This is a genomic window from Streptomyces sp. NPDC046303 (assembly GCF_055588085.1).
In genome coordinates, this window is record NZ_JBVJFA010000006.1 from 1 (window position 1) to 111094 (window position 111094).

The window sequence follows — 111094 nt, forward strand, 5'->3', positions numbered from 1 at the left end:
GTGGTTGTGTTTTGTGGTTCGGTGGGTGTTGGGTGCCTTCCCCCCCCCCCCCCCCCCCCCCCCCCCCCCCCCCCCCCCCCCCCCCCCCCCCCCACTCCACCGGCTAGGCGGAGGCCAGAGCTTCCAGGGCGGGGACGGTTTCGGCCGGGGTCGGCAGGGCGTCGTTCTCCGCCCGAAGGCGGACGGCGGCCTCGCGGAGGGCCGGGTCGGTGATGAGGCGGGTGAGGAGCGCGGCATCCACGGCGTCGGAGGCGGAGGTCAAAGCGGCGCCTGTGTTGGTGAGGGCGTCGGAGTTGGTGAAGTGGTCGGCGCCCTGGGGGAGCAGGAGCTGGGGCAGGCCGGCCTGCAGGGCGGTCAGCAGGGTACCGGAGCCGCCGTGGTGGATCAGTGCGTCGGAGGCGGTCAGCAGCTCGGCGAGCGGCACCCAGGGCAGCGGGCGGACGTTGTCGGGAAGCGTGCCGAGCGCGGTGAGGTCGGCGTCGCCGACGGCGAGCAGGAACTCGGCGTCCACCGACGAGGCGGCCTCGATCAGGCGGACGATGGCGCGCACCCCGTCCATCTCGGTGAGTACGGTGCCCAGCGTGATGACGACGCGCGGGCGGGTGCCGCGGCGGAGCAGCTCGGCGGGGACGATGCCGCCTCCGTTGTAGGGGAGGTAGCGCATCCGCAGGCCGCCCGGGTCGCCGCCGAGTGAGGCGGGGACGATGTTCAGCGCGGTGGGCTCGGCGGGGCCGGCCACGTTGTACTTCTCGTACACCTCGGTGAAGTTGGCGGCGAGCCGGCCGACCATGTCCAGGCCGGACGTGACGCCGAAGTTCTGGATGACCGACGGGATCTTGAGCTTGGCCGCGACCAGCGGGGCGGAGGCCTGGAACGAGTCGTAGACCAGCAGATCGGCGCGCCAGCTGTCGGCGGCCTCCAGCAGACCGTCCACGGTGGCGCGGGAGACGAACGCGAAGCCGTGCGCCGCCCTGTCGAGGATCTCGTCCGTGGTCATGTCGGGCGTGACGTACCGGGCCTCCTCGCCGGTGGACTGCTCGAACGCCTCCCGGATGGTGCGGCCGTCGCCTATCTCGACGATCGGAAAACCGGCCTGCCGGAGCGCGTTCAGCGGCTGGGAGCCGGCGAACAGCACCTCGTGGCCGGAGGCGCGCAGGGCCTGCGCGGTCGGGATCATCGGGAAGAGGTGGCCGGCCGCTGCCGGTCCGGTGAAGAGAATGCGCACGGTTTCTCCTTGCCGTTGTTCTGACGGTCGAGGACGAGTCGTGCGGGCTCGCCCCGGTTCCTTCGGTGAACTGACGGGAAGGCATGGTGTGTTCCCCCGGAGGGGATCGATAATCGGACATTCTGGGGTGGCCGGTCCGAGCCGTTCCGGGCGCGCGGGTCGGGGCGGCGGCCGGGTGGTCGCGTCGCGTTGCGGCCGACTCGGCAGGCCGGCAGACCGGTCGGCGGATCGGCCGCCGACATGCGGATGAGGGTGGCGGTTTTCACCTGACCGGTCCAAGCGAAAGCGGGCCGTCTCCCGCGAATGGCCCAGCATCGGGGCACCGGGCAGGCCGTGAGTCGGATGAGATGCCTAACGTCGCTGGCAGACACATCGGTTCCCGAAGCGTGTGGAGACGTCATGTCCCATCGAGGCCGCCGGCTGGCGGGTGCCTGCATGGGCACGGTCGCAGCCGGCCTGTTCGCCACCGGGGGCACCCTCGCCCTGCCGCCGCACGAGGCTCCCGGCAGGGACGCCGGGTCCGAGGTCGCCGTGGGCGCCTACCTCCACTACGGCTCGCCCGGCGTCGAGAGGATGCAGGCGCTCTCGCGCTGGCTCGGCGGTACCGAACTGCGCGCCGGGCACACCTACCTGCCCGGCGACACCTGGGCGAACATCGAGGGTGCACCCGATTCCCTGCGCAGCTGGGCCGAGTGGCGCAGGGCGAGGGCCGATCGGCTGTTCGTCCTGAACGTGCCCATGCTGGCCGGCAACGAGGCCGGCGTTCCCGACGGCCGGGTCGCCGAACTGATCCGGTCCGGCGCGGAGGGCGAGTACGACCACCACTTCCAGCGGCTGGCCGAGCGGCTGGTCGACCTCGGGGTGCCGGACACGGTGCTCGTGCTCGGCTGGGAGATGAACGGCTTCAACTACACCCACCGGTGCCGGCCCGACCCCGAGAACTGGAAGAGGTACTGGCGGCGCATCGTGGACGCCATGCGCTCGGTGGAGGGGCAGCAGTTCCGGTTCGACTTCGCCCCCAACCGCGGCAGTGACGCCATCGCCTGGACCGAGTGCTACCCCGGGGACGACGTGGTCGACATCGTCGGCATGGACTCCTACGACCAGGAGCCCGGCCGCACCTTCGACGAGCAGGTCAACCAGCCGTACGGACTCCAGCAGCAGGTCGACTTCGCCGCAGCGCACGGCAAGCGGATCTCCTACCCCGAGTGGGGGCTGTTCCGCAACGGCGACAACTCCGAGTACATGCGACGGATGCTGGCATGGATCGCCGAGCACGAACCGCTCTACCACAGCATCACCGACTACTGCCCGCACGGCGTGTGGCAGTGCAGCAAGAATCCGCGCTCCGCGCGGGTGTTCCGGGAGTTCCTGTCCACGAAACAGGGTCGCGGCCTTCCCGCTCCGTCCGTGCGGACCACGAGGCCGCACTGATGGGCGGGGAGCCGCCCGGGCCACCTCCCCCGGTGCGCCTCTTCCGGTCCTCCCGCGCGCCCGGGTGTGCTCGTGCGTGTGCTTCGCCGCCGCCGAGGGGTAGAAAACCGCCCGCACCGCGTCACCCGGCTCCGCCGGGGGAATGCGCGCAGGTATGCCGGAAATGATCAGTGGCCTCGCCGCCCGCATCGCCCGCCGCCGTCGCGATCCCGTCGCGGTCCAAGCGCTGCGGTCCACCGCGGCGGCCGTCCTCAGTTACGTCGTCGCGCTCCGCCTCAGCAGCGAGCCGAACCCGCTGACCGCCCCGCTGACCGCCCTCCTCGTCGTCCAGGTCACCCTCTACTCCACGCTGACCACCAGCATCCGGCGGGTGAACTCCGTGGTCGTCGGCGTCCTGATCGCGATCGCCTTCAGCGCGCTGGTGGGTCTGACCTGGTGGAGCCTGGGCCTGCTCATCCTGGCCTCCCTGGTGGTGGGCCACCTGGTCCGCGTCGACGAGTTCGTCCCCGAGGTCGCGATCAGCGCGATGCTCGTCCTCGGGGTCACCCAGGTCGCGGACACCGCCTGGGACCGGGTCCTGGAGACGCTCATCGGCGCTGCGGTCGGGCTCCTGGTCAACCTGCTCGTCGCGCCGCCCGTATGGGTCGGCCCGGCAGGCGCCGCCATCACCGACCTCGCCACGCGCATGAGCCGGCTCCTGAACCACCTCGGCGAGGAATCCCTCGCGACCGTCCGGGTGGAGCAGGCCGCGGCCCGGCTGCACGAGGCACGCCGGCTCGACAACGACATCGCGCAGGTCGACGCGTCCTTGCGGCAGGCCGAGGACAGTCTCCGCCTCAATCCGCGGGTCAAGGAGGGTCTGCTCTTCCGGCTGGTGCTCCGGACGGGCCTGGACACCCTGGAGATCTGCGCGGTGGTGCTCCGCGTGGCCTGCCGGACGCTGACGGACCTGGCCAAGGCGCGCCCCGACGGTCCGCTCTTCGGGACGGAGACCACGATCGCGCTACGGCAGGTGCTCGTGCACACGGCCTTCGCCGTGGAGAGCTTCGCCCAGCTGATCACCGCACAGGTCAGCGCCAACGCGGAAGAGGCCGAGGCCCGTCTGACGGGGGAGCTGGCCGTGGCCAGGGGGCACCGCGACCGGCTCGCCGAACTGCTGCTCGCCGACGTCGGCCAGGACCCGGCCCAGTGGCAGCTGCGCGGCGCACTGCTCGCGGAGATCGACCGGGTCCTCGACGAACTGGGCGTGGACAAACGTTCGCAGCGCCTGCTGGAGGAACTGGACCACCACACCCGCAGCCGGCGCACGGGTCGCCTGCGCGGACGCCTGCGCCGCCGATCCGGCCGGGGCGTGCCGCCGGAGTCAGCCGGAGCAAGCGGGAGCAAGCAGGGGTGAGCAGGGGGAGCCGGCGTGCGCACTGCGCGCGTGGTCCGGTCCCGGCCGGCGCGGCGACGCCGAGGTCACCCTTCCTCGGCGCCCCCGGTCCCGGCCTCCCAGCGCAGCAGGTCCCCCGGCTGGCACTCGAGTACCTCGCAGAGCGAGGCCAGGGTCGTGAACCGTACCGCTTTGGCCCGGCCGTTCTTGAGTACGGCCAGATTGGCGGGCGTGATCCCGACGCGCTCCGCGAGTTCCCCCACGGACATCTTCCGCCGCGCCAGCATCACGTCGATGTCGACGACGATCGGCATCAGATCACCTCGTCGAGCTCGGCTTGCATCCGCGCCGCCTCGACGTCGCGCGCGACGGCCTGGGCCAGCAGCATCCGCAGGACGAGCACGATGAGCGCGACCCCCAGGACCGCCAAGCCGGCCCCGCCGATGAGGAGGACCACGCCCGGGGGCACGGCCTCGCCCGGCGCCAGGACGACCCCGAGCGAGAACACCACGAGGGCGGCCGCCACGAGCGCGCCGATGACGAGGTGCACGTACCGGAAGGCGGCGTGGGAGAACACCGTTCCGCGTCGCACCATCGTCACGAGCCGCCACACGCAGACCAGGACCACCTGCACCGTCAGGACGCCCAGGAGGACGATCACGAGGATCGGGGTGCGCAGGTGCGCGAGGTCCCCGTCGAGATCGCCCAGATCCGCGGCCAACAGCGGCACCATCACTGCCTGCACGAACACCGAGCCGGCCAGCAGCGCCACGAGCACGGCACGCAGCGCGAGCACCATCAGCTTTCCCATTGCCCCTCCATCGATCGTTTCACGATGAGAACCTATCGATAATCGATATCTGCGGCAAGGGTCGGCGCGGCAGGACCCGTGTGTCGATGAATCTGGACTCCGCCGTCGGTCTACCCTTCACAGCCATCGTTCCGGAGGAGCGGCAGATGACCGATACGACCCTTCTCGACCTCGGGCCGCAGGCCCGGATCGTCTCCCGTCTCGCGGCCGGCGTCCCGGACGCCCGCCTCGCCGGCCCGACGCCCTGCCCCGATTACACGGTCGGCGACCTGCTGGGCCACATCGCAGGCCTCGCCGTCGCCTTCCGTGATGCGGCCCGCAAGGACCTGGGCGCCACGACGGACACCGCCCCCGACGCAGCCGCGCCTTCCCTGCCTGCCGACTGGCGCGAGGAACTGCCCCGGGTCCTCGGCGAACTGGCCGAGGCCTGGCGCGATCCGGCCGCCTGGACCGGCATGACCCGCGCGGGCGGAGTGGACCTGCCCGGCCACATCGCGGGCGAGGTGGCCGTCGACGAGCTCGTGATCCACGGCTGGGACCTGGCCCGGGCCACCGGCCAGGAGTACGCACCCGATCAGGCCGCTTTGCGCGCCTCGCACGCGTTCCTGCTGGCGTCCGTCGAGGACGAGGGCCGAGCGGAGATCTTCGGAGCGGTCGTGCCCGTCCCCGACGACGCCCCGCTGCTGGACCGGGCCGTGGGGCTGAGCGGGCGCGATCCGGGCTGGACGCCGCAGACAGCCGGAGCCTCGTCGGCCGCCCGGTAGAGAGCGGTCCAGAAGTCCCGCATTCCTCCTCCTCGTGAGCGAGTCCCCCCAGAGCCGCGGCGCAACCGGGTTGGGGGGTCGGCGGCCGTTCCGTGATCGGGCTGATTGGATGCCTGTGGGCAGCGCGCGAGAACGTCGGGGGCGGTACCGGTGCCGACCGCCCCCGCGGCGCCGCCGGGGAGCACCGCCCGGCCGTCGGGCGTTGGACCGTCGAGGGAGCGATGCGTCGCATCCGCACCACCCGAGCGATGAGGAGGATCGATGAGCACGGCCGATGAGGGAAGGCAGTGGCCGGACGAGGTCAGTGTCGACAACGCGAGGGTGACGCTGTTGCAGCTCCTCGCGCGGGCGGGGGTCCCTTCCGGTGATGCGGGGCAGTTGATCGGGCTCCTGGAGGCGGGTGCGCTGGCTCTCGCGCACGAGGAGCTGAGCGGCGCCCGGAGCGCGCCGGGCGACAAGGGCGAGGCGTACGAGTCGGGTTGGCTCGACGGCGCCGGCAGCCTGCTGGAGGAGCTGGGGGCCGTCGTCGAGCGGACCTTGGTGCGGGTCGTGGGGACGGAGGGGCTGGGCCCCGCCGGGGAGCGTCCTCGGGCCGGGCGTATGGAGGTGGAGCGGGCACGGGTGGCCGTCACACCGCTGTACCTGTCGTTCACCGCGGGCTCGAAGCTGGATCCGGAAGTGACCGAAGAGGTGCTCGTCGCCGTCCTCGGCACGATGGGCCCCCGGCAGCGCGCCCGGTACGCCGGGCGGCTGACGGAGTTCACCACGGCCCACCGGGCCCGTCTCGAGCGGCTGTTCGCGGCGTACGGGCCGGACAGCACCATCACGATGCACGGCCGCTACTCGCTCCTGCACTCCGCCACCAGCATCGCCGTGCTGGAGCGGCTCCTCGCCGCGCCGCACGAGCTGCGCGAGGAGTGGGACGTGGCGGAGCTGCCGCCCGCGTGGCTGGACGGGCTGACGACCGCCTGGAACGCCGCGGCCTGACTTCCCCCGCGAGGGCGTGAGTTCGTACCGTTGCACGGGATGCCGGAGCTCGGGAACGACGAGGGGGACCGTGGTGGGTACGAGCGGGCAGGATCGGGGGACGTACGCTCCGAGTGAGGAGGAGGTCCTGGCGGCCGTGGAGTCGTTGGCGCTTCCTGCGTCACCGGACGCCGTCGCAGCGGCGGTCGATGCGATGCGGCATGCACGGGGGCCGAGCGGGGGACAGGTCGACGGCGCGCCACGTGCCTCGGTCGGGACCGTCCTCGGCCTGCTGCGGCAGCTCCGGGAATCCGTGCATGTCAAGGCGTACGCGGCAGAGATCTGGTGGGCCCTGGGAATCCGCACGGAGGAGGCCGCGGCCTGCGCGGAGCTGTGGTGGTCGGTGGACGAGTGGCGCAAGGCGGCAGCGTCCGTGGCGCGGCAGGACGGCGACGAGCAGCACCGTGAAGAGGCGCGGCGGGAGGCGGCCCGCGCGAGGGGAGAGAGCCGGGTGCGCAGCGCGGTGGATGACGTTCTGGAGCAGCGGCGCAGGCAGTACCTGGCGTGGAACACCCTCGAGGGGCCGGGCGCCGGCTGACGGGGAACGCCGGGAAGCCGCTCGTGGCCCGGCGCGGTGAGCGGCGGTCCCTCATGGCGTCCCGACCCGGCTCAGGCTCCCGTCCGGTCGTCGACGGGGATGTCCAGGCGGGCGGCCAGGGTGGTGAGGGCGGTCCCGAGGGGGAGCGCGACCCGGGTCACGGCGTGCCGGTCGCCGCGGGTCGGGTCCCGGTTGACGATCAGCACGGGCGTGGCTGCCCGGGCCGCCTGGCGGACGAACCGGAGCCCGGACATCACCGTCAGTGAGGACCCGAGGACCAGCAGTGTGGTCGCCTCGTTGACCAGCGTGCGGCAGTGCTCGACCCGCCGCGGGGGTACGGCTTCGCCGAAGAACACCACGTCCGGTTTGAGGATGCCGCCGCATTCCGAGCAGGGGACCACGCGGAAGTCACCGACCTGCTCGTCGGTGAGGTCGGCGTCACCGTCCGGGTTCAGGCCGGCGGCCACCGGCGCGAAACCGGCATTGGCTTCCTCCAGCCGCCGGGCGAGCTCCCTGCGCGAGCCGAAGGCGCCGCAGGAGAGGCACACCACCCGGTCCAGGCTCCCGTGGAGTTCCACGACGCCCTCGCTGCCGGCGGCCTGATGCAGGCCGTCGACGTTCTGAGTGATCACACCGGCGAGCACACCGTGCCGCCCGAACGCGGCCACGGCGCGGTGCCCGGCGTTGGGCCGGGCGCGGCCGAACGTGCGCCAGCCGAGGTGGCTGCGCGCCCAGTACCGGCGCCGGGCCCGCGCGCTGGCGGTGAATTCCTGGTAGGTCATCGGGGTGTGCCGGCTCAGGCTCCCGCCCTGACCCCGGTAGTCGGGGATGCCCGACTCGGTGGAGATGCCCGCCCCGCTGAGCACCAGCACACCGCCGGCCCTCAGCGCATCGGCGACCGGCTCGAGGTCCGTGGTGCCGGGCCGCAGGTCCTCGGTGGTAGGGGTCCAGCTCAGAGTGGGGCGCATGCGCATGCCGCCAGCGTACGGAACAGGCACCGCGCCGGCACGGCACCGGCCCCGCAGAGCCCCCGATCCGCAACCCGATCCCAACCCTTGACAAACCGATCATGTACCTGACAGCACTGGACTGCACCACTCCCACGAACGGCACCACACCCCGAAGGGAGCTCAGCGCATGACCGAGCCCGAGAGCGCGGCCTACGCGTACGACGTCGTCATCAGCGGAGCCGGACTCGCCGGCAGCGCCGCGGCGATCTTGCTGGCTCGACGCGGTGTCCGCGTCGCACTGCTGGAACGCCGCTCGGACCCCGAAGCGTACAAAGTGCTGTGCACCCACTCCCTCACGGCCTGCGCCTACCCCGTCCTGGACGAACTCGGTCTCGTCCCCGCCCTCGAGAAGGCGGGAGCCGTCCGCAACCAGGCCCGCTGGTACACCCGCTGGGGATGGATCGAGCCGCGGGCCGCGCCGCAGGGTCCCGAGCTGCCGTACGCGTACAACGTCCGGCGCAGCACCCTCGACCCGTTGATCAGGTCCCGTGCGGCGCAAACCCCTGGTGTCGATCTGCTCCTCGGCCACCGCGTCACCGGCCTGGTCGGCGCACCCGGGCGAACGTCGGGTGTGCGCGTGTCGACACCGCAGGGCGAGCGCGAGATCCGGGCCCGCCTGGTGGTCGGCGCCGATGGCAAGGACTCGGCGGTGGCGCAGTTCGCCGGGGTGCCTGTTCGGCAGTACGAGAACGAGCGGTTCGGCTATCTCGCGCACTTCCGCGATCTTCCGCTGCACGGCGGGATCGCCCAGGCCTGGTTCCTGGAGCCCGACATGGCGTACGCGTTCCCCAATGACGACGGGGTGACGGTCATCGCGGTGCTCCCGGAGAAGAAGCGGCTGCCGGCCTTCCGGGAAGACCTGGAGGGCAGCTTCTCCGCATTCGTCCGCGCCCTGCCCGAGGCCCCGCCCATCGACTCCGCCGAGCGCGTCACGAAGATCATCGGCACGGTCAACTACCCGCTGCACAGCCGCAAGCCGACCGCACCGGGCATCGCACTCATCGGCGACGCCGCCCTGACCGGCGATCCGCTGTGGGGAGTGGGCTGCGGGTGGGCTCTGCAGTCCGCGCAGTGGCTGGCGGAGGCGGTCGCCTCGGCCGCGACCGGCCGGGGCGACCTCGACGGCTCGCTCGCGGTGTACGCCCGCAGGCACCGGCGCCGGTTGCGCGGCCACCAGTACCTGGCCGCCGACTTTGCCAAGGCCCGCCCGTTCAATCCCGTCGAGCGGCTGATGTTCTCGGCGGCCGCGCGCGATGCGGCGCTGGCGCGCCACATGCACCTGTTCGCGTCCCGCCTGATCGGTCCGCTGCACTTCTTGAACCCCGTGGCGCTGGCCAAGGCTTTGGCCGTCACCATCAAGCATCGCGGCGCAGCGGTGCCACCCGAGCCCCTGCCACCCACAGGGCCGTGACCGCCCGACCCGCCCTCCAGCCGACGGCCGGTCTTCGGAGCAAGGCGGCATTCACTGTCGGCCGGCACCGGAGCCAGGGCCGGGGTGTGCGGGGTGGCCACCAGCGGAGCCCTGGCGTTCGGCGAGCAACCGCTTGCGATGGCTTCTGCGGCGGAAGGCGGTGACGAGGACGGTGACGGCGCCGATGCCGATTCCGAGCATCGGGAGAAGGAAGGCCGGCATCAGCCGGCCTCCGAGCTTCGCTCGTGATGCGCCGGACAGACCTCAGACATGTCGTACGGAGCCCGCTACGGGGGTGCCCGCGCAGAGCTCCAGTCCGGGGCCGGTGAAGGCGGAGCGGAAGCGGCGGTCGTGGGAGACCGCGACCACCGCGCCGCGGAAGGCGGCCAGGGCCTCCTCGAGCTCCTCGACCAGCGCCGGGGACAGGTGGTTGGTCGGCTCGTCGAGTACGAGCAGTCCGGCGGGGCGCGTCACGAGCCGGGCCAGTTCCAGTCGGCGGCGCTGGCCGACCGAGAGCGCGGCCACGGGCACGTGCAGGTCCTCGGCGCGAAAGAGCCCGAGGCCGAGGAACTCCTCGGCGTACTCCTCCGGGTCGCCCGGACGTCCGGCCGCGAAGCCGTGGAGCAGCGGCTGCCGTCCCGGATCGAAGGCGACCTCCTGCGGGAGGTAGCCGACGGACGTCCCGCACCGCACCGTGCCCCGGTCGGGGGCGAGTTCACCGGCGAGCAGCCGAAGCAGCGTGGACTTGCCGGCCCCGTTCGGGCCCGACACCAGCAATCGGGCACCCGGGCCGATCGACAGCTCCGGTACGGCCAGACGTCCGCCGACCCGGACCCCGGCCAGTTCCGCCACGAAGGGCGTGTCCTCCGGCAGGCTTCCGCCGTCCTCGTCGATCCGCGCGGTGAACCGCAGGGGCGCGGGCGGCGCCGCCACCGGTTCGCGCAGCAGGTGGTCCAGATGCCGCCGGGCTGCCCTGACCTGCCCGGACAGCTTGGCCTCGTGCGAACGGCGGTGTTTGCCGAAGCCCTGCTTGGGGTCCTTGCCGGAGGCGGCCAGCCGGTGCCCGGCGGCCTCGACGAGACTCCGCGTCCGCGCGAGTTCCCCGAGGTACTCCTGGTGACGCTGCTCCCGGGCCCGGCGGGCCGCGGCGCGGGCGGTCCGGTAGCCCGCCCAGCCGTCCCCGTACCGGGTGACGGTCCGCAGGTCGCGGTCCACCTCCAGTACGGTCGTCGCCACGGCGTCCAGGAACGCGCGGTCGTGCGTGATGACGACCAACGTGCCGCGGTGTGCGCGGAGCCGCTCCGCCAGCCACGCCACGGCCGGTTCGTCGAGGTGGTTGGTCGGCTCGTCCAGCAGCAGCAGTTCCGGGGCCGCTCCGAGCACGCAGGCGAGGGCGAGCCGGGACTGCTCGCCGCCCGAGAGCGACCCGAGGGTCCGTTCGCGGCCGATGTGCCCGATACCGAGGGCGTGCAGGGCCGTGTCGGTGCGGGCGTCGGCCGTGTAGCCGTCGCGGGCCTCGTATGCGGTGACCAGATCTCCGTACGCGGCGAGTGCGGCGGGCCCGGCGTCGGCGAGTGCGGCCTCGGCGGTCCGGATGCGGCGCTCCAGCGTCCGCAGCTCGTGCAGGGCGGCGTCGGCGGCGTCGCGCACCGTGTGCTCCGGCCCGAGGTCGAGGGTCTGCGCGAGGTGGCCGACGCCACCGGGGAAGCTGCGGACGATCTGGCCGTGGTCGGGTGCCTCGGCCCCGGCGATCAGCCGCATGAGGGTCGACTTGCCGGAGCCGTTCTCTCCGATGACGGCGGCCCTCTCACCGGGGCGCAGGGTGAAGGAGACCTGGTCGAGCACGACGCGGTCGCCGTACGCCTTCGAGACGTCGCTGAGGGCGAGCTGGGAGACGGGCGCGGTGGAGGGGACAGCGCTCGTGGTGGGCCGGGTGGGGTGCATGGGAATCCTCTGGGGGCGTGAACCTGCTTCCTGGCGAGGGGCAGCACGAACCGGTCGCACGACGGTTTGACCGGATCGTGCGACGGATCAGAGGAAGAAGTAGTGCACGCACATGGAACCAGCGTAATGCGGGCCGGACCGTCTCGTCTCGCTGTTTTCCGGGGAGGGATCCCCTCCGCCCCCCCGTGCGCCGTGCCGTCGCACGGAGCTGCCCCGCAGCGGTCGCTCCGGCCCGCCGTCACACCATCAGCAGCAGCCGCGTGTTCGGTACGAGCTTCCGGTTCACGCTCGTGCTCTGTACGAAGATCGTGAACTCGTCGTTGTGGTCAGGCTTGACGCGTGCTTCCGTGTTCGGCAGGCCGAGCAGCGCTCGCGCCTCCGGGCCCGTGTACACCCGGTCCGTCTTCTTCTCCAGTACCGCGATCTGCTTCCGCGCCTGGATCTTCTCCGGCTTGCTCAGCTGGTAGAACGCGCCACCGGTGCGGTAGGTGTGTCCGGATTCGACGACCCAGTCCCGGATCGCCGCGTCACGGGCCACCGGGATCAACTGGTAGTCGGACGGATTCGCCGGAGTGAGACCGGCGGCCCTGATGGTGTCCTTGTTGACCGCCTCCGCGCCGGTGGAGAACACCGCCCGCGATCCCCGGATGCCTTGGGCGCGGCCCACCATGAACTTTTCGGTGGCCTGCTGGATGACCTGCCCGGCCTCCTCCAGCCCCTGAGTGCTCGTGGCGTCCCAGACGGCGATGTTCTCCTTCGGGAAGCCGCACTGCATGGCCTCGCGCTTGCCCATCTGGTCCGGCACGAGGACGGCCAGCGTCCAGTTGTCCTGCTGCGTCGCGATCATCTCGGCCACGGCCTTCACCAGTTCACGCGGATCCCTGGCAGGGGCGTCCGGGCAGCGATGACTGGCGTTCTCCTGCCCGTCGGTCAGCACGAACGTCAGGAAGCTGTGGTCGCCGTACAGTTGAGCGGTCTGTGCCAGTTCCCGCTGCGACTTCAGTGAGGCCGCCAGCAGAGCCGTCATTCCGCCGACCCGGTACAGCTGCTTCAGCGAAGGCATCCGCAGTACGTCCTTGTCGTAGATGACGCACTCCACCTTGTCGGCGAAGACGTACACCGTGACGCGGGTTTCCTGGTCCAGTTCCCTCGACCGGCGGGCGAGGTAGGCGATCTGCTGGTCGGCGACTTCGACGACCTTGCCGCTCAGATGCGACATGGAGGAACTGGCATCCAACACAAGGGCAACGTGATTGATGTAGTTCTGGTTTCCGGACATATGGCCGCTCCCCCTCGTTCCGACTTGATGCTCCTACCGTCTCACCCACCACTGACAATCGGTCTGGGTGAGGACGTGCGGGCGGGGAGGGGCGCGTCAGCGTCAGGAAACGGTATCCATGGCGGCTCTTTCCGACTCGCTGCGCAGAACGCAGAATTCGTTGCCTTCGGGATCAGCGAGGACCACCCAGCCCGAACCATCGGGATTCCGGCGATCGGCGACGAACGCGGCGCCGAGACCCAGCAGCCGGTCCACCTCCTGATCGCGCGTGGTCTCGGGGCGCAGACACAGGTGGATCCGATTCTTGATCGTCTTCGCCTCCGGCACCTGGTTGAAGTACAGCACCGGGCCCTCCGCCAGCAGCACCTGCGTCTCCCGGTCACCCGGTCTGACCTCCGGCTGCATCGGACGGCCCGTCACACCGCTTCAGAACCTGGCGAGTTCGTAGGCATCCATACAGTCGATCGCCACGTTCTGCACTACCGAAACCATGCGCTCCAGACCTCCACAGGTGTCGAGCCCCCACCGAGGATGCTCAGTCGAGACAGAACTCGTTGCCCTCGATGTCCTGCATCACGATGCACGACTCGTTGGTGCCATCGGCGAGCAGCGTTCGCACGTGCACCGCGCCGAGCGCGACGAGTCGATCGCACTCGGCCCGGAGCGTGGCGAGGCGCTCGTCACCCACCAGCCCGGTGCCGGCCCGCACGCAGAGATGCACCCGGTTCTTGACGACCTTGCCTTCGGGAACGCGCTGGAAGAGCAGGCGCGCGCCCACCCCCGAAGGATCGACGCAGGAGAACCACTGCACTTCGTGCTCGGGCGGCAGCGAGCGGTGGTAGTCGTCCCACGTGTCGAACCCCTGCGGCACCGGTGAGACGACGTACCCCAACACCTCGCACCAGAAACGCGCGAGGCGCTCGGGCTCTGCGCAGTCGAAGGTGACCTGGAACTGTTTGATCGATGACATCGGCGCACCATAACAGGGGCGCCGTCAGGAGCCGTCAGGCGGCCGTCAGTGGGCGAACAGCGGTGACACGGCCGCCTCCGAGCTGCTGTTCCAGTACGTCGCGCGGGCCTTGTCGTCCACGTACACGCCGCCCTCCGGCATCCTCAGCAGCACGCCTTCGCCCGTGTTGTCGCGGGGGCTCTGTCCGTGGGGTGCCAGTGCCATGTTCTTCACGAGGGTGCCGGCGTCCTTGTTGCTCTGGCGCAGGAGCAGACCCGCGTACGCCTCCTTGCCGGGGGCGAGGGTCACCTCTTTCTGCGGCTTGGAGTCCGCGAAGACTCCCACGAGCCGGCCGTGGCCGTCCTCCAGCCGGAGTACGGGGTAGGACCGCAGCGTGCACGGCTTCGTGCCCGTGTTGGTGACGGTCAGCAGGAGTTTCGAGTCGTCCTTCGTGGGCGGCACCGCCCATTCCACCGTGACGTCGGTGTACTCGTCGGGACAGTTGCCGTCGATGCCCTTGGAGTCGCCCTCGGCCTCGCCCGGACGACCCGGTTCGGAAGGGGAAGAGGAAGCGGAAGCGGCGGGCTTGGCGGAGGACGGCGCGGAGGCCGACGGGGTGGAAGGCGACGCCGAAGGAGAGGGGGAGGAGTTCGGCGGCGGGGTGGCGCCCGCCTTGTCGTGGCCCGGCCCGCAGGCCGTGGCGGCGAGGAGCGCGGCGGCGGCGAGGCCGAGGGAGCCGAGCGTCCGGGCGTGGGTGGTCTGGCGGAAAGTGCGCATCACGAGCCCCCGTGGCTGCAGACGTGCTGGGATCGGTCTGGACAGGATGCCCGCCCTGTCTCCGCATTCACGCCCCCGCGAGGACCGTTACAGCTCTCGTATGCGGCGGTGACGGTTCCGTCGCGCGGGCCCCACGGGGCTGTCGGGAACGGCTACCGGCGCTCCCTCGTCATCCGGCGCCACCTCGCCAGATGTTGTCGAAGGCCGCGTTTTCGATGGCGCGGCGCTGCCGTACGGCCGCCAGCTCCACCAACGCGTCGTTGACGGCGGCCAGCACGGTCGCGACGGCGTCGTCGGCCACCTCCGGAGTCTCTCCAGTCCGCCCGCCGCTGACCTTCACGGCCTCCGCAAGGTTGACGAGGGCGGGTTCGTCCGATGCCCAGCGGTCCGCGGCCCGGCGGCGGGCCGGCGAATCGGCCACCTCGAGCTGACCGGCCCGGAAAGAGATCCCCCGTCGGCGTTCCCGGACGAGCTCGCCTTCCGCCTCGAGGGCGGCCTCGTAGACGGCGGACAGGTTACGGCCCCTGCGCCACAGCCAGTCGTCGACCGACTCGTACGGCGCCTCCCGGACGAGCGACGCGGCTGCCTCGTCCAGCAGGTGATCGGTCAGCGTCGGCCGGTGGCCCGGCACGATCCGGTCCACGTCCAGGCTGATGGCCCGGGCGGCGAGGAGGTCGATCGCTTCGGCCCCGGCGAGCGCGAGTGACAGGTCGCCCGGTTCGGCAGGGCGACCGGACCCCAAGTCCATGGCAATGATCAACAAGTCCCGCGGTGTGGTCATCAAGGGGTCCTTTCCACCGTGCCGGAAGGTCGTCGGCCAAGTATCGATCAACGCGACCGCCATCGTCGCGGCTGATGCCCCAACGACCTGTCAAGCGGCGCGCTCCGCCCGGCAGTTTCCCTCTGTACGGGAGGCCGGGACGGTGTCCATATTTTTGTTGTTTCCGCCAAGAGTGACGGTCTGCCACGTTGGGAGAGACTGCCAGCCATAGGCCACGGCACGCCCTGATCGCGGGCGCAGCCGGGGCCGTTGACATGGTGAAACACAACGGGGAGGACGCCACGATGAGTGCGCAGCAGCAGTACGACGAGATCGGTGAGGCTTACGAGGGGTTCAAGGCCCTGCCTCTGGAGCAGTACGCGGTGGTGCCCGGCTTCCTGGCCCTCGTCGGGGACGTGACCGGCAAGTCGGTCCTCGACCTGGCCTCCGGCACCGGCTTCTACAGCCGGGAGTTCAAGCGGCGCGGCGCCACCGACGTCCTCGGCATCGACATCTCCGGCGAGATGGTCGCCGTGGCGCAGAAGCTGGAGGAGCAGCATCCGCTGGGCGTGCGCTACGAGGTGGGCGACGTGTCCGACCTGCGGACCTTCGAGCAGCCCTTCGACGTGGGCCTGGCGGTCCAGCTGCTCAACTACGCGCCGGACATCGCCACCACCGAGCTGATGTGCCGCCGCATCCACCGGAACCTGAAGCCCGGCGCCGAGCTGTTCCTGCTCAACCAGTCGCCCGACTTCCGCTTCGACGGGCCGTCCCCGGAGAAGTACGGTTTCCGCAGCGAGCTCACCGGCGATGAGGTCGAGACGGGACCGCAGGTCCGGACCACGGCACTGCTCGACCCGCCGGTCTCCTTCATCGCCAACCGCCCGCGCCGCGACGTCTACGAGAAGTGCCTGCAGGCGGCCGGGTTCAGCGAGCTGACCTGGGTCCCGGTGGAGGTGTCCGAGGCCGGCATACGAGAGTTCGGCGCGGACCACTGGGCCGACCTGTACGCCAACCCCCCGCTGGAAATGCTGCGCTGCCGCGCCTGACGCCCCGGGCGGACGTGTCGACGGCGCGTGGGCGCCGTCGACGCGTGGCTGTTTCATGCGAGCCGGTCGATGAGGATCATCGCCACGTCATCGGCCAGCCGACCGTCGGTGTGGCGCATCAGGGCCTGGTGGAGCTCGTTCAGGATGTCCTGCGGGGAGGTGCCGACGGGAACGTGCTCCATGGCCTCCGGCAGGGGAAAGAAGTCGTTGTCACGGTTGCGGGCTTCGATGACACCGTCCGTGTAGAGCAGCAAGCGGTCCCCGGGCAGGAACGGATAGCTGTCGGGCTCGGGCGGAGGGCCGGTGACGAGGTCTTCGAGACCGAGCGGCGGCAGGGGGGACGTGGGCGCCAGGGCCTGGACCGCGCCCCGGTGGAGGATCAGCGGAGGGGGATGGCCGCGGTTGACCAGCTGCACCACCTGTTCGTCCGGCACCTGGGCGATGAGCGCGGTGGTGAACCCCTCCAGGAGGACTTCGGGAAGTTCCGCCTGGGAGTAGGTACCCGGTACGGCCGCCTCTCGCCGCAGCGCGGCCGCGCAGTGGTTCATGACCTCCTGCAGCTCGCCTTCGTAGTGAACGGCCTCGCGGAACGCTCCCAGTGCCACGGCGACCGCACGTATGGCGGACAGCCCTTTCCCCCGCACGTCCCCCACGATCAGCCGGACGCCGTAGCGCGTCTGGACGGCCTCGTACAGATCGCCGCCTATCTGGGCCCCCGTCCCGGCCGCGAGGCACAGACTGGCGGCCCGTACGGGTCCCAGCAGCTCGGGGACGGGCCGCAGGACGACCTCCTGCGCGGCCACTGCGATCCGGCGGACCTGGTCGAGCTCGCTCTGCCTGCGCGTGCGCACCGCGTTGCTCAGGATGACACTGGCCACGGACACGACGATGATCCCCAGGAAATTACCGATGATCAGCTGGGTCTGGGTTCCCCACGACTGGTTGTAGGTCGCGGAGGTCGCGTTCACACCCGCGGCGAGGGCTGCGGCGGACAGCGTGCCGATGGGGCCCATCGTCAGTGCGGCCAGGGCCGGCGTCGTGGTGAGCACGGGACCGGTGACCAGATCATGAGCGGGTGAGAGCTCGATGCCCAGCACGCCCAGCGCGATCACGAAGGGTGCGCACTGCGCCACGGTGAACAGGACCTGGCCGTGACCGCCCGGTCCGGTGCGCGGCGGCGATCCCGGCCGAGAGGGCGAGCAAGGATGTGAGCCCATGAAAACAGCCTGCCTCGCGGCAGCCATTGCGGCCTCCCAGGAACCCGCTGACCCCGATGCCTGCGCGGGGCCGTGCCCCGCGGAGCAGAGGCTCGTGCGGCCCGCCTGAACCCGTTGCCCGCTTCCCGGGGAAGGTGACCTGCTGGTTTCACTTACAGTGGCCCCTCGTACGCGGAGGGGGTCGAGGCGGGGCGTGGAGGCCGATCATCGGCCGTCGATCCGCTCGCGGAGGAGGTCGGCGTGGCCGCAGTGCCGGGCGTACTCCGTGATCTGCGCCATCAGGATCTCGCGCAGCGGCACCTCCCCGCCGAGTGGGGTACCGAGGTCGGCGAGGCCGGCTGTGAACCGGTCGGTGAGCTCCGCCTCGGCCCGCCACTGGCGCCGGGCGTCCTCGACGACCACCGGGTCGGGCGTCGCGCCGTTCCAGTCGGCGTCGCGGTCTTCGACGGTGCGGTACAGCCCGGGGGCGTCTTCGCCGGCCATCCGGCGGAAGTGCCGTTCACCCTCTGCCAAGTGCCGCATGAGGCCCAGCAGCGACATCGTGGACGGTGGCAGGGAGCGCCGGGCCAGCTGTTCGGCGTCCAGGCCCGCGCACTTCCTTTCCACCGTGAGACGGAGGTGGCGAAGAGCGCCGAGCAGTGTGCTGCGTTCATCGAAGGGCACGTGCCCGCCTGAGTCCATGCAGGGCATGGTCGTGTGCGCCGCCACGGTCCGCCACGATCAGGAGGGTTCGTTCGGGGTCCATGCGCGGAGTTTCTCCGGGTTGCGGACCGCCCAGATGCGGCTGATGCGGCCGCCGCTGACATCGAACGCGGCCACGGTCACCGGGACGCCGGCGTGCTGGGCGACCAGACCGGGCCGACCGTTGACGGTCCGTTCGAGGAGCGTCAGTCCGGGGGCCTTGTCGGCGATGTGGATCAGGTACTGGGCGATGTTCTTGTGGCCTTCGACGGGACGCAGGACCGTGCCGACGAGGCCGCCGCCATCCGCGGTCATCGTGGCGTCGGGGTTGAGGAGGCCGATGAGGGCTTCGATGTCCTTGGACTCCCAGGCCTCCTTGAAATGCCGTACGAGACCGGCCTGTCCGGCTGCCGGAGCCGCCGGAGTCCGTGCGTCGCGGATGCGCCGGCGGCCCGAGGACGCCAGTTGCCGGCAGGCCGCGGGCGTCCGGCCCACGATCTCGGCCACTTCGGCGAAGCTGTAGCGGAAGACGTCGTGGAGGATGAACGCCACGCGTTCGGCCGGCGTCATCGATTCCAGTACGACGAGGAAGGCCATGTTCACCGACTCGTCCAGGGTGATCCGGTCGGCGGGGTCGTCCGGCTCCGTCCGGCCGTCACCGGCACGCACCCCGGCCCACTCCGTGCGATCGGGCAGCGGCTCGGGTATCCACGCGCCGACGTAGCGCTCGCGCCGGGCCCGGGCCGAGCCGAGCACGTCCAGGCAGACACGGCCGGCGACCGTCGTGAGCCAGGCGCCGGGCGACGCAATGGCCTCCTGCTGCTGCCTCGGCATCGCGTACCAGCGGGTGTACGTCTCCTGCACCGCGTCCTCGGCCTCGGACAGTGAACCCAGCAGCCGATAGGCGAGGTTGAGCAGATGGCGCCGCTCGCTGACGATCGTGCTCAGGTCCGGCTCGGATGGGGTGTTCAATCTCGCGACCGCTTCCTGGTTCTCGGTGATCGGTGATCGGTGCTCGTTGGTCGGGGCCTCGCCGCCTGACATTTCGAGGGCCTGCGTCGTCGGACTGTCGAGACACTACCGATCCACCGCCGCACGGCAGAAGAGGGGACCACATCATGGCTACACAGACGACGACGGCACCGGGCAGATTCACGTTCCTGAACGTCGCCATCGCCGTTCAGACCCTGGCGCTTCTCTTCCAGGCGGTCACCGCCGGAATGCTGCTGTCCTCGTCCCTCGGCGCGACCCTGCACGATGTCGGATCGCGCGTGATGTACGGCGCGTCGATGCTGTACGTGGTCGCGGCGATCCTGGCGTGGCGGCCGGGCGGCGGGTCTCCCCGCCCCGTCCTCCACTCGTCGGGATTCCTCGTCCTCGCCTCGGTGCAGGTGGTCCTCGGCATCGCGCACATACCGTCGCTCCATGTCCCGCTGGGCATCCTGATGTTCGGGCTGAGCGTGTTGGCGCTGGGCCACGCGCTGTCCAGGCAGATGGGAGCCGGCCCGCTGCGACGCACTCCGTGACACCGGCCGGGCATCCGCGCGGCTCTCATCGGTGGTTCAGTAGCGGTGGCCGGGCCAGTGCGGGTCCTCCCAGCGGTCGGTTCCGGTGACGCCGAGCAGCCGTACCCGGTGGAGCAGGTCCTCCGATGCGCCAGAGGCGCGGAGCCGGGCAGGCGCGTAGTGGACGAGCCAGGCCGTCAGTTCGGCGCGCATCCCTTCCTCGTTCTCCCAGGCCCGCCAGGGGAGTTGGTCACCGAGGAGTTCGTACTCCCACTGCGCCGCCGCGATGGCCAGGTGCCGGTCGGCCACCGGGCCGCTCAGCGCTTGCCAGGTGTCGAGCCACGGACTCAGCGTGCCCGTGGCCTCGGCGCTCAGGACGAGGAGGTCATGCGCAGGCACGGCGGGATCCGGATCGGTCAAGGTCCAGGCCCACCAGGCCCGCAGGAATTCCTCCACTGCAGCGGCCTGCTCGGCAGGCCACCGCTGCCAGTGGCCGAGAGCGAAGCAAAGCCCGACCTCCTCCATGCCGAAGAGGGGCTGGACGAGGCCGCTGACGAGGGCCGGGGCGAACTGGGGCAGGATCCGGCGCAGCACGGACGGGTGATCGCTCCAGTCGGTGGCCCGCCATGTGCGGTGCAGGAGGTCGGGGTCCAGCTCCACGTCCGCCACCTTGAGCTGCGCGAGGTCTTCCGCACTGCCCCAGTGGCACGGGCAGTTGGACTCGTCGGGGTGAGCGGTCATTCCGCGGAACGTGACGGCCAGGCCGTCCAGCGCGGCGTCGAGGCGAAGTCGTGCCCGGGGCTGGTCAAGGGTCATCACGGGGTGCCTTTGGGTACTCCGGAAGCGTGCGCCGGCCGAAGATCGCCAATCTACCAGGCCAGGCCACGGCCGAGGCCATCCCCATGCTCCCGGCCGGCCCGACCCCCTCATCCGGCCGAGGTTCCCCCCTCGACTGTGAGCCGTGGCGGTCATCGTCCCCGGCTGTTCGGGGGAACCGCGGGCGATCCCGGCCCTTGTCCCTCCGAGCGCGGGCATCCATGGAGGAAACGAAAGAGGACACGATGCCGCTCTATCTATCGAGGTTCAGCTACACGCCGGAGACGTGGGCGAGGCTGATCGGTCACCCCGAGGACCGTGCGAAGGCCGCTCAGTCGTACATCGAGTCCGTCGGTGGGAAGCTCCACGGCTTCTGGTACGCCTTCGGCACGCACGACGGCTACAACCTCTGGGAAGCTCCGGACAACGTGTCGATGGCTTCGGTTGCGCTGGCGATCAGTGGAGGCGGCGCGCTCAGCTCGTTCGAGACGACCGTTCTCCTGAGCGTCGATGAAACGCTGGATGCGCTGCGCAAAGCCGAGCACGTCCGTTATCGGGCCCCCGGCGAGCAGAGCTCCGGCTGAGCGGACACGTTTCCGCGCCCCCACACAGGCACGGGCCCGGCATACCACTCGGCGTGCCGGGCCCGGCTCTGTGACGACCTCGAGCGTCAGCTGACGATGAGTGTTCCCTTCATCTGCGGGTGGAGGGAGCAGAGGAAGGGGTAGCTGCCGGGCTTGGAGGGTGCGGTGAAGGTGGCGGATTCGCCGGCTGCGACCGTGCCGGTGTCGAAGGCATCGCCCTCAGTGGCGGTCAAGGTGTGCGGAGCCGAGTCCTCGTTCATCACGGTGATCGTTGCGCCAGGAGATACCTTGATCTCCGCCGGGATGAACTTGAAGCCCCGGATCTGCACCTCTGCACTCTCTACCGTGACGGTCGACGCGCTGGCCGGTGCGGACACGGGCGCGGCGCTGGTGCTCGTGACGCCGACCACGGCGAGCAGGGCGCAAGCGGCGCCGACCGCTGCTGCCCGAGTACGGTGACGGATGCGGCGGGAACGGGTGAGCGACATGGCCACCCCTTTCACGGATCTGTGAGGGTCTTGACCGGCCGCGACGGTTTCACCTCCGTGACCCCGCCCGGCCGGTCCACGTCCGCCCGCTGTGGGCGAGGCGGCTCAAGCGCCGCTGGTACACGGCCGTATCGATCCTGCCGACGCTCTTCTGTGGCCGTGATCAGCCGCGCGATGTCCTACAGCGTGGTGTCGACTTACAGCGTGGTGTCGAGAATCAGCGCGCCGACGCGTGCTGCCCACAGGGCTGCGAAGGTGATCACGATCACCGCAATCGGTGCGGGGCGGAAGCGGAAGGCTCCCGTTCGGTCTGAGTCTCTTCCTCCATTGTCCCAGCCCGCCGCTACCGGGGCATTTCCTCACGGGCGCAGCAGCGTTTTGATCATGCCGTCTTCCTTCGCCTGGAACATCGCGTAGGCGCGCGGAGCCTCCTCCAACGGCATGACGTGCGTGGCGAAGCCCTCCACTCCCAGGGGATCGCCGTCGTCGAGCAGCGGGAGGATCTCGTCCACCCAGGCCCGGACATTGGCCTGACCCATCCGCAGCTGGATCTGCTTGTCGAACATGGTCATCAGCGGCATCGGATCCGCAGCTCCTCCGTAGACACCGGAGACGGACACCGTGCCGCCGCGCCGCACCAGGTCGATCGCGGTGTGCAGAGCGTGCAGGCGGTCGACTCCGGCACGCTCCATGAGGGGGCGGGCCAGCGTGTCCGGCAGCATCGCCGTGACCCGCTGCGCGGCTGCGGCCAGCGGCGCTCCGTGGGCTTCCATCCCCACCGCGTCGATGACCGAGTCCGTGCCGCGACCGTCCGTCAGGTCCCGTACCGCTGCGGTGAGCCGCTTGCCGTGCTGGGCGAGGTCCAGGACGTGCACGCCGGCCGCCCGCGCCCGTTCGAGGCGGGCGGGGACGAGGTCGACACCGACCACGAGTCGTGCACCGCGGTGCAGTGCGATGCGGGCGGCCATCTGTCCGATCGGGCCCAGCCCGAGCACCGTGAGGGAACCGCCCGGCGGCACGTCGGCGTACTCCACGGCCTGCCAGGCGGTCGGCAGCACGTCGGAGAGGTAGACGAACCGCTCGTCGGGCGGCCCCTTCGGCACCTTCACGGGCAGCGTGTCCCCGAAGGGCACCCGCAGGTACTCGGCCTGGCCGCCCGGCACCTGTCCGTACAGCTTCGTGTAGCCGAACAGCGACGCTCCCTTGTCGTACTCGCGCACCTGCGTGGTCTCGCACTGGGACTGGAGGCCCTGGTCGCACATGAAGCAGTGTCCGCAGGACACGTTGAACGGAACGACCACCCGGTCTCCGGGCGACAGCGCGGACACCTCCGGTCCGACCTCCTCGACCAGGCCCATCGCCTCGTGTCCGAGGATGTCGCCGGGCTCCAGATACGCGCCCAGGATGTTGTAGAGGTGCAGGTCGGAGCCGCAGATCCCGGTCGATGTCACCTTGACGACGATGTCCGAGGGATCCTTGATCGCGGGATCGGCCACCGACTCCACGCGGACGTCCCTGGTGCCCTGCCACGTCAGTGCGCGCATGCCCTTGCCTCCGTTCTGTGTCCGGTGCCGGGGCGGGCAGCCACGTCGCAGCCTCCCCGGTGCACCGCATGAACCGCATGAACCGCACCCCGTGGCTGCGCCTACCCGGCTCCAGGAGTTTCATGGCGCACACGGCCGGGTCGGGCCGGACTGGCGAACGGCCCCTTGCCGGGTTGTGGTGGTAGGGGAGAGCAGGAAGCGGAATCCTGCGTCCGGCCAGCAACGGTGAGGTGAGGGACATGACCATTCCGGAAGGTTTCACGCCGCGGACCGCAGTGGTCACCGGCTCGGATTCCGGAATCGGCCGGGCCGTCGCGGTGCGGTTCGCCGAGGCCGGCATGGACGTGGGCATCACCTGGCACGCCGACGAGCGAGGGGCGCGCGACACCGCCGAGGAGGTCCGGGCGTACGGATGTCGCGCAGCGGTGGCCCGGCTCGACCTCACCAAGCTGCCGGACGCCGCGGACGTGGTCGACGAGCTGGCGGACGAACTCGCGGGGATCGACGTACTCGTCAACAACGCGGGTACCGGTACGGCGACCCCCTTCCTCGACCTGGACCTCGCCACGGTGCGGGGGGTCCTGGACGTGGACCTCGTAGGGCCGTTGCTGTGCGGCCAGCGCGCGGCCCGCCGGATGATCCGCCGGGGCAGGGGCGGCCGGATCGTCAACATCACGTCCGTCCACGAACACCAGCCCCGCGTGGGAGCCGGCCCGTACTGCGCCGCCAAGGCCGGCCTGGGACTGCTGACCCAGGTGATGGCCCTGGAACTCGCCGAATACGGCATCACCGTGAACGCTGTGGCTCCGGGCGAGATCGCCACCCCCATGACCGGCCAGGAGGACGAGGACGTCCGTACGGTGAGCAGGCCCGGCGTGCCGCTCGGCCGGCCCGGAGACGCACGCGAGGTCGCCGAGGTCGTCGCCTTCCTCGCCGGTCCCGGAGCCTCGTACGTGACCGGGGCGTCCTGGGCCGTGGACGGCGGCATGCTCCGCATGGGACCCATGGCCGGTTCGCATCTGGACCACGACCGCTGGCGCAGGCCCTGAGGGCGCCGTTACGGGGTCCGCTGCCCCGAGGCGGTCCGTGGGGGCCCGGGCCCGTTACAGGTGGCTCGGGCTGCCGTGCGGCTTCGCCCATCGGCGGTGCAGGGCCGCGCGTGCGCTCAGGGGCAAGAGGCGGGTCACCGTGTGCTGGGCGCGGGTACGCAGGGATCCCGCGACCTTCCGTGTCCTACGGCCCATCAGCGCCCGGTACCCCTGGCGCGCCACCAGCGCCGGATCGTCCTTGACCGCCCGGCCGAGCCGGGTGTCGAGCAGGCCCGCACGCAGGAAGAAGCGGGTGTCCGTCGCGCCGGGCATCAGCGCCGTCACGGACACACCGGAGTCCTTCAGCTCGCTGTGCAGGGCTTCGGCGAAGGACTCGAGGAAGGCCTTCGAGGCGTTGTAGACCGCGTGGTAGGGCCCGGGGATCTCGGCGGCGACGGACGCCACGATGAGCATCCGGCCCTCTCCGCGCCGGGTCATGTCGCCCAGCAGGCGGTGGGCGAGGTGCACGGTCGAACGGACGTTGAGGTCGATGACGCGGGACAGATCCGCGCGTTCGGTCTGCAGGAAGGGGCCGCCATATCCGATCCCCGCGTTCAGGACGGCGGCGCTCACCGGCCGGCCGAGGGCGTGCAGCTCCCCCAGCAGGGTCTCCACGCCGTCGGAGCTCGCCAGGTCCGCCCTGATGGCGTGGACCAGGGTGCCGTGCACCGCCAACCGGGCCGCCGCGTCGTCGAGGAGTTCGTCCTCGGCGGTGACGGCAAGGTCGTATCCGTGGCGAGCGAATTCCGCGGCCAGCTCGAAGCCGATGCCGCTCGAGGCGCCGGTGACGAGCGCCAGCCGATGTGGGGTGGTCATGGCGTTCCCGGGCTTCTCGGAGGGTGCACCGTCGGGTCGGACGGACAACGGCCGCCGCGGCCGTGCCTTTCATCCAGGCTTTCCACTCGGCGCCCGCCCGGTGCGGGGACCCGGTGGCCCCTGCGGGCCACCGGGTCCGGAGCCACCGGAGCGGCGCCGGAGCCGTCGGAGGGGTGGGGCGGGATCCTCAGGATTCCTTGCCGCGCCCGCTCATCATGTCGCGCAGACGGTCGACGAGGCCCATCCCGGGCGCGAGGAGCTTGTTGGCGGGCGGGGTGTCCGGAGCCGAGGGGTGCGGACGGGTCGGGGCCATCTTCTTCGCGGTGCGGACCTTGTCGCCCAGCTCGCCGAGGACGTCGGCGGGGCAGGCGGCACGGAGCTTGGGGAAGAGGTTTTCCTCCTCATCGGCGACGTGCTCCCGGATCTCCGCCATCAGCTTGGTCATCAGCGCGTCGAAGCGGGGGTCGTCGGCTTCGCAGCCCTCCACGTCCTTCATGGTGCGCTCCGCCGCGGCGTGGTCTTCGAGTTCCTTGTCCGCCAGGGTGTCGCCATCCGGCAGGTGCTCCCGTACGGCCGGGTACAGGTACGACTCTTCCGCGACGGAGTGGCGGACCAGCTCCATGATCGCCTGGTCTGCCTTCGTCTTCCTGCGTGCGTCTCCCGAAGGGAGTGCCTCGATCTTGCCGAAGATCTCTTCCACTTCTCGGTGGTCGGTGGTCAGTTCTGCGATGACGTCGCCGCCGTGTCCCATGGTGTCCTCCTCGATTCGTCCTGGTACGCGTGCCCCGTGCCCGTGCCCGTGCCCGTGCCCGTCCCCGTGTGGCCCATGCCACCGGGACAGGACGTTTGTTTCCATTCCAATAGCGGTCATAGCGCCGCTACGCTGTTTGTCCGTCTCTCGTCTCCGTCTCCCCTTTCCTGTTTTCCGTTCCGCCCTGGAGGGCTCCCGTGGCCACGGACATCGCCTTGTCTCCGCTCATAGCGGCCACGGCGCAGTGGCTCACCTGCGCCTATCCGTCCGGTCGCGGTGCTCTGGAGCGCAGCCTCGCCGAAGCCCAGTCCCGTCAAGCCGTCACCCTCGCCGCGTGGCTCCGGTACCCGACGGCCCTCGACGTACAGCTGGTGGCGCTGACCGGGCCAGGTGGCTCGGCCCGCCTCGACTGGATCACCGGGTCCGACGTCGCCGTCGCACACCCGCACCAGGCCGCGGACCCGCAGGACGATGCGTGGCGCAGCTGGGTGGACGAAGTCGTCGCCAGCTGGGCCGCCTGCCTGCTGAGCGCGCCGGCCCTCGCCGTACAGGCGGCACAGGCCGTGAACGGTACCGACCACGCGGGTACGGCGCCCATCGCGTTCCGGCGGCTGACCCAGCCCGGCCCGGACGACCACCGGGCAGCGGCACTGCTCCGCCATCCGGACCTGCTGGCCCCCGTCGCGGAACTCCACCGCCTCCTGCTCCTCGAACGTCTCGGAGTCTGACGAGGGAGCGGGCGAGCGTTCCCGGCACGCCCCGGAAGGCCACCGCGGCGGCCTTCCGGGCGGGCCCGGGCGGATCAGGCGGATCAGCTGGACAGGGTCTCCAGCAGGTCGCCGACCTTGGCGTCGGGCAGGGCGCGCGCCACGTCGGCCTGGGCGACCATGCCGACGAGGTCGTGCCCGTCGATGACCGGCAGCCGGCGTACCTTGTGCCGGGCCATCGTGTGCAGGATCTCCGCTGCGTCGTCATCGGCCCCGATGGTCACGGCCTCACCCTGGGCGAACTCGCCGGCCTTGCACTGGGCGGGGTCCTTGCCCTCCGCCAAGACCTTCACCACGATGTCCCGGTCGGTGAGCATGCCCTTCAGCTTGTTGTCGGTGCCGCAGATGGGCAGCGCCCCGACACCCAGCCTCTTCATCTTCTCCGCTGCTTGGAGGATGGTCTCCTCGGCGCCGATGCATTCGGCGCCTTCCGTCATGATCTCGCGGGCAGTGGTCATCTGATTGCCTCCCTCGTGATTCCCACGGCTTTCGGCTTCCAGCACCTGCCCGGTCGCGCGAGCGACTAACGTCCGTACCGTCCGCATGCGCGGGAAATCGTCCGCGGACCGGTGTACCCCGCGCGTACCGAGGGGGTCGGCGGCCGGCCTTACGGGTGGTCGGGGCGCTGCTCCGGAGGGGTGGGGGCCCCGGTCTGTGACCGGTCTTGCTCGTCCTTCCCCGTCTTCTTCGGTTCGGCCGCTTTGAGATGACGGCTGTCCTGAGGTGTGGCGGCGCCCTTTCCGCTGCGCCGCGCTTCCGGTTGCTGAGCGTCACCCATGATCTCGTTCCTCCCATGTGTTCCCCGTGCATCGGGACTCTGCAGGCGATCGATGGGCCCCCATGCACCGTCCTGTCGATCGACTTCCCGTTCGGCTTCGGTGATCACGCTGTCGTCGATCCAGCCGATGGGTTCCACCTCACGGACGAGGGGCTCGTTGTCGGGCCCGCGGGCGACCTCCGTGCCGTGCAGCAGCCAGGGTTTGACGCCGCCGTGCCGCACCCGCGGCAGGTGGGAGTAGTCGAACAGGCGCCGGGCCGCCCATGTGCGCAGCGGCCGGTCCCGCCACCACTCCTCGACGTCCAGGGGGTTGGCGGACAGCCCGGGCAGCTCCACGCCGGTGAGCTCGTCGCGGCTGGAGGGCGCGGGAAGGTCGGCATGCGGGCCTCGGGACCAGCGGACATAAAGCCCCCGCCGCCCCGAGAGGAGACCGGCCAGTTCGTCCAGTGACCTGATCGTCGTCAGACGCGTCCGGTTGTCGGTCTCGTTCATGCCCGGCGACTACCCGGCGTTCCGCCCCCCACTCTTCATGGCGAGCCCCGCCCCTCACCTGCCCGCTGTTCGCGCGCTGTGCGTCGGCGCCGTGGTTCCGGCACGGGTGGAGGCCTGACCCGGGGATCGGCGGGTAGGCGCCTCACGAATGACCGATCCACGACGGAAAGCCGGGAGGGTGTCGACCTGGCGGGCGCGGGAGGGAAAGCCAGGCGGACCCCCCGGCTGGAACCTCCTAGAAGAGAGAACTGTCATGAACGCCGCCGACAATCCCGACCCGGACCCGGACCGCACATCCGGTCTCGACCGCAGTGGTGGAGTGGCACCAGGAGAGACGCCGCCCGCCGAAGCGAGCACCACATCCGGTGCAGGTCCGTACCGCCCGCCGAAGCGCGGCTGGGCGAAGGGGCCGATCATCGTCATCTGCATCGTCGCCGTGCTCTGTGCCCTGTTCTTCCTCGCCTTCGCGATAGAGCTCAACATGTGAGCAAGCCGGCTCCGCTCCGCGAGCCGGCTGCCTGCATCGCTGCCCAGCCCACGGCTGACGCCCTGAGCAGGGCGGGTCACAGCTGGTCAGGAGTGGTCGGGGGTGGTCCGGCGGTAGCGTAGGGTGGGGTTCACCGACGCGGGGTGGAGCAGCTCGGTAGCTCGCTGGGCTCATAACCCAGAGGTCGCAGGTTCAAATCCTGTCCCCGCTACTCACCCAGAAGGGCCCGGATCTTCACCGATCCGGGCCCTTCTGTCGTACCCGGGCGATTCAGGCGAGGCCGCAGAACGGCAGGTCGGTAGGGCCGGCAGGCAGCGTCGGGGCCAGGGTTCGGCGGCATATCCGGGGACGTGGCGGGCAGTCGCTGGACAGGGTGAGACCGCAGAGGAGCAAGCCATGTCCACCGACGCCATCGTGATGCTCAGGGACGACCACAAGAAGATACGGAAACTGATCCACGCGTACCGTGCCGGCGGTGAGCGGGCGCTGAGCGGTGGCGGGGGCGAGGTGGATGAATCAGTCGCCCGAGGGGAGATCGTGCGGGAGCTGCTGCACGAACTGACCGTTCACACGTTCATCGAGGACGAGGTGATGTACCCGGAGGTGCGCAAGCTCGCGCCGCCGGACACCGGGTCCATGGTGCTGGAGTTCCGCGAGGAACACCATGTGGCGGATGTGCTCGCCGCCGAACTGGACGGCATGCGGCAGGAGGACGAATCGTTCGACGCCAAAGCCCGGGTCCTGATGGACGCCGTAGAGCGGCACATGGATGCCGAGGAGAAGGAGTGGTTCCCGCAGGTGCGTGAGGCGCTCGGCCGCAAGGTCCTCCAGGCGATCGGTGCGCACATGGCGGAGGTCCGGGAACGAGCTCCTCAGCGCCCGCACAAGCCTCTGCTGAGGAAGCTCGCCGACGCCATGGCCTCCTAGGCCTATTCCACGACGACGATGGCGATCGTCGGGCCGTCGGCGGGGAGGAAGCCGGTGAGGCTGTCCGCCGTCTTCTTCCCCACACGGACGTACGTGGCCTTCGTGGCCCAGACACCCAGCTCCGAGGTGTCCGCGCCGTAGCTCTGCCAGGTCCTGCCCCGATCCTCTTCGCGGAGGATCCGGTTAGCGGGCCTGGCCGGCCACACGGTGACGGTGGTGACCCAGCGCAGATCCTGATGGAACGGGTTGTCGGGGTCGGCGGACCCACTCGGGGCGCGGAGGGACGCGAGTCGGCTCAGGCCCAGGTAGGCGAGCGAGTACGCGATCGCATCCTCGCCCTCGTCGCCCTTGTCGGGCCGCAGTCTGACAACGGTGCCTTCGTAATGCGGTGCGTCGTACAGCAGTGCTTCGAGAGTGGGGCGGGGGCCGTCTGCCATGGCTTCCTCTTCGGCTACGAGACATCGACTTCAATATTTCAATGCTTGCCGGTATTGACTGCTTCCGGTCTCATTCTCACGCTGTCCATCACCCGGCAGCCGACGGCTGGCAGGAGGCACCCGTGAAGGCCTTGAGGCGGCGCATGCGAAGGATGAGGAGACGGCGGGCCCTCGCTCGCTGGACACCTCGATCCATCATCCGCCGGATATGCGTACGACTGACGATGTGGGGCGTGCGAGCCACGATGTGGGGCATGCGACGGGCGCTCCGGCGTCTGTTGCGTTCCGCGTTGCCCAGTACGCCATGGTCCTTTACATGCATGCTCATCGCGACCCACTGAGTTCCGGGCCCCGATCGTTGATCCGCTGGTGCGCTGCATTCAATTGCACCGCCCGGTTGTGCCTGATTCTCCGGGTCTCGGGTAGGGGAATGGGTGCATAAGGAAGGTATGGGAAGGTGTGCCATGAGTGCCAGCGAGAAGATCAAGGCCAAGACGGAGCAAATGACCGGCAAGGCCGTCAGGAAGGCGGCGCACGCTCTTGGCAAGGAAGACCTTGCGGCCAAGGGCGCCGCCCTGGAGGCGCGGGGCAAGGCTCGAAGCGTGAAGGAGAAGGGCAAGCACGGTTTCAGGGGCTGAACATCCGAGGACGGATCGGCCGGGTCCAAGAGCGCGCAGCCGTTTGAAATGGGGCAGGCGGGCAGACGGAATGGTGTCTACGAGAAAGGGCGCGTTATGGGCATCATCGGCTGGATTCTGATGGGACTGCTCGCCGGAATCATCGCGAAGTTCCTGATGCCGGGCAAGGACCCCGGCGGTTGCATCGTCACGCCACTCATCGGCATCCTCGGCGGGCTTCTCGGCGGGTGGCTCGGGAAGGTCATTTTCGGAGTCGAATCCATCGACGGCTTCTTCGAGCTCTCCACCTGGATCGCCGCTATTGTCGGCTCCCTCATCATCCTGTTGGTCTGGCGGCTTGTCGTCCGCGCCAGGGACTGAACCTGCGGCGGTGCACTTCGGTGTACCGCCGCAGACCGCAGCCGGCGGAGCCTTCACTCCCGGGGAAGCAGGGGACCGAGGGGTCCGAGGTCGAGGTTGAGGTCCTCCAGGGAGTAGCCGTGCTGGGCGCACAGCTCGGCGAGGCTGTCGTGGAGCGCCAGGAGGGTGGCTCCGAGTTCCTCTTCCTGTTCGTCGGTGAGGTCGCCGGCGTCCACGCGGCGCAGGGCTTGGCGCTCGATGAGCTGGCGCAGGAGTTCGACGAGGGTGAGGACCAGTTTGAGGAGGTCTTCGCCGACACGGTCCGGGTCTGTGTGGAGGCGGCGGGCCGGGCGGGGCGGCCGGTCCTGGTCGCCGGGAGGTGCCTGGAGGAGACGGAAGGCGTGGGACAGGCTGTCACCGACGTCCTGAAGGGCGTCGGGGCGCGCGGCCGCGGGCTGGGGCTGGTCTCGTTCAGAAGTCACCGTCGCCGCCGTCCCGCGCCCGCGTGGGGGCCGTCTCCGAGCTGACGGAGACGATCAGGGCGCGCAGTGAGATCCGGACGAGGTCGATGTCCGCGATGGACAGGACGATGTCGCCGGTGAGAACGACGCCGCCACTGAGGAGCCGGTCGAGGAGGTCGACGAGGGCGACCTGCCGGCCCGGCAGGGGTTCCCCGGACTCCGCGAGGGTCATGGCGACGCCCCGGGGGCGTCGGCCGGGCCTGCGAGGTCGGCCGGTGGCATGGCGAAGGAGTAGGGGGCCCAGGGGCCGGTGACCTCGATGCGCAGGTCGGGGAAGCGGCGGGCGGCCTCCGCGATCGCCGCCTGGAACTGGTCCGCCTGGTCGTCGCGGATGAGGTAGGCGTCGTTCAGTACGTTCTCCTGCGGGCCGGTCAGGGCTCCACTCTGGGGTGCGTGGCGTACGTGCCGGGTGGTGTAGCGGGCGGCGATGGCTCCGATGGCCTCGGCGGCCTGCTGGGCTTGCAGGTGGACGGCTTCGCGGGCATGGTGCTGGGCCCTGCGGGCCTGGAGGTAGGCCTTGCCCGGGCCGACGGTCGCCTGGGAGCCGCTGCCGGGGGCGGGGGCGGGGGCGGGGGAGTGGGGGCCGGCCGGGGCGGGGTGGAGGTAGATCTTGACGCCGTACTCGGTGTGCGCGTCGAGCTCCTCCAGGCGCCGCGTGAAGGTGTGGCGCCGGTCGGTGAGGGCTTGGCCGGCCCGCTGATCGTCCTGGTAGACGGTGGCCATGCGCAGCGGCAGGACGGGCGCGTGCGCGGCCACGGCCTGGACGACGTCGTGGTGGGTGCGGGCGACGTCCTCGAGCCAGTGCAGGTCTTCGAAGTGGTCCTTGAGCGCGGTCTCGTTGAAATCGCGGGCGGGTACGTCGCTGGCGACGAAGGCGAGTTCGGCGGGCCCGGCGCCGGTTTCGGTGCCGGGCCCGGCGCCGGTCGACGTGCCGGTCGTGGGGGACAGGAGCCGGGCGGGCGCCCGGCCGATGCCGCGCAGGCCGGCGAGGGCCTGCTGCAGGCGGTCCGTGGGCCGGGTGACGGCGTAGACGTAGGTGAGGGTGCCGGGCGCGTTCACGGTGTGCTCCCACGTCGCCGACCGGTCGGCCTGTCCTCCGCTTCGTCACGCGCAGTGTGACCCGTCGCGTGGCCCGGGGCCGCTTCGCCCGGCGCGGCTTCGTCCGGGGGCTGTGCCGGTCCGAGCCGGCCGCGGAGGGCTTCGAGTTCGGCGCGCAGGCGGCGGTTCTCCTGCTCCAAGGGGCTGCCGGTGTGCCGGGTGGACAGGGAGGGGTCGTGTTCCCACCAGTCGATGCCCATCTCCTTGGCCTTGTCCACGGACGCCACCAGGATGCGGAGTTTGATGGTCAACAGCTCGATGTCGAGAAGGTTGATGCGGATGTCGCCGGCGATGACGATGCCCTTGTCCAGGACACGCTCGAGGATGTCGGCCAGGCTGGAGGAAGAAGTCTGCCCGTACGGCATCGGGGCGCGGGAGACGAAGGAGGCGGGGCGGTCGGGCAGGGATTCGGTCACGGTGGCCTTCCCTCTCGTGCTCGGGCTCGTCGTCGGGGCGCGTCGCGTTCAGGGCAGCTGCTGCCGGTATGCCGTGATCTCGGCCAGCCGGTCGAGCAACTCGTCCTCCTGACGGTCGAAGGTCTCCTGGTCGATCTCCCCGCGCATCAGTTGCTGCTCCAGCTCGGCGAGGCTGCGCCAGATCGGGGCGGGGTCGTAGTACTCCTCCTCGGCCTTGTCGACGATGCGCTGGGCGACCCAGGTGACGACGCGGACCGGCGCAACGGGGAGCGTCAGCAGGTGGGTCAGCAGTCCCATGGTCTTGCCTCCGTTCGCTTGGGGGCGGGGCCGGCGTGGTCACCGGACGAAGCTGTAGGGGGGCAGGGGGCCGGAGAACCGCAGGTCGATGCCGCTGCCGATCTCGCGGGCCAGGTTGGCCTGCGCGGTCCGCAGGCTGTCCTTGTGTTCGTCGGGCACCAGGAGGGAGAGGTTGAGGAAGTCGGCTCCCGACGGCGGGTGGTTGGCGTGTTCGCGGGAGAAGGGCACGAGCGCCTCGATCAACCCGGCCGCCAGGGCCTCCTGCCGCGCCTGCACCTCGTGGGCCACCATTTCGCCCAGGGCGAGCGGCAGCGCCGGATCCGGGTCTCCGCCGCGGATCCGGTCGTTGAGGTCCCGCGCCTCGGGCACGTCCTGGAGGATCTGCTGCAGCAGGGGTGCCTCGTCGGCCTGCGACGCCCGCACGTGGTACTCGGCGCACCCTTCCAGACGTTCGAGCGTGCTGAGGTAGTCGTCGGCGTTGGCCTCCAGGGCCTGGCGGACCGCCACATCGTCGGGAGCGGTGTATCCGAACTGCAGGGGAAGGACCACCCCGTCGACCATCAGCCGCTCCTGGACCTCCTGGTGGGCGGTGAGGTCCCGCCGTTTGGGCCGGATCTCCTCGGAGACGTCGCTGACCACTGCGCACAGCCGTCCGGCGGTGACCGTGCGCAGCGGGGACGGGTCCGAGCCGACCGCGCTCATGCCATCGAGGCGCAGGGGGTGGTCCTTCGCGGTGATCGAGTACACGTAGAGCGGCATCGGTTACTCCTTCTCCCGCCGTACCGGGCGTCGAGCGGGACGGCGCCGCCTGGGTACCTCTTCCTCTGCCTCTTCCGCTTCCTCTTCTTGATCTTCCGCTTCGCGATCTTTGGCCTTGGTCCTGGAGGACTTGCCGGTCAGGGAGTCGGTGACGGCTTCGACGGCTCCGCTCAGTGCTCCCTTGGACTTTCCGCGGGCGCCGCCTTCGATCATGTTGCCCATGACGTCCGGGAGCTGCGCGGGGGCCTTGCGGCCGGCCTCGAGGTCGAGGCGGTTGCACGCCTCGGCGAAGCGGAGGTAGGTGTCGACGCTGGCCACCACGATCCTGGCGTCGATCTTGATGAGCTCGATGCCCACCAGGGAGACGCGTACGAAGACGTCGATGACCAGACCGCGGTCGAGGATGAGCTCCAGGACGTCGTAGAGGCTGCTCGTGCTGCCGCCCTGTCCTCGGGCGATGGGGCTGCCGCCCTGCGGCACCATGGTCATGGCGCCTCCTTCCCCGGCGGCCTGGTCTCAGGACGGCCGGTCGATCATGCCGCGGGTGTAGCGGCGGGTGCGTTCGTAGGAGATCAGCTCGCCCTCCTCGTCCAGCGCGACCCGGTAGCTGGCCATCACGCTGGTCGTGTCCGGGATGCGTTCCAGCTCGACCACCTCCACCTGCGCCTCCCAGCCGTCTTCGGTCGGCTTGAGCGAGGAGACGGAATCGGGGCGCCGGCCCAGGAGTTCGGCGAGCTGCACGGCCGCCGCACGCATCGCCGCCGCGGCGCCGGACGTCCCGGAGCGCCGCCGAGGCGCAGCCCGCCTGACCGGTGGTCTGTCCTGCCGTCCGTCCTCGCCGGCCTGCGGTGATGTCCGCCGGGGGCGCGGAGGTTCCGCTTCGGCCATAGGGCACTCCCTCGGGGAGACGGCCTCACAGAAACTAGAATGTCACCAAATATGCACATAAGTCTTGCATCGGGGGCAGACGCATTTCAGAGGCCGCCCGGCAGCACCGCCACGTCGGCGTCAGCGCGCATGCCGCGATCCGCTGTCTGCGGGCGGCATCGAACTGTCCGCACGCGCCCTGGCAGGGGATGATCATGGAGGACACCACCAAGATCGCGCTCGCAGCCGCTGTGGCTGGAGGCTACGTACTCGGCCGCGCCAAGAAGGGCCGCTTGGCGTTCACCATGGCGACCTACATCGCCGGCCGTCGCTTCGGACTCGAACCCGGACAACTGCTCAAGGAAGGCGCCTCCAGGCTCAAGGACATGCCGCAGTTCGCCGACCTCGGCGAGCAGCTTCGCGGGGAGGCTCTCGACGCCGGCCGGCAGGCCTTGGCTGCCGCGGCCGACCGCAAACTCGCCGACCTCGCCGGCTCCCTCCGCGAGCGCACCCTCGAACTCACCCGCACCGGCGGGGGACGCGGCGAGGAGCAGGACGAGGGCGAGGAGCCCTACGAGGAGGAGCCTTACGAGGGCGAGGAGATCGAGGACTACGCCGACGAGGAGGAGTACGAGGACGAGGGCGAGGGCGAGGAGGGCTACGCCGAACCCGAGGGCCGGACCCAGGAAATGGAGGAGGAAGGGGAGGAAGGCGGGGAGGAGCCGGAAGAGGAAGCCGAAGAGTACGAGGAAGACGAGGAAGAGGAAGAGCCCGAGGAAGAGGAAGTCGAGGAGGAGGAAGAGCCGGAGGAAGAGCCTCCTCCGCCGCGGCGGACCCGCACAACGACCCGTACGCGGACCGGCAGGAGCGCCACCTCCGCCCGCACGGCCCGGCAGCGTCCGGCCGCAGCGAAGAAGGCCACAGCACCCGAAAGGACAACGCCCGCCAAGAGGACCGCGCCCTCAAAGAAGAGCGCGCCCGCCAAGAAGGCCGCCCCTGCCAAGAAGGCCGCGCCTGCCAGGAAGGCCGCGCCCGCCAGGAAGGCCGCGCCCGCCAGGAAGGCCGCGCCCGCCAAGAAGGCCGCACCTGCGAAGAAGACAGCGGCGAAGAAGACCACGCCCGTCAGGAAGACAGCGGCGAAGAAGACCGCCGGCGCCAAGCCCGCGACCGCCCGCAAGAGCGCCGCCTCCAGGGCCGCGCCGTCCAAGCCCCCCGCGAAGAAGTCCAGCACCGCGCCCCGCAAGAGGGCCGCGGGCCAGAGCCCCCCACGCGGCAGCACGGCCAAGAAGACCACCGCCAAGAAGACCACCGGCCGCAGCCCGGCGCGCAAGACGGCCGCCAAGCAGACAGCCAAGAAGACCGCGGCCCGCAAGCCGTCCACGCGGAGGTAGGCCATGGCAACCTCACACCGCTCCACTGCCCGAGAGTCCGCTTCCGGGATGGACCAGCTGCTGCAGGAACTGTCCGGATACCTTGCCGCCCAGGCCGACAACCTTGCCGACAAGGCCACGGACAAGCTCTCCGACCTCACCGACCAGCTCTACGACGTCGCCGAGAACAGCGGCAAGCTCTCCGACATCGGCGGCCGCCTCCTGCAGGGCGACTCTCCCCTCAAGGCCATGGCCGGCCAGCAACTCGGAAACCTCAAGGACAAGGTGTCCGACACCCTCTCCCAGACGTTCGGTAAAGGTCGCGGCCGCAAGGGCGGCGGCGGCAAGGTCGTCAACATCGTCGAAGCGATCGATGTCGGCCTGCCGCTGCGCAGGGTTTACGACCACTGGACGCAGTACGAGGACTTCAGCAGCTTCGCCAAGGGCGTCCGCGACGTCTCCCGGGACGACGACACCACCAGCGACTGGAAGGCCAAGGTCGGACCCTCCACACGCAGCTGGAAGGCGACCGTTCAGGAGCAGATACCCGACGAGCGCATCGTGTGGACCTCTTCAGGAGCCAAGGGCACCAACCGCGGCTGCGTCAGCTTCCACGAGCTCGCCCCGTCCCTGACCCGTGTCGTCATCGTCGTCGAGTACCACCCCTCCGGACTGTTCGAGAAGACCGGCAACCTGTGGCGCGCCCAGGGCCGCCGCCTGCGCCTGGACCTCAAGAACTTCCTGCGCTACACCACCCTCAGCACCGACGAACCAGAGGGCTGGCGCGGCGAAATCCGCGACGGCGAAGTCGTCCAGACCCACGAAGAGGCTCTGGAGGAAGAGGAACAGGCCCAGGGCGAGGACGTGGACGAAGGCGAATACGCGGACGAGGACGGCAGCCCCGAAGACGAGGAGGACCAGGAAGAAGAGGGCGAAGAGGACGAAGAAGAGGACGACGAGTACGAAGCAGCCGAGGAAGAGCCGGAAGAAGGAGAGGAAGAAGGGGACGAGGAGGACGAGCCGTCTCCGCCTCGCCGACGCCGCCGCGCGGCATGAGCAGAGCGCACCCGATCACGGCCCGCGATCGGGTTCCCGCTTACGGGCATGCTTAGGACATGCGTGAGGGCCGACCGAACACTTCGGCCGGCCCTCAACCCCACATTCCTTCACGCAGCGGTTTCACCTCGGCGCGTCAGTGCTTGAACGTGTCCTTGGCCTTCTGGCCGGCCTGCTTGGCATCTCCAAGCGCCTGCTCACCCTTCCCCTTGGCCTCCAGGCTCTCGTTGCCCACAGCCTTGCCCGTGGTCTCCTTCACCTTGCCCTTGGTCGTCTTCGCGATGTTCTTGGCCTTCTTGCCTGCACCCATTCGATTCACCTCCACGCCGATCGGCGCATGCCCATATGGACCTGCCAAGCCCCTACCCGCCCCCCGGAGCGAATACGCATTACGGTGCAAACAGCCCAAAATCGACTGGCCGGACCCCGTTCGCCAGTAAGGCAGAGACGGCCTCGGCGTGGGGAGGCGGTCCCGGGGCTTCTCCGAACTCAACGGGCCCGCGGGGCAGTTGTCGCACCACCGGCGGGGCGGGCCAACCCCACCCCGCCCCCTTGTTTACCTTACGGGTCGACCCGTAAGGTAAATGCCATGAGCTCCTCTCCGCCCTCCAGGGGGCGTCCCAGGGATCCCCGATCGCACGAGGCGATCATCGGCGCGACGGCAGAGCTGGTGGTCGACGTCGGCTACGCCGCGACATCGATCGGCGCGGTGGCCGCGCGAGCCGGCGTCGGCAAGGACACGATCTACCGGCGGTGGCCGGGCAAGCCGGAGTTGGTTTTCGAGGCAGTCTTCACGACCACCGATGACATGCAGCCCCCGGACACCGGGACGCTGGTCGGAGACCTGACCGTACTGCTGCAGGGCCTGGTCGACGAGTTCCGAGCCCCTGCCGCCGCAGCGGCACTCCCGGGCCTGCTCGCCGACTTCGCCGCCGATCCGGAACTCAAGGCGCGCATCCGCGGCGACTTCCTGGCCCCGTCGAAGGAACGGCTGATGGTCGTCTTCGAACGCGCCGCGCTGCGCGGCGAGATCGCGGCCGCAACGCCCGTGGACCTGGTCCTGGACACGCTGGCAGGAGCCGTGTTCTTCCACGTAGGACTGGTCGGGGAGCACCCTGACCCGCAGTTGGCCGCGCGGCTGGCCGCTGTCGTCGCCAAAGGAATCGAGGTCCGATGAACGGCTGGCTTCTCGCGGCAGGGATCACCGCGCTCGGCGTGGGTGCAGTGCATGTCGTCGCCGGGCACCGCGATGTGGTGCGCCCGCTGCTCTCCTGTGAGCTCGCGGACGAACCCAAGCGGGTCCTGCACGCCGTGTGGCACATGGTGAGCGTCGACTTGATGCTTTCCGGACTCGCCCTGCTCTACCTCTCCTCGGCGGACGGTACTCCGGGGACCGGGCTGGTGGCATGGTTCGTGGCCGCGCACTTCATCGCGTACGCGGCAGCCTTCCTGGTCATCACGCTGTCCATCGGCTGGCCCAGACCCCTGCTCCGCCTGCCGCAGTGGATCCTGCTCCTGCCGGTAGCGGCGCTGGCAGCGGCGGGCGCCCCGTAGCCGCCTCCCGGAGCGCACCGCGGTCGCCGTGCTGATCCGTGCCACCCACCATCGAGCTTCGTCGCACTTCCACGCCTGGTGGTGATCGGCGTGCTGTCGATGCCGAGCGCATGGAGGAACCGCGCGGCGCGCGTTCGGTTTCGGCCGGCAGGTGATGGCAGTTCGCAGGGCCGCTACCTCCCGCTCGGCCGGCTCCCAGGCCGGCGCGTCCGCTGCGCCGCTCGTAGACGACGTCGAGCAGTGATTCCCCGGCCAGGCGGTCCAGGTAGAAGGCCGCGGTCGGCCGGCCGAGGCCGAGGGCTTCGGCGGCTTCGTGGCGGCTGACCGGTCCCGGCTGGCGCAGACGTGCTCGTACAGCCTCCCGCGGGTCGACTCGCCCAGCGGTGCCACCGCAAGCGGATACGAGTCGCAGAGCGCCACGGATCTGCGCGGCGTCGATGTGCCGACCGTCACCACCCAGCGGTGGCTGCGTCACGACTCGGCTCGCCGGCCACCCGGCTTCGGCACACGCTTCACGCGTGAGCGATGAGTTTGGGCGGAGGATCGGGTCTGCCTTGTATGACTCGAATCGTCGCCGACATTTCCGTCTCCCGCGACGGCTTCGTCACCGGGCCCGACCCCGGTCCGGACAACGGTCTGGGCACCGGCGGGGAGGCCCTCCACACCTGGGCGTTTTCCGGCGACCCCGAGGACCGCCGGGTCCTGCGCGAGGCGACTGCCCGTTCGGGCGCCGTCGTCCTCGGCCGCCGCCTCTTCGACCTGGTCGACGGACCGAACGGCTGGGACGACACGTCCGGCTACGGCGCCGGCGAGGTCGGCAAGCCCGCGTTCGTCGTCGTGACGAGCTCGCCGCCGGAGTCGGTGCGCCTGACCGACCTCGACTGGACGTTCGTCACCACGGGTCTGCCCGACGCCGTCACCGCCGCGCGCGAACGCGCCGAGGCGGCGTCATCGGACAGCCGCAAGGACCTCGACGTCGTGCTCATGGGCGGCGGCGCCACGATCCGCTCGGCGTTCGACGCCGGGCTCGTCGACGTGCTGACCCTGCACCTCGCGCCCATCGTGCTGGGCGCCGGAACGCCGCTGTTCACCGGCGGAGCGCCGCGCACGCTGGTACAGCGGAGCGTGACCTCGACATCGACCGCGACGCACCTGACCTACGACGTCCTCCGGTGATCCGATGACCGCCGTCAACACCAAGGGGATCGACGACGGCGGGCCCGCAAGCACCCGCCTCCACCCTGCGCGACCTCGCCGCCGATGCGGCGGCCCTTGCCCACGCGCTCGGCGGCGGGCCCGCGCACCTCGAGGGAATCGGCGTCGGCGGGATGGTCGCCCAGGTGGCCGCGCTCGACCATGCGGGCGTGTTCTCGGCGCTCACCCTCGTAGGCACCCGCGCCGTTGCCCCGGGCCCGCCCGACGATGAGCCGGCTGTGCGCGCGTCCGATGCCCGATGGGACCGACCGTGAGGCGATGGCGGAGTTCGCCGCGGCCGGCGCCGAGATCCGCGGCGACGACCCCGCCGCCGCGCGGGGGGTCGCTGCGCGCATCTGGGACCGTACACCCGGCACCGCACCGCCGGTGCAGAGGGCCCACCAGCTCGGCATGGTGTTTTCCAGGCTCGACTGCACACCCCGCTGGCGACGCGAGCGCCTACCCCACATCGAGGTCCCCGCCCTCGTCGTCCACGGCCGCCGCGACCGGTTCTTCCCCGTCGGCAACGGCGAGGCGATCGCACGCGATCCCCGAAGCGGCGATCGGCGAGGTCGACGGGGCAATGCTCACGCTCGGGCAGTGGACGGCGCGTGGATCAGTGCTGCGGCGTTTCGCCGGGAGACGGGCGACGACCCCCGACGGAGGCGACCAGGGCATCGGCAACGATCGACGCATCCGCTTCTGCGACATCCGCTGGGTACTCGGGCAGCAGATCGTCCCAGACGGGCATCCATGACCCGTACATCTGGGCCTGTCCCTCGGGTCGGGCGAAGAACCAGATGTGCAGGTGTGCGCCCCCGTCCCCGATGCGGTAGACGTGTGCTCGCGAAATGTGGGGCAGGGCCTGCACGTGACGGACGATGTGAGTGGACAGCACCCCCAGCTCGGCCGCCAGCGCATCGGGCAGGTCAGCCATGTCGAAGTGGTCACGCGGATGCAGCATGAGCACCAGCGGCACACCGACTCCAGTGATCCGGGTGAGCCGCCAACTGTCGTTGAGCCAGATCCCTTCGTCTCGGCGACCGCATGCCTCGCAGCTCGACGGGTCCTCGCCGTGCCGCGGAGGCTCGGGCAGGACCGGGGGACGCAGCGGCGCGACGCGCAACCCGTCCGGTTCGAACGGGCTGATGTCCCACCCCGTCATCCGCGCGAGCGGGAGCCGCCGCTCACCATCCGCAGCGGCGAGCGCGTGGTCGTAAAATTCGTCAGGTCGCAGAGCCATGTCCCAAGACTAGTCAGGGACTTACTGCCACTGCAGGCGGGGGTTGCCCCAGGTCACCGTCCCGCCGAGTGCTCCGGCCGCCTCCCCTGTACCAGGGCCGAAGCTGCACGTACCGCTCCTTCATGGCCGGCCCGAGATGCTTCTCGATCCCGTACCCGGGTTCCCCCTCGTACGGGAGGTCGTAGAGGAAAGACGTCACGATGACCTCGATGGCGCCGGGCACGCGGCGCCGCGTTTCCTCCTCGAGGAACGCAAGGACCCGGCGCCAGTGAGGAGCGTCCGGGGCGTCCTCCGCCAGGTACGAGCGCACGGTGTCCTGCACGACGTCCCAGAAGAACAGGTGAGCGAGCACTCCGTGCTCGTTGAAGACGTGGCTCTCGTAGGCGTCCTCGAACCCGGGTACCTGAGCAACGAGGTCCTCCACGAGCCGTACGCCGGCAGCAGCCGCCTTGTCGGCAGTGCCGTCTGCCTCGTGCTCTTCTCGCTCATGGTCGTCGTCGGCGGTCATGTGCTGGGACGCTATCTCATGGCGTTGCAGGGCTGCCTTGGGAGGTGGGGCCTGGTATCTGCTGGTCAGGGCATTGGAGGCCCGCCTCGCCGACGGGGTGGCGGGGCGCGCCGCCGGGGAGGATCCTGGATGGTAGCTCCGGCCACGCGCCCTCGGGGACGAGACCACCGGGAGGAGCCATGCGCCGTGTACCGGCCTCGCTCTTGGCAGTACTCGCGCTCGTCGCGGGTGGACTGGGCGCGCAGGCGTCCGCCGCGCCCTCCCAGGCTGTCCCCCTGGGGACGACCGTCACCCTCACGGGCCAGAGGTCCGGTGAGAAGGTCGACGTCACCGCCCTGAAAGTGGTTGACCCGGCAGCATCGGCCGAAGAATTCTTTACACCCGATCCGGGGAACCGCTACGTCTCGGTCCAGTTCCGGCTCAAGAACACCGGAACCGTCCCGTACAAGGACAGCCCGGTGAACGGCGCCACGCTCGTCGACGCCGAGGGACAACAGTTCGACGCGGACGTCGTCGCCAAAACCACCGCCGGGCCGCGGCTGCCCGTCTCGCTGACCATCACGCCCGGCAACACTGCACTGGGCTACCTGACCTTCGAACTCCCCGACCGCTCCCGGCCGGTTACCGTGCAGTTCGCCCTGAACAGCGGGTTCGCCGATGACGTGGGCGAGTGGAAGATCGACGGCGCGGTCGCGATGGCGCCGCGCAACGTCCCTCCGGTTCCGTAGGAAGGGCGCGCGATATCGGCACCGGACACCGCGCGTTCACCGGCGGCGAGGTCGAAGGATTCCGCCAACGGGACGGAGCGTTGCTGTTTCGCTAGGGACGGGGGGCCAGTCGGCTCGTGGCCTGGTCCCATGCTCGAGGCTCGACCACGTCGTCGCTGTCGAAGGCGTCCTCCTCAAACCAGCCCGTCCCCGCGAGCCATGTTTCCAGCCACGCCGCGAGGCTGGCAGAGTCGAGGAACCAACACTGCTCCCACGACCCACCGCTATACGGGTTCGGCTCGAAGAGCAGGACCTGACCGTCCTCACTGAAACAATCAACGCCCGCGTACATGGCACAGCCCCAGGTCAGGATCGGTACGACGCCTTCGGGCCACTCCGGGTTCTCCGCTCCAACGGACGCCTCACGTCGCGTCAGGTATTCGCCAACGACGCTGGAGCCCGGACCAAGCAGCGGCAACAGTCGGTAGTCAGGGCCGAAGCCGCCGTCAGCGACCTCGCGATACAGACGCGCGAGCAGGGGATGCAGCGCGATGCCCAGTTGCCTCTCGGCCTCCGCAATCTGCACATCGTCGACAGGCTCGGGAAGGTCCTCGCTGTCCGATGCGGCCCGGGTGGCAACGCGTTGCACGAGGTCATCAATATCGGTCATGGTCGTGATGCTCTCAGAGCCAGCCTCACAAGCGGCTTTGAAGACGGCCCTAGTTGCCCATGCCGTAAACCTGCGGGGTCGGGGCGGGACGGGTCCGGGATAGTTTCACGGCCCTGCCGCGTGCAGCTTCGAAGGCCATGGCCGGGTTGCCCTCCTTGCGCCAGGGCTCGGCACCGCACCATGGTCCGATCCGGCGGAACTGCTCCAGGGCGGGCGCGTACATCATCGTCTGGAGCATGTAGTACGCCAGCAGGTGGCGCAGGACCGGCAGGCGCTCGTCGTCGGACGCGACACGGTCGAACGAGGCGGCGATCTGCTTCAGCGCACTCCTGGTCATGGGCGTCAAGGGCAGCGTGACAGCGGCGGACCGGTCGGCGAGCTCGTTCAGGGCGTGCAGGTAGATCCCGGCGAGCGGGCTGCCGGCCGGGGCCTTGCGGACGGCCTGGCGGGCGAACCGCATCATCCGCCGGTTGCTGCCGAACCACTTGGCGCACCAGTACTGGAGGGCCTGCCAGTGCCCCTCGTAGTGGTGGGGTGCGCGGGCGACGAGCCCTTCCCACAGCGGCCTGAACTGTGACCGGCCGTACTGGGCTCCGCGCGCCGCCGTGACCATGACGACCCAGGGGCCCGGGTTCGCGGGGTCCAGCAGCGCGGCCTTCCGGGCCTCCTCGATCGCGGCCGGGAGCATGGCGCGGAAACGATTCATGTCCGAGGTCGGGACCGCGTGGGCGTAGGCGCTGCCCCGGATCTCCCAGGCGCGATGGACCATGATGCTCGCGTGGAGCGTTGCCGCGTCGCAGTTCCCGGGCTGGGCAGCGCGCCAGGCCTGGAGCCAGGCGTCGTCCCTCCGGGCGACCTGCTGGAGGAGCTCCAGCCGGGCCCACCGCTCGTCCCAGTCCTCGCCCGCCGCCTGGACGTACCGCTCGGCGGACTTCCAGTCCCCTTGCCGCGCAGCGTCGGCGACGGCCTGCCTCTCCTCTGTCCGGTGTGCCGGCGGGGGTGGACCTGGGCGCCGGTTGTCGAGCACTTCACGCGGCGGAAGGCCGTACGCGGATGCCGCGAAGTGCTTGCCGACCCAGCGGTCGACGTGGATCGGGGTGAGGAAGAGGAGGCAGAGCAGGAGGAGAAACACGCCGAGTACGACGGCGAGGAAGAGGGTCACGGCGGGGAATGATTCCCGAACGGATCACTCTCCGCAAGAGCCGAGGCCCATCAAAAAGCCGAGGTCAGAGCAGGGATGCAGGGTCGCACACGCTCGGTCGGCTCGCCGCCCCGTGCCCGGCGACGGCGGGACGGTCCTCGTACGCGTCATGAGCCGGGCCAGTAACCGCAACCGGTGAGCACATGACGCGGCGAGTCGGCGGTGCTGACCGGATGTGGTCCGGCGGAGACATTCGTGCCCCGCGACTCCTTGTGATCTTTGAGGGCCGTGAACACGACTGGGCTGAGCTCTGTACCTGACCGCGGGGAGCGTCGCTGCCGCGGCAACCGACGTCTGACGTGGGGAGGGCCTCGGGAAAGGTTGTGCGATTGTCGGTGCGGCGTGATAGTCACTACCCTCACGGGAGGTGATCAATGCCCTCCCCCGTTCGAACGTAACAAGGGGTGGGGGCAATGGCATTGCTCCGTCAATGGGGACTCACGCTGGGGAAATGGGCAGGTAGGCCCGTTGCGCGAGTCCAGGAGGACTCGGGCGATCCCGACGTCCGGCGCGTGCGAGAGGCCGCCGCGGCAGCGGACTGGGCCGCGGTGCGCGAGGTGCTCGAAGCGCGCCCTGAGAGCGACGACCGCACCGAGCTGCTGTGGGCCGTCGGCGATACCCCGGGAGTGGAACGGTGGATCGCCGGGGTCCTCGAAGCGGAGCCCGAAGCCGCCCTGCCCCGCCTCGTTTCCGGGATCCGGCACATCAGCTGCGGCTGGGAGGCGCGGACCGGGGCGCGGGCCCAGGACGTCTCCCGCGAGCAGTTCGAGGTCTTCCACGCGCGGCTGCGTACCGCCGAGGAGTGCCTGTACGAGGTTGCGGAGCGCGAGCCGCTGTGGACCTCGCCCTGGTACGGCCTCCAGATCACCGGCCGCGGCCTCCAGGTCGGGCAGACGACCGCGCGACGCCGCTTCGAGGCGACGGTGCGCCGCGACCCGTACCACCTGGGAGCCCACCAGCAGCAACTGCAGCAGGTCTGCGACAAGTGGGGCGGCTCGCACGAGGAGATGCACGCCTTCGCCCGCGCCTCTGCGTTCGGGGCCCCCGCCGGCACTCAGCTGGGCCAGCTCGTCGCCATTGCCCACCTCGAACACTGGCTCTCCCTCGACGCAGGCCAGGACGCCGCCTACATGCGCCGCCCCGAGGTCACGGCGTCCCTGCGGGAGGCGGCCGACCACTCCTTCCGCCACCCGGACTTCGTTCGCGCCGGAGGATGGATCCAAGTTCTCAACACCTTCGCGATGGCCTTCTCGCTGGCCGGGGACCGTGACGCCGCGCGGGAGTGCTTCCGCATCACCGACGGACGCGTGACGAAGTTCCCCTGGTACTACCTGAACGGCTCCGACCCGGCGGCGGCCTACCGCAAGCAGCAGTCGTCCGTCGGACGCTGAGACACAGGCGCGACAGGCGCGACAGGAGGGACGGGCCCGCCGGCCGGGACCGCCAGCGCTCCCAGCCAGCTCCCCCCGGCAGCCCCGCACCACCGCGCCGCACGCCCGCGCACCCCTTCCATCCGCTCACCCGCTCACGCCGCCCGTGGCGCGCGGGCGCGCCCACCGAAAGACTCCGCCAGGTGCCCAACTCAGACACTGCCCACACCTTCCAAGTCGACCTGCGCGGCCTGGTCGACCTGCTCTCCCACCACCTCTACTCCAGCCCCCGCGTCTACCTTCGCGAACTGCTGCAGAACGCCGTGGACGCCATCACTGCCCGGCAGGCCGTCGACCCGGGTGCGCCCGCGGCCATCACGGTGCGCACCGGCGACACCCTCACCGTCACGGACACCGGGATCGGACTGACCGAGGCCGATGTCCACCGGTTCCTCGCCACCATCGGCCGCAGCTCCAAGCGGACCCCCGACGGTGTCCTGGACGGTGCCGGCGTCGACGCCGCCCGTGGCGAGTTCATCGGCCAGTTCGGCATCGGGCTGCTCGCCTGCTTCGTCGTCGCCGACGAGATCACCGTGGTCAGCCGATCCGCCGCCGACCCCTCGGCACCCGCCGTCGAATGGCGCGGCCACTCCGACGGCCGCTACACCATCCGCACCCTGCCCGCCTCGGCCGTACCCGAGCCGGGCACCACCGTCCGCCTCACCCCGCGCGCCGACAACGCCGAGTGGACCACACCGCAGCAGGTCGTCTCCCTGGCCCGTCACTACGGCGGACTGCTGCGCCACGAAGTCACCGTCGTCGGACCGCACGGCGAGACCCACCAGATCAACGAAACACCCCCGTGGGAACGGTCCCACCGCTCCCCGCTGGCGCGCCGCGAGGCGATGACCGCCTACTGCCGCAGCCTCTTCGACTTCACCCCCCTCGACACCATCGAGCTCGACCTGCCGGCCGCCGGCCTCCGCGGCGTCGCCTACGTCCTGCCCACGGCCGTGAGCCCGGCACAGCGCGCCGGCCACCGCGTGCACCTCAAGGGCATGCTCCTCACGGACCAGGCGCCCGAACTGCTGCCGGAGTGGGCGTTCTTCGTACGCTGCGTCGTCGACACCACCAGCCTCCGGCCGACTGCCTCCCGCGAAGCCCTGTACGAGGACGGCACCCTTTCCGCCGTACGCGACGCCCTCGGCGACCGGATCCGCGACTGGCTCACCGGGCTCGCCGCCAGCGACCCGTCCCTGCTGCACCGCTTCATCGACACGCACCACCTCGCCGTCAAGGCGCTCGCCCGCTACGACGACGAGCTGCTGCGCATCGTGCTGCCCTGGCTGCCGTTCGAGACCACCGACGGCAACGTCACCCTGGCGGAGTTCGCGCGGACGCACCCGACCCTGCTGGTCACCCGCAGCGTCGAGGAGTTCCGCCAGGTTGCGCCCATCGCCTCGGCCGCCGGACTCGGCGTCGTCAACGGCGGCTACACCTACGACCGCGACCTCGTGCACCGGCTCCCGGAGATCCGTCCCGGCACGACCGTCACCGACCTCGACCCGGCCACCGTCACCGCCCACCTCGACGCCGTGGACCCCTCCGCCGAACTGCGCGCGGCGGCCTTCCTCGCCGTCGCCCGCGAGACCATCGGAGTCCACGACTGCGACGTCGTCCTGCGTGACTTTCAGCCCGTCACCGCCCCTGCCCTTCTCCTGGACAACCGGGACGCCCGCCACGAGCGGACCCGCTCGAGCCTCGCCGCCGACAGTGACGGCCTGTGGGCCGACATCCTCGGCTCGCTGCGCCACGAGACCCCGCGGGCCCAGCTCGTCCTGAACCACCTCAACCCGCTGGTCCGCCAGGCCATCACCATCACCGAGCGCGGGCTGGCCGTCACGACCGCCGAGGCCCTCTACGGCCAGGCCCTGCTCCTCAGCCGCCGCCCCCTGCGCGCGAGCGAGAGCGCCCTGCTCAACCGGGCCTTCATCGGCCTGCTCACCCACGCCATGCACCACCCCGGTACGGCGGCACCCGGCTCCGAGCCCCGGAAGGAACTGTAGATGCTGGACACCCCCGAGGCCGTCGTCGAAGCGCTCCGCGAGAACAACGACCGCCCCCACGGCCTGCAGCGCACCATCACCGCCGAGGAGATCGTCGCGGCGGCCGAACCCTTCAACAAGCCCGACGTCCTCGTCACCGCCCTGCTGGAGCTGATGGCGGCGTACGAGAACACCGGCGAGCACCGCAAGTCGCCCGTCGTGTTCGCCCAGGTGCTGGGGCTCTGGGACACCGCCCCGGAAGCCTTCAGCCAGTGGGAGGCCCACCAGGTCTTCTGGCGGTTCAAATGGGTGACGACCTCCCTGCTCCAGGTACCCGACATGCCCCTGGCCACCATCCGGGCGTGGATCGAGCAGATGCGCACCCGCTACCAGGACGCCGGCCACGGCATGCAGCCGGTCGCGGCGATGCGCTACCACGTCGCGCACCACACGGGCGAAGGCCTGGCCGACGCCTACGACCTCTGGGCCACCCGCCCCCGTACCGAACTGAGCGACTGCGAGGCCTGCGAGACCCGACACCTCGCCGAGCACCGGCTGACCGCGGGCGACGACGCCGGAGCGCTGGACATCTGGCAGCCGGTTCTCGGCGGGGGCATGAGCTGCACCGAGGAACCGCAGATGAGCCAGGCGCGCTCCCTCCTGCCACTGCTGCGCGCCGGCCGCACGGACGAGGCCCGCTCCCACCACCTCACCGGCTACCGCCTGGTCCGGGGCAACACCGGCATGCTGGACGAGGTCGGCCTCCACCTCGAATTCTGCGCCCTCTCCCGCAACGAGGGACGGGGGCTGGAGATCCTCGCGGAGAACCGCCCCCTGTTCGAGGCGACCGGCGCACCCCTGGCCCGTCTCGGCTTCCTCACCGGCGCCGAAGTGCTGCTCGCCCGCCTCGCCGAGGACGGTCACACCGACACGGCCGTCGCCGGCCCGCCGGGACGCAACTGGACCGCCGGCGAACTCCTCGCCCACGTCCGCGCCGAAGCGGAGCGGCTCACCACGGCGTTCGACGCGCGCAACGCCACCACGGCGGTGGGGGACGCGCGCCGCAGGCGCCTCGCGCAGCGCCCGCTGCTCGTGGAGCCGCTGCCGCTCGGCCTGCGTACGCTCCCCACCCGTCCCGCCGCGGCGAACGCCACGGCAACCGCCGCCCCCGTCTCCGCCATGGCAGCGGACGTCCCCCAGGATTTCGTCGCCCTGGTGCGCGAGGCACGCCGTCTGGGTCTGGCCGGGCATCCGGGAGAGAGCCGGCTCTGGACCCGTATCGAGGAGCGCCTCGCCGACGGAAGCGCCACGTACGACGACGAACTCGGCCCGGAGGAACTGCTGCAGGCCGAGCTCGCCGAGCAGCGTGCGTTCCGGCTGAGCAAGGAGGACCGCGACGCGGAAAGTGCCGCCGAGCTGAAGCGGGCCGCCGAACTGTACGAGGGACTGGGCATGCCCTGGCACGCACTCTCCGCGCGCGCCCGCGGCCTTGCCTGGCTGAGCGCCTCCGACGACGCCGACCAGGAGGCGGCCCGCAGCGGCCTCGACGCCGTCCTGGCCGAGGCCGAACTCCTCAAGGCGGAAGCCCCCTTGACGTCCGCTGCCTCGGATGTCCAGCTGGAGTACCTCACCGTGCTCTACGCCGCCACCTTCGCCGCCTACCAGGAAGTGGCGGGAACCCTGCCCGAGCCCTCGGTCCCCGCCATGGAACGCTTCGAGGAGTGCGCCGGGACGCTGCGGTCGGAGGCGGAACGCCTGTCGGCGCCCCACCATGTGGCCAACGCGCTGCAGTTCACCGCGGACCTGGCCGCCCGCAGCGGTGATTCCGAACGCGCCGAGGAGGATCTGCGGGCCGCCCTCACGGCCGTGGACGCCTCAGGCCGGCCCTGGCGCGGCTCGCGCCCGCGCGCCCTGCTCGCCCAGCTGATGCTCGGCAAGGGGGAGCCGGACCAGGCAGTGGAACTCCTGCACCGTGCACTCGCCGATGCGGCCCGGTACGACGACACCGACTTCGCGGTGGCCCCGACGTACGCCCTGCTCGGGCACGCGGCCTCGCACCTCGACGACGTGAACGGCGCAGTGCGCCACCTGTCGGAGGCGGCCGCGCGGTTCGACCAGGACGGTGCGCACGACGAGGCCACCGACGTACGGCTCCAGCTCGCCGACGTGCTGGCCCGGGCCGGCCGACAGGCCGACGCCGTCGCCATCCTGGAATCCGTACTCGCCGGTGAGGCCGCGGCCTCGGGCGACGAGCGGGCACTTGCCCAGGCCCGCCTGACCCTGGGACGCGGACTGCGGGAACTGGGGGAGTACCTGCCCGCGGCCGAGGAGTTCCTGCGGCTCGCTGACGCCGTCGCCACGTGGGAGGACGACCGCCCCGTCCTGACTCTGGTGGCGGCGGAGGCGGCGACCGCCCTCGCGATGGCCGACCGGTGGGACGCGGCGGCAACGGCGTACGAGCGGGCCGTCGCCGCGCACGCCGAGGCACCGAACCCGCCCCTGATCATTCACATGATGTGCGAGTTCGCCCGGCTCACTCTCCGGGCGAGGGGACCCGAAGGCCTGGACGCGGCCCTCGACCACCTGACGCAGGCCGACGCGCTCCTGGCCGCCGTACCGCAGGACACCGACGACTTCGCCGCCTGGTACGAACGCGGCAACGTGCACTACCGCCGCGCCCGCGTCCTCGCCGAGGCAGAACGCTTCGAGCAGGCCCTGGCCGAGGCGGAGGCCGCCGTCGCCGCCCATGAGGAAGGCGGGGAACAGGGCGAGGTACCGCGCGCCGAAGCCGTCCGGATCGCGGCCCTCATCGAGGGCAACGGCCTCGCCCGCTTCAAGGAGGCCGCGGCCCGCCTGGCGACGGCCGCCGCCCGCTGCCGCGCGGCCGGCATCCCGGAAGCCGCCGACATCCTCGACGCCCTCCGCGAGGACTACATGAGGCGGTAGCCCCGGTGAGCACGACGCGTGGTACCGGGCCCTCCGAGTCGGCGAGGGCCCGACCCGTGACCCGAGGCACCGGATGTGGCCGCATACCCTTGCCGACACCAGGGTGTGGCGCCGTACTCGGCGGATCGCCGCCCCTGAGGGAGGTGGGGATGGAGCTCATGGACGCGGACCACGCGGGGCTGGTCGCCGCGGCGCAGGCAGGTGACGACCGGGCGCGCGAGGAGCTGATCGCCGCCTACCTGCCGCTGGTTTACAACATCGTCGGGCGCGCGCTGAGCGGACATGCCGACGTCGACGACGTCGTCCAGGAAACCCTGCTGCGCGTGGTGCGCGACCTGCCTGCCCTGCGCACCCCGGAGAGCTTCCGGTCCTGGCTGGTGTCCATCACGATCCGCCAGATCAGTACCCACCGGCACCGGCAACGCGCCTCCGCCAGCCGGACCGCGGTCATCGATGAGGCACGCCGGATACCGGATGCCGGCGCCGAACCCGAGGACATGACCATCCTGCGTCTGCGGATGTCGGACGAGCGCCGGCAGGTCGTCGAAGCCGGCCGGTGGCTCGACCCGGACCACCGGGTGATGCTGTCGCTGTGGTGGCAGGAAGGCGCCGGCTCACTGAGCCGTGACGACATCGCCGCCGCTGCCGGGCTTACGGTCGCCCACGCCGGAGTGCGCCTGCAACGCATGCGCGAGCAACTGGAATTGAGCCGGACGATCGTCGCAGCGCTGGAGGCCGACCCGCGCTGTCCGCAGTTGGACGAGACCGTCGCCGGCTGGGACGGTCTTCGTACATCGGTGTGGCGCAAGCGGATCGCGCGGCACACCCGCGGATGCCCGGTCTGCGCGGCGACGTCGACGGAACGGGTTCCGGCCGAACTGCTGCTCCTCGGCCTCGCGCCGCTGGCGGTCCCGGCCGGGCTCGTCGCCGCGCTGGCCGCCAAGGGCCTGCTGTCGGGTACAGCCGCCGGCGTCGCCAGTGCCGCCGGGGTGGCCACGGCACACGTCGCCTTCGGCACGGCGGCGGCGACCGGGGGAGGCGGTCTGCACACCGCGCTGATCGGCAAACTCTCCGCAGTGACCGCTCAACCGCTGGTGGCCCTCGCCACCGGCGCGGTGCTCATCACCGGAACCGCCATCTACGCGACCTGGCCCGAACCGGCGCACCGGGAGCCCGGCGTCGTCGCCGCTCCCACGGTCGGCAGTCCCACGCCGAGCCCCTCGCGCGCCACCACGCCGGCCGGACCGTCCCCCGCGAGTCCGTCCGCCGTCGCGGTCACCGTTCCGCTGGGCGCGCAGATGCTGGAGTCCGTGGTCGACCCAGCCCTGTACCTCACCTCTGCAGGCGACTTCGCGACGCTCGGCCCGGCCTCCGCGTCCAGCAGCGCGCAGACGCGGCAGCGGGTCACCTTCACGGTCATCGGGGGGCTGGCCGACGCACGGTGCGTCACCTTCCGCGCCGCCGATGGCCGCTATCTGCGCCATCGTGACCTGCGGCTACGGCTGAGCGGCAACGACGGCAGCGAACTGTTCCGTGAAGACGCCACCTTCTGTCCGCAGGCCGGGGCGGTCGCCGGGTCGGTGACCCTGCACGCGCACAACTATCCCGGATCGGTCCTGCGTCACCGCGACGGTGGCATCTGGCTCGATGGATCCGACGGCACTCGGGCCTTCGCCGACCAGGCTTCCTTCGTCATGCGCCGGCCCTGGGCTTGAAAACAGGGACGACCAGGCAGCGGGGCGGGGCGTAACGCCTTTTGACTGCGAGATGCATCACCGGGCCATCGTGCGGACGGCGCCACTTTTCCGTTACGAGACCGCGCGTTCGGAAGCCTCCACTACGTGGGGTGTTTTTCCCGCCGCTCGCCAGTGCGGCGCGGCAGTTCCCCACACGTGACCGTTGACGTATCCCTTGAAGAAAGCCGTACCAATGACGCGACACACCCACGACCCCCGGGCGACGGGTACGCAGGAACGGGCCCGGGTCCTGCACCGCACCCGACCCGCGACGGATCAGGCCGTACCGGCCGATGCGCGCACGACCACGGCACCCACGGTGACCCGCGGCCCCCGAGGAGAATCATGAAGGGCCTGCACCGGCTCGGCCGGCGCCGCCGCACCGTGGTGATCGGAGTGTCGGCCACAGCGGTGATCGCCGGTGTCGTGACGCTCCTGCCCAGCTCCGCCGGAGCCGCCGCCCTGGGCACGCAGGCGGCACCCTCGGGCAGGTACTTCGGTACCGCGGTGGCCGCCGGCAGGCTCGGTGACTCGACGTACGCCGCGATCGCGGACCGGGAGTTCAACATGATCACCCCGGAGAACGAGATGAAGTGGGACGCCATCGAACCGTCCCGCGGCACGTTCACCTTCGGCGCCGCCGACAAGATCGTCAACCGGGCTTCGGCGAACGGCCAGCGGCTGCGCGGACACACCCTGGTCTGGCACTCACAACTCCCGTCGTGGGTCGGCTCCATCGGCGACGCGAACACGCTGCGCAGCGTGATGAACCACCACATCACCACCCAGATGACCCACTACAAGGGCAAGATCTACGCCTGGGACGTGGTCAACGAGGCCTTCGCCGACGGAGGCAGCGGCAAGCACCGCAGCTCGGTGTTCCAGGACGTGCTGGGCGACGGCTTCATCGAGGAAGCGTTCCGCACCGCCCGCACCGCCGACCCCGCGGCCAAGCTCTGCTACAACGACTACAACATCGAGAACTGGACCGACGCCAAGACCCAGGGCGTCTACGCCATGGTCAAGGACTTCAGGTCCCGCGGGGTGCCCATCGACTGCGTCGGCTTCCAGAGCCACTTCGGCGCCGGCGGCCCGCCGTCCAGCCTCCAGGCCACGCTGTCAAACTTCGCCGCCCTGGGCGTCGACGTCCAGATCACCGAGCTGGACATCGCCCAGGCGTCGTCCACCCACTACGCCGGCACGGTCAACGCCTGCTTGTCCGTGGCCCGTTGTACCGGCATCACGGTATGGGGCGTCCGTGACAGCGACTCCTGGCGCAGCGGCGAAAGCCCCCTGCTGTTCGACAAGAACGGCAAACCCAAGGCCGCCTACACCGCCGTCATGAAGGCCCTCAAAGCCGCCCCCGGTACCACGGGCGGCACGGCCGGCGGGACGGGTACGGGGGAGATCAAGGGCGTCGGCTCCGGTCGTTGTATCGACATCAACGGTTTCTCCACCGTCAACGGCACCCAGGCGCAGCTGTGGGACTGCCACGGACAGGCCAACCAGCGCTGGACGTACACCTCCGGCAAGCAGCTGATGGTGTACGGAAAGAAGTGCCTGGAGGCCAAGGCCAAGGGCACCGGCAACGGCACCGCGGTGGTCATCGGCGACTGCAACGGCGGCGCCGGTCAGCAGTGGAAGCTCAACGCCGACGGCACGATCGCCGGCGTCCAGTCCGGGCTGTGCCTCGACGCCGTCGGCGCGGGCACCGCCAACCGCACCAAGATCCAGCTGCACTCCTGCTGGACCGGTGGCAACCAGAAGTGGACCGGCCTGCCCGGGACGTCGACCCCGACGACACCCCCGCCGGCGGGCGGTCCGTGTGCGCTTCCCTCGACGTACCGCTGGACGTCGACGGGCGCCTTGGCACAGCCGGCGAACGGGTGGGCCGCGGTCAAGGACTTCACCAGCGTCATGCACAACGGCAAGCGCCTGGTCTACGCGTCGAGCGCGGCGGGGTCGTCCTACGGCTCGATGATGTTCAGCCCCTTCACGAACTGGTCGGACATGGCGTCGGCCGGCCAGACCGGGATGAGCCAGAAGACGGTGGCGCCCACGCTGTTCTACTTCGCGCCCAAGAACATCTGGGTGCTGGCGTACCAGTGGGGTGCGTGGCCGTTCATCTACCGCACGTCGAGCGACCCCGCCAACCCCAACGGCTGGTCCGCGCCGCAGCCGCTGTTCACCGGCAGCATCTCCGGCTCCCCGACCGGCCCGATCGACCAGACCCTGATCGCTGACGACCAGAACATGTACCTGTTCTTCGCCGGTGACAACGGCAAGATCTACCGGGCGAGCATGCCGATCGGGAACTTCCCGGGCAGCTTCGGCTCGTCGTACACGACGGTCATGAGTGACACCGAGGCCAACCTGTTCGAGGCGCCGCAGGTCTACAAGGTGCAGGGCCAGCAGCAATACCTCATGATCGTCGAGGCGAAGGGTGCGAACGGGCGCTACTTCCGCTCGTTCACGGTTTCCAGCCTGAGCGGTTCGTGGACCCCGCAGGCCACCGGCGAGAGCAACCCCTTCGCGGGCAAGGCCAACAGCGGTGCCACCTGGACCAACGACATCAGTCACGGTGACCTGATCCGCAACAACCCCGACCAGACCATGACCATCGACCCCTGCAACCTGCAGTTCCTCTACCAGGGCAAGTCCCCCACAGCGAACGGCCCCTACGACCAACTCCCGTACCGGCCGGGTGTCCTGACCCTGCAGCGCTGACCGGTACTCACCGCATCGAGGAACCCCAGCCGTGCGTCGGCTGGGGTCCTTCGGGAAACCCCGAGGCGGGACTCTCAACGCTGTTCGAGCAGTTCTCGCCGTCGCCCCGCGGCGGGTGTGGTGCTGATCCATGCGGCAAGGACACAGGGGCCGGTCAGCGCGAGGAGCGCGGCGAGCGCCGCGGGAAGCGCGAGAGCGGCGGGCAGGGAGGTGGAGGCGGCGATGGCGGCGATGGCGGCGGGGCCGACCAGGCTGCCGCTGTAGCTGAGTGTGGTGATCGTCGAGAGCTGGCGGGGCGTCCCGTGGCCGGCGGTGCTGGCCAGGACGGGCCAGATCAGCGCCATCCCGGCACCGGCCAGTGCCCATCCCGCATAGGCGCCGACCGGGCCCATGGCGGATGAGGAGATCACGAGCAGCAGTCCCGTCGCGGTGGCGAGCCCCGCCGTCCGCAGCGTCGTGCGCGGACCCAGGCGGGAGCTGAGGAGGTCGCCTGCGAGGCGCACCGCGGTCATGGCCGTGAGAAAGGCCGTATAGGCCAGGGACGCCACGGCCGGAGTGACGTCGAGAACCCGACGGGCATGGACCCCGGCCCAGTCGGTGGCGGCTCCCTCGGTAAGGAATGCCGCCGCGCCCAGGAGCCCCATGGCCACCACCAGCAGGGGACTGCGGCGGGCGGTGGAGCCCGACTCGGCGGGACGCGGAACGGGCGGCCCGGCCCGGAAGGTGAGAACGCCCATCGCGGCGGCCAGAGCGAGTCCGCTGAAGGTCAGCACCGCCTGCACCCCCACACCGGCCTGCAGGGCGGCGGCGACGGCGAGGCCCCCGCCCACGGCGCCGACGGTCCACATGGCGTGCAGTCGGGACATGATCGGCTGCTGGTGGGCGTGCTCGGCAGCGGCAGCGTGCAGCGTCAGCACGACATTGAGGCCGCCCAGGAGCAGCCCGAGGACCCCGGCCGCGACCGTCAGGGCCCCGTAGCCGTCCGCGAGGGCCGGGCCGGCGAGGGCCAGGGCGGCGGCGGGAGCGGCCCACGCGAGCAGCGGACGCGCGGCCAGGTGCCCGGCCGCGGTCATGCCCGCCATCGCGGAGAGCCCCATGGCCAGCAGCATCCCGCCCAGCCTGCCCTCACCCAGGTCCAGCCGGGCGTCCAGGGCGGGCAGGCACGCCCCCCACTGGGCGTTGACCACACCGGTGACCAGGTAGACCAGGCGCAAGCGTGCGAAGTCCGTCACCGCACGACTCGTAGGGCGTCCAGGCCGGTGAGGAGGTGGTCGCCCAGGCGGGGCCGGGCGGCCGGCACGAGGCGAATCTCGATGGTGGTCATCCCGGCCGCCGCACCGGCGGCGAGCCCCGCCGCCGCGTCCTCCAGTACCACGCACCGGCCGGCCGCTGCGCCCAGGCGGCGGGCCGCCTGAAGATAGCCCTGCGGGTCGGGCTTTCCGGCCGTCACGTCATCGGCGGTCACCAGTACGTCGGGTACGGGCAGGCCCGCGGCGTGCAGGCGGGCTTCGGCCACCACGCGCCGTCCGGAGGTCACCACTGCCCAGGGCCCGGCATCCGCCAGGAGGCTCCGCGCCCCCGGGGACGCCGAGATGCCCGCGGTGTCCTCGACCTCACGGACCAGCAGCCGGGCCTCCTCCGCGGACGCGTCCAAGCCGGGCGCCACGAGCTGTACCAGTTCCCGGGTGGTACGACCGCCCGACAGTTCGTGCACTTTCGCCGGATCCAGGCCGTGCTCCAGCGACCAGTCGCGCAGATGGCGCTCGATCGTGGGCAGGGAGTCGACCAGCACTCCGTCCATGTCGAACAGCAGCGCGTCGCAGGACAGACGGATGTCGGGTTCAGCAGACAGCAGCATGCGGGTGGAACCCTTCTGCGGCGGGACGGGTGTGGTCGAGGATCTCGCTGATGACGGGAGCCCAGTCTCCGGGGTCCAGACCATGACCGCCCGAGGGCAGCGTCAGCATCCTCGCGCCCGGGATCTCCCGGGCCAGGGCCAGGCCGTGTTCCAGGGGGAGGAGCCGGTCGTGCGCGCCATGGACGACCAGCACGGGTACCCGGATCTCGGGCAGACGACTCCGCCAGGGAGCGACAGGCTCCACGTAGTAGTGATTGGTCAGGCTGGACTCGATGTTCCCTGCCCGCCCGACCACCCTGCGCGCCCGGTCCCGGGAGGCGTCCTCGTCGAAGTCCCGCCCCGATCCGGCGTGCAGCCGGTCCAGGAACACGAGGTAATCCGCGACCGAGCTGTGGTCCGACCACTGTGGCCAGGGCGCGTTGTGCAGTTCGAGCTGGGTCTCCAGCGGTGTGGGCGGCAAGGTCGGGCGTTCGGGATCCGCGTCGCCGGGACTGCTGGAGACGAGCGTCAGCGATGCCACACGGCCGGGATGGGCGAGCGCCATCAGCTGGCTGACGGCTCCGCCTTGGGACAGCCCGACCAGATGGGCCTCGCCGACACCGTAAGCGTCCAGGATGCCGATCGCGTCCGAGGCCAGATCATGCAGGTCATAGTCCGGTGAGCCCGGCGGGCAGGTGGTCGAACGCCCGGTGTCCCGTCCGTCGTAGCGCAGTACGCGCCGTCGGCCGGCCGCCAGCCGGATACAGAACTCCCGGTCCCAGGCGAGCATGCACGCACCCGTGCCGGAGACCAGGAGGAGCACGGGATCCCCCTCCTCACCGAACGCCTCCACGAACAGTTCGCGACCGGGGAGACGGACAGTCGTCGTCTCACGCATGGACGCTCCTCCTTGCCACCTGCTCGAGGAGCCGCGCGTACGCGGCGGCCTCGTCAGGGAGGCTGTGCCTGCTGTCGATCATCCGGCGGGCGTTGCCCGCCAGGGCGGCCGCCAGCGAACGGTCCTCCAACAGCCTCTGCGCCTGCTTTCTGAACTCGTCCGGACTGTGGAACAGCAAGCCGGTGATGCCGTCGGCCACCAGGCAGGTGTTGCCCGGAATGTCCCGGGCGATGACCGGGGCGCCCAGATGCATGGCCTCCAGCACCGCGTTGGGGCTGCACTCGCTGATCGAGGTGTTCAGCACGGCGGTGGCCTCCCGCATCGCCGCGTGCAGGTCCCGGCGGTTCAGGGCACCGGCGTAGTGGACACCGCTGTGCCTGAGACATCGGCGACGCACGATCTCTTCAAACCCGTCGTAGGAGACGCCTGCTATGACCAGGCGCACGCGGGGGTCCTCCCGATGCCACTCGTCCACACATCCGGTCAGGAACAGGGGGTCCTTCACGGGGCGGAGCCCCGCCGGCAGGAGGAAGATCTCCGAATCGTCCGGCAGGCCGAGCCGGTTCTTCAGCGAGAAATCGGACGGGTCGGTATCCACCGCCTGGGGAATCACGTACAGCTTCCCGATGGTGTCCGGCCACAGGGCCATGCAGCGCAGCACGAAGTCGTCGTTGAACGCCACCAATGCGTCCGCACCGTCCACCGCCTCGGTCATGACCGCGAGATGGGCGGGATCCAGGGAGAACTCGTTGAGGTCCGTGCCGCCGAACACGAGGATGTACGGGACGTTCAGGCTGCGCCGGATCTGACCCGCCGCCACGGCGTGGGTGACGATCGCCGCATCGAAGCTCCGCCCCCCGACCCCGTCGGCGAGGACCTCCGGGAGGGCACTGGATTCCACCAGCCGCACTTCATGGCCCAAGCGGGACAGGTGTGCTGAAATCCGGCGGATCGTCGTGTCGTTTCCAGTTCCCGGAGCACTGTCTGCAATTGCCGCAATAATCATCGCTCGCATGACCTTTCGTCAGAAACGGGGCTCGCGACGGCGTCAGAGAGGAGCCCCTATGCCGTGCCCCGGCGGGCCCGTACGGGCGGGCGGGGCGCGGGCTGTGCCTCCACGTGCGGTTCGGGCACGGGCCGGATGGGCCAGCCTCCAATGGAATCGGCGAGCAGGTTCCCGATACCGTCCCGCCCGCCCCTAGAGAGCCCACTGAGCGGGGCCGGAGGCCTCCCGCCCGCCGCATGGCCCCGAAGACCGTCGAGCGGCTTGTGCGGCGCGGGCCTGCGCGTGCTCGAGCGACAACGCACGGAAGTCCGGACCGGGACCGGGATCGCACCCGGACCGGGATCGGGATCGGTGACGCCTACCCGCGGTCACCCGCGGCCGACATGACGGGGCGGGAGGATGCCCGGCCAGTGCGGGCTCAGTGCGGGGTGGTGAGGGCCCGCGCCCGCGCTCGGTACCGCCCCGGAGTCGTCCCCAGCTCGCGGCTGAATGCGTGCGAGAGCGCGTACGCGGTCCCGTACCCCACCTGGCGGGCCACCGCCGCCAGCGGGTCCGCCGTGTCCCGGAGCAGAGCGGCGGCGAGGTTCAGCCGCCACCAGGTGAGGTACGCCATCGGCGGACGCCCGACCAGCGCGGCGAAACGCCGTGCCAGCGTCGGCCGGGACACCCCCGCCTCGGCCGCCAGGCGCTCGGTGGTCCACGGAGCCGCCGGGTCCGAGTGCAGCGCCCGCAGGGCGGCGGCGGTCACCGGATCCCCCAGCACGGCGGGCCACGCCCCGGTGCCGGCCTCCTCCATCCAGGACCGGACCATGTAGACGAGCAGGAGGTCGAGCAGGCTGGGCACCGCGATGCAGGCGCCCGGCCGCCTCCCGTCCAGCTCGCGGCCGAGCAAGCTGATGGCGGCGCGGAGTTCGGGATGGGCACCCGGCCGGTTCGGGAGGTGGACGACCTCCGGCAGCTCCGCCATCAAGGGGTGCACACGGCTGCGGTCGAGCCGGTACTTGCCGCACAGCATCTCCACCGCTCCGGAGCCGTCGTCCTGTGCCGGCCGCTCCGCCAGGAGGCCGGCCAACCGCTCGAACGGCACGGCCCGTTCCACCGCCGCCGTGTCCGACGGGCCGTCGGCGATGACGTGCCCGGTCCCGTGCGGCAGGAGCGCCGCGTCACCGGCGCGCAGCGCGACGGGGGAGCCGCCGTCGGGCAGCAGCCAGCAACTGCCCTCCAGTACGACGTGGAACCCGGCGCCGTCGTACGGGGCGAGCCGCGTGCACCACCGGCCGCCGACCCGCACCCGGTTCGAGGAGGGCCGCCCGATCCGCACGGCCGAGATCGCATCGCTCACCACGTCCATCGGGCCAGGGTAGATGAGACGTCCTCGTATTCCCTTGAGCCGATCGGGCATTGAGAGGCTCACGCGCCCCTCCTAGGGTCGAAACCATGAAGAGCGACACCGACACCGACACCGACACCCACACCGACAGCGAGACTTCCCAGCGCATCGTGCTGGGGGACGTAGAGGTCATCCGGATCACCGAATGGGCGGGACCGTTCGCCCCCGCCCGGGCCCTCGTGCCGGAATCCGGACCGGAGGTATGGAAGGACAACGAAGACTGGCTGGCCCCGGACCACTGGCAACCGGACGGGGACATGGCGGTGATGGCCCTGCAGACCTGGATCCTGCGCAGCGCCGGCCGCACCGTCCTCATCGACACCGGAGTCGGCAACGGGCGCGAGCGCCCCGACTCCCCGCAGTTCCACCACTGGCAGGGGGACTTCCTCGCACGACTCGCACGGGCCGGTATCCGTCCACAGGACGTCGACACCGTCGTCAACACCCACCTGCACGCCGATCACGTCGGCTGGAACACCCACGAGGTCGACGGGGCATGGGTGCCCACTTTCCCGAACGCCGAGTACCTCATCCCGGCAGCCGACGAATTCCACTTCGGCCCGGACAACGGGTACGCGAAGGGTCTGCGCCAGGACGACCGGCTCATCTACGAGGACAGCGTCGCGCCCGTCCACCGGGCCGGCCAGGCCGTCCTCTGGGACGGCGTGCACCGCATCGACGAACACCTCACCCTGGAGTCCGCCCCCGGCCACACCCCCGGCTCCAGCGTCGTGCGCCTCGCGTCCGGCGGCGACCGGGCGGTCTTCGTCGGCGACCTCCTGCACAGCCCCGTCCAGATCCTGCGCCCCACCTGCAACAGCTGCTTCTGCCTGGACGCGGATCAGGCGGTGGCCACCCGCAGGCGGATCCTCGAACGGGCCGCGGACGACCGGGAGCTGGTGGTTCCCGCCCACTTCGGCGGCTCCGGCGCGCTGGAGGTCCGCCGGGACGGCGCAGCCTTCGCCCTCGCCCGCCGGTAGGAGACCGGACCGTGATCCAGGGCGACGCGTACGGTGGCGACGGTGCGTGTGGCGTGCGGTACGCTCCGTTACTCGCCTTCGTCCGGCCCGGGCTCGGGCTCGACGACGTGCATCGCCGCTTCCTCCGCACTCGCCGCCCCGCCGTCCACACCGTGGTCCTCCGCGACGAGTTCCTTGGTGGTGTCGGTGTGCGCACCCTCGTCCGGAGCCGTCAGACGGCCGGCGCGGGCCCCGCCGATCTCGGCGTCCAAGGGCTCTCCCTCACCGCCGGGCAGATCGCCCAGACCGTCGCCCGGGTCCTGGGCCGTTTCGGGGACCTCCTGAGCCAGCCGTTCGTCCAGCGACTCGCCCTCGTGCTGCTCGGCCGCGGTCGTGCCGTGCTTCGTCACGCCCAGCGGCTTTTCCGGAGGCGAGTAGCCCTCGTCCAGCATGTCGTCGTAGGTGCGCTCGTCCACGGCGTTCTGCAGGTCCAGCGGCGCCGCGTCCTCCTGCTCCTCGTTGGTGCCCGTGGGCTGGTACACGTCATCAGCCATCTGATCGTCACCCATGACACTCTCCTGCCGAATCGGTCGTGCCGACTCCTGCGCCTCGCCGCGTACGGCCTCGACGGTGGCCTCGTGCAGCAAACCGGCGGCGGTGCCGGGCTGCGGTACCCGGCCCGCTGATGGAAGCTGGACCGTGCGCCTACCCCCTGACCTCCCCGGCATACCTGCGCACCGGTCGGTCGAGGCCGGGTGCCGAGAGAGTCATCGCGGCCACCGGCCACCGACCACCGGCCACTGCGCCCTGCCCCATCGGCCCCCTATTGGCCGATGGCCGTCCTCGCGAGTGACATGGTCTTCTGTTTGGCGAGCAGATGCTCTGCCAAAATGCTCGCATTCGACTTGATCATTGCCTGCTGGTACGTACTTTCAGCGTCGGCCCATACGCCGATCAGATTGACTCTCCGCTTGCACAGCACGTCGGCGAGCGCGACTTCCTTCTCGTGAGGGCTGGACGTCGCGCCACTGAACTCTTGGTCATTTATTGCGGAGAGGGGATCCGGATATTTGTGTCCGGATTCACTCATGCATTGTGACCATTCTTCGCTCGCCTTTGTCACCGCAGGATCCTTCTGTGACTTCACGTAACCTTCCATGTTGAGCTTCTGGGCAGTGCTCAGGCCCTTCTGCATCTCAGCCTCGTGAAGTTCTCTCTGCGCTTCGCCTGCGCACCCGCCTTCAGGTACGGGAGTGCCGTTGTGGGTGGATATCTCGCCCCTGATCAGCGGAATCACTGATGGTGGATAATCTTCGGCGGGTTTTTCTCCGCCGGGCATGTGATATCCGTGTTCCTTTGCGAGTTCCGCATCGGCCAGTCCGTAGCGGCGCTCGTTGGTTTCGATCTTGACGTTTTCCCGTGCTTTGGGCGTATAGGGGGCGCCCAGTCTGGCAAGGCACCTCTGCATGAGGGAGTCGCGCCCCTGGGAGAGTACGTCCAGGTCGGTTGTCGTCAGCAAGTACTCGTCCAGGGGGAGCGTGAGGGCCTTACTGTCGTTGAGCTGGTGCACCGCGGCCCGACCTGGAGTTTCCCCGGCATCGGCCGAGCATGCGGCGAGGAGCGGGAGCAGGAGTGCTGCCATGCCCGCCCGCGCTCTGGAGGAAGGGGAAATCAACTTCACTGGATCCCTCTACTGACAGCAAGGAAGGGTGTTCTGCCGCCGCGATTGCGGTGGCAGAACACCCTTCCTCGATCCGGGCGGCAATGCTCAGCAAATTATGCTTCGGACGGAAGCGTTGTTGTTGTACGTGTTCACGAGGTTCCTGGACGAGTACGCCGTGACGGTGTCGTACGGGCCGGCGTAGTTCGAGTTGTAGTAAACCCTGTAGCAGTAGCTTGATGCGTTCTGGGCGGATGCGGCGTTGTTCTTCACCGGCTCGCCCTCTCCCGCGGCCCACGTGCTGAAGGTTTCTCCCGCGAGGTTGGCGTAATTGGTGTCCGTCATCCACCGTGCGCCGGCCTGGTTGGAGTTGTAGTAGAAGCAGAAATAGCCGGTCTGGCACGCGTACGCGCTCGCAGGGGTGGCCATTCCGAGGGTGAGGCCGGCGGTGGCGGCCAAGAGTGCCAGGGCGCGCTTCATGCGCATGGTTGTCCCCCATGTCGTGGTGTTCGCTTGCCGGTGCCAAATCCTGAATCAGCAACGGGAGTTGTGATCCCGAGTGTGGCACGCTCGGACCCGGCCGGCTCTGTCCGTGCCGAGTGTAGGTGACGGTGCATAGGTGATCAACAATCCCCGTGGAAAACGGACTTGGAGCCAAGCGGACCCGAGGCGGTTTCGCTGGGTCCGTGCCTTTTCGGCCCGTTGGGCCTGATGGAGCCACGGCGGGCCGCTGCCGCGTCCTCGCCGGAGGCCGCCGCACTCCTCGCCGACGCCGCCCGCGAGGTTGCAGTCCTCTCGCGAATCACGTCTTCGTCACCCGCGTGCGGCCGACGGCGCGTCAGGTGCGGGAGCGGCCGAAGAACTCGACTTCGGCTACGGCTACTTGACGGTCCTGGCCGCTGCCGTACGCCGAGCGCAGGACGATGCGCACCGACACCGTGTCGCGGCCCCGGAGGTCGACGCGCTGGACGCCGCCGTCGTTGAGGGTCTTGTGCGTGGTGCGGGTGCGGCCGGCCGAGTCGGTCACGAGCAGGTCCACCTCCTGGGGGCGGGCCTGGTCGGCGGCCTGGCCGGGGCGCTTGGAAGTGCCGGGTGTGATGAGCACTGCCAGGAGGTCCACGGGCTGGGCGAAGTCCGCTTGGAGGTGCTGGCCGTTGGAGTCGCCGGCGTACCCCGTACCCCACCAGGTGTTGGAGTAGTGGTCGAAGGCCAGCTCGGGGCCGCGGCCGTCGGCGGAGTGGGAGGCGTTCCAGGCGGTGGGGCGCACCGCGACGCGCTTCGCGAAGTGGTCCTGGACCGCGCGAGCGGCCGGCGGCCCCCCGATCAGGCCACCCACCGCCACCAGGACGACGGCCGACACCACCACGGCCCTCACGATCCACCTGCGCCGCTCCCGGCGCAGCGGCGGCCGCTGGCCCGCGAAGGGGCCCTCGCCCGCCGCCTCGGGCCGGGTACCCAGGGGAGCCGCGCACGAACGGCAGAAGGAACGGTGGGGTGCGTTGGCCGTGGCACAGGCCGGACAGGGCGGGCCCTGCTGGGCCGCCGCAGCCGGCTGCGGGGACCGTACGTGCGGACGAGCCGCCTCGGGCCGCCCGGGCAGGACGCCACCGGGCCGCTCGGCCGGCCCGTGGGCCCCCTCGGCGGCCGGTACGGGCACGAGCAGCGCGCGGGCGGCGTCGGCCCCCGAGTCACCGGCCCCGGAGTCACCGGCCGCGGAGTCGTCAGCCCGGGAGTCACCGGCCCCCGAGTCACCCACCAAGGGGGACGGGGAGGCCTCGGAAGGGGATCCGGCGGGCCCCTCGGCGGGCTGCGCGGTCACCACCGGGAGCGGCGCGGTGGCCGCCTCGGCCGGATGCTCCTCCGCTCTCGAGGAGCCGGCGCCGGTCGTGTCCCAGCGCAGGAAGGCGCCGCACGAGTCGCAGAAGGACTGGCCCGTCGTACGTGACGGAGCGGCGCACTCCGGGCAGGGGGCAGTGGTCCGGGATTCGGGCATCGTGGTCAGTTCCCTTCCGGAACAAAGGAGTCGAGCGGGACGGCGGCCAGTACCTCGGCCGTGAAGGGCAGGTGCGCCGGCCGGGCCGCCGCGACGACGGCGTGCAGCCGGTGCCGGTCGCGCGGCCGCGGGTCCCGCAGCCGTACGGCGACGTGCAGCGCCGCCCGCGGGTCGCCCGGAAACGGCCCGAGCGGCCTGGCCGACCAGGCGGCGCCCCCACTCTCGGTGATCTCGGGCGGCACCCCGAAGCACAGTCGCACCGCTTCGGCCAGACCGTGCCGGGTTCCACGCCGCCGGTGCAGGGCGGTCGCGGTGGCCACGGCGTGCCGGCGCATCTCCACCGGTTCATCGCCGCCGAGCTCCGCTCCGACCCAGTCCGCGAGCCAGTCGACGAAGTCGGCCGGTGCGAGCGCCGGGTCGAAGTACGCCTCCAGGCAGTCGAGTACGTTGAACACGGGCGCCAGCATCGCGTCCAGCCCCGTGACGAATCGCTGCGCCAGATCGTCGTCCGCGTAGACGGCGGGCAGCGCGAGACCCAGCGGACGCGGCGACTCCAGCCCGTCCAGGGCGCCGCGCGCGCTCGGGCGGCGGTCGCCGCTCACAGGGCCTCGATCACGCGGACGCGGTGGTCGAAGGGGAAGAGCAGCGCCGAAGGACCGAGATCGACCCGGTCCGTGGCGTCGCCGCGGCGTCCGGTCAGCGGGTCGGCCGGATGCAACAGGACCTCGTCGACGAGCTCCACGCCCGGCACCCGCTGGAGGGCCGCGAAGATCTCCCCCGCCCGCAGCGACCGGCCGAAGGGCCAGCCCCGGCCGTCCGATCCGCCCGTCAGCGGATCCAGGTACGAATACAAGGCGTCGAGTGCCGTCTCCCGTACCAGGTCCGCGGTAGCCGCCCGGTAGCCGTGGACGGTGGCCACCACGGTCACCCCCTGGTAGAAGGGCGGCCCGACCGCCAGCCGGGTCCCCAGCGGGCGGCGCTCGTCGAGGAACCGGGTGATCCGGGACAGCAGTTCGTCGCCCGGTACCAGCTGCTCGAAGCGCAGCCGGCCGCCGCGGTCCGTCACGGCCTGCGGAACCACCAGAACGCGCACTGCGTTCTCCCCGATGGCGGCCGCGTCGGCCGGGGCCTCCGTGCCGGCGTCCAGGCAGTGGATCCGGGCCGCCTCCGGGGCGGCCCGCCGGGTCAGCTCCTCGTAGTCCCGCGCGGTCACCGCCCGCTCCTGCGCGCGCAGGGCGATCGGCGCCCGCAGCCGGGCCTCCTCGACCGTCTCCCCGTCGACCCCGCCCCGGGCCGCTTCGCGGTTCTCCACGTGTCCGATGTACGGGATGGAGCTGCGCAGGACCTGGATCGCGCCCCGCGCCACGTTCCCGCCGCGGCCGCCGCCCACTCCGTAGCGGGTCGCCCGTACGGCCGCCCCCTTGGCCGGGACCGCGCCGAACTGCCGCAGCGAGCCGTCGGGTTCCCGCACCGCCGGGCCGAAGGCGATCTCGCCGGTCGTCGCGTCCAGCGTGAAGTGCCGCTCCCCGGGAGCGGAGGCCGAGAAGTCGGGGACCTGCCGCCACCGCTGCCAGCCCGCGCCGTCGGAGACGTCGAGCAGTACCTCGCCCACCACCGGTACGTGTGCGAGGCGCACCCGGTGTCCGGGCACGCCCTCGGCCTCGCCGAGCGGCTCCTCGCGCACGAACTCGGCGTGCGAGGCGGTGACCGTACCCCCGATGGTGAAGGCGTCCGCGTCCCGTGCGGTCGGCGAGGAGGTGTAGAACGGCTGTCCCGGCCGGGCGGCCGTCACCCGGCAGCGCACCCATCCGGCCTCCAGTCCGCCCAGGCGGGACAGGGCGTGCCCCGACGGCAGGTGCAGCACCACTTCACCCGGCCGGTTGAGGCCGCCCGTGGAGTCGGAAGAGACCTCGCACCCCGCCCATCCGTCGGGCGTCCACGCCTCCCACACCAGTGGGGGCTGGCGTGGGTCCACTCCCACGCCGTCGACCCGGCTGTCCACCCGCAGGACCGCCGCGCAGCCGGGAAGCGCCGCCGACAGACCGAACAGCAACAGGTCGCCCGGCTGGGGCAGTTCGGTGAACACGGGCACGTCCACGCCCGCCCGTACCTCCTGCGTGCGGTCGACGGGTGCTGCCCCCGCCCCCTGGCAGAGCAGGTGGGAAAGGGTGCACGGGACCAGCGTCAGATCCCTCTCGGTGGCGAACACCACCGCTTCGTCGGTCTCCGTGCGGCCCGTGGCCACCTCGGTCCCGGCGGGCAGCACCACCGGTTCCGGCTGGGGCGCGGAGAGCCAGAACGTCACCGGGGCGCGGGCGGCCGACGGAGGGAAGAGAGTGATGCCGAGCAGGTCGAGGAAGGCCAACTGGTTCTTCTCCGGCACCCGGTTGAGCCGGTAGACCAGCTGATCGGCCATGTGGGCCACGGCTTCGATCAGAGTGACGCCCGGATCGGACACGTTGTGATCGCTCCACTCGGGACAGCGCCGCTGGATGTACCGCTTGGCGTCGTCCACGAACTGCTGGAAGTGCCGGTCGTCGAGCCGGGGTGCGGGCAAGGCCATCAGTTGCGTCCGCTTTCGCTGGGGGCCGGGGAGCCGGTCGTGAAGTGGGGGGCGTCCGCGGCGGCCGCGGCGTCCGCGTCCGACGCCTCGCCGCCCTCGGCGGGGATCACGTAGAAGGGGAAGACGAGGCTGCGCGGGTTGTTGGTGCCGCGCACCGTGTACCGCACGTCGATGTGCAGCACGGTGGGATCGTCCGGCGCCGGGGTCACCGTCACCTCGCGTACCTCGATCCGCGGTTCCCAGCGGTCCAGGGCGGTGCGGACCTCGTACCGGATCCGCCCGGCCGTCGCGTCGTTGGCCGGCGCGAAGACCAGGTCGTGCACCGCGCAGCCGAACTCCGGCCGCATCGGCCGTTCGCCCGGGGCCGTCGCCAGGACCAGTCGCATCGCCTCCTCCACCTCACGGTCCCGGCGGGCCAGCGCGATGGCCCCGCCCGGATCGGTCCGCATCGGGAAGGCCCAGCCGGCCCCGACGAAGTGCTCGCTCATCCGCTCATTCCCTCAAAGTTCGAAAATCGCCCCGCCGCCCTGCGCGCCCCGCGCTCCTCGCGCCCCGCGCCCCCGCGCCTCGTACGGGCGCTCTAGAACGGCACCCCGTTGCGTGTCGTGACGCCGATCAGCGACACCGTGGCGGCGGTGATCCCGACGTTGCCGATCGCTTGCACCGCCACCCGCCCCGGGGTCTGCACGTCGACGCCGAGTCTCGTCTTCACGTCCATGCCGAGGCCCGCCTTCAGGTGCAGTCCGCGGCCCGCGCTGAGGTTCAGCGCGCCCGTCGCCGACAGCGTCAGATCGCCACCCGAGTCCACTTCGACCCCGCGGGCGCCGTGGATGGTGACCGTGCCGTCACTGGTGAGGGTCAGCGTGGTCTTCGCCTCGTCGAGCTGCACGGTCAGTGCGCCGTCGCCCGTCCGCAGCCGGATGCCGCTGGAGGCGCGGGCCGCCCCGGTCCGCTCCAGGAGTTCCACCGTGTGTCCGCTGCGTGCCGTCACCGAACGCCAGTTGACCTGACCGGAGACCGGGTCGACCGCCGCGATCCCGTCGGGTTCGCGGGTCGCGCTGTCCACGCCGTTGTAGAGCCCGGCGAGTACGTACGGGTGCTCCAGGGAGCCGCGGTCGAAGGCGCACAGCACCTCGTCGTTGACGTTCGGCAGCAGGAGACCGCCCCCGCCGACCCCGCCGAACTGCGCGACCCGGCACCAGCCGCTCTCGTACGTGTCCGACAGCCAGGGGAAGCGCAGCCGTACCCGGCCCAGGCGCAGCGGGTCCTTGACGTTGGTGACCAGCGCGATCGCCACCCCCGGCAGCGGCGCCGCCGGCTCGCCGCCCCCCGCGCCGCCCGAGGCGAGCCCGTACAGCGAGCGGAACTGCCGCCCGGAGACGGTCAGCCAGGTGACGTACGGCTGTCCCGAGGCGAAGACGTGACGGACGCCGGTCGCCGTGTACTTGCCCTCGAAGGGGAATCCCGCGCCCTTCACCGCGACGGGCCGGCCCGGCATCAGCCCCGGATTCCCCGTGACCGCCACCTCCAGCTCCCCGAACGACCCGGCCACGTCGTCGGCGATCGACCGGGCGGCGTGCGTGACCTCCGAGGGGGTCGTGTACGGGACCCGCGTGGCGTCCAGCTCCGCCTTCCCGAACGCCGCCGTCAGCTGCGCCGAGGTGACGTCCGCCATGATGTCCTGGGTGGTACCGGACACCGCCGAGGCGGCCAGGGGACGCTTGGCCGTCATGTCCCAGCCGCGCACGGTCACCCGGCCCACCTGGTCGGCGGAGGTCAGCGCGATCCGGCTCTGCAGGGTGTTCCGGCCGAACTCCAGGACGTACGGGCTCTGCAGCGCCGGAGTGGTGTCCGCGGGCGCGCCCGCGGCGGGCGCGAGGCGGGCGAAGTCGAGCTTCCCGTCGGGGTCGAAGGAAAGCCGGACGTCGTTCTCGGCCGCCAGCCGCGAGAGGTAGTCCCAATCGGTGATGCCGGGCTGGGTGGCCAGCTCGTACACGGTGGGGGTGGCCTCCACCCGGCCGAGCGCCAGGCCGCACTGCGCGGCCAGCTTCCGCACGATGTCCGAGGCCGTCATCTGCGGGTATCCGGCGACGCGCCGGTTGCGCAGCAGCCGGTGGCCGGGGTCGTAGCCGCGCAGCACGAGCCGGCGGCCGCCGCCGGGCTCGGTGTCCACCTCCAGCGCGGTGACCTCCCCGGTGATCAGCGGATTGCCGCGGATCCCGTCGGTGAACGGGCTGATCACCGCCTGGGAGCCGACGGTGAGCTGCGGGTAGAGCCGGGTCAGGGTGCCGTCGCCGTCGGTGAAGGTCAGCTGGAAGGCGGAGGGTACGTTCACGCTCGCGTCCACCCAGCCCTCGGTCAGCAGGGCCGCCAGCGGGTCGGGCAGCAGGGAGCCGCCGAGCTGGACGTGCAGGAGGGTGGTGAAGGTGTGTTCGCTCATGCGGCACGCTCCGAGCCTGCGGGGAGAAGGAGTTCGGTTCCGGGACGCAGCCGCATCGGGTCGTCGATGCCGTTCGCCTCGGCGATCAGGCGCCAGCGGGTCGGGTCCCCGTACTCGTGCCAGGCCAGGGAGGCGAGCGTGTCACCGGCGACCGTACGGTGGACCCGGCGCACGGAGAGCGCGCCGGAGGTCGGGTTCTGGCCCTTGGACTCGGTCGGGATCTCGGTCAGGGCCATCGAGCACGTCGCGCGCAGCGGCGTACCGTTGGGGCTGAACAGGGTGTAGGTGGCGCTCGCGCTCGTCACGAACGCGGTCAGCTGCACCGTGCTGAACGAGCCCCACGAGAACTTCACCCAGGGCGGGGACGGGGCCCTGGTGCCGATGCTCTGCTCGGTCACCTCGCAGCACGAAAGCAGCAGTTCCACCTGGCTCTGGACGGTGCCCGCACCCGGGGTGCCGGAAGCGTCGAGGAAGACCTCGACACGCAATTGCGCCGGGTCGACGCCGGTGAACTTCGCCGGAGCGCCGCGCATGTACGCCACGGCGGGCTCGCTGCGCCAGTGCGCGGACCGGGACAGCTGGACCTGGCGGGGGTTGAACTGGAAGCGGACCTCGCCGATCAGACCGCCGGCCGAGCCGCCGAGCCGAGTGGGCGGCTGGTGGATGGCGAGCGAGGCGCGCGAAAGCCCTGCGGCGGTGCGGCCGCCGGTGGGGGCGGGCACGTCAGACCCCTCCGGCGTCGGTGAACCCGTGGTGCGCGATCTCCAGGGTCTCGGTGGCGACGGACGGGCTGGCCGGGTTCAGCGTCGGCCCGGTCCAGCGCACCGGCAGCACCTCCACCAGCCCCCATTGGGCCACGACGGAGCCGTCGGCGCGCAGGGCGGCGATCTGCGCGGTGGGGCGGGTGATACCGGTGGCGAGGGAGGAGATCCAGGCCGCGACGCGGGCGGTGTCGGCGGTCAGGGGGCGCGTGAGGCGGATGGTGGAGAAGGTGACACGGGTGGGGAGCTGCCAGACGAACCCGTTGTTCCCGCCCTCCTGGTGCTGCTCGACCTCGACCTGGGAGGAGAGCCCGTCGCAGCCGTTGAACAGGCCGAGGTTCTGGCCGTCGATGCTGAGCTTGAAGAAGACGGTGGAGCCGGCGTCCGGTGGCGTGGGCATGCGGGACTCTCTGTTCGGGGTTCGGTTCGTGGGTCGGGGGTTGGGGCGCTGCCCGGCCGGGCGGCGGCGGTCAGCGGTCAGCGGTCAGCGGTCGCGGAGGCGACCCAGGCGTTCGCGGTCCCCGCGCAGCTCGGCGCGCAGCAGCCGCGAGAGCGGCGCGACGAGGCGCCGTGCGAGGGCGTCGAGTTCGGCCTGGGCCGGCGGGGCCGGCTCGGGGGTGGGTACGGGTGCTGCCGTGACTGGGGGAGGGGTGCCCGGAGCGGGCTGCACCGGCACGGGGGCGGCCGGGGGCGGGATGGCCGGTGCGGAGGGGATGGACGGAATCCGTTGCACGGGGACGGGGTTCGGGGGTGCCGGGGGTGTCGGGGCCGGTGCGGGTGGTGTGCGGGAGGTGTGCGAGGTGTGCGGGGTGAGGACGGCAAGCGGAAGGGGGGCCGCACCGGCCGGTGCGGTCGTGGTCCGGTGCAGCGCGGCGGGTGCCAGGGTGTCCGGCTCGGCGATGGGTCCCGCAGGGGCGATCGGGGAGCCGGAGGCCAGCAGGGCCGGAGCTGCGGGAGCCCGCTGGATCGGGGGCCCGGGTATCCGTACGGACGGGAGGGGCTGGGGCGGGGCCACCGGGCGGGTAGCCGGGATCGGTGCGGGTGCGGGTGCGGGGGCAGGCGCAGGAGTTGATGGCAGCGGCTGCTCGGATGCCGGAGGCGTCGGCCTGATCGGGGCACCGATCAGCGGCCGGCGCGCCGTGGTCGGGAGCCCCTGCGCCTCGGCGCGCTGGACACGCCGTACGAGCGGCTTCCGTGTCCCCGCAGCCGCCGCGGGCGGGGAGGGGGCAGGCGCTTCCGGAATCGGCGGTTCGGGAGTCCCCGTACCCGTCCCTGGGGGAGGAACGGATACGGGGACGACTGGGGCACCGACCGGCCACACCGTCCGCGACGGCACCATGGGCCGGGGCGCGGAGGTCAGCGGCGAGGCCGGCGCGGTCGCCGCGCGCTGGACGGCGGGCAGGGCCCGCGCGTCCGACGGCGTCTCGGGTCGTACGACGACGGGTACGGGCTTGCCGACGGCAACGGCGGGAGGAACCACCGCCGGAACGTCCGAAGAGACGGACATCGGCACGGAGGTGCGTGGAACAGCAGGCACCGGCGTGCCCGGCGTCACGAACGGGGCAGGGGACGACTCGACCGACGGCACGCCGCGACGGGACGTGGGCGGGACCGCCGACGGAGCCACGGGCTCGGGCACGACCCTCGGCCCACGATCCGGCATCTCCGTACGGGGCGCTCCCGGCTTGGAAGCGCGGGAAGCGCGTTGGACGTCGGTGACGCCGGCGGCCGGAACGACGACCGGCGGCGACGCGTCCACGGAGGCTCGCGTCACGGCCGCCCGGGCGGAGCGAACCGGCGTACCCGAGTCCGCGTACCCGGCGGGGGAGGGCTGCGAACCCGGCGCTGACCCGGCCGCGGATCGCTGTACACCGGACGAGGGAGCCGCCGGCGTCGAGGTCAGCGGCCCCGGGGCTCCGCCGGGGGAATGCTCAGGGCCCGGACGAGGCGCGACCACGGCCGGTGCGGGCTCCGCCCCAGGGACGGCACGACGCTGAACCGGGTGCGCCGGCGCCGTTCCCGAAGCGGTGCCAGGCTCACGACCGGGAGCGGCCTGTGCCGCTCCCGAGGCCTGCGGAACACGGCCGGGCGGAGCCGACACCTGCGAGTCCGGCGCAACCGCCGGGCTCAGCCCGGGCCGGAGCCCCCCACTCCGCGCAGGCACCACTGACGCAGGCGCAGATCGGCCCGCCGGAGCCGACCCGCCCGGCGTGATCGGCGCAGCCGCCGACGCGGACGCACCGGCCGGTGCGGAGGTGCCCGCCGTAGCCGACCCATCCCGCGGAGCCCGCGCAGTCGCCGAAACTCCACCCTCGGCCGGAACCGGGCCGCCTGGGGGAGGCGATGCGGGCCGGGTGGTCGGCGCCGACCTGCTGGGCAGGAGCGACCCGCCCCGTGCGGTCGGCGCAGCCGCCGGCGCGGGGGTACCAGCTGGTGCGGAGGCGCTCGCCGTAGCTGATTCCTTCCGCGGAGCCTGCACCGTCGCCGAAACTCCACCCTCGGCCGGAACCGGGCCGCCTGGGGGAGGCGATGCGGGCCGGGTGGTCGGCACCGGCCCGCCGGGCAGGAGCGACCCGCCCCGCGCGGTCGGCGCAGCCGTCGGCGCGGGGGTACCAGCTGGTGCGGAGGCGCTCGCCGTAGCTGATTCCTTCCGCGGAGCCTGCACCGTCGCCGAAACTCCACTGTCGGCCGGAACCGGGCCGCCTGGGGGAGGCGATGCGGGCCGGGTGGTCGGCACCGGCCCGCCGGGCGGGAGCGACCCGCCCCGCGCGGTCGGCGCAGCCGTCGGCGCGGGGGCACCAGCCGGTGCGGAGGCGCTCGCCGTAGCTGATTCCTTCCGCGGAGCCTGCACCGTCGCCGAAACTCCACTGTCGGCCGGAACCGGCCCGCCTGGGGGAGGCGATGCGGGCCGGGTGGTCGGCACCGGCCCGCCGGGCGAGAGCGACCCGCCCCGCGCGGTCGGCGCAGCCGTCGGCGCGGGGGCACCAGCCGGTGCAGACGCGCCCGCTGTAGCCGACCCCTTCCGCGGAGCCTGCGCAGGCGCGGGAACTTCACCATTCGCCGGAACCGACGCGCTTTGCGAAGGCGACACAGGCGCGGGCACAGGCACGTCCGTCGGCACGGGCTCGCCCACCGGGGCCGGCCCGCCGCGCGGCATCTGGCCGCCCAGCCGAGCCGGCGCAGCCGCCGACACACCAGTCGACACGGACTCGCCCACCGGAACGGACCCGCCCGGCAGGAGCGACCCGACGTGCCTGGTCTGCGCAGCAGCCGGCGCAGCCGGGGTACGGGGCAAGACCGCCGCACCCGGCGCCACCGCACCCGCCACCGGCAGGCGTTGCAGGGACGGGGAGACCGGAAGCGGTGCCGGGCCCGGGGGGACGGGGGTGACGGCGTCGAGCAGCAGGCCGGATGGGGCCGACGGGACCACCGCGTGCCCGATCCCGCCGTTGAAGGCCAGGGGCTGCCGCGTCGCCAGAGCCGCGCCGAAATCCCGGTCGGCCGTCAACCGCGGTACTCCCAGCACCCGCTGGACCGGAGCCGTGGCCGCCCACCCACCGTCCGCCGGCACGGGTACAGGCGCCGGCACCGGCACCGGCACCGCCGCCCCCGCCGCCTCCACCCGCTCGCGCCTCCGCCGCCCGAACAGCCCCATGTCCCTCCCCTTTCCTTCCGCTGCTTCCTCGTGGTCCCGCGCTCGCGCTACGGCTCCGTCAACTGCGCCACCCGCCGTACGTACGCCTGCCGATCCGCGTGCTCCAGATCGAGGATCGCGTCCAAGTCCCAGTGGAAGTGGTAGGCCAGGTACGCGGTCTCCTCCTCGATCAGGTCGGCCGCGTACGTCACGATTCCCCCAGGCGGCTCCCGGCCAGCTCGACCTCGAAGGCACCCTCGCAGTGCGGGCACGAGACCGCCGCGCGGGTGTGCCCTTCCGCGTTGATCCGCCGGTAGAAGTCCTGGAGGAAGGCGAGATCGGAGGCGAACATGTTCTCCACCGTCCCGTCATGCACGATGGCCAGCGTGCCCAGCCGGGTGATCACCCGGCCCAGGAGGACGACCGACAGGTACGCCGGGTTCTCACGTACCCGCACGTCCCGCAGCGGGACCAGCTCGTCCCGGGCCGTGGCCAGCCGCATGGCGCCGCTGCGGTGTACCGTCCCCGATTCGTCCACGAAGCCGCGCGGCAGCTCGAACTCGAACTCCGTGCGCAGCGGCTCACGCACACCCGTTCCGCCACCCGTGGCGTGGGCAGCGCCGGACGCCTGCGCGTCCGGCGAGGGTCCCAGCGCTGCTGCCGGCCCCGCCCCCGGTCCCTGGCGCCGCATTACTCGATGACCAGCTCTTCGAAGGTGATGGTGACCTGCTCGGTGAGCGCCGAGGCGGCGCCCGCCTTCACCGAGCTGACCTCCACCTTGGAACACCAGGCATTGCGCAGGTTGTACCGGCGTACCGGATTGTCCTGGTAGTCCATCATCATGATGGTGGCGTTCTTGCGGGCAGAACCCATGTCGCCGTTGATGGAGGCGGTGATCCATTCGGTGAACGCGCTGGACTGGGTGGCGCCGCGCGTCACCGTGCACTGCCCGGCCTTCTTCACACCGGGCAGTTTCTTGATGACGGGGCGGCCGTCGGCCGAGACCTGCTGGTACTCGATCACGTCCTGTTCCATGGACAGGCTGCTGACCTCCTGGAGGAACTCGACCATGACGCCGTCGATCTGCAGGCCGAAATTGTGTGAGGTGAGCGCGTCACCGGGCTGAAGGGACATACGGGGCTGCTCCTTGTACGCATCTGTGGGGGCGGGCTGTCGGCCGGGGGATCACGGGCTACTCCTCCAACTCGCCGCCCCCGCTGGAGAACTGTGCGAGCCGGAAGACCACGAACTCGGCCGGCTTCACCGGCGCGATGCCGATCTCGCACACCACCCGGCCGAGGTCCACGGACTCGACGGGGTTGGTCTCCGCGTCGCACTTCACGTAGAACGCGTCCTCGGGCCGCTGGCCGAACAGCGCACCCGAGCGCCACTCGTTGACCAGGAAGGCCGAGATGTTGCGGCGGATCCGGGCCCACAGCGCCTGGTCGTTGGGCTCGAACACCACCCACTGGGTGCCGATCAGGATCGACTCCTCGAGGTAGTTGAAGTAGCGCCGCACGTTCAGGTACCGCCAGGCCGGGTCGGAGGCCAGGGTGCGCGCACCCCACACCCGGATCCCGCGGCCGGGGAACGCGCGGATGCAGTTCACACCGACGGGGTTGAGCAGGTCCTGCTCACCGCGGGTGATCTGGAGCTCCAGGTCGACGGCACCGCGCACGATCTCGTTCGCCGGGGCCTTGTGCACGCCGCGCTCGGCGTCGTTGCGCGCCCAGACGCCCGCCATGTGGCCGGACGGCGGAACCACCTTGGTCTGACCGCTCGACGGGTCGAAGACCTTGATCCACGGGTAGTAGAGGGCGGCATAGCGGGAGTCGTAACCCGCCACCTCCATGCGCCACTTGCGGATGTCGCGGGCATTGAGGCCCGGCGGCGGGTCGAGGACCGCCATCCGGTCGCCCATCAGCTCGCAGTGCGCGACCATGCCGAGTTGTACTGCCTTGACCTGCTCCAAGCCGATGAGGCCGCGCTGGTAGGCGGCCATCAGGTCGGGCGCGGCCACCATGTTGATCTCGTCGAGGGCCTCCAGGCCGCCGAAACCGGTGCGGTCGGCGGAGTCGCCGATGAACTGCGCCGACTCCAGCCCTCCCGCCGGGGCGGCCGGCGTGGCCGCGGCGCGCTGCGCGACGGCGGGCGCGGGGGCGGGCGGCGCCAGGGTCAGCGTCTGCGCCTCGGGCCGGGCCTGCGGGACACCGGGCGCCGCCTCCTCGACCACGATCGTCTTGGACCGCTGGCGGACCTGGGTGACGACGTAGGTGCGCGCCGACTTCTTCGCGCTGACGTCGAACTCCTCGAGGACGCTGTCGCCGTCCTTGACCAGCAGCTTGAAGCGGTCGGCCGCGCCGTCGCCCTCCACGTCCTGGACCACCACGGTGAGGGCCCCGCCGCTCGCCGTGCCCGCGGTCAGGGCCGCCACCTTGAACGCGCCGAGGGCGACGGCCTCGCCGGCGGTCACCGCCTGCGGCCCGGTCGCCGCGGCCGCGGGCTCCACGGCCGCGTCCGTCCCCGCCAGGGCGCCGCCGACACGGACGACGTACGCCGCCGTGCCACCGTTGTTGAAGAACCCGTACACGGAGTGCGCCAGGTAGCAGCCGTCCGTGAAGTCACCGAACTCCGCCACGTACTGGGACCAGTTGGTCACCAGCGTCGGCTCGTTCAGCGGCCCGAAGGGGGCCAGCCCCACGAAGGCGGCGACGGAGGTCCCCACCCCCTCGATGGGCCGGGACCCGCCGGCGACTTCCTCTACGTAGACGCCGGGGGACAGGTAGGTGGGCACGCGGTGATCTCCTTGCTGTACTGGTCACATGGTCGCGGCACCGCCTCCTCACGGGCGGGCGGCCGCCGGGTGGCCGAGCGGTGTTCGTCGTCCCGGCCGGCTTGCGGCGTCTCGTGTGCGTGGATGGCGGACCTCCCCGCCGGCGTGATCGGTTTCCGCTGGTCAGACTGACCTTGCCGGACGCAGGCACCCCGTCGGGAGGGTCGGGCGGACGGTGTCGGGGGCAGCCCGGGCTGCCCGCCCGTACACGCGACGCAGGGCCGAAGTAACGTTCCCTACGACCGTTGTGCGGGGGAATGGGGTGTCCGTGGGCCAGGAGCAGGGGGCGGGAGACGCCGCCGGGCTGCGGTTTCGGCTGCTCGGGCCGATGACCGCGCGGGCACCCGGCGGGGCATCGCTGGCCCTCGGGTCGAACCAGCAGCGGGCCCTGCTCGCCGTACTGCTGCTGCGGCGCGGACGGACCGCTCCCATGGCCGAACTCCTCGACGCCCTCTGGGGTGAACGGACGCCGCCGCGCGCCGTGGGCACGCTGCGCACGTACGTCTCCCGGCTGCGTACCCTCTTCGAACCCCACCGCCCCGCCCGCGCACCGGCCCGCCTGCTGGTGTCCGCCCCCGACGGCTACGCCCTGCGGCTGCCCGAACCGCTGCTGGACATCGACGAGTTCGAGCGGGGGCTCGCTGCCGCCGACCGGCTGCGCGCCGCCGGCGCCACCCGGGAGGCGTACCGCACCCTCTCGGACGCCATCGGACTCTGGTCGGGCACGCCGCTCGCGGGACTGCCCGGCCCGCACGCCGAGGCCCAGCGGGACCGGCTGACCCAACTGTGGCTGAACGCACGCGAGGACCACTTCCACGGCGCCCTGGAACTCGGCCTGGACCGGGACATCGCGGCCGTCGCCGCCCTGCGCGCCTTCGCCGCCGAGCATCCCCTGCGCGAACGGGCCCAGGGACTGCTCATGCTGGCCCTGCACCGGGCGGGCCGGGCCGGCGAGGCGCAGGCGGTGTACGAGGGCACCCGCAGGATCCTCGACCTGGAACTCGGGGTGGCGCCCGGGCCCGAACTGACCGCCCTGCACCGGCGACTGAAGTCCACAGGCGACCACGGCGCCGACCGCCCAGGAGGCGCCGACCGCCCCGGAGGCGCCGGCCACCCCGGAGGCGCCGGCCACCCCGGAGGCGCCGGCCACCCAGTAGCCCCCCACCGTCCCGACGGCCCTCGGCAGCAGCGCGAACAGCGCCGGCTGCGCATCCCCGGCGGCGACGCACGGCCACCGCTCTCACCGGAACCGCCGCCCGCCCCGGACGTCCCCTTCACCGGCCGGGCGGCGGAGACCGCCCTGCTCGCACAGGTGCTCACCGGCGCCCCCGCCGCCGTGCCCGTCGCCGTCCTCACCGGAATGCCGGGCATCGGCAAGACGGCCCTCGCCGATCACGTGGCCCGGCACGTCCGCGACGCCTTCCCCGACGGTGTGCTCCGCGCCTGCCTCCGCGGTGACAGCGCGGAGCCGCCGGCCCGTCTCGTACGCGCCCTCGGTGTCTCCGGACTCGCGGTGCCGGAGGGTTTCGAGGCCCGGGCGGCGCTGTACCGCTCCCTGCTGGCCGGGCGGCGCGTCCTCGTCCTCCTGGACGACGCCCGCGACACCGCCCAGCTGCTGCCGCTCCTGCCCGGGACCCCGGGATGCGCCGCGCTCGTCACGAGCACCGGGGGCGGCCTCGTCGTACCGGGAGCGCACCGGCTCGAGCTGGCGGAACTCGCCGACGGGGCCGCCCTGGAGCTGCTGACCGCGGCCGCCGGACCCCGGCACCCGGGGGGTGAGGAGACCGCGGCGCTTCGCGAACTCGCCGGCCGGTGCGCCGGACTGCCGCTCGCCCTGTACCTGGCCGGCCGGCGGCTGCGGCTGGATCCCGGTCTCCCGGCGGCTGCCCTGGCGTCGCTGGACGGACCGGGCCTGCTCGCGGAGCTGAGGGCGGACGGCGCAGCCGTCGCGGACCGGTTCCACCGCTGCCGGGAACTGCTTTCGCCGCCCGCCGTACGGGCTCTGAGCGGCACGGCTGCGGCGCCCGACGGCTTCGGTCACGCCGAGGCCGCAGCCATGACCGGGACCTGCGCGGCGCAGGCGGCGGATGCGCTCGACGAACTCGTCGACTCCGGCCTGCTGCGGCCCGGTGCCTCGGGCAGCTACCGCTACCATCCGCTCGTCCGCCTCTTCGCCCGGCACGCGGAGCCGGCCCCGCCGACAGCCGACCGCTGACGCCCACCGCCGCAGGCCGGCCCCTCCGCCCGCCCGCCCGCCCGGCCGCCCGGCCGGGGTCTGCGTCGAGCGCCGGCGTCTCCGATGTGCGTACGGGCAGTCGGACGTGCCCCCGATCCGGTACTTTCGGGCACCGGCCGCATGCCCCCGCGACCTAGCCTTCCCGCATGACGATGTGGACCACTCTCGATCCGGCCGCCGTGGCCGTCGACCCCGGCGGCCAGGCCACGGCCCGCCTGCGGATACGCAACACCGGGGACACGGTGGAGGAATACCGGCTCTCGATCGTGGGCGAACCGGCCGGATGGGCCCGGATCGAACCCGACACCCTGCGGCTCTACCCCGGCAGCGAGGGCACCGCCGAGATCACCTTCGCGCCGCCCCGTACGTCCGACGCGCCCGCCGGCCCCGCCCCGTACGGGATTCTCGTCGAACCACGCGAACACCCGCAGCTGCGGGACGTCCTCGAGGGCCGCGTCACCGTGGCCCCCTTCACGGAACTGCGCGCCGAACTGGTGCCACCGAGGCTCGTTGCCCGCTTCCGCGGCCGGGCCGCCATCGCCGTCGACAACCTCGGCAACACTCCGCTCACCGCCTCCCTCACCGCGCGGGACGAGTCCGGCCGGCTCACCTTCGACATCCGTCCCGGCTCGGTACAAGTCGCTCCGGGCCGTGTGGTCTTCGCGGACCTGGAGATCCGGCCCCAGCAGATCTCCTGGACCGGACGCCCGGAGGCACACCGGACGACCGTGACGGTACGCCGCTCGGGGGAGGCCGGGAACCTGGAGCTCACCGGCGACTTCGAGCAGCGCCCCGTGCTCCCCGGCTGGGCGCTGCTCGTGGGAGGACTGCTCGTCGCCGGAGCCGTCGCCTTCGCCGCTCTCTGGTTCGGCTTCTCCCCGAAAGTGGCTTCGGCCGCCGGAGAGATGAAGACGGAGGCCGGCGCGGTGCTGCCCGGCCCGCTGGGCGCCCAGAGCCCGCTGCCCACCGCCCCCAACCCGCCCGCGGACCCGGCGCTCCCCGGCGGCCCGCCCCTCGGCGGTGACACCGGCGCGGGCGGTGGCGGGACCGGCGGCGGCAGCGGGGGCGGAAGCGGGGGAGGCGGCGGCGGTGGAACCCCGCCGGCCGGGGGTGGCGCAGCGCCGCCTCCGGCCGGCAGCCCGCAGGCCGCGAAGCAGGGACCGCCCTGGCGGGCCGGCTACCAGGCCGATGTCGTGGTCCACTTCGCCCAGCTGCGGCTGGCCGCCCTCGGCAACAACGCCTGCACCCTCAAGGGACAGTGGAAGGAAGGGGTGATCGACGCGCCGACCGAGGCCTCGCTCATCTGCTACCAGAAGGCCGTGATGGCCGACCAGAAGACGACGCGCGCCCTGACCGCCACCGACCCGCTCGGCACGCTCGGCCGGGCCACGCTGACCTCCCTGTGGATGCAGGGGGTCACCGACGACCGGCTGACCGCCGGATCGCGGAACTTCGACGTCACCCGGCTCGACGCCGCCTTGCGCTGGGCCACGCAGGCCAGCATCTCCGACAACGACCTCCAGGCGGACCGGTCCTTCGCCCAGCTCGGCGTCAACTACTTCACGTCGGCCGGCCAGAACGCCGCCCCGACCACCTACGACGCGAGGGTCCGCGACCGGGTCCGCGAGTACCAGCAGGCCGTACAGCTGCCGGTGACGGGCGTCGCCGACACGCGGACCATCTACGCCCTCCTCGGAGGCTCCGTCAACGGAACGGGACGGCCCGGGCGTTGATGCCGGTGGCCGGGGTGGCCGGGGCGGCGGGGTGCGTCACACAGTCCAGGCCTCTGCCTCCCCCGGCACCAGGCGCCCGGCCTTGACGTACTCCCGCCGGGCCCCGTCCCGTACGTCCTCGGCGGTCACCGTCCCCGCGCCCCGTACCCGCGCCGCGTAGCACGCGGTGAGGGCGGCGGACCGGATCGAGCCGCCGGCGAGTTCGAACTCCTCGGCACAGCGGTCGAGTTCGGCTTCGATGCCGGGCTCGGTCGGCGCCCCGGCCAGCGCGCCGCGCCACAGGCGGGCCCGCAGCTCGGCGTCGGGGAAGGGGAAGTCCACCACCAGGTCCAGCCGCCGGGTGAAGGCCTCGTCCACGTTGGTCCGCAGATTGGTGGTGAGGACGGCGATGCCGTCGAAGGACTCCAGTCGCTGCAGCAGGTACGCGCTCTCCAGGTTCGCGTAGCGGTCGTGGGCGCCCTGCACCTGCGAGCGCTTGCCGAAGACGGCGTCCGCTTCGTCGAAGAGGAGCACCGCGTCGGTGCGGTCCGCCTCCACGAAGATCCGCTCGAGGTTCTTCTCGGTCTCACCGACGTACTTGTCGACCACCGAGGAGAGGTCCACCACGTAGAGGTCCAGGCCGAGTTCCCCCGCCACGACTTCGGCGGCGAGGGTCTTTCCGGTGCCGGACTCCCCGGCGAACAGGGCCACGACCCCCCGGCCGCGTCCGCCTCCGGTCCGCAGCCGCCAGTCGCCGAGGACCACGTCCCGGTGGCGGGCCCGCCCGACCAGTTCCACCAGCCGGGAGCGGGGCGACTCCGGCATCACCAGGTCGGCGAACCCGACGGCCGGCCGCACCTGCCGGGCGTGCCGGCCGAGCAGGGGCGCCGACAGCCGGCGCGCGGTGAGCCGCACGTGCCGGGCATCGAGCGCGACGCCCTCGAAGGCGGCGAGCTCCCGAGCGGTCCGCGCCACCGCCCCGATCTGCTCCTCTCCGAGCCGGTACGAGGCGACGGTGTCGGCCATCGAGCCGTCGAAGCCCGGGATCTCCGCACGCCAACGGTCGACGGACGTTCCCGCCCCGGCCCCTTCCCCGGTCCCTGCCCCGGCCCCTGGCGCGATGTCCTCCAGGGCGAGCAGCGAGACTCCTGCCACCTCCGACGCCCAGTCGGGGTCGCAGGGCTCGTGCCCGGTGAACACCGAGGTGATGTCGGGCGCGGCGATCGAGGAGATCAGCCGGCCGGGGTCCTCGGGCAGAGCGCCGACCACCACCGCCGTACCGGATCCACGCAGCCGGGCCTCGCGTCGCAGGACGGGTCCGATCCATGGCTCCGGCGTCCGGGGCCGGTACAGCAGCACCGGCCGGCCCGCCGCCCGCAGCGCCCTGACCACCGAGGCGGCGCAGCCCCCGCCGCGCTGCTCCCGCAGGTGAACGGTGACCGGCCGCCGCGACCGGGCCAGCAGGGCGGCCGGACCGGCCGGATCCGCCGGAACCGGCGCGGGCGTCCCCGGCGCCGCCGTGGTGGGCGCCAGCAGGGCCACCCCCGCGCGGCACAGTTCCCCGTCGAGGCTGTCGTCGCCCAGCAGATGGGCCACGATCCGCTCCGGAACCCGCAGCGCCCGCCCCGGCAGCGGCCGGTCCTCGTCCTCCAGGCCGAGCAGCCCGCCCGCGATCAAGGGCGCCGAGGCGTGGAAGCGGGCCCGCGCCTGCGGCAGGTGGGGGGCGCTGCCGGCCAGCTCGAGGGCGAGCGCCACCGAGGCCCGGCGCCGCCCGACATCGTCGTTCAGGTATCCGTAGAGCGGCTCGAACCGGCGGTCCACATCGGGGGCCAGGGCCGCCAGCAGGATCCGCAGGTCCAGCGCCGAAAGCCCGAAGTCCCGTACAAGGGCGCCCAGCCGGTCCGACGCCCCGCCGGATCCGCCGCCGGAGCCGCCGTCGGACCCGCCGCCGGACCCGCCGTCGGGCTCACGCCACGCCGCCGCCACCGCGCCGGCCACGACCACCCCGGAGTCCGGCCCGTCGCCGGATCCCGCGCGCAGCGCCGCCTCCTGGGAGACGTACAGCCCGCGCAGCGGATCGTGGGCCGCCGGATCCTCCACCGAGCGCCGGGCGACCAGCTCCGCCGCCAACTCCCTCAGCGCCGCCAGCCGCCCCAGCAGGACATCCGCGTGCACCGCCTCACTCACCGGTCCTCCCGCGCAGCGCCGTACGGTGCATCCGGGGCCGGGAGTCGTCCGGTGTGCCCGTGTTCCCCCGTACGGCGACCACCATGCCCTCGGTGACCGGCGGCCCCACCGGATAAGTGGGCGTGACCGGGAACGGCAGGGTGATCACAACGTCGAGCGAAGGCTTGAGCTCGCCGCCGAGCGCCGACCAGACGTCCGCGAGGGAACGCGACTCCGCGGGCGGAACGCCCACGGTCAATGCGATCGCCGCACGGAGCGGCCGCAGGGACTTCGGGACGTCCTCCTTCGGCAGCGCCTCGTACGGCAGCAGCGCCGCGAGCGCCGCGGACAGCATGCGGTGCTCGTCCTCGGGCCGCGCGGTCCAGGCCGTGAGCAGGTAGGAGAGCCGGAACCAGCGCGGCGGCTGCCGTCGCCGCCGGACGATCCCGTTCTCGTCCCGCTCCGCGTACGCGCCGCGCTCCCGGCGGGACACGTCTTCGCGGATGTCGTACAAGTACGCATTGAGAGTGGGGGCGTTGCGGCGGGCCGCCCACTCCCGGGTGGGGGCCTCGAGGGCGATCTCGCCCGTCCCCTGCGGCAGCGCTCCGCGGCGCAGGAGACGTCGCAGCGCCTCGTCGATCTCGTGGATCATGTGATGTGGTTCCTCTGTACGGCCGGGCCTTCACGGGCACGGCGGAGAGCGGGCGCATGCCCGCGGACGGACGGGGGCGGACGGACGGCCGCGCCGCGCGGCGGCGGCGCGGAGCGAAGGGCCCGGCCCGGCCCGGTCAGATGTAGCCCTCGCGCAGCGCGTAGGCCACGGCGTGGGCCCGGTTGCTCAGCTGCAGCCGGGTCATCAGCGCGTGCAGGATGTTCTTGACGGTCCGTTCGGAGTAGGCGAGCTTCTCGGAGACCTGGCGGGTGTCCAGCCCTTCGGCGAGGAGCCGCAGGACGTCCGTCTCACGCGGTGCCATGCCGAACATCGGAGCCCCGCCCGTCCCGGAGCAGGCCGCGGCGGTCTCCGACCGGCGCAGCCGGCCGACCTGTCCCAGCACTCGGCTGATCAGGTCCGGCGGCAGCACCCCTTCCCCGTGCGCGGCCTGCCGTACGGCCTTGACCAGCGTTTCCTCGGTGGCCTGGTGACGCCACACGATGGCCCGTACGCCGTACTCCACCACCGTCAGGAGGTCGGGCTCGCGCAGCTCGCCGGCGATGAGCACCACCCGCTGCTCCCCGCCGCGCAGCACGCGGCGCAGTTCGGCCGCGGACTCCTCGTCGATCCTGTCGATGAGCATCACGGCCACGGCCGCGGCGGGCGCGAGCCCGTCGCGCGCCCGGGACCGCGACACGACCTCCACGGTCGGTGTGTGCTGAAGATGACTGACCACCCCGGCCCGGCTGAGCGGATCCGTGGCGTGGATGGTCACGGTGATGCGGTTGGTCGTTCCCTGCATCCGTGGTCTCCCTTCCCCGTTCGACGTTGCTCCGCCACGGTGGGGGAAGGCGATCAACAGCGCGTGGGTGATCGATGGGTGCCGCGCAACGGGCGGCACGGCCCGGCCGCGGAAAGGGGCCCGGCCGGGCCCTACAGGGAGTCCAGGACGGCGCGTGCCTCCGCCGCCTCGGGCGGCCGGAGCGGTTCCAGGAGCGCGACGGCACGCGTGAGGTGCTCCCGCGCCGGGCCGCGCTCTCCGAGGGCCGCCAGCGCCGTGCCGAGCAGCCGCAGCGCCCGGGCCTCCGCGAACAACCAGCCTTTGGCGCGGGCCAGTTCCACACCCCGCTCGCTGGTCTTCACCGCGTCCCGGGGCCGGTCGGCCGCGAGGTGGCAGAAGGTCTCCTCCAGCACGTGGAACACCTCGAAGGCGGAGTAGTGGTGGCGGGCGGCCAGTTCCGCACCTTCCCGCAGACCCGCGATCCCCTCGTCGGGCCGCCCCTGCAGCCGGGCGATGCCGCCGAGCGCGTACAGGGCGTAGATCTGCCGGAAGACGTCTCCCGACGCCCGTGCCGAGGCGAGGCCGCTCCGGCCGTACTCGGCCGCCTCGTCGAGCCGCCCGGCGGAAGCCAGCGTGACGGCGCAGCAGATGCGCGCGTTGCCGGCGCCCCACCCGTTGCCGCACAGCTCACCGGTCGCGACGGCCTGCCGCTGCAGTGTCAGCGCCCGTTCGTGGTCGCCCCGCCCGAACCACACCAGCCCCTGGCAGTTGTGGATCTCCGTCAGGACCTCCGCGTCCCGTGCGTCACGCGCATCGCGCTCCGCATCGCGCAGGACCCGCTCGGCCTCGTCCAGCTCGGAGAGCTGGTACAGCGCCCCGCCCAGCATGTACCCCAGACGGCCTGCCGCCCGGGTCTGCCGCTGCTCGCGTGACACCGTCAGCAGCAGACGGGCTGGTTCCACCATCGCCCTCCAGAGGAAGGCGCCGTCGAGCACCGGGTCGAGGGCGAGGACGAGGTCGGCGGCGAGGGCCACGTACGAGGGGTCGGCCCGGACCGTCTGCACGGCGACCGCGAGGACGGACTGGTGCCGCGCCGTGAACAGGCGTTGTCCTTGCCCGGGTGCGGAGGCGGCGGTGCCCTCCGAGACGGTGGGGACGAGCAGCCGGGCCACCGGATGGCCGGGACGCTCGACGGCGTACGCGTTGCGGGCCGATGCCAGGAAGTGGTCGCAGAGCCGGGCGAGGGCCGCCGCCTGGTCCCGCGGGCCGTCCTCCTCCGCCGAGCGGGCGCGCGCGAAGGCCCGCAGGAGGTCGTGGAAGCGGTACCGGCCCGGAGCAGGGGATTCCAGGAGCCCCAGGTCGGTCATCCGCTCCAAGTGCTCCTCGGCCCGCTCCTGCGTCAGCCCGGCGAGTGCCGCCGCGTCCGCGGCGTCCGCGTCCTCCTGTTCGGGCACCGCCAGAAGCCGGAACAGCCGGGCCTCGGAGGCGCCCAGCAGCTCGTAACTCAGCCGGAAACAGGCCTCCACCCCGTCCTCGCCGCCCGCCGTGGCGGAGAAGGGGGAGCGCCGGCCCTCCAGCAGTTCAAGGAATGCGGCGAGCGACCAGCCCGGCCGGGTCGCCAGCCGGGAAGCGGCGATCCGCAGCGCCAGCGGGAGCCCGCCGCACAGCTCGGCCAGGGCCGCGGCCTCGGCGGGTTCGGCCGCGATTCGTGCCTCGCCCAGGATCCGGCCGAGCAGGGTCACGGCATCGGCCGTCGCCAGCACGTCGAGCCGGATGCGCAGTGCGGCAGGAAGCTCCGGCAGGGTGCTGCGGCTGGTCACCAGGACCGCGCAGGCGGACGATCCGGGCAGCAGCGGCTCGATCTGCGCGATGTCGCGGGCATCGTCGAGTACGAGCAGCACGCGGCGCCCGGCCAGCCGGGAACGGTAGAGGGCGGCGCGCTCCTCGATGCGCTCCGGAATCGCGGAGTCCAGGACGCCGAGGGCCCGCAGGAAGGCGGCGAGCACCCGGTCGGGCCGCGCCGGATCCTCCCGTACGCCGAAGAGGTTGACGTAGAGCTGCCCGTCGGGGAAGTGCTCGCGCAACAGGTGTGCGGCGTGCAGGGCGAGAGTGGTCTTGCCGACGCCGCCTATCCCGCCGACGGCGGAGATCACCACCGTCTCGGCGCCGTTCGGGCGCAGTGCGCGCAGGAGGTCCTGCGTGTCCTGGCTGCGGCCGGTGAAATCACTCGTGGTGTACGGGAGTTGAGCGGGAGGCGGCAGTGCGCCGGCGAACTGGGCAGGTGCGGCTCCGCTTTCGCCGCTCGGCTGCGCCGCCGCCACCGGTACGGGGCCCCGGCGCGAGCCGCCCCCGGCGCCGGGCCTCGCGCTCTCCACCGTAAGTGCGACCGGTTGCGGCACAGGCACAGGCGCAGGCACCGGCACCTGCGCCGGAACCGGCTCCGCAACCGGAACCGGCACGGTCACCGGAACCGGCACGGTCACCGACGCCGGCACCCCACGGGCCTCGGCCGGCCGGCCCGACCGCTCCAGGGCCGTGGCGCGCAGGCTCCGCAGCCTCTCGTGCTGCGGGTGTTCCGCGCACAGCACCGACAACTCGGGGACGAGCCGCGCATGTTGTCCCCGCGCCAGGTCCAACTCCAGCCGCTCCAGCAGTACGGACAGCCGCAGCTCGGCCAGCCGCTCCCGCTGGATCCGGGCGAACGGGCCGGGCAGGCCGGCCAGCGGCACCCCGCGCCACCGGCGCAACGCGCGCTCCAGGAGCTCGGCCCCGCTGCCGAGGTCCCCGGCGGCCACCCGTGCGCGGGCCCGCGTCACCTCGGCCTCGAAGACGCTCAGATCCACCGCGCTGTCCGGTACGCCGAGCGTGTACCCCCGCCCCTCGGTGGCCAGGCACGTCCCCACCGCCTGGCGCAGCCGGTACACGTACGAGCGGACCGTGCCGACGGCCGTTCTGGGGCTGTTCTCGCCCCAGATCCCGTCGATCAGCTCATCCAGCTCGCAGACCCCCGGCCGCCGCACCAGGAGCATGGCCAGGAGCAACCGCTGCTGCGGCGGCCCGAGCGCGATCGGCTCCTCGCCCTGCCAGGCCTGGACCGGCCCGAGCAGCGAGAAACGCGGTGTATCGGAAGCGCTCAAGGCGGCCCCCCTGTGTGCGATGAGTAGGACGAATCCCCCGAGGAGAACGATCTTCACAGACGCAAGTAAACGGAGCGTCCGGATCCGGCCACCACCTCCACGACGGGACCGTCAGGTCAGGGCCACGCCCCCGCGAAGTCGATCTGCTCGGCCCACTCCGGGTGGTCTATCAGCGGATTGCGGTTGCCTTGTATCTCGGCTATCGCCGCGTTGCGGTGCTGCTCGTAGAGGCCCACCGGATGGTCCCGGTGCCAGTCCAGCAGCACCTCGAGGCGGCCCCGTTGGAGTTCGCGCGCCTCGTCGCCGATCTTGCCCGGGTAGCGGAGCAAGAAGTAGAGGGTCGCCCTGGCGACCGGCCCCTTGCCCTTCGAGGGCTCGAACTTCTCCGGCTCCCGGCGCCCGCAGCCCTGCATGATGACCTCTTCGAAGTCCAGGAAGTCGAAGTAGGGGATGTTTCCGCGGAAGCTGTTGCACGGGGGCTCGCAGGTGAAGAGATGGTGCAGGTCTCCGCGCATCGGCTCCTTCTTGGCGAACCAGGACTGGGGCACGACGTGTTCGCAGTTGAAGGGCAGCGACGCCTCCAGGAGGTCGAGCTCGGCCTCGATGGCCTCCGGGCCGGGCGCACTCTCGTGCAGCATGAACTCCTGCCAGCGTCCGATCCGGGCGGCCTCCATCGCCGCGTCGGCCTCCATGAGCTCCTCGGGGGAGAAGCCCTTGCCCGAGTAGATGCCGTGGAGCTTCTCGTCAGGCTGCTTGTCCACCCACGGGTAGAGCAGACGCATCGGCTTGTACGCCGGCCGGCGCTCGTGCGTGGACTCCAGACGCTGGGTGAGTGCGAGGCGCAGGGCTGTGGGGTTTCCGACGTGAATGCCCGCGTAGTAGGCGTCGCGTGCCGTCCGGTCCGCGGCCTCGTCGTAGTAGGGGCGTGCGCTGAAAGCCGCGAGGTTGACCAGGGCGGCTGCCAGGTCCCGCTCGGCGGGCGACTGACCGTCGATGCTTCCGATCCCGGCCGGCGACCCGGCGTACGTGGGGGCGGCCGCGCGGTGCACCGGTGGCGCGGCAGGTGGCTCGGCCCGGGGCGGCACGGCGTCGGAGTCGAGGCTGACGCTGATGTGCAGGGGGACGCTCCAGCGGACGGATCCGGATCCTGCCGCGGCGCGCTGCTCGGCACCCCCGTCCGTCGCCCGGTCCGTCAGGACCGCCGGCGGCGAGATCTCCACGGGGTGCGGGTGCAGGGACGAGCCGGCCGCGAACAGTTCCGTCCGCAGCGCCGCGGCGGCGCCGGACAGGGGGAACTGCTGGATCATGCCGAGGATGCGGCTGACCCGCACGCCCTCATTCGCCTTCCAGTCCACCCGGTGCTCGCCCATGCTCGGACGCCAGCGGGTCCCGTCGACGGCCAGCACGTGGCCGTCACGGTCCTTGCGCGGGGCACCCGCGTGGTGCAGTGCCACGACCTCCCACTGGTCGTTGAATACCGGAGCACCCGAGGAGCCGCGCGCCGTGTCGGCCGAGTAGTGCAGGAAGTCGTCCAGCACGTCCACGATCTGGTTGTCCCGGAGGGCGAGCTGCTTGGGCTCGCCGTTGGGGTGCTGGATGATGTTGACGAGTTCGCCGATGACGGCCTTGCCCTGGGCTTCCTTGAGCGGCAGTCTCCCGAAGGACGCCAGGGGCTGACCGTCTCGGGAGCGTTCCGAGACCGCGACCACGGTGAAATCGAGGTCACGGTGGGTGACGAAGAAGCGGTGTGGATCGAGCCGGAACACGACCGGAACGTTCGGCCGCCCGTCCAGGCCTGCCTGGAAATTGAACTCGACGACCCCGGCCGCCGCCTCTTCGGGCGAGCCCAGTACGTGGTTGTTCGTCATCAGCAAGGACGGAGACACCAGGAAACCGGTGCCGTGGTGGGACGAGTCGGGACTCCGGACGGTGATGCGGCCGACCGAGCGGGAGGCGAGGAAACCGCCTTCCAGGTAGTCGATTCCGATGAGATCGTTGCGGCCCATGAACCGTTCGAGCACCAGCAGGTCGGGGCTGACCAACTCGCGGTCCAGATCCAGGCTCGTGCCGGTCGTGGCGGTGGCAGGTGTCCGCTCGACCGCTGTGGCCATGGCCCAGTCGACGCCCAGACGGTCCAGCCGCTTGTTGACCCGTTCCCGGCTGTCGGCATACAGGATGCCGTGTTGCTCGAGCGCCTCCCGATGGCCGTCACGCTCCGCGGTTCGGGCTGCGTAGCGCCGACTGGCATCCTCCACCTGAGCCAGGAAACCCTTGTCGACCCGTGACAACTGCTCCACTGTCATGTGCGCTCGCCTCCTCGGCGGCACGCTTCCGCGCTCAGACGTCGGAATTGTCCCCTCGTTCCAGTATGTGCACAGGGCCCGGGGGACCGCCCAGTCGTACCGGCCGGCGCGAACAGCGACGCTCCCTCGGGAACGCGGGGACGGGAGTGGCGTGAGCGTTCAGCGCGTGGATGCAGCCGCCGTCCCCGCCGAGGTCTCGGCGACCGGTTCGGCCAGCAGGTCGGCCATGCGGTGCATCACCGGTACGGGCAGGGCGGGGTTCGCGGCCGCGTCACGTGCGGTGCTCCTGTCCCGCAGCAGCCGCAGCAGGACGTCCTGGGGGAGTGCGGGGTTCCGGGCCGCGCGGACCCGCACCGATTCCTCCGGGTCGTCGAGCAGGCGGACGGCCGCGGCGGAGGTGAGCCGCGGGTCCTGCGCCGCGTCCTGCCGTACCTCCTCCGACTCGTCCCGGCTGAAGTCCTCGACCAGCTCGGGCGTGGACTCCGCGTCGTCCAGGGCGAGTCGGCGCAGCCTCGGATTCGGATCGGTGGCGTAGCGGAGCAGTCCGGTGCGCGGGAAGTTCGGGTGGGTGCGCGGCCGGCCGGGGAAGGTGAAGCTGCCGGTCCACCACTGCCAGACCTCCAGGAGCATCTCCGGCGGCGCGTCGTCGCAGGACTCGGCGAGGAAGAGCCGTACGACCCGGTCCTCGTCGCGGGCGAGCCGTTCGACGACATCGGGCGGCAGGTGCCGGGCGCGGGCGACGCTGCCGCGTACGTACGGATGGCTGGACGCGGCGAGCCGGCGCATGGCCTCCGGGTCGTCGTGGAGTGCGGCGACCCAGGGCAGGACCATGGGGCGCCCGTCGTGCGGTTCGAAGGTGACGCGTACGGCGGCCCGCTGCTCCTCGGTCAGGTCGGCCCGGACGGCCACGGCGTGCCGGATCCACTCGTCCTCGTCCTCCGCGAGGACGGCGACGGCCGCCGGGTCGAGGCGGGCGTTCTCCGCGAGCCTCTCCCGTACGTCCCGATCCTCGTGGACGGCGAGCCGCGCGGACAGTTCGGGCTCCAGTCGGCAGGAGTCCAGGGCCTTGCCTTCCGTGCCGCCGAGCCGTGCGAAGCCGGCCTCGTCCACCGGGTGGTCCTGGTGGTGACGCAGCTGAGCGGCCGTGCGGACGTGCTCGTCGGGGTCCGTGAGCAGTCCCTCCCGTACGGACGGGGAGAGGCGGGACCAGGCGGGGGCGCAGGCGGCGGCCCGGACGGCGGGAACGGGGTCGCCGACGAGAGCGTGGAGCAGCGGCTCGGGCAGTCCGGGCAGCCGGGCGGCCCCGGCCCGGACGAGGGGCGAACCGTCGGCGGCGAGCGCCTCGTACGCCGCGGCGGGCAGCGTCACACGCGCCCACACGGCTCTCTCCACGAACAGGGCCCGCCGCGCGCCGCTCGTCTCCGCCCGGAGCAGCCGCCCCCACTGGTCCGCGGTCAGCTCGTGCCGCGCCTCCACGACCAGGCCGCGTACGTGCGGGTCCGGGTGGACGACCGCGGCGTCGATGACGGCCGACGGCAGGTCTTCCCGCCACAGGAAGCCCGGTTCGATGTCGAGCAGCCGGATCAGGAGGTCTACGGGCGCCGCCCGGTTGTAGCCCAGGAAGTCCCAGCCGTGAACCGGCTTCCCCCACGCGTCGAGTGTCATGGGCGCCATCCTGCCCGGTCCGCGGCCGGCTGACGTGGGGCGACCGGCCGCGGACCGGGGGTTGGTGGGAGTGGCTCGGTCAGCAGCCGCGGTCGACGAGCTTGAACGAGGCGTAGTGGTCGGCGGTGTAGTAATCCTCCTGGTACGACTCACCGGTCACGATCCGGCGCGCACCCCGCGTGCTGCTGCCCGGGGTCTTGACCGTGTACTCGTGGTAGTAGCCCCGGGCGTGGGCCGGGAGGATGCCTTCGCGGTTCTGGAAGACGCTGCCGTCCTGGCGGTACGGGAAAGGTCCGCCCTGCTGGATCAGGCGGAGGGTGTCGTGGGCCTGGGAGGGGAGGCTGGAGTAGCAGATGTTGCCGACGGCAGCCGCCGAGAGGCCCGGGGCCGAGGCCGAGGGGGAGGCGGAGGCGGAGGCCGGGGCGACGGCTGCGCCGGCCGGGGCGCCGAGGAGGAGGGTCCAGGCGAGGGCGGCGGCGCCGCCGATGGCCGATATGCGTGGGGGGATTCTCATGCCCCTCATGATGACGCGCGTAGAGCAGACCCTGGAAGCCCAACTCCCTTCAATTTTCCGGACGTTAACTTCATGCGCACGATGTGACGACGACGTGTGCGCCGGCCGTCCAGCCGCACCTGGGGCCGTGTGCGCGACCTCGCCCTCGAACCGCGCCTCCTGCCTGCGCCGCCGCGCAATCCCCTCCACGATCCCGGACGAGGCCGCCCCAGCGCGCACCCGCCAGAAGCTGCGCGCGGTCCGCTACCAGGCGACCGTCCTCGTCGCGGCCGCCAAGGAGTGGCTGTGCCCCTCGGCCATCACGCGGTGGGATCCACGTTCCACGCCTCCGGCAGATCGCTGCCGCAGAAGACGCACACGAAGTCGTCCTCCAGCCGGAGCACACGGTCCGCGCCGACCCCGAAAGGTGAACGGTTCGGCCGGCTCCGCCGCGGATCGCCCAGCGATCCAGTTGCCGAACTCGGCTGCCGAGTCAGAGCACTTCCGACACACCCAGAAGGCCGCGACGGTGCCCCCTGCCCCCTGCCCCCTGCCCGCTGACCGGCGGTCTTACGCCCGCACGGCGCGGTCATGGGGCTGAAGGGGCGGCGTGGCCGTAACCCCGGCGGTACGGCCGCGTTGAACCAGTCATGATCATCAAGCGTGCTGTGCTGACCGCCGTCACTGCGGCCGCCGTGAGCGGCGTCACCTTTGCTCCAGCCGCCCACGCCGCAGCGCCGGCCCCTGCGGACCCCGCGTCCCTGCCCGGTGCCGTCACCGGCCTCTTCGGCCACCTGACGGGCACCGTCAACGGCATCGGGAGCCAGTGGCCGGGCAACGCCGCCACCGCGTTCCAGACGCTGGCCGAGGCGATCCACCAGAACGGCCAGAAGGTTCACACGAGCCTCAACACGATCTCGGAGAACCTCAAGCCGGGTGGCGTAACTCCCTGATCTCCCGGCCCCGCTGACAGCCTCGGGGCAGCCGCGTCGGGGAGCGACGTCAAAGGAGGGCAGGCGAGCAGGGTCAGGCCGGTTGTCGGCCCTTCCGGTCGAAGAACTGGATGAGTGCCTCGGCGAAAGCCTCAGGGTGGGTCAGAGGGGCGACATGCCCCGCGCCGGGGATCTGGTGCACACGCGCGTGGGGCACGTGGTCCGCCACGTACTGCGCGCTGGCGATGAGGAAGGGCCTCGTGTGCGAGCCGTGCAACACCACCACCGGGGCGGAGATCGCACCGAGCACGGCCGGGTCATCAGCGGTGGGACCTTCGTACTCCGCCGACTGCTGGAGGAGGCTGAGCAGGTTCGGGACGTAACGCCCTGCGGCTTCGAAGTAGCCGGACCGCTCGGCCACTGCGATCTCGTCGTCGTTGAAGGGCCAACCGGCGAAAGCGCGGGCCGCGTCCGCAAACCTGCCGTCAGCGGCCAGCTCGCCCGTCCGGGCGAGGGCAGCGCCGAGCACCGCCTGCTCCCGCTCGTCCATCAGGCTCAGGACCCCAGGCTCAAGAGAGGCCACCGCATCCACCGTGTCGGACTGGGCCGCCGCGGCGAGCGCCAGGTGGGCGCCGTACGACCACCCCGCCAGCCCGGTCGGTTCCCCGATGCTGCCGACATAGGTGAGGACGTCTTCGACGAGCCGACCGGGACTGAGGTCATCGTGATCACCGCTGAGGCCACGACCCCGCATGCTCGGCAGATGGCAGGTGAACCGGCCGGTCAGGTGTTCCAGCAGCAGGTACCCATCGATGTCACCGTCACCGAGGATCCCGTGCAGGAACACCAGAGGCGGACCCTGACCGTGTACGGTCCCGACGATCGTGACGCCATCGCTGGTGATCGCGGAGTGGGTGCGCTGGTCGCTCATTGCCGGCTCCTGCAGCTCGCGCCGTCATGCCAGCAACGATTCTGCAATCGTCGGAAACTTTCGTACGGCACGGCTCGCCGTGCCGCTCCCGTGGATGGGCGGAGAGAGATCCAGCACGCACGGGTGGCCGGCGCATCCTGCCCGCCGCTGACCACGTCGAGATCGAGGGCGCCCGCACGGCCTGCCGTGGGACTCACGCGGAGGAGGTCAACACCGCTCGCTCGCCCGCCGCTGCCGCTGCCCTCCCGGGCGGGCTCACGATTCGTCGGCCGCGGGGTCGCCGGAGGACAGGGCCGGGGCGGCAGCCCTTCTTCTGCGGTACACCACCACCCCGCACGCCATGAGGAGAACGGCCACGGCCGACACCCCGTAGGCCGTCCGCTCCGCGAAGAGCCTTCCCAGCACTTCGACCACGCCGAGCCCCGCGGTTGCGTAGATCAGCGCCCAGGCCGCTCCGCCGACGAACAGGGCGGGAAGGTAGCGCGGCAACGGCATGCGCATGCTGCCGGCGAGGAAGTTCGCGGCGGTCTGGAAGCCCACGGTCAGGAACGAGACGGCCACCACCAGCGCGCCCCACCGCTGGATGGCCCGCTCGGCGCGCTGGAACTTCGGCGAGGAGATCCGCCCGGCGAACCTGCTGCGCCGGGCACCGGCGCCGGCGAGCCACCCGACGGCGAACGTCCCACCGGCGCGGAGCAGGACGATGACGTACAGAGCTCCCGCCGTAAGCGCGATCTTATCCACGACGCCTCGTCCCGGGCTCCGGGCCGGAACCCGCGGCCGCCGTCACTTGCATGGACGCCCCGCCCGCGCGGGCACGCGACGCGCAAGCCCGATCACCGTCTCCCACCTGCGCCCCGTTTCTGCACGTTCCGTCTATGGGCTCCCACCTGCGGCACCGGAACCCGAAGCTGCACGCCCGGGTCGCCACGCCAGGCAAGGCCAGCCTAACCGAACGTGCATACGGCGGATACGGGGCAGGGGCAAGGCGGCGCTGACAGATCTCTGCCAGGACGCGCCGACCAGGGCTGGGAGCTGCCGCCAGGTGCAGCGTGACATGGATGGCAACGGGACCTGGCGAACGGACCCGCGAGGCCGCCTCCCGGCTCCGGCAGGGGCCCCAGTAGCGTCCATTCCATGATCGCCCTCGATGCCCTCATGCGCCTCTGTCCGCCGCCCGCCGACCCGCCGCCCGTCGTCGACTGGGCGCAGGCCGAGCGCGCCTTGGGCACGGCTCTGCCCGCTGACTACAAGCACCTCGTCGAGACCTACGGCGACGGCATCTTCGATGACACGATCTGGCTGCTCGTCCCCGACTCCGCCCACAACGACTGCGACCTCCACGCGCAGACGACGGAACGGGACGAGATCCTGGCCGGCCTGTGGGAGTTCGAGGCGAAGCCCGCCGCGCTGCTGGAGGCGGGCGCCCGGGTCCTGCCGTGGGCATACGAGGAGGGCACGGGTGCCTTTCTGTACTGGCTGGCCAGGCCCGGCCTGCACCCCGATGAGTGGACCGTGTTCTACAACGAGGGGCGCGGCCCCCTGTGGGAGCACCACGACATGGGGTGCCTGGCCTTCCTGCTGGCGGTTCTCACCGGAACGGCGGAGACGGAGTACTTCGGGTACCTCTACGACGTGCTCGAGCCGACGGAGCACTGCTTCGCCACGGCCGACCAGACCCTCGGAAAGCCCCACCGCTGACGTCGTCCGAGCGTCGTACCTGGCCAGTCCGCCTTCAGGTACGCAGCGGGCGATCGCGGCGCGGGAGAAAGGCGGGCGGGGGCCTGGTGGTGGTGGGGGCGCGGGGGAGTGCCGCACGGCGGACGCGGCTCTGGTGCACTGCCGTGTGCCCGTGCGCGACCACGTGCGCGCCGTTGTGACGGCCCCGTCGGTTGCTTAGCGTGCTCGACGCAGCTTCGGTGGGGGGTGTGCAGCGCCACCGAACCGTCGTCATCCCGGGGACTCAGGGGGGCCACATGCCGGAACGGGACTCGACCACGCACGACACGCGGCCGGAGCCAAAGGGGTCGCGTACTCGACCCAGGGGTCGGATCTTCCAGACCTCGACCATGACGGCCATGCTGGAGGGCGTCTACGAAGGCACCACCACCATCGCCGAGCTCCGCCGGCACGGAGACTTCGGCATCGGAACCTTCGACCGGCTCGACGGCGAGATGATCGTCCTCGACGGCCGGTGCTACCGATTGCGTGCCGACGGGACCGCCGGTGAAGCCGACCTGGCCGCCCGAACGCCCCTCGCGGCGGTCACCTACTTCCACGGCGAGCACGACTGGCGGATGACGGAGCCAGTCGACGCCACGGGGCTGCGGACGGTGATCGACAGCCGGCTCCCGAGCCCCAACCTGTTCTACGCGGTCCGCGTGGACGGACACTTCGACCACATGGTCACCCGCATGCTCCCCGAGCAGCACCGCCCCTACCCCCGGCTGATCGACGCGGTTGCCGGGCAGATCATTTCCACGCACACCGATCTCCACGGGACGATCGTCGGCTTCCGCAGCCCCACCCACATGCTCGGGGTGGCCGCAGCCGGGTACCACCTGCACTTCCTCTCCAGCTGCCGCACACGCGGGGGACACGCCTACGACTTCGTACTCCGCTCCGGGCGGGTGCGCGTCGACGTGGGGTACGAACTGCTCCTCCATCTGCCGCGCACCCAGGATTTCCGCAGCGCTCAGCTCGGCCGAGGCGATATCGCAGGTGAGATCGAGGCGGTGCTCCAGGGCGGCCCCAAGCCACGAGGCGCGAGGCGGTACGGCAGCGAACTACCGCACCCCCCGTAGGCCCGCCCCCCCGCTGACCGGCGATGATGGACGGGCGCGGGCTCCGCAGTGGCGTCCGCAGGGTTGTCGGGGGTGCGGCAGTGATCGAGGTCGGGCAGCAGGGCGCGTTCAGCATGAACAGTGTCGGCCTGGAGCGTCTGCCGTTCCCATTGAGCTTCAGCGTCCACGAGGCAGAGGGAGTGTGGCGGGTGACCGCCGGCGCCGCCCAGGCGGGCGAGTTGGCCGACTTGCTCGTAGCCGTGGCCAACGACGCGGTCGCGGTGGTGTCGCTGGAGACCAACTCCTACCTGGACGAAGACTGGCACCCGCTGCGGCCCTCTCTGATCGCGGCCGAGCTCGGCGTGCCGTGTACGGTCCACCCCGTCGGATCCTGGGCCTCCGGTACGTACGGACTCGCGGAGGAACTCCTGGTCATGGACCGCGACCTCCTGCCCCGTTTCCTCGACGGCACCTGGTCGCCCTACGAGCTGACTCTGATCGACGTGCACGCCGACGCGACCCCGGAGCAGCTCGACGAGCTCGCCCTCGTGCTCGGCACGACGGGCGTCGGCGAGCCGCTCCTGAGCCGCCTGGAAGGCTCCCGGGTCTGGTTCTCCGGCCACGACGACTGCTACGTGTTGCTGGAAACCCGCGACCGCGCCCTGCCGGCCGCGGTCCTGGCGCGGCTGCTGACCCTGCTGGCCGGCTCCGCCCTCGCCGAGCGCGCCGACGTGCCTTCCGTGCGCGTTCCCGAGCCCGGACCCCGGCTGGCTGAGGAGCTGATCGCCACCGCACCCCACTGGATCGGGGCCCTGGGCGAAGTCACCGAGGATCGGGTGACGGTCGGGCTGGCTGCCCTGCCCGATCCGTGGCGGCTGGACGTGCCGTTCCCCCAGCAGGCCGACCTCACGGTGACGCTCGACGTACGCCTCGGCACCTGGCGGATCACGCCCGCCGAACAGTCAGGCCGGGTTGGCTCCTTGTCGTCCTGACCGGGCACGTGGGCCATGGCGCCGGACGTGCAGTCCCAGCCCGGGACGCCAGGAAACACAGTCGCTCTGCCGCTGAGCTCGAGCCCGCCTTTCCGCCGGTCTCCAGTCGATCGCAAACCGCACAGCCGGTAAAGCCGTGGCCCCTACGGAGTGAATCGCGCCAGATCCCGTGCCCCTTGTCCTGAACGCTCCATACGTTGGCCCCTCTTCGCTCATCACCACGAACAGGGGGGCCGGTGCGCAACCACCGACTCGTCATGACCGCTGCCCTCATGGCGGCAGGTCTCGGCATCATCCCGGGCGCCGCGCAGGCGGCCGATCCGGTACCCGTCGCGGCCGGCATGGCCGAGGCGATAGCCAAGGCAGCCACCTCCGAGGGCTTCCACAGCCCGGCCGACCGCACGATCCGTACCGCCCTGCCCGCTGCCGCCGAGGGGAACGGCACGGCGAACGCCAAGACCGCCGCACCGCAGACCGCGCAGGGCGCGCAGACGGCGCAGAGCGCGCAGACCGCGGAGGGCGCGCAGGGCGTCGCACTGGACCCAGGGGCCAACCCGGCCCTCGCGGTGGACGTCAGCGGCACCAGCTACACCGCGCACGGGATCGAGCTCACCGCCCTGATCACGAGCGCCGACTTCGCACTCGACGTCGTCATCGACTGGGGCGACGGAAAGACCGACACGGTCACCGCCCGGGGCAACGCCGAACTGCACCACTCGCACACGTACGACAAGTCCGGCGAGTACCAGGTGAAGGTGACGGTGACCGACACCGCCAACGCCGTCCAGGCCTCCAACGGGGGCGCCTTCCTCACCCCCGGCGCCGACTTCACCCCGCACACCCCGACCCGGCTCCTCGACACCCGCAACGGCACCGGCGCGCCCGCGGGCAAGGTCGCCGGGCAGGGTTCCGCCCGGGTCAAGGTGGCCGGCAACGCCGCCGTACCGGCGGGCGTCAGCGCGGTCGCCCTCAACGTCACCGTCACCGAGACCGTCGACAGCGGGTACGTGACCGCGTGGCCCGGCGCGGGCTACGACCGCCCGGAGACCTCGAACCTGAACTACACGGCCGGCCGGTCCATCCCGAACCTGGTGATCGTGCCGGTCGGCGAGGACGGGTACGTGGAGCTCCACAACGGCGGCTCGCAGCCGGTCGACCTGATCGCCGACGTCACCGGCTACTTCACCCGGGCCTCGGCCGGCGGCTACACCTCGATGACGCCCGCCCGGTTCGTGGACACCCGGGAGGGTGTCGGCGCGGCCCGCGGCAGGCTCGCCGCGCGCAGTGCGTTCGCGACCCGGATCGGCGGCCTGCACGGGGTGCCCCAGGGCATCACGGCCGTGGCGCTGAACGTCACGGTGACCGAACCGGAAGGGCCGGGCCACCTGACCGCCTTCTCCGGCGACGGGCCGGTCCCGACGTCGTCGAACCTGAACTTCGTGCCCGGTCAGACGGTGGCCAACGCGGTGATCGTGCCGGTGGCCGCGGACGGGACGATCAAGGTGTTCAACGGATCCTGGTTGCCGGCCCACGTGGTGGTCGACGTCGTCGGCTACTACAGCGAGGACGGCAAGGCCGCCTTCCTGCCCTTCACCCCGTTCCGGACGCTCGACACCCGCGAGGAGGCCTACGGCTGGCCCGGCGGCAGGTTCCGGGCCCGGGAGTACATCACGCAGGGCTTTACACCCGGGGACGCGACGGGCGTCGAGGCCTACGTGCTGAACACGACCGTCACCGAGACGGGCGGCACCGGATACCTCTCCGTGGCGCCCAGCCCCTACCCCCTGCCGACGGAGGGCGGGCCCGCCGCGCCCACCTGGCCGCGCCCCGGCTCCTCCACCCTCAACTGGACGGCCGGCGCGACCGTCCCGAACCTGGTGCAGGCGAGCGACGGCGACCACGGCGTCATCACCTTCTGGAACCAGGGCCATGAGGACGCCGACCTGGTGCTCGACGTCTTCGGCGTCTACCAGTCCAAGTGATCCCCGGGGGCGGCGCGCACCGCCGGGCCGCCCCCGGGCCCGGGGCCCCCACCCCCGCCCGCCGTGATCACCAGGGGATACTTGTCCGATGGACGTACAGAGGGCTTCCTGGGTCAACACGACGCATGATTGGTCCGGCACCGTTGATGCGGAGCATCTGGCGCATATCCGGCAGAGTCCCGGAGAGTTCGCTCCGGATGGACCGTGGCACCTCGTCCTCGAGGTCCTCGCCTACGCCGTCGACGAAGCGTCAAGCACGGGCGGCGGACGCTGCGTCGTCGTCCTCCATCCCGACGGCTCCGTGTCCGTCCGGGATGACGGACGGGGCACTGACACCCGCGTGGACGAGCACGGCCGGAGCGTGAAGAAGCCGGTCATGGCCACGAAGGATCTCCGGTTCTTCGATTCCCCGCAGGCCGAAGTGCTGCCTGACGGCCGTCCTCGGCGCGGCATGTCCGTGGTTGCGGCGCTCAGCGAGTGGCTCGCCCATACCAACCGCCGCCTCGACGGTGCCTGGACCCAGCGCTACGAACACGGCGTCCCCGTCACCGATCTCGAGCCCATTGAGGTCGACGGCACGACGGGGACGCTGGTCCATTTCAGGCCGGACGCGTCGTTGGGCCCGGTGCCCCTGCCGCCGGTCGGCGACCTTTCGCTCCTTGCGACGGCCTGGCCACATCTCGACATCCAGATCGATGACCGCCGCCTCAACGAGGCCGTGCCACGGCCGGTCACACCATCGCCCTGACCGCGGCCCCGTCGCGCGATCCGTCCAGGACTGTCCGCACCTCCCGGTGACCGGCGTCGCCGCGGGACCGGACACGGGTCAAACTTCACCAGGACGTCCAGGAGCGCGATGGCCGAGGCGGCAAGACTGCGGTGCTGGCGTCGTCAGTAGCGGATCTCGTTGGCCTCGTACCCTTTGAGCCCTGCGGTGACGAGGGCTGGGACGAGGGTGTGCAGATACCAGGCGAGGTCGGTGAACTCCGGGGCTGTCGGGATGCGCCGACGGTCGATGGTGGGCACGAAGGAGACGCCGGTGCGGCCGGGCATGAACATGAGCATGCCGCCGGTCTCCGCCTCCGGATGGTAGACGTTGAGGGCCACTGCGTACGGCAGGTTCCCGGGCGCGTCCAGCAGCGCCAGCACTTCGCCGATGTCACCGGGGGTCCTGCCGTACCACTCGTACGCGTCGTCCGAGTCGTTGATCATGTAGGTGATGCTCCCGGCCGGCACCTCCTCCGACCAGCCCACCACGGCGATGGCGTCCAGAACAGCACGAACCGTGGTCGGACACGTGAAGGTGAAGTCGATGTCGGCGTCTCTGGATCCCACAGGACCTCCGGTCGGTGCGAGCGATGGCCTTGCATCCTCGCCTGTGGAATGCAGGAGCGTCGATCCGTTTTCCCGTCCTCCCCCTGGCCGAGTTCAGCCCTGCGTATGCTCACGGCGGCCGCGAGGCGTGCGGGAAGACGCCCTGTCGATCATCCGAGCAGACGGCGCCGCCGACGGCGTAGACCGAATTCGGAGGTGACGCTCTGCCATGGCGACCGCCTTCACGTCGCCGGGCCGTGGCGGGTTCAGCCGGTGTCTTGCGGCAGCGCTTGGGGCGCCGACTGTGCCGTGTCTGGCTGCTACCAGCGGGGTCGATCACGTGGGGAGGAGGGCCAGCAGGGCGGCCCTGGCAACGGCCGGGCCGGACATGATGCCCGCGTAGCGACCGGAGTCGGTGAAGGCGACGTAGTCGCCCTCGTCGGAGAGCGCCGCACGCAGCCATTCGGCATCGTTCTCGGTGCGTTCCAGCGCGCGGGAGTGCAGGACGGGCAGGAAGAGCTGCTCCAGGCGGACGATGTCGATCTCGGCGGGAAGGGTTTCGTACGGGGCGAGCAGGTTGGTGAGCAGTTGCTCCTCCAGCAGTAGGTTGAGCTCCTCGCGCGGCATGGGGTGGGTGAGGTAGCGCAGGTTGTCCAGACCGAGTTCGCTGGTGAGCGTGGAGACCGACGGCGGCGACTGTGCCTGTCCCGGCGCTCGGGTCTCGGCGAGACGAGCCGCCGCAGCGAGTCCGGAGGCCTGCAAATATGCCTTGCGCAGGGAGGGTTCAGCCTCCAGAAGCCGGTCACGCAGGTGGGCCGCGCGCGCCCAACCGATGAACTGGCCGGCCCGGCCCTGCTGCTGGGCCGTGAAGACCACGACCGAGGGGTTGCCCAGCCTCGCTGCCCCCGCACACAGGATCAGCAGGCGGGTCTCCCACCAGGCATGCCCGTCCTCCAGGTTGACCACCACGACCTCGGAGTTCCGCAGGCTGCGCAGCGAAGCCATGATCTCGACGGCGCCGCTGTCGGCCGCCGATGCGCCTGTCTGCTGCGTGACGTTCCGGGGGACCGTCAGGCCGGGATGCGAGCCGGCGGCCGCGGTGAGCGCGATCTTGACGCTGCCGAGTTCGACCGAGCCCCCGCCCGATGCCACGTTACTCAGGACGAGCAGGAGCAGCGGCAGGAGGCTGAGCCCCACGAGGGCGGCCAGCACCCACCCGGGCGAAGCGGATTCCAGGCCCAGAGCCGTCCTCGCGGTGCCCCACGCCACGGCGAGGACCACGAGCAGGAGGGGAGCCAAGAGCACTGCCGTACGTGCGCCGAACGGCCAGAACGCGGGGTCGGGCTTCTTGTCGCTGCGTGGCGATTCCACGGCATCCATTATCGGCTGCCGTCGCGGACCCCGCCCGGCGGACGACAGCGGGTAGGTAGCCTGTCACGCCGTCGCCGGCCGCCACAGCGGCGGCATCCGCCGCACGGGCATGGCCGAGTGCGGCCCAACTCCAGAGGCAATGCGCGGTTCCTGGCCGTCAGGACCTCGTGACGCCCTCCTTCCCGTCCTCGTCCCGGCCCGGCCCTCGTGATCCGGAGGCTTTGCCGGGCGCCCCGCGCTGGCCGCAGGGTGCGGGGCGCACCCGTACGCAGGAGGATGGTGATGAGCAGAGCAGCACCGCAGCCTCGCCACCGGGAGCGTCTTCTCGAGCCGAGAACCACAGGACTGCGGCGCGTGAGCCTATGTTCCGGGGCGTACCGGGGTGCCCGATGGCGGCCACTGCCGACGGGACGGGACCAGTGCCCGCAGGACCTTGAAGGCCTGGCGGCGCTTCCAGTCGCCCGGGGAGCGGAATTCAGCGATGAACGCGGCCGTGGACCTGCTGATGGATCCCATCGCCGCGGGACCGGCAGCCGGATCCATGAGTCTGTCGCAGTTGAACCAGGCCATGCCCCGAGCGACCCGGATGCCGTAGCTGGTGAAGAGTTCATCGTCGCGGATGAACAGGTAGTCCAGTGTCTGGAGCCGGCGGCAATAGCGTGCGGCGATCTCGTCCTGGACCGCGTCGATGGAGAAGGCCAGCAGGTCGTTCATGCGGTGGAAGTCACCGATGCGGTGGTGGATGTCGCCGCGCGTGGCCAGCGTCCGCAGCGCGAGCGGCAGGTCGTACGACATGTGCGCCATCATCGAGAAGAGCACCTCCTCCAGGACGTAGGAGTGACGCACGGTCGAGGCGGCGTAGACGTCCCGCCAGGGTTTCGGGATGGTCTCCGGCAGATGCGCGGAGAGGACTTCGCCGCCGGGACGCGCGTCGACGACGGGCCCCAGCCAGGTGTCGATCCCGTTCATCGCCGTGAAATAGGCCGCGGCAAGGGCCACGGACAGGTCGGCGACCCACTCAGGCTCCTTGAACGACAGGCTGTTCGTACGCAGGCTCGCGGCGAGGTCGGAGGTGAGGCGGAAGTAGGTGTAGGCGAACACCGCGCGGGGGTCCCGCAGGGCGTCGTACCGCTCGACGCGGGCGGTCAGCTCCGCGACAACCCCGGCGACCTTCTCGGCGGCAGCGGCAGCGGCGGCGTCCCCCGTCATGAGACCCGGCGGGCGTTCTCCGTCGCCTTCGCCCAGTCACAGACGAGTTCCCCCGCCAGGCTCTGCCGATCGGCTCCCACTTGGTACGTCGCTGTCCACGGGCTGCCCAGCAGCGGCATGTGGTACGTGGACCCCATGCCTGAGGGCTGGATCTCCGCCGGGTAGGTGAACTTCCGTGTCAGCACGCCCGGCACGGGGCTGAACTGCTCGTTCGCCTCTACAGTGACGCCTCTGCCGTCAGGGGCGAGGAGGTAGCGCTCCTTCAACAGGTACAGGGTGACACCGAACTTGGAGATCCTGACCACGTTGTCAGCCACGCCGAAGTCGCCGGCTGCCGGGGTCGCCACAATCGTCGACTCCAGCCGGGACGCGCCGGTCAGCCGCTGGGTCAGCGCCATCGCGACGACGAGCGCCCGGTTCCGCAGCCCGATGCCGCGGGTGTTGCGGAGGCGTCGCCACGAGGTGACGCGGAAAGTGAACTCCCCCTGCCAGCTCCCGGCCCCCACATCGAAGTAGTAGATGTGACTGGGGGCCTCCGAGCGGGGTGGCGCACCGCCGACATTGTTCGTCACCTTGTGTAGTCTATCGCCGACTTTGTGTACAGAACGTAAGCACGGGGGTGCGTGTCCCTTGCCCGCCCTCGGTGGACAGCAACGGGGGAGTGGCGTCTGCTGAGCGCTCGGCTGGTGGAGCGGATCGAACTGGGGAACCGGCAGACGCATCTCCGCCGCAGCTGATGGACGCAACGCCGCCGACCATGCGGCGGCGGTCCACCGCAGGGCGGCGGCAACTCAACCGGCTCGACGGGAATCCCCACGAGACATTCGGCGTCCACCTCATTGATGAGTCCAACCGCCGTCCGCTAACTGCTGTGGCATCAGCGGGTCAGGAGCGGTGCCATGAAGTCGTGGGCGAAGTCGGCGACGGGGCGTGGGTCGTGTCCTGTCAGCCGGCGTACCGAGTCGGTGGTGTCGTCATTGATGCCTTCCCGGAGCAGTTGGAAGGTCCCCACCACCCCCTCGGCGAGCCACGGCGGCAGGCCCGCCTCGAGCATGGTGGCCAGGGCTGCCTCGTCGGGTACGGCGACATACTCCACCGTCCGTCCGAGGGCGGTGGAGAGGCGGTGGGCGACCTCGGTGAAGGTGACGGCCTCGGGGCCGGTGATCAGATGGGTCTCTCCGTCCCCGCTCTGCCCGGATAGCACCGCGACAGCGCAGGCGGCCACGTCGCGTGGGTCGATCATGGCGATGCGGGCGTCTTCTGCGGGCAGGAAGATCCGGCCGGCCTGCCCGATCGTCGGCAGTGAACCGAGGAGGTTCGACATCAGGAAGCTGGACCGGAGAATCACGAACGGGATCCCCGCCGAGCGCAGGCGGTGCTCGATGCGGCCGTGCTGATCGGCGAACGTCTTGGCGGAGCCGACCTCGGCGCCGACCGTGGACAGCAGGACGATCTGCCGGACACCGGCCGTGGCTGCGGCCTCGATCGCGTTTGCCGCGTTCTCGACCTGCCGCGGGTCGTTGGCGCAGCTCAGGAAGGCCTGTTCGGCGCCCGCGAAGGCTGCACGGAGCGATTCGGGATCGGTGAAGTCCCCTTGCGCAAGGTCGGCGCCGGGGCCGAGGACGGCAGTGGCGCGTTCGGGGTCGCGGGTGAGCGCGCGGTGGGGGATGCCGCGCCTGCGCAGCTCGCTCACCACGTGTCGCCCGACGTTCCCCGTCGCGCCGGTCACCACTACGGTCGTCATCTCGTCGCGTCCTCACGCCGATTCCGGGCTGTTCACCCACGTTGTGCGGCACGACGGTCCTGAGCCCATCAGGACACGCGCACGTTCACTCGTCAGGACGTGCCCACGCCCGCACAGGCCGCTCGGCCGGACTGGGAGCCTGTCCGCACCCCCGAGTACGAGCTCCTCGTAGGTGCTGGCTTCGACCGGGGGCCTGATCGCCTCTGGCGTGGCCGGGACGCCTCGCCGCGCCCCGAAGGCGAAGACGCCCCGCGGCCGGGTCGGAGGGCCAGTCGCGTGCGCCGCGCTTCAGCGCGTGAAGGCCTTCGTTCAGCCGGGCCGCGCCGCGACCGGCTCGACGCCGCACATGCGCTTGCACTCCTTCAGCCGATTTTCGCCTGGGCGTTTGAGTGAAAGGCTCGTCTGCCCAGGGATTTCGGCAGGGGGTTCCCGCTACCCGTCTGGACACTCGGCCTGGACCGTCGACTGACAACAACGACACTCCGAACGCAACGGCGGCGGCGGGGACGGCAGCAACACCGCGAACCGGAACGTCACGAAGACCATCCACTGACAACGACAACGACACCCCGACCCGGGCCGTCCCTCCCATGGCGATGGCCCGGTCGCGCGACGGCGGTTGTATGAAGCTCCCTGACGGCACCCCCCGCACGCAGCGCAGCGGACTGGGCAACTCCACACGGGCGATCCCGGCGGCGGTACTGGCCGGGGCGCTGCTTTCCGGCGCTCTCGGAGCCGGCATCCCAGGCCGCCCTGTCAGCGGGGCGCGAACAGGAGCCCTGTCTGCTGACGCCGGCCACGTGCAGCCGCCCCGCGGGCGCGTGGCGGCATCCGGACACGAGGCCCTCACCCCGTTCAGCCGCCAAGTGGCCCTTGGGCACCGCGCCCTGCGGGTGGAGTCGCTGCGAGCCGAAGTCCGCGATGTCCTTCCCCACGATCCGCGGGCCTTCACCCAGGGTCTGGAGTTCCGCGGCAGCACCCTCTACGAGAGCACGGGCCTGGTCGGCCGGTCATCCGTGCGCTCCGGACCGCCAGGCAAGCCGCCCATCATCCATGCCGCGCTGCCCGCGCCTCTGTTCGCCGAGGGCATCACCCTGTCCGGTGACAGGCTCTGGCAACTCACCTGGCGCAACGGCATCGCCATCGAACGCGACCCCACCACCCTCGCGGAACGCCGCAGGATCACATACCAGCGCGAGGGATGGGGCCTTTGCCACCGACGCATTGCCGGTAGGGAACAGCTGGTGATGAGCGACGGCACCGACCGCCTCACTTTCCGCTCCCCGGACACCTTCAAGGCGTCAGGCGGCATCAGCGTGCACCACGACGGCAAACCGGTGACACACCTCAACGAACTCGAATGCGCGTCAGACGGCTCGATCTACGCCAATGTCTACCCGACGGACACCATCGTGCGGATCGACCCGCAGACCGGCACCGTCACGGCTCACATCGACGCCGCCGGACTGCTGACCCCATCCGAACGCCGCAGAGCCGGAGTACTCAACGGCATCGCCGCCGTACCAGGAACCAACCAATTCATGATCACCGGCAAGCTCTGGCCCCACATGTTCAAGGTCACCTTCACCAAGCCCAGGGCACGACGGGCCGCCCCCGAGCCAGCAGAGCCACCACCTCCGGCTTCGGACATGCCCCGCATGAGGACCAGCAGACGAGCACGTGCGGTGCGTCGGGGAGGTCGACCGGGATCGGAACCGCGCTTGCCTGCCGAGTCGGCGAAACGCGAGTCGCGCCCGGCTCTGTCGGACCTGTGGACAAGAAAGCCGTCGATCACCGCCGGCACGAGGGCGCCGGCCAACGGGCGCAGGCCGGCAGCCCGCCGCTCGCATCGCCTCCTGGCGGCCACCTTCGTACTGCTGTCCAGCCCGCAGGCGGTCAGGCTGCCTCAGGCCCTGCACTGGTCGGGGCCGTTCGCCGCCTTCTGCGGTCTGCCCCTGGCCTCGGGTTTCCCGGTCCGGGCGCGTGCGGACCTTGCCTGCCGCCTCGCCGAGCTGGAGGCGGCAGGAGAACGCGAACACGACCGCCTGGCGCAGCACATCCAGACCATCGAACGCGCGAGGACGGCACGCGAGATGCACGACGTCATCGCCCACAAGGTCGCCGTCATCAGCGTCCAGGCAGCGGTCCTGCAGGCCACTATGGCCGACGCCGCCACCCGCTGAACCGCCCGCACCCTCCGTGAACTCGCCGCCTCCACCCTTGGCCAACTCCACCGGGTGGTCGGCGTCCTGCGCACACCCGCCGCCGGCGACGCGGGCAGCCCCCGGCCGGTGCTGGCCGACCTGCCGCATCTCATCGAGGCCAGCACACTGCCGGTGACCTTCCGGGCCTCGATCGCCTTGAGCGGCCCCGACGCCCGACCGTGGCCGGCCGCCGTGCACGACGCTGTGTTCCACATCGTGCAGGAAGCCTCACCAACGCGGCCAAACGCGCCTGGTGCGGACATCGAAGTCCATGTGGACGACGGGCACGGCCCCCTGACCGTGACCGTCGGCCACACTCCGCCCCCCCACCCGGCGCAGCGCGCCTGGATCTTCCCAAGGGCGGCTTCGGCCTGCCGGGTCTGCGCGAACGGGCCACTCTGGCCGGGGGTTCGCTGCACGTTCACCCTGGTGTGGACGGATCCGGCTCCTGACGGCGACCTTTCCCGCACCGAACGGTTGACGTGACGGCGTGACCGGAGCGTGGCTCGTCCTGCCGGTTCCGGCGTCGTGGCCTGCGGCTGTCTCCCGTACCTGCGCAAGCGGCTGCACCCGCTTGAGTGAGGATGTGGTCAGGCACGCTGAAACAAGTCTCCGGCGTTCGTCGGGCGCTGGCCACCCCATGCCAGGCCGGGACGGCGGGGTACTTCTCGGCCCTCGGCGAGCCACTGGCGTTCGACGGCGTCATAGATCGGTGCGTCGGACACCTGCCGGAATTCCCGGGCCGGCCGGGCGAATCCGGCTCGCTGCGGAGGCGAAACGGTTTTCTGCTCCATGCCCAGTCCAACGAACTCGGCCGGCCGATGTGGCGGTGCGTGACCGTTCCGTCATGAACCGGCGCCGTGAAGGCGGGCCGCCGCCCGGCGTCGCCGACGGCCCCTGGCGCCGCGGGTCGTCGTCGACCGGCATCCCGCGCCGCCCGCCCCTCCATGCCGGTCCGCGGCCCGGTCATCCCGCTGCGGAGGACGCCGCGATGACCCTCGTCAACGGGCATGCCGCGCGTCCTGGACGAGCACTTCGGCTTCTCATCCGCCGAAGTCGAGCGATAAACCAACAGCATCTGCCAGAGCGCTCACGTCGGACACCGCCGGATCGGCAGCATCATGGCGGTGCTCAGGCACGGCACTACCTCAGGTCGCCGCAGGCCCCGAAAGAGGTCGCGGAAGCGTCGCAGCAACCGAGTCGATAACACCGTGCCAGGTCCTGCGATAGCCCTCACGAAGAGGCCCGCCGACCAGGTTGAGGATCCCTGTCGTCGCGTCGATCAGAAGTTCCGGATCGCCCGACGTGCAAAGGTGCAGGTGCCCTTCGAGCAGGGCGGCCCCACGCTCCGCGTCCGCCTCCAGAAGACGCCGTGGCAGCCACTTCCCGCCGCCGATCCACGCGTGGTGGTAGTCGCAGAGCAGATCGGCCGCGGCGTTGAGCACGAACCCGGCCACCGCCAGGCGCTCGATGTGGTCGTCCGCGTCGGCGAGATCGTCCAGCGCGTCCGTCAGCCCATATCTCTTCGTTTCGACCGTCTCAGGTTCCAGCGCTGGCGGACCTTTGCGGAGGTCGGCTTCGGCCAGGGCGCGGGCGCGTCCGGCCTCCCCATTCGTATCGACCAGGACGAGACCGGCGGCATACATGCTCTGCAGGACCGCACGACGTGCGGCAACGTCCGCAGCGAAGAGATCCACGAGACCGGCACGAGTGTGGATGAAGAGTTCCACGACACGTCCTTCGAACCGGATCGTCTCCCGGCAGGTTTCGCCACCGTCCCCGATGAGCACCGCGATGTCCAGGTCACTGCTGGCAGTGGCTCGCCCCGCAGCCGTCGACCCTGCGAGGACTACGGCGAGCGCATCGGGGAAACGGTCACACACGAGACGTCGAGCCTGGCCGACGGGATCCGGGGTCATACCGGTCAGGGTTCCAGGAACCTTGATCAACGGCGACTGGGTTTCCATCCCCTCCCTGACCGCTGGGAAGCATGGCGTACCCGAGATCACGGAGGACGGACACAGGCCCCACAGACCCACGAGCCCGGAGCTGAAGCGGACGTCGACTTCGGCGACGTGACCGTGCGGTTGGCCGACGAACTGGTGACCTGTTACCAGCTACCCGCTTACCCGCTACCTGTTCGCGTTCTGCCTGCCGTACCCAGGCAAGCGGAGCACTGGATCTCCGCGTTGGCCGGGCAGGAGGCGTTCGTCGAGGGTCACGTCCACGCTCTCGACGTGCTGGGCGGGGTGCCGGCCTCGAAGGCCGCTTTGTGTTCGGCGCCTTCTTCCCCGCACCCGGACGCTTCCGCGTCCGGCGGGACGCCGGCCGGTTCAGGACCTGGCGTACCAGCCGTTTTCGCCGCTGCCTTCCGACGGGTCGTACGACTGGTGCAGTCCGATCAGCGCAGCCACCAGCCGAGGGTCCCAGCTCCCGTCGAGAACCCGGTACTCGTCCGCGATCCCCCGGAAGACGAGGTGCGCACGGCGTGCGGAGTCGCGCCAGATGACCCTGCGCGGCTTGCCGAAGGCGTCGTCGCCCTCACCGAGCAGGGACAGGATCAGCCACACCAGGCTCACGGGCAGGCCGAGGGGCCACCACACCACCCACCAGAACAGGCGCCCGCGGAAGCCGCGCACGGAGTGTCCCGTCACCGACTCGACGGTCCAGCGCGCGCGGGCGCCGAGCAGGGCCCGGCCGCGCCGGTACGTGATCCGGCCCAGCGGGGCACCGTACGGATCGTCGACGCGGTACACGGCGGGGCGTCCGCTGACACGCGAGCCTGTCTCCTCCGTCGAAACCCGGGCGATAGCCATCTGGCCCTCACCGACGACGTCGAAGGTACGGGCGGAAGGGTGCGCGGCGCCCCTGTGCCCGTCGGGCACGCGCCGCAGCATCCCGATGGCGATATGCCCCTCGTGGCCCGCGCCGTCGCCGTGACGGACGACGGCCGGCAAGGACGTCCCGTACCGCACGTTGTACGTCATCCGCCCCTGGGCCATGCCTTGTCCTTCCCCCGCGTCGCCGCACGGCGGCGCTTTCGCCCTCATGATCTCATTCGCTGGTCAGAGGCGTCCGGAGGGGGAGGCCCTCCCCCTGCTGCACCAGGTGAGGCAAGACGCCCTGGCCGAACCCGACACACGTACGAAACGGTGGGGGTACCGCGGCTGCGCCTGAGCGTGGGGCCATGCGCCGACGCCGGTCCTGGAGGGGGCGTCGGGGACTGCGAAGCCGCGCACGGCCGGCAACCGGCGAATCTCCGCGGTGGCGCGGAAGCCCGTGCAGCCACAGCCACGTCAAGGCTGTCTGCTGGTGATCATGGTGTGGCCCGGCGAAGCATCGGACGAGCATCAGGGCCTCAGCAGTCCACCCACCCACCAGTCGTGCGGCTTGCCGTCGTTGGCGATGCCGCGATTGTGCAATGTCCCCTCGACGGTGAAGCCGAGTTTCTCGGCTACGGCACGCGAGCCGGTGTTGCCGGCCATGGCCCACCACTCGATGCGGTGGACGTCGAGGGTGTC

General features: G+C 71.4%; 111 protein-coding genes, 1 tRNA gene and 1 pseudogene (1 of these 113 cut by a window edge). 39 read left to right on the forward strand and 74 right to left on the reverse strand.

Annotated elements, in window-relative coordinates:
• Window positions 1-103: 103 nt before the first annotated feature.
• Window positions 104-1225: a nucleotide disphospho-sugar-binding domain-containing protein gene (locus tag ACZ6I1_RS08005; RefSeq protein WP_469284412.1), complete on the reverse strand. Its 1122-nt coding sequence runs from the start codon at window positions 1223-1225 to the stop codon at window positions 104-106.
• A 399-nt stretch (window positions 1226-1624) separates the two neighbouring features.
• Between ACZ6I1_RS08005 and ACZ6I1_RS08010 the strand changes: the two genes are divergently transcribed.
• A complete protein-coding gene (locus ACZ6I1_RS08010) occupies window positions 1625-2659 on the forward strand; it encodes a glycoside hydrolase family 26 protein (protein WP_469284414.1) in 1035 nt (344 codons plus the stop codon).
• A 163-nt stretch (window positions 2660-2822) separates the two neighbouring features.
• Window positions 2823-4055 carry an FUSC family protein gene (locus tag ACZ6I1_RS08015; protein ID WP_469284416.1) on the forward strand — a complete coding sequence of 411 codons (1233 nt, stop codon included), beginning with the start codon at window positions 2823-2825 and terminating at the stop codon, window positions 4053-4055.
• Window positions 4056-4120: 65 nt separating this feature from the next.
• On the opposite strand, the gene ACZ6I1_RS08020 is transcribed toward ACZ6I1_RS08015, so the two are convergent.
• Together ACZ6I1_RS08020 and ACZ6I1_RS08025 are read right to left on the reverse strand one after the other, a co-directional pair.
• A complete protein-coding gene (locus ACZ6I1_RS08020; RefSeq protein ID WP_469284419.1) occupies window positions 4121-4348 on the reverse strand; it encodes a helix-turn-helix domain-containing protein in 228 nt (75 codons plus the stop codon).
• Complete coding sequence (locus tag ACZ6I1_RS08025) at window positions 4348-4845, reverse strand: DUF2975 domain-containing protein (protein WP_469284421.1); 498 nt, start codon at window positions 4843-4845, stop codon at window positions 4348-4350. The genes ACZ6I1_RS08020 and ACZ6I1_RS08025 overlap by 1 nt, the downstream gene beginning before the upstream one ends.
• Window positions 4846-4991: 146 nt before the next feature.
• Here ACZ6I1_RS08025 and ACZ6I1_RS08030 point away from each other — a divergent pair, with 146 nt between their 5' ends.
• The 3 genes from ACZ6I1_RS08030 (at window position 4992) to ACZ6I1_RS08040 (ending at window position 7173) form a co-directional block, all read left to right on the forward strand.
• Window positions 4992-5609, forward strand: a complete 618-nt coding sequence (locus ACZ6I1_RS08030) for a TIGR03086 family metal-binding protein (RefSeq protein WP_469284423.1) — start codon at window positions 4992-4994, stop codon at window positions 5607-5609.
• Window positions 5610-5870: 261 nt separating this feature from the next.
• Window positions 5871-6596: a hypothetical protein gene (locus ACZ6I1_RS08035; protein ID WP_469284424.1), complete on the forward strand. Its 726-nt coding sequence runs from the start codon at window positions 5871-5873 to the stop codon at window positions 6594-6596.
• 193 nt (window positions 6597-6789) lie between these two features.
• On the forward strand, window positions 6790-7173 hold the full coding sequence (locus ACZ6I1_RS08040; RefSeq protein WP_469284427.1) for a hypothetical protein: 384 nt from the start codon (window positions 6790-6792) through the stop codon (window positions 7171-7173).
• Window positions 7174-7244: 71 nt separating this feature from the next.
• On the opposite strand, the gene ACZ6I1_RS08045 is transcribed toward ACZ6I1_RS08040, so the two are convergent.
• Window positions 7245-8147, reverse strand: a complete 903-nt coding sequence (locus ACZ6I1_RS08045) for an NAD-dependent protein deacetylase (protein ID WP_469284429.1) — start codon at window positions 8145-8147, stop codon at window positions 7245-7247.
• 163 nt (window positions 8148-8310) lie between these two features.
• On the opposite strand from ACZ6I1_RS08045, the gene ACZ6I1_RS08050 reads away from it, so the two are divergent.
• Complete coding sequence (locus ACZ6I1_RS08050; protein WP_469284430.1) at window positions 8311-9594, forward strand: NAD(P)/FAD-dependent oxidoreductase; 1284 nt, start codon at window positions 8311-8313, stop codon at window positions 9592-9594.
• Between the two features lie 93 nt (window positions 9595-9687).
• Window positions 9688-9843 (forward strand): hypothetical protein, encoded by a 156-nt coding sequence (locus ACZ6I1_RS08055; protein ID WP_469284432.1) that lies wholly within the window; start codon window positions 9688-9690, stop codon window positions 9841-9843.
• Window positions 9844-9858: 15 nt separating this feature from the next.
• Here the strand turns inward: ACZ6I1_RS08055 and abc-f are convergent, their stop codons facing one another.
• The 6 genes from abc-f to ACZ6I1_RS08085 all read right to left on the reverse strand — a co-directional run bounded on the left by abc-f (window position 9859) and on the right by ACZ6I1_RS08085 (window position 15324).
• A complete protein-coding gene (gene abc-f, locus ACZ6I1_RS08060; RefSeq protein ID WP_469284434.1) occupies window positions 9859-11538 on the reverse strand; it encodes a ribosomal protection-like ABC-F family protein in 1680 nt (559 codons plus the stop codon).
• 238 nt (window positions 11539-11776) lie between these two features.
• Window positions 11777-12817: a vWA domain-containing protein gene (locus tag ACZ6I1_RS08065; protein ID WP_469284436.1), complete on the reverse strand. Its 1041-nt coding sequence runs from the start codon at window positions 12815-12817 to the stop codon at window positions 11777-11779.
• Between the two features lie 102 nt (window positions 12818-12919).
• Window positions 12920-13237: a VOC family protein gene (locus tag ACZ6I1_RS08070; protein WP_469284438.1), complete on the reverse strand. Its 318-nt coding sequence runs from the start codon at window positions 13235-13237 to the stop codon at window positions 12920-12922.
• Between the two features lie 115 nt (window positions 13238-13352).
• Window positions 13353-13787 (reverse strand): VOC family protein, encoded by a 435-nt coding sequence (locus ACZ6I1_RS08075; RefSeq protein ID WP_469284440.1) that lies wholly within the window; start codon window positions 13785-13787, stop codon window positions 13353-13355.
• A gap of 45 nt (window positions 13788-13832) precedes the next feature.
• Window positions 13833-14543 (reverse strand): DUF4232 domain-containing protein, encoded by a 711-nt coding sequence (locus tag ACZ6I1_RS08080; RefSeq protein ID WP_469284441.1) that lies wholly within the window; start codon window positions 14541-14543, stop codon window positions 13833-13835.
• A 169-nt stretch (window positions 14544-14712) separates the two neighbouring features.
• Window positions 14713-15324, reverse strand: a complete 612-nt coding sequence (locus tag ACZ6I1_RS08085; RefSeq protein WP_469284443.1) for a GOLPH3/VPS74 family protein — start codon at window positions 15322-15324, stop codon at window positions 14713-14715.
• Between the two features lie 284 nt (window positions 15325-15608).
• Here ACZ6I1_RS08085 and ACZ6I1_RS08090 point away from each other — a divergent pair, with 284 nt between their 5' ends.
• Entirely contained in the window at window positions 15609-16352 is a 744-nt protein-coding gene (locus ACZ6I1_RS08090; RefSeq protein WP_469284446.1) for a class I SAM-dependent methyltransferase, read from the forward strand.
• 53 nt (window positions 16353-16405) lie between these two features.
• On the opposite strand, the gene ACZ6I1_RS08095 is transcribed toward ACZ6I1_RS08090, so the two are convergent.
• From ACZ6I1_RS08095 to sigJ, 3 genes are all read right to left on the reverse strand, one after another.
• Window positions 16406-17569: a PP2C family protein-serine/threonine phosphatase gene (locus tag ACZ6I1_RS08095; RefSeq protein ID WP_469284448.1), complete on the reverse strand. Its 1164-nt coding sequence runs from the start codon at window positions 17567-17569 to the stop codon at window positions 16406-16408.
• Between the two features lie 204 nt (window positions 17570-17773).
• Window positions 17774-18250, reverse strand: coding sequence for a DinB family protein (locus ACZ6I1_RS08100; RefSeq protein WP_469284450.1), 477 nt, complete (start codon window positions 18248-18250; stop codon window positions 17774-17776).
• Window positions 18251-18289: 39 nt separating this feature from the next.
• Complete coding sequence (gene sigJ / locus ACZ6I1_RS08105; protein ID WP_469284452.1) at window positions 18290-19222, reverse strand: RNA polymerase sigma factor SigJ; 933 nt, start codon at window positions 19220-19222, stop codon at window positions 18290-18292.
• A gap of 146 nt (window positions 19223-19368) precedes the next feature.
• On the opposite strand from sigJ, the gene ACZ6I1_RS08110 reads away from it, so the two are divergent.
• Window positions 19369-19776 (forward strand): hypothetical protein, encoded by a 408-nt coding sequence (locus ACZ6I1_RS08110; protein ID WP_469284454.1) that lies wholly within the window; start codon window positions 19369-19371, stop codon window positions 19774-19776.
• 36 nt (window positions 19777-19812) lie between these two features.
• Here the strand turns inward: ACZ6I1_RS08110 and ACZ6I1_RS08115 are convergent, their stop codons facing one another.
• The gene (locus ACZ6I1_RS08115; protein WP_469284456.1) at window positions 19813-20571 is read right to left on the reverse strand and encodes a hypothetical protein; all 759 of its coding nucleotides are present in this window, start codon (window positions 20569-20571) and stop codon (window positions 19813-19815) included.
• Between the two features lie 245 nt (window positions 20572-20816).
• On the opposite strand from ACZ6I1_RS08115, the gene ACZ6I1_RS08120 reads away from it, so the two are divergent.
• Window positions 20817-21155, forward strand: a complete 339-nt coding sequence (locus ACZ6I1_RS08120) for a GYD domain-containing protein (protein ID WP_469284956.1) — start codon at window positions 20817-20819, stop codon at window positions 21153-21155.
• Between the two features lie 86 nt (window positions 21156-21241).
• Here the strand turns inward: ACZ6I1_RS08120 and ACZ6I1_RS08125 are convergent, their stop codons facing one another.
• Both ACZ6I1_RS08125 and ACZ6I1_RS08130 read right to left on the reverse strand, forming a co-directional pair.
• On the reverse strand, window positions 21242-21643 hold the full coding sequence (locus tag ACZ6I1_RS08125) for a cupredoxin domain-containing protein (RefSeq protein ID WP_469284458.1): 402 nt from the start codon (window positions 21641-21643) through the stop codon (window positions 21242-21244).
• A 359-nt stretch (window positions 21644-22002) separates the two neighbouring features.
• Window positions 22003-23187: an alcohol dehydrogenase catalytic domain-containing protein gene (locus ACZ6I1_RS08130; protein WP_469284460.1), complete on the reverse strand. Its 1185-nt coding sequence runs from the start codon at window positions 23185-23187 to the stop codon at window positions 22003-22005.
• A 239-nt stretch (window positions 23188-23426) separates the two neighbouring features.
• Between ACZ6I1_RS08130 and ACZ6I1_RS08135 the strand changes: the two genes are divergently transcribed.
• Window positions 23427-24236: an SDR family oxidoreductase gene (locus tag ACZ6I1_RS08135; RefSeq protein WP_469284462.1), complete on the forward strand. Its 810-nt coding sequence runs from the start codon at window positions 23427-23429 to the stop codon at window positions 24234-24236.
• Between the two features lie 54 nt (window positions 24237-24290).
• Here the strand turns inward: ACZ6I1_RS08135 and ACZ6I1_RS08140 are convergent, their stop codons facing one another.
• Window positions 24291-25091, reverse strand: coding sequence for an SDR family NAD(P)-dependent oxidoreductase (locus tag ACZ6I1_RS08140; protein ID WP_469284464.1), 801 nt, complete (start codon window positions 25089-25091; stop codon window positions 24291-24293).
• Between the two features lie 187 nt (window positions 25092-25278).
• The gene (locus ACZ6I1_RS08145) at window positions 25279-25842 is read right to left on the reverse strand and encodes a hemerythrin domain-containing protein (RefSeq protein ID WP_469284467.1); all 564 of its coding nucleotides are present in this window, start codon (window positions 25840-25842) and stop codon (window positions 25279-25281) included.
• 197 nt (window positions 25843-26039) lie between these two features.
• Here ACZ6I1_RS08145 and ACZ6I1_RS08150 point away from each other — a divergent pair, with 197 nt between their 5' ends.
• Window positions 26040-26570: a hypothetical protein gene (locus ACZ6I1_RS08150; protein ID WP_469284469.1), complete on the forward strand. Its 531-nt coding sequence runs from the start codon at window positions 26040-26042 to the stop codon at window positions 26568-26570.
• A gap of 83 nt (window positions 26571-26653) precedes the next feature.
• On the opposite strand, the gene ACZ6I1_RS08155 is transcribed toward ACZ6I1_RS08150, so the two are convergent.
• Together ACZ6I1_RS08155 and ACZ6I1_RS08160 are read right to left on the reverse strand one after the other, a co-directional pair.
• Entirely contained in the window at window positions 26654-27067 is a 414-nt protein-coding gene (locus ACZ6I1_RS08155; RefSeq protein ID WP_469284471.1) for a CBS domain-containing protein, read from the reverse strand.
• A 149-nt stretch (window positions 27068-27216) separates the two neighbouring features.
• Window positions 27217-27879, reverse strand: coding sequence for a DUF6098 family protein (locus tag ACZ6I1_RS08160; RefSeq protein ID WP_469284474.1), 663 nt, complete (start codon window positions 27877-27879; stop codon window positions 27217-27219).
• A 253-nt stretch (window positions 27880-28132) separates the two neighbouring features.
• Between ACZ6I1_RS08160 and ACZ6I1_RS08165 the strand changes: the two genes are divergently transcribed.
• From ACZ6I1_RS08165 to ACZ6I1_RS08175, 3 genes are all read left to right on the forward strand, one after another.
• Window positions 28133-28366 carry a DUF6480 family protein gene (locus ACZ6I1_RS08165; protein WP_469284477.1) on the forward strand — a complete coding sequence of 78 codons (234 nt, stop codon included), beginning with the start codon at window positions 28133-28135 and terminating at the stop codon, window positions 28364-28366.
• A gap of 137 nt (window positions 28367-28503) precedes the next feature.
• Window positions 28504-28577 (forward strand) — tRNA-Met (locus ACZ6I1_RS08170).
• Window positions 28578-28762: 185 nt separating this feature from the next.
• Window positions 28763-29293 carry a hemerythrin domain-containing protein gene (locus ACZ6I1_RS08175; protein WP_469284479.1) on the forward strand — a complete coding sequence of 177 codons (531 nt, stop codon included), beginning with the start codon at window positions 28763-28765 and terminating at the stop codon, window positions 29291-29293.
• Between the two features lie 2 nt (window positions 29294-29295).
• Here ACZ6I1_RS08175 and ACZ6I1_RS08180 read toward each other — a convergent pair whose 3' ends face one another.
• A complete protein-coding gene (locus ACZ6I1_RS08180; protein WP_469284481.1) occupies window positions 29296-29730 on the reverse strand; it encodes a hypothetical protein in 435 nt (144 codons plus the stop codon).
• Between the two features lie 464 nt (window positions 29731-30194).
• Here ACZ6I1_RS08180 and ACZ6I1_RS08185 point away from each other — a divergent pair, with 464 nt between their 5' ends.
• Complete coding sequence (locus ACZ6I1_RS08185) at window positions 30195-30368, forward strand: hypothetical protein (RefSeq protein ID WP_469284483.1); 174 nt, start codon at window positions 30195-30197, stop codon at window positions 30366-30368.
• A gap of 96 nt (window positions 30369-30464) precedes the next feature.
• Window positions 30465-30728, forward strand: coding sequence for a GlsB/YeaQ/YmgE family stress response membrane protein (locus ACZ6I1_RS08190; RefSeq protein ID WP_469284485.1), 264 nt, complete (start codon window positions 30465-30467; stop codon window positions 30726-30728).
• A 53-nt stretch (window positions 30729-30781) separates the two neighbouring features.
• Here the strand turns inward: ACZ6I1_RS08190 and ACZ6I1_RS08195 are convergent, their stop codons facing one another.
• Genes ACZ6I1_RS08195 through ACZ6I1_RS08230 form a run of 8 tightly spaced genes read right to left on the reverse strand, consistent with a single transcriptional unit; the run spans window position 30782 to window position 34686 of the window.
• Window positions 30782-31189, reverse strand: a complete 408-nt coding sequence (locus ACZ6I1_RS08195) for a gas vesicle protein K (RefSeq protein ID WP_469284487.1) — start codon at window positions 31187-31189, stop codon at window positions 30782-30784.
• Window positions 31179-31400: a gas vesicle protein gene (locus ACZ6I1_RS08200; RefSeq protein WP_469284490.1), complete on the reverse strand. Its 222-nt coding sequence runs from the start codon at window positions 31398-31400 to the stop codon at window positions 31179-31181. Before ACZ6I1_RS08200 ends, ACZ6I1_RS08195 begins: the two co-directional genes overlap by 11 nt.
• Entirely contained in the window at window positions 31397-32287 is an 891-nt protein-coding gene (locus ACZ6I1_RS08205) for a GvpL/GvpF family gas vesicle protein (protein ID WP_469284491.1), read from the reverse strand. Before ACZ6I1_RS08205 ends, ACZ6I1_RS08200 begins: the two co-directional genes overlap by 4 nt.
• A complete protein-coding gene (locus ACZ6I1_RS08210) occupies window positions 32284-32742 on the reverse strand; it encodes a gas vesicle protein (RefSeq protein WP_469284494.1) in 459 nt (152 codons plus the stop codon). Before ACZ6I1_RS08210 ends, ACZ6I1_RS08205 begins: the two co-directional genes overlap by 4 nt.
• Window positions 32743-32790: 48 nt before the next feature.
• Window positions 32791-33039, reverse strand: a complete 249-nt coding sequence (locus ACZ6I1_RS08215) for a gas vesicle protein GvpG (RefSeq protein WP_469284496.1) — start codon at window positions 33037-33039, stop codon at window positions 32791-32793.
• A gap of 39 nt (window positions 33040-33078) precedes the next feature.
• Window positions 33079-33798 carry a GvpL/GvpF family gas vesicle protein gene (locus ACZ6I1_RS08220; RefSeq protein ID WP_469284498.1) on the reverse strand — a complete coding sequence of 240 codons (720 nt, stop codon included), beginning with the start codon at window positions 33796-33798 and terminating at the stop codon, window positions 33079-33081.
• A 3-nt stretch (window positions 33799-33801) separates the two neighbouring features.
• A complete protein-coding gene (locus ACZ6I1_RS08225) occupies window positions 33802-34287 on the reverse strand; it encodes a gas vesicle structural protein GvpA (protein ID WP_469284500.1) in 486 nt (161 codons plus the stop codon).
• 27 nt (window positions 34288-34314) lie between these two features.
• Window positions 34315-34686 (reverse strand): gas vesicle protein GvpO, encoded by a 372-nt coding sequence (locus ACZ6I1_RS08230; RefSeq protein WP_469284502.1) that lies wholly within the window; start codon window positions 34684-34686, stop codon window positions 34315-34317.
• 194 nt (window positions 34687-34880) lie between these two features.
• Between ACZ6I1_RS08230 and ACZ6I1_RS08235 the strand changes: the two genes are divergently transcribed.
• Both ACZ6I1_RS08235 and ACZ6I1_RS08240 read left to right on the forward strand, forming a co-directional pair.
• A complete protein-coding gene (locus ACZ6I1_RS08235) occupies window positions 34881-36056 on the forward strand; it encodes a histone protein (protein WP_469284504.1) in 1176 nt (391 codons plus the stop codon).
• Between the two features lie 3 nt (window positions 36057-36059).
• Window positions 36060-37091 carry an SRPBCC family protein gene (locus tag ACZ6I1_RS08240; RefSeq protein WP_469284506.1) on the forward strand — a complete coding sequence of 344 codons (1032 nt, stop codon included), beginning with the start codon at window positions 36060-36062 and terminating at the stop codon, window positions 37089-37091.
• A 136-nt stretch (window positions 37092-37227) separates the two neighbouring features.
• On the opposite strand, the gene ACZ6I1_RS08245 is transcribed toward ACZ6I1_RS08240, so the two are convergent.
• Window positions 37228-37401: a CsbD family protein gene (locus ACZ6I1_RS08245; RefSeq protein WP_469284508.1), complete on the reverse strand. Its 174-nt coding sequence runs from the start codon at window positions 37399-37401 to the stop codon at window positions 37228-37230.
• Between the two features lie 279 nt (window positions 37402-37680).
• Here ACZ6I1_RS08245 and ACZ6I1_RS08250 point away from each other — a divergent pair, with 279 nt between their 5' ends.
• Both ACZ6I1_RS08250 and ACZ6I1_RS08255 read left to right on the forward strand, forming a co-directional pair.
• Window positions 37681-38268: a TetR/AcrR family transcriptional regulator gene (locus tag ACZ6I1_RS08250; protein WP_469284511.1), complete on the forward strand. Its 588-nt coding sequence runs from the start codon at window positions 37681-37683 to the stop codon at window positions 38266-38268.
• The gene (locus tag ACZ6I1_RS08255) at window positions 38265-38645 is read left to right on the forward strand and encodes a hypothetical protein (RefSeq protein WP_469284513.1); all 381 of its coding nucleotides are present in this window, start codon (window positions 38265-38267) and stop codon (window positions 38643-38645) included. Before ACZ6I1_RS08250 ends, ACZ6I1_RS08255 begins: the two co-directional genes overlap by 4 nt.
• Window positions 38646-38829: 184 nt before the next feature.
• Here ACZ6I1_RS08255 and ACZ6I1_RS08260 read toward each other — a convergent pair.
• Window positions 38830-39065, reverse strand: a pseudogene (locus ACZ6I1_RS08260) (transcriptional regulator); the annotation flags it as partial.
• Between the two features lie 138 nt (window positions 39066-39203).
• On the opposite strand from ACZ6I1_RS08260, the gene ACZ6I1_RS08265 reads away from it, so the two are divergent.
• On the forward strand, window positions 39204-39821 hold the full coding sequence (locus ACZ6I1_RS08265) for a dihydrofolate reductase family protein (protein WP_469284515.1): 618 nt from the start codon (window positions 39204-39206) through the stop codon (window positions 39819-39821).
• 14 nt (window positions 39822-39835) lie between these two features.
• Here the strand turns inward: ACZ6I1_RS08265 and ACZ6I1_RS08270 are convergent, their stop codons facing one another.
• From ACZ6I1_RS08270 to ACZ6I1_RS08285, 4 genes are all read right to left on the reverse strand, one after another.
• Window positions 39836-40195, reverse strand: coding sequence for a hypothetical protein (locus ACZ6I1_RS08270; protein WP_469284518.1), 360 nt, complete (start codon window positions 40193-40195; stop codon window positions 39836-39838).
• Between the two features lie 103 nt (window positions 40196-40298).
• Entirely contained in the window at window positions 40299-40430 is a 132-nt protein-coding gene (locus ACZ6I1_RS08275) for a hypothetical protein (RefSeq protein ID WP_469284520.1), read from the reverse strand.
• A gap of 25 nt (window positions 40431-40455) precedes the next feature.
• Window positions 40456-41082 carry a hypothetical protein gene (locus ACZ6I1_RS08280; RefSeq protein ID WP_469284523.1) on the reverse strand — a complete coding sequence of 209 codons (627 nt, stop codon included), beginning with the start codon at window positions 41080-41082 and terminating at the stop codon, window positions 40456-40458.
• A 13-nt stretch (window positions 41083-41095) separates the two neighbouring features.
• Window positions 41096-41590: a hypothetical protein gene (locus ACZ6I1_RS08285; RefSeq protein WP_469284525.1), complete on the reverse strand. Its 495-nt coding sequence runs from the start codon at window positions 41588-41590 to the stop codon at window positions 41096-41098.
• A gap of 179 nt (window positions 41591-41769) precedes the next feature.
• On the opposite strand from ACZ6I1_RS08285, the gene ACZ6I1_RS08290 reads away from it, so the two are divergent.
• Window positions 41770-42318 (forward strand): DUF4352 domain-containing protein, encoded by a 549-nt coding sequence (locus ACZ6I1_RS08290; protein ID WP_469284526.1) that lies wholly within the window; start codon window positions 41770-41772, stop codon window positions 42316-42318.
• Between the two features lie 91 nt (window positions 42319-42409).
• On the opposite strand, the gene ACZ6I1_RS08295 is transcribed toward ACZ6I1_RS08290, so the two are convergent.
• Window positions 42410-42967, reverse strand: coding sequence for an SMI1/KNR4 family protein (locus ACZ6I1_RS08295; protein ID WP_469284528.1), 558 nt, complete (start codon window positions 42965-42967; stop codon window positions 42410-42412).
• A 49-nt stretch (window positions 42968-43016) separates the two neighbouring features.
• A complete protein-coding gene (locus ACZ6I1_RS08300) occupies window positions 43017-44129 on the reverse strand; it encodes a hypothetical protein (RefSeq protein ID WP_469284530.1) in 1113 nt (370 codons plus the stop codon).
• A gap of 551 nt (window positions 44130-44680) precedes the next feature.
• Here ACZ6I1_RS08300 and ACZ6I1_RS08305 point away from each other — a divergent pair.
• From ACZ6I1_RS08305 to ACZ6I1_RS08325, 5 genes are all read left to right on the forward strand, one after another.
• Window positions 44681-45559: a hypothetical protein gene (locus ACZ6I1_RS08305; protein WP_469284533.1), complete on the forward strand. Its 879-nt coding sequence runs from the start codon at window positions 44681-44683 to the stop codon at window positions 45557-45559.
• A gap of 182 nt (window positions 45560-45741) precedes the next feature.
• The gene (locus ACZ6I1_RS08310) at window positions 45742-47604 is read left to right on the forward strand and encodes an HSP90 family protein (protein ID WP_469284536.1); all 1863 of its coding nucleotides are present in this window, start codon (window positions 45742-45744) and stop codon (window positions 47602-47604) included.
• Complete coding sequence (locus ACZ6I1_RS08315; protein ID WP_469284538.1) at window positions 47605-50529, forward strand: tetratricopeptide repeat protein; 2925 nt, start codon at window positions 47605-47607, stop codon at window positions 50527-50529.
• A 149-nt stretch (window positions 50530-50678) separates the two neighbouring features.
• On the forward strand, window positions 50679-52244 hold the full coding sequence (locus ACZ6I1_RS08320) for a sigma-70 family RNA polymerase sigma factor (protein ID WP_469284541.1): 1566 nt from the start codon (window positions 50679-50681) through the stop codon (window positions 52242-52244).
• A 366-nt stretch (window positions 52245-52610) separates the two neighbouring features.
• On the forward strand, window positions 52611-54992 hold the full coding sequence (locus ACZ6I1_RS08325) for a non-reducing end alpha-L-arabinofuranosidase family hydrolase (RefSeq protein WP_469284543.1): 2382 nt from the start codon (window positions 52611-52613) through the stop codon (window positions 54990-54992).
• Between the two features lie 74 nt (window positions 54993-55066).
• Here ACZ6I1_RS08325 and ACZ6I1_RS08330 read toward each other — a convergent pair whose 3' ends face one another.
• The 5 genes from ACZ6I1_RS08330 to ACZ6I1_RS08350 all read right to left on the reverse strand — a co-directional run bounded on the left by ACZ6I1_RS08330 (window position 55067) and on the right by ACZ6I1_RS08350 (window position 60084).
• Complete coding sequence (locus tag ACZ6I1_RS08330) at window positions 55067-56224, reverse strand: MFS transporter (protein WP_469284545.1); 1158 nt, start codon at window positions 56222-56224, stop codon at window positions 55067-55069.
• Window positions 56221-56850: an HAD-IA family hydrolase gene (locus ACZ6I1_RS08335; RefSeq protein WP_469284547.1), complete on the reverse strand. Its 630-nt coding sequence runs from the start codon at window positions 56848-56850 to the stop codon at window positions 56221-56223. The genes ACZ6I1_RS08330 and ACZ6I1_RS08335 overlap by 4 nt, the downstream gene beginning before the upstream one ends.
• Entirely contained in the window at window positions 56834-57727 is an 894-nt protein-coding gene (locus tag ACZ6I1_RS08340; RefSeq protein WP_469284549.1) for an alpha/beta fold hydrolase, read from the reverse strand. Before ACZ6I1_RS08340 ends, ACZ6I1_RS08335 begins: the two co-directional genes overlap by 17 nt.
• Entirely contained in the window at window positions 57720-58742 is a 1023-nt protein-coding gene (locus ACZ6I1_RS08345; RefSeq protein ID WP_469284551.1) for a glycosyltransferase, read from the reverse strand. Before ACZ6I1_RS08345 ends, ACZ6I1_RS08340 begins: the two co-directional genes overlap by 8 nt.
• 409 nt (window positions 58743-59151) lie before the next feature.
• Window positions 59152-60084: a cupin domain-containing protein gene (locus ACZ6I1_RS08350; protein WP_469284553.1), complete on the reverse strand. Its 933-nt coding sequence runs from the start codon at window positions 60082-60084 to the stop codon at window positions 59152-59154.
• An 86-nt stretch (window positions 60085-60170) separates the two neighbouring features.
• Here ACZ6I1_RS08350 and ACZ6I1_RS08355 point away from each other — a divergent pair, with 86 nt between their 5' ends.
• Window positions 60171-61103 carry an MBL fold metallo-hydrolase gene (locus ACZ6I1_RS08355; protein WP_469284556.1) on the forward strand — a complete coding sequence of 311 codons (933 nt, stop codon included), beginning with the start codon at window positions 60171-60173 and terminating at the stop codon, window positions 61101-61103.
• A gap of 68 nt (window positions 61104-61171) precedes the next feature.
• Here the strand turns inward: ACZ6I1_RS08355 and ACZ6I1_RS08360 are convergent, their stop codons facing one another.
• The 15 genes from ACZ6I1_RS08360 to ACZ6I1_RS08430 form a co-directional block, all read right to left on the reverse strand.
• The gene (locus ACZ6I1_RS08360; protein WP_469284559.1) at window positions 61172-61651 is read right to left on the reverse strand and encodes a DUF5709 domain-containing protein; all 480 of its coding nucleotides are present in this window, start codon (window positions 61649-61651) and stop codon (window positions 61172-61174) included.
• Window positions 61652-61905: 254 nt separating this feature from the next.
• A complete protein-coding gene (locus ACZ6I1_RS08365) occupies window positions 61906-62724 on the reverse strand; it encodes a hypothetical protein (protein WP_469284561.1) in 819 nt (272 codons plus the stop codon).
• Between the two features lie 126 nt (window positions 62725-62850).
• Window positions 62851-63228 (reverse strand): peptidase inhibitor family I36 protein, encoded by a 378-nt coding sequence (locus ACZ6I1_RS08370; RefSeq protein ID WP_469284564.1) that lies wholly within the window; start codon window positions 63226-63228, stop codon window positions 62851-62853.
• Window positions 63229-63580: 352 nt separating this feature from the next.
• Window positions 63581-64735 carry an NADase-type glycan-binding domain-containing protein gene (locus ACZ6I1_RS08375; protein WP_469284566.1) on the reverse strand — a complete coding sequence of 385 codons (1155 nt, stop codon included), beginning with the start codon at window positions 64733-64735 and terminating at the stop codon, window positions 63581-63583.
• A 5-nt stretch (window positions 64736-64740) separates the two neighbouring features.
• Window positions 64741-65337 (reverse strand): phage tail protein, encoded by a 597-nt coding sequence (locus tag ACZ6I1_RS08380; RefSeq protein WP_469284568.1) that lies wholly within the window; start codon window positions 65335-65337, stop codon window positions 64741-64743.
• Window positions 65334-67298, reverse strand: coding sequence for a putative baseplate assembly protein (locus tag ACZ6I1_RS08385; protein ID WP_469284569.1), 1965 nt, complete (start codon window positions 67296-67298; stop codon window positions 65334-65336). The genes ACZ6I1_RS08380 and ACZ6I1_RS08385 overlap by 4 nt, the downstream gene beginning before the upstream one ends.
• Entirely contained in the window at window positions 67298-67786 is a 489-nt protein-coding gene (locus tag ACZ6I1_RS08390) for a GPW/gp25 family protein (protein WP_469284572.1), read from the reverse strand. The genes ACZ6I1_RS08385 and ACZ6I1_RS08390 overlap by 1 nt, the downstream gene beginning before the upstream one ends.
• Before the next feature lie 92 nt (window positions 67787-67878).
• Window positions 67879-69738, reverse strand: coding sequence for a VgrG-related protein (locus ACZ6I1_RS08395; RefSeq protein WP_469284573.1), 1860 nt, complete (start codon window positions 69736-69738; stop codon window positions 67879-67881).
• A complete protein-coding gene (locus ACZ6I1_RS08400; protein WP_469284575.1) occupies window positions 69735-70460 on the reverse strand; it encodes a CIS tube protein in 726 nt (241 codons plus the stop codon). Before ACZ6I1_RS08400 ends, ACZ6I1_RS08395 begins: the two co-directional genes overlap by 4 nt.
• Before the next feature lies 1 nt (window position 70461).
• On the reverse strand, window positions 70462-70899 hold the full coding sequence (locus ACZ6I1_RS08405; RefSeq protein ID WP_469284577.1) for a phage tail protein: 438 nt from the start codon (window positions 70897-70899) through the stop codon (window positions 70462-70464).
• A gap of 84 nt (window positions 70900-70983) precedes the next feature.
• Window positions 70984-71514 carry a hypothetical protein gene (locus tag ACZ6I1_RS08410; RefSeq protein WP_469284579.1) on the reverse strand — a complete coding sequence of 177 codons (531 nt, stop codon included), beginning with the start codon at window positions 71512-71514 and terminating at the stop codon, window positions 70984-70986.
• Window positions 71515-74201: 2687 nt separating this feature from the next.
• Window positions 74202-74345 carry a hypothetical protein gene (locus ACZ6I1_RS08415; protein ID WP_469284582.1) on the reverse strand — a complete coding sequence of 48 codons (144 nt, stop codon included), beginning with the start codon at window positions 74343-74345 and terminating at the stop codon, window positions 74202-74204.
• Window positions 74342-74824, reverse strand: a complete 483-nt coding sequence (locus ACZ6I1_RS08420; protein WP_469284584.1) for a hypothetical protein — start codon at window positions 74822-74824, stop codon at window positions 74342-74344. The genes ACZ6I1_RS08415 and ACZ6I1_RS08420 overlap by 4 nt, the downstream gene beginning before the upstream one ends.
• Window positions 74824-75267 carry a phage tail protein gene (locus tag ACZ6I1_RS08425; RefSeq protein ID WP_469284586.1) on the reverse strand — a complete coding sequence of 148 codons (444 nt, stop codon included), beginning with the start codon at window positions 75265-75267 and terminating at the stop codon, window positions 74824-74826. Before ACZ6I1_RS08425 ends, ACZ6I1_RS08420 begins: the two co-directional genes overlap by 1 nt.
• Window positions 75268-75325: 58 nt before the next feature.
• On the reverse strand, window positions 75326-76927 hold the full coding sequence (locus ACZ6I1_RS08430) for a phage tail sheath family protein (RefSeq protein ID WP_469284588.1): 1602 nt from the start codon (window positions 76925-76927) through the stop codon (window positions 75326-75328).
• A gap of 307 nt (window positions 76928-77234) precedes the next feature.
• Here ACZ6I1_RS08430 and ACZ6I1_RS08435 point away from each other — a divergent pair, with 307 nt between their 5' ends.
• Both ACZ6I1_RS08435 and ACZ6I1_RS08440 read left to right on the forward strand, forming a co-directional pair.
• A complete protein-coding gene (locus tag ACZ6I1_RS08435; protein ID WP_469284589.1) occupies window positions 77235-79181 on the forward strand; it encodes an AfsR/SARP family transcriptional regulator in 1947 nt (648 codons plus the stop codon).
• Between the two features lie 167 nt (window positions 79182-79348).
• Window positions 79349-80935 carry a peptidoglycan-binding protein gene (locus ACZ6I1_RS08440; RefSeq protein WP_469284591.1) on the forward strand — a complete coding sequence of 529 codons (1587 nt, stop codon included), beginning with the start codon at window positions 79349-79351 and terminating at the stop codon, window positions 80933-80935.
• Between the two features lie 36 nt (window positions 80936-80971).
• On the opposite strand, the gene ACZ6I1_RS08445 is transcribed toward ACZ6I1_RS08440, so the two are convergent.
• From ACZ6I1_RS08445 to ACZ6I1_RS08475, 7 genes are all read right to left on the reverse strand, one after another.
• Window positions 80972-83101: an AAA family ATPase gene (locus ACZ6I1_RS08445; RefSeq protein ID WP_469284593.1), complete on the reverse strand. Its 2130-nt coding sequence runs from the start codon at window positions 83099-83101 to the stop codon at window positions 80972-80974.
• Window positions 83094-83732 carry a Pvc16 family protein gene (locus ACZ6I1_RS08450; RefSeq protein WP_469284596.1) on the reverse strand — a complete coding sequence of 213 codons (639 nt, stop codon included), beginning with the start codon at window positions 83730-83732 and terminating at the stop codon, window positions 83094-83096. Before ACZ6I1_RS08450 ends, ACZ6I1_RS08445 begins: the two co-directional genes overlap by 8 nt.
• Before the next feature lie 136 nt (window positions 83733-83868).
• On the reverse strand, window positions 83869-84534 hold the full coding sequence (locus tag ACZ6I1_RS08455) for a response regulator transcription factor (RefSeq protein ID WP_469284598.1): 666 nt from the start codon (window positions 84532-84534) through the stop codon (window positions 83869-83871).
• A 131-nt stretch (window positions 84535-84665) separates the two neighbouring features.
• The gene (locus tag ACZ6I1_RS08460; RefSeq protein WP_469284600.1) at window positions 84666-87650 is read right to left on the reverse strand and encodes an AfsR/SARP family transcriptional regulator; all 2985 of its coding nucleotides are present in this window, start codon (window positions 87648-87650) and stop codon (window positions 84666-84668) included.
• A 116-nt stretch (window positions 87651-87766) separates the two neighbouring features.
• Window positions 87767-89953 carry an endonuclease gene (locus ACZ6I1_RS08465; protein WP_469284602.1) on the reverse strand — a complete coding sequence of 729 codons (2187 nt, stop codon included), beginning with the start codon at window positions 89951-89953 and terminating at the stop codon, window positions 87767-87769.
• A gap of 159 nt (window positions 89954-90112) precedes the next feature.
• Window positions 90113-91618: a PE-PGRS family protein gene (locus ACZ6I1_RS08470; RefSeq protein WP_469284604.1), complete on the reverse strand. Its 1506-nt coding sequence runs from the start codon at window positions 91616-91618 to the stop codon at window positions 90113-90115.
• A 79-nt stretch (window positions 91619-91697) separates the two neighbouring features.
• The gene (locus ACZ6I1_RS08475; RefSeq protein WP_469284607.1) at window positions 91698-92132 is read right to left on the reverse strand and encodes a guanyl-specific ribonuclease; all 435 of its coding nucleotides are present in this window, start codon (window positions 92130-92132) and stop codon (window positions 91698-91700) included.
• Between the two features lie 629 nt (window positions 92133-92761).
• Between ACZ6I1_RS08475 and ACZ6I1_RS08480 the strand changes: the two genes are divergently transcribed.
• Window positions 92762-93064: a WXG100 family type VII secretion target gene (locus ACZ6I1_RS08480; protein WP_469284609.1), complete on the forward strand. Its 303-nt coding sequence runs from the start codon at window positions 92762-92764 to the stop codon at window positions 93062-93064.
• Window positions 93065-93137: 73 nt separating this feature from the next.
• On the opposite strand, the gene ACZ6I1_RS08485 is transcribed toward ACZ6I1_RS08480, so the two are convergent.
• Both ACZ6I1_RS08485 and ACZ6I1_RS08490 read right to left on the reverse strand, forming a co-directional pair.
• Window positions 93138-93974: an alpha/beta fold hydrolase gene (locus ACZ6I1_RS08485; RefSeq protein WP_469284611.1), complete on the reverse strand. Its 837-nt coding sequence runs from the start codon at window positions 93972-93974 to the stop codon at window positions 93138-93140.
• Window positions 93975-94229: 255 nt separating this feature from the next.
• Entirely contained in the window at window positions 94230-94718 is a 489-nt protein-coding gene (locus ACZ6I1_RS08490; protein ID WP_469284614.1) for a DedA family protein, read from the reverse strand.
• 393 nt (window positions 94719-95111) lie between these two features.
• On the opposite strand from ACZ6I1_RS08490, the gene ACZ6I1_RS08495 reads away from it, so the two are divergent.
• The 5 genes from ACZ6I1_RS08495 to ACZ6I1_RS08515 all read left to right on the forward strand — a co-directional run bounded on the left by ACZ6I1_RS08495 (window position 95112) and on the right by ACZ6I1_RS08515 (window position 100479).
• The gene (locus ACZ6I1_RS08495) at window positions 95112-95675 is read left to right on the forward strand and encodes an SMI1/KNR4 family protein (RefSeq protein WP_469284616.1); all 564 of its coding nucleotides are present in this window, start codon (window positions 95112-95114) and stop codon (window positions 95673-95675) included.
• A gap of 275 nt (window positions 95676-95950) precedes the next feature.
• A complete protein-coding gene (gene budA / locus ACZ6I1_RS08500) occupies window positions 95951-96778 on the forward strand; it encodes an acetolactate decarboxylase (protein ID WP_469284618.1) in 828 nt (275 codons plus the stop codon).
• A 188-nt stretch (window positions 96779-96966) separates the two neighbouring features.
• Entirely contained in the window at window positions 96967-97749 is a 783-nt protein-coding gene (locus ACZ6I1_RS08505) for a hypothetical protein (protein WP_469284620.1), read from the forward strand.
• Between the two features lie 257 nt (window positions 97750-98006).
• The gene (locus tag ACZ6I1_RS08510) at window positions 98007-99731 is read left to right on the forward strand and encodes a PKD domain-containing protein (protein WP_469284623.1); all 1725 of its coding nucleotides are present in this window, start codon (window positions 98007-98009) and stop codon (window positions 99729-99731) included.
• Between the two features lie 88 nt (window positions 99732-99819).
• Window positions 99820-100479 carry an ATP-binding protein gene (locus tag ACZ6I1_RS08515; protein ID WP_469284625.1) on the forward strand — a complete coding sequence of 220 codons (660 nt, stop codon included), beginning with the start codon at window positions 99820-99822 and terminating at the stop codon, window positions 100477-100479.
• Window positions 100480-100622: 143 nt separating this feature from the next.
• On the opposite strand, the gene ACZ6I1_RS08520 is transcribed toward ACZ6I1_RS08515, so the two are convergent.
• From ACZ6I1_RS08520 to ACZ6I1_RS08540, 5 genes are all read right to left on the reverse strand, one after another.
• Window positions 100623-101066, reverse strand: a complete 444-nt coding sequence (locus tag ACZ6I1_RS08520; RefSeq protein WP_469284626.1) for a hypothetical protein — start codon at window positions 101064-101066, stop codon at window positions 100623-100625.
• 315 nt (window positions 101067-101381) lie between these two features.
• Window positions 101382-102416, reverse strand: coding sequence for a hypothetical protein (locus ACZ6I1_RS08525; RefSeq protein WP_469284629.1), 1035 nt, complete (start codon window positions 102414-102416; stop codon window positions 101382-101384).
• 360 nt (window positions 102417-102776) lie between these two features.
• Entirely contained in the window at window positions 102777-103625 is an 849-nt protein-coding gene (locus ACZ6I1_RS08530; RefSeq protein WP_469284631.1) for a DUF5995 family protein, read from the reverse strand.
• Window positions 103622-104197, reverse strand: a complete 576-nt coding sequence (locus ACZ6I1_RS08535; RefSeq protein ID WP_469284633.1) for a hypothetical protein — start codon at window positions 104195-104197, stop codon at window positions 103622-103624. The genes ACZ6I1_RS08530 and ACZ6I1_RS08535 overlap by 4 nt, the downstream gene beginning before the upstream one ends.
• 305 nt (window positions 104198-104502) lie before the next feature.
• Entirely contained in the window at window positions 104503-105369 is an 867-nt protein-coding gene (locus tag ACZ6I1_RS08540; protein WP_469284636.1) for an SDR family oxidoreductase, read from the reverse strand.
• Between the two features lie 590 nt (window positions 105370-105959).
• Between ACZ6I1_RS08540 and ACZ6I1_RS08545 the strand changes: the two genes are divergently transcribed.
• Both ACZ6I1_RS08545 and ACZ6I1_RS08550 read left to right on the forward strand, forming a co-directional pair.
• Window positions 105960-107552, forward strand: coding sequence for a glutaminyl-peptide cyclotransferase (locus ACZ6I1_RS08545; protein ID WP_469284638.1), 1593 nt, complete (start codon window positions 105960-105962; stop codon window positions 107550-107552).
• A 54-nt stretch (window positions 107553-107606) separates the two neighbouring features.
• Window positions 107607-108059 (forward strand): hypothetical protein, encoded by a 453-nt coding sequence (locus tag ACZ6I1_RS08550; protein WP_469284641.1) that lies wholly within the window; start codon window positions 107607-107609, stop codon window positions 108057-108059.
• Between the two features lie 662 nt (window positions 108060-108721).
• Here the strand turns inward: ACZ6I1_RS08550 and ACZ6I1_RS08555 are convergent.
• From ACZ6I1_RS08555 to ACZ6I1_RS08565, 3 genes are all read right to left on the reverse strand, one after another.
• Window positions 108722-109540 (reverse strand): nucleotidyltransferase domain-containing protein, encoded by an 819-nt coding sequence (locus tag ACZ6I1_RS08555; RefSeq protein ID WP_469284643.1) that lies wholly within the window; start codon window positions 109538-109540, stop codon window positions 108722-108724.
• Between the two features lie 366 nt (window positions 109541-109906).
• Complete coding sequence (locus tag ACZ6I1_RS08560; RefSeq protein ID WP_469284645.1) at window positions 109907-110575, reverse strand: hypothetical protein; 669 nt, start codon at window positions 110573-110575, stop codon at window positions 109907-109909.
• A 348-nt stretch (window positions 110576-110923) separates the two neighbouring features.
• Window positions 110924-111094 carry the 3' end of a GNAT family N-acetyltransferase gene (locus ACZ6I1_RS08565; protein WP_469284648.1) on the reverse strand. It continues 360 nt past the right edge of the window, so the window shows 171 of its 531 coding nt (coding positions 361-531); its start codon lies off the right edge, out of view — the gene reads right to left on this strand; the stop codon is at window positions 110924-110926.

Bases quoted from the DNA above. Each gene is read 5' to 3' on its own strand.
- ACZ6I1_RS08010 (WP_469284414.1), top strand. From the start codon at position 1,625: ATGTCCCATCGAGGCCGCCGGCTGGCGGGTGCCTGCATGGGCACGGTC.
- ACZ6I1_RS08015 (WP_469284416.1), top strand. From the start codon at position 2,823: ATGATCAGTGGCCTCGCCGCCCGCATCGCCCGCCGCCGTCGCGATCCC.
- ACZ6I1_RS08020 (WP_469284419.1), bottom strand. From the start codon at position 4,348: ATGCCGATCGTCGTCGACATCGACGTGATGCTGGCGCGGCGGAAGATG.
- ACZ6I1_RS08025 (WP_469284421.1), bottom strand. From the start codon at position 4,845: ATGGGAAAGCTGATGGTGCTCGCGCTGCGTGCCGTGCTCGTGGCGCTG.
- ACZ6I1_RS08030 (WP_469284423.1), top strand. From the start codon at position 4,992: ATGACCGATACGACCCTTCTCGACCTCGGGCCGCAGGCCCGGATCGTC.
- ACZ6I1_RS08035 (WP_469284424.1), top strand. From the start codon at position 5,871: ATGAGCACGGCCGATGAGGGAAGGCAGTGGCCGGACGAGGTCAGTGTC.
- ACZ6I1_RS08040 (WP_469284427.1), top strand. From the start codon at position 6,790: ATGCGGCATGCACGGGGGCCGAGCGGGGGACAGGTCGACGGCGCGCCA.
- ACZ6I1_RS08045 (WP_469284429.1), bottom strand. From the start codon at position 8,147: ATGCGCATGCGCCCCACTCTGAGCTGGACCCCTACCACCGAGGACCTG.
- ACZ6I1_RS08050 (WP_469284430.1), top strand. From the start codon at position 8,311: ATGACCGAGCCCGAGAGCGCGGCCTACGCGTACGACGTCGTCATCAGC.
- abc-f (WP_469284434.1), bottom strand. From the start codon at position 11,538: ATGCACCCCACCCGGCCCACCACGAGCGCTGTCCCCTCCACCGCGCCC.
- ACZ6I1_RS08065 (WP_469284436.1), bottom strand. From the start codon at position 12,817: ATGTCCGGAAACCAGAACTACATCAATCACGTTGCCCTTGTGTTGGAT.
- ACZ6I1_RS08075 (WP_469284440.1), bottom strand. From the start codon at position 13,787: ATGTCATCGATCAAACAGTTCCAGGTCACCTTCGACTGCGCAGAGCCC.
- ACZ6I1_RS08080 (WP_469284441.1), bottom strand. From the start codon at position 14,543: ATGCGCACTTTCCGCCAGACCACCCACGCCCGGACGCTCGGCTCCCTC.
- ACZ6I1_RS08085 (WP_469284443.1), bottom strand. From the start codon at position 15,324: ATGACCACACCGCGGGACTTGTTGATCATTGCCATGGACTTGGGGTCC.
- ACZ6I1_RS08090 (WP_469284446.1), top strand. From the start codon at position 15,609: ATGAGTGCGCAGCAGCAGTACGACGAGATCGGTGAGGCTTACGAGGGG.
- ACZ6I1_RS08095 (WP_469284448.1), bottom strand. From the start codon at position 17,569: ATGGGCTCACATCCTTGCTCGCCCTCTCGGCCGGGATCGCCGCCGCGC.
- ACZ6I1_RS08100 (WP_469284450.1), bottom strand. From the start codon at position 18,250: ATGGACTCAGGCGGGCACGTGCCCTTCGATGAACGCAGCACACTGCTC.
- ACZ6I1_RS08110 (WP_469284454.1), top strand. From the start codon at position 19,369: ATGGCTACACAGACGACGACGGCACCGGGCAGATTCACGTTCCTGAAC.
- ACZ6I1_RS08115 (WP_469284456.1), bottom strand. From the start codon at position 20,571: ATGACCCTTGACCAGCCCCGGGCACGACTTCGCCTCGACGCCGCGCTG.
- ACZ6I1_RS08120 (WP_469284956.1), top strand. From the start codon at position 20,817: ATGCCGCTCTATCTATCGAGGTTCAGCTACACGCCGGAGACGTGGGCG.
- ACZ6I1_RS08125 (WP_469284458.1), bottom strand. From the start codon at position 21,643: ATGTCGCTCACCCGTTCCCGCCGCATCCGTCACCGTACTCGGGCAGCA.
- ACZ6I1_RS08130 (WP_469284460.1), bottom strand. From the start codon at position 23,187: ATGCGCGCACTGACGTGGCAGGGCACCAGGGACGTCCGCGTGGAGTCG.
- ACZ6I1_RS08135 (WP_469284462.1), top strand. From the start codon at position 23,427: ATGACCATTCCGGAAGGTTTCACGCCGCGGACCGCAGTGGTCACCGGC.
- ACZ6I1_RS08140 (WP_469284464.1), bottom strand. From the start codon at position 25,091: ATGACCACCCCACATCGGCTGGCGCTCGTCACCGGCGCCTCGAGCGGC.
- ACZ6I1_RS08145 (WP_469284467.1), bottom strand. From the start codon at position 25,842: ATGGGACACGGCGGCGACGTCATCGCAGAACTGACCACCGACCACCGA.
- ACZ6I1_RS08155 (WP_469284471.1), bottom strand. From the start codon at position 27,067: ATGACCACTGCCCGCGAGATCATGACGGAAGGCGCCGAATGCATCGGC.
- ACZ6I1_RS08160 (WP_469284474.1), bottom strand. From the start codon at position 27,879: ATGAACGAGACCGACAACCGGACGCGTCTGACGACGATCAGGTCACTG.
- ACZ6I1_RS08165 (WP_469284477.1), top strand. From the start codon at position 28,133: ATGAACGCCGCCGACAATCCCGACCCGGACCCGGACCGCACATCCGGT.
- ACZ6I1_RS08175 (WP_469284479.1), top strand. From the start codon at position 28,763: ATGTCCACCGACGCCATCGTGATGCTCAGGGACGACCACAAGAAGATA.
- ACZ6I1_RS08180 (WP_469284481.1), bottom strand. From the start codon at position 29,730: ATGGCAGACGGCCCCCGCCCCACTCTCGAAGCACTGCTGTACGACGCA.
- ACZ6I1_RS08185 (WP_469284483.1), top strand. From the start codon at position 30,195: ATGAGTGCCAGCGAGAAGATCAAGGCCAAGACGGAGCAAATGACCGGC.
- ACZ6I1_RS08190 (WP_469284485.1), top strand. From the start codon at position 30,465: ATGGGCATCATCGGCTGGATTCTGATGGGACTGCTCGCCGGAATCATC.
- ACZ6I1_RS08200 (WP_469284490.1), bottom strand. From the start codon at position 31,400: ATGACCCTCGCGGAGTCCGGGGAACCCCTGCCGGGCCGGCAGGTCGCC.
- ACZ6I1_RS08215 (WP_469284496.1), bottom strand. From the start codon at position 33,039: ATGGGACTGCTGACCCACCTGCTGACGCTCCCCGTTGCGCCGGTCCGC.
- ACZ6I1_RS08220 (WP_469284498.1), bottom strand. From the start codon at position 33,798: ATGCCGCTCTACGTGTACTCGATCACCGCGAAGGACCACCCCCTGCGC.
- ACZ6I1_RS08225 (WP_469284500.1), bottom strand. From the start codon at position 34,287: ATGACCATGGTGCCGCAGGGCGGCAGCCCCATCGCCCGAGGACAGGGC.
- ACZ6I1_RS08230 (WP_469284502.1), bottom strand. From the start codon at position 34,686: ATGGCCGAAGCGGAACCTCCGCGCCCCCGGCGGACATCACCGCAGGCC.
- ACZ6I1_RS08235 (WP_469284504.1), top strand. From the start codon at position 34,881: ATGGAGGACACCACCAAGATCGCGCTCGCAGCCGCTGTGGCTGGAGGC.
- ACZ6I1_RS08240 (WP_469284506.1), top strand. From the start codon at position 36,060: ATGGCAACCTCACACCGCTCCACTGCCCGAGAGTCCGCTTCCGGGATG.
- ACZ6I1_RS08245 (WP_469284508.1), bottom strand. From the start codon at position 37,401: ATGGGTGCAGGCAAGAAGGCCAAGAACATCGCGAAGACGACCAAGGGC.
- ACZ6I1_RS08250 (WP_469284511.1), top strand. From the start codon at position 37,681: ATGAGCTCCTCTCCGCCCTCCAGGGGGCGTCCCAGGGATCCCCGATCG.
- ACZ6I1_RS08255 (WP_469284513.1), top strand. From the start codon at position 38,265: ATGAACGGCTGGCTTCTCGCGGCAGGGATCACCGCGCTCGGCGTGGGT.
- ACZ6I1_RS08265 (WP_469284515.1), top strand. From the start codon at position 39,204: ATGACTCGAATCGTCGCCGACATTTCCGTCTCCCGCGACGGCTTCGTC.
- ACZ6I1_RS08270 (WP_469284518.1), bottom strand. From the start codon at position 40,195: ATGCGCGCAGCGACCCCCCGCGCGGCGGCGGGGTCGTCGCCGCGGATC.
- ACZ6I1_RS08280 (WP_469284523.1), bottom strand. From the start codon at position 41,082: ATGGCTCTGCGACCTGACGAATTTTACGACCACGCGCTCGCCGCTGCG.
- ACZ6I1_RS08285 (WP_469284525.1), bottom strand. From the start codon at position 41,590: ATGACCGCCGACGACGACCATGAGCGAGAAGAGCACGAGGCAGACGGC.
- ACZ6I1_RS08290 (WP_469284526.1), top strand. From the start codon at position 41,770: ATGCGCCGTGTACCGGCCTCGCTCTTGGCAGTACTCGCGCTCGTCGCG.
- ACZ6I1_RS08295 (WP_469284528.1), bottom strand. From the start codon at position 42,967: ATGACCGATATTGATGACCTCGTGCAACGCGTTGCCACCCGGGCCGCA.
- ACZ6I1_RS08315 (WP_469284538.1), top strand. From the start codon at position 47,605: ATGCTGGACACCCCCGAGGCCGTCGTCGAAGCGCTCCGCGAGAACAAC.
- ACZ6I1_RS08320 (WP_469284541.1), top strand. From the start codon at position 50,679: ATGGAGCTCATGGACGCGGACCACGCGGGGCTGGTCGCCGCGGCGCAG.
- ACZ6I1_RS08325 (WP_469284543.1), top strand. From the start codon at position 52,611: ATGAAGGGCCTGCACCGGCTCGGCCGGCGCCGCCGCACCGTGGTGATC.
- ACZ6I1_RS08335 (WP_469284547.1), bottom strand. From the start codon at position 56,850: ATGCTGCTGTCTGCTGAACCCGACATCCGTCTGTCCTGCGACGCGCTG.
- ACZ6I1_RS08340 (WP_469284549.1), bottom strand. From the start codon at position 57,727: ATGCGTGAGACGACGACTGTCCGTCTCCCCGGTCGCGAACTGTTCGTG.
- ACZ6I1_RS08345 (WP_469284551.1), bottom strand. From the start codon at position 58,742: ATGCGAGCGATGATTATTGCGGCAATTGCAGACAGTGCTCCGGGAACT.
- ACZ6I1_RS08350 (WP_469284553.1), bottom strand. From the start codon at position 60,084: ATGGACGTGGTGAGCGATGCGATCTCGGCCGTGCGGATCGGGCGGCCC.
- ACZ6I1_RS08355 (WP_469284556.1), top strand. From the start codon at position 60,171: ATGAAGAGCGACACCGACACCGACACCGACACCCACACCGACAGCGAG.
- ACZ6I1_RS08360 (WP_469284559.1), bottom strand. From the start codon at position 61,651: ATGGGTGACGATCAGATGGCTGATGACGTGTACCAGCCCACGGGCACC.
- ACZ6I1_RS08365 (WP_469284561.1), bottom strand. From the start codon at position 62,724: ATGGCAGCACTCCTGCTCCCGCTCCTCGCCGCATGCTCGGCCGATGCC.
- ACZ6I1_RS08370 (WP_469284564.1), bottom strand. From the start codon at position 63,228: ATGCGCATGAAGCGCGCCCTGGCACTCTTGGCCGCCACCGCCGGCCTC.
- ACZ6I1_RS08375 (WP_469284566.1), bottom strand. From the start codon at position 64,735: ATGCCCGAATCCCGGACCACTGCCCCCTGCCCGGAGTGCGCCGCTCCG.
- ACZ6I1_RS08385 (WP_469284569.1), bottom strand. From the start codon at position 67,298: ATGGCCTTGCCCGCACCCCGGCTCGACGACCGGCACTTCCAGCAGTTC.
- ACZ6I1_RS08390 (WP_469284572.1), bottom strand. From the start codon at position 67,786: ATGAGCGAGCACTTCGTCGGGGCCGGCTGGGCCTTCCCGATGCGGACC.
- ACZ6I1_RS08395 (WP_469284573.1), bottom strand. From the start codon at position 69,738: ATGAGCGAACACACCTTCACCACCCTCCTGCACGTCCAGCTCGGCGGC.
- ACZ6I1_RS08405 (WP_469284577.1), bottom strand. From the start codon at position 70,899: ATGCCCACGCCACCGGACGCCGGCTCCACCGTCTTCTTCAAGCTCAGC.
- ACZ6I1_RS08420 (WP_469284584.1), bottom strand. From the start codon at position 74,824: ATGCGGCGCCAGGGACCGGGGGCGGGGCCGGCAGCAGCGCTGGGACCC.
- ACZ6I1_RS08425 (WP_469284586.1), bottom strand. From the start codon at position 75,267: ATGTCCCTTCAGCCCGGTGACGCGCTCACCTCACACAATTTCGGCCTG.
- ACZ6I1_RS08440 (WP_469284591.1), top strand. From the start codon at position 79,349: ATGACGATGTGGACCACTCTCGATCCGGCCGCCGTGGCCGTCGACCCC.
- ACZ6I1_RS08450 (WP_469284596.1), bottom strand. From the start codon at position 83,732: ATGATCCACGAGATCGACGAGGCGCTGCGACGTCTCCTGCGCCGCGGA.
- ACZ6I1_RS08455 (WP_469284598.1), bottom strand. From the start codon at position 84,534: ATGCAGGGAACGACCAACCGCATCACCGTGACCATCCACGCCACGGAT.
- ACZ6I1_RS08465 (WP_469284602.1), bottom strand. From the start codon at position 89,953: ATGACAGTGGAGCAGTTGTCACGGGTCGACAAGGGTTTCCTGGCTCAG.
- ACZ6I1_RS08470 (WP_469284604.1), bottom strand. From the start codon at position 91,618: ATGACACTCGACGCGTGGGGGAAGCCGGTTCACGGCTGGGACTTCCTG.
- ACZ6I1_RS08475 (WP_469284607.1), bottom strand. From the start codon at position 92,132: ATGAGAATCCCCCCACGCATATCGGCCATCGGCGGCGCCGCCGCCCTC.
- ACZ6I1_RS08480 (WP_469284609.1), top strand. From the start codon at position 92,762: ATGATCATCAAGCGTGCTGTGCTGACCGCCGTCACTGCGGCCGCCGTG.
- ACZ6I1_RS08485 (WP_469284611.1), bottom strand. From the start codon at position 93,974: ATGAGCGACCAGCGCACCCACTCCGCGATCACCAGCGATGGCGTCACG.
- ACZ6I1_RS08495 (WP_469284616.1), top strand. From the start codon at position 95,112: ATGATCGCCCTCGATGCCCTCATGCGCCTCTGTCCGCCGCCCGCCGAC.
- budA (WP_469284618.1), top strand. From the start codon at position 95,951: ATGCCGGAACGGGACTCGACCACGCACGACACGCGGCCGGAGCCAAAG.
- ACZ6I1_RS08510 (WP_469284623.1), top strand. From the start codon at position 98,007: ATGACCGCTGCCCTCATGGCGGCAGGTCTCGGCATCATCCCGGGCGCC.
- ACZ6I1_RS08515 (WP_469284625.1), top strand. From the start codon at position 99,820: ATGGACGTACAGAGGGCTTCCTGGGTCAACACGACGCATGATTGGTCC.
- ACZ6I1_RS08530 (WP_469284631.1), bottom strand. From the start codon at position 103,625: ATGACGGGGGACGCCGCCGCTGCCGCTGCCGCCGAGAAGGTCGCCGGG.
- ACZ6I1_RS08540 (WP_469284636.1), bottom strand. From the start codon at position 105,369: ATGACGACCGTAGTGGTGACCGGCGCGACGGGGAACGTCGGGCGACAC.
- ACZ6I1_RS08545 (WP_469284638.1), top strand. From the start codon at position 105,960: ATGGCGATGGCCCGGTCGCGCGACGGCGGTTGTATGAAGCTCCCTGAC.
- ACZ6I1_RS08555 (WP_469284643.1), bottom strand. From the start codon at position 109,540: ATGGAAACCCAGTCGCCGTTGATCAAGGTTCCTGGAACCCTGACCGGT.
- ACZ6I1_RS08560 (WP_469284645.1), bottom strand. From the start codon at position 110,575: ATGGCCCAGGGGCGGATGACGTACAACGTGCGGTACGGGACGTCCTTG.